Origin of the sequence: Actinomadura sp. 21ATH, from assembly GCF_041951345.1 — a bacterium.
Taxonomy (GTDB): domain Bacteria; phylum Actinomycetota; class Actinomycetes; order Streptosporangiales; family Streptosporangiaceae; genus Spirillospora.
In genome coordinates this window covers 1-113,339 of the sequence record NZ_JBGNUR010000008.1, presented here as the reverse complement: position 1 = coordinate 113,339, position 113,339 = coordinate 1, and the positions used below count along the sequence as shown (strand labels likewise).

Annotated in this window: 104 protein-coding genes, 1 tRNA gene and 2 pseudogenes (1 of these 107 running past the window's edge); 48 read left to right on the top strand and 59 right to left on the bottom strand. The window is 74.6% G+C overall.

The annotated features are described in order from the left end of the window. From ACA361_RS23660 to ACA361_RS23635, 6 genes are all read right to left on the bottom strand, one after another. Nucleotides 1-355, bottom strand: partial view of a proline racemase family protein gene (locus tag ACA361_RS23660; protein WP_375015097.1) — the start only. 647 nt of this gene lie to the left of the window's left edge; the window shows 355 of its 1,002 coding nt (coding positions 1-355); it begins with the start codon at nt 353-355; the stop codon falls past the left edge of the window. Next, a complete protein-coding gene (locus ACA361_RS23655; protein ID WP_375015095.1) occupies nt 355-1,284 on the bottom strand; it encodes a dihydrodipicolinate synthase family protein in 930 nt (309 codons plus the stop codon). Before ACA361_RS23655 ends, ACA361_RS23660 begins: the two co-directional genes overlap by 1 nt. Then, nucleotides 1,281-2,768 carry an NAD(P)/FAD-dependent oxidoreductase gene (locus ACA361_RS23650; protein ID WP_375015093.1) on the bottom strand — a complete coding sequence of 496 codons (1,488 nt, stop codon included), beginning with the start codon at nt 2,766-2,768 and terminating at the stop codon, nt 1,281-1,283. Before ACA361_RS23650 ends, ACA361_RS23655 begins: the two co-directional genes overlap by 4 nt. 58 nt (nt 2,769-2,826) lie before the next feature. After that, the gene (locus tag ACA361_RS23645) at nt 2,827-3,162 is read right to left on the bottom strand and encodes a (2Fe-2S)-binding protein (protein WP_375015091.1); all 336 of its coding nucleotides are present in this window, start codon (nt 3,160-3,162) and stop codon (nt 2,827-2,829) included. After that, nucleotides 3,159-4,334, bottom strand: a complete 1,176-nt coding sequence (locus ACA361_RS23640; protein WP_375015089.1) for an NAD(P)/FAD-dependent oxidoreductase — start codon at nt 4,332-4,334, stop codon at nt 3,159-3,161. Before ACA361_RS23640 ends, ACA361_RS23645 begins: the two co-directional genes overlap by 4 nt. A gap of 80 nt (nt 4,335-4,414) precedes the next feature. Further along, nucleotides 4,415-5,101: a helix-turn-helix domain-containing protein gene (locus ACA361_RS23635; RefSeq protein WP_375015087.1), complete on the bottom strand. Its 687-nt coding sequence runs from the start codon at nt 5,099-5,101 to the stop codon at nt 4,415-4,417. Nucleotides 5,102-5,476: 375 nt separating this feature from the next. Between ACA361_RS23635 and ACA361_RS23630 the strand changes: the two genes are divergently transcribed. From ACA361_RS23630 to ACA361_RS23600, 7 genes are read left to right on the top strand one after another with little or no spacing between them, the layout of a single operon-like run. After that, nucleotides 5,477-6,529: an NrtA/SsuA/CpmA family ABC transporter substrate-binding protein gene (locus ACA361_RS23630; RefSeq protein WP_375015085.1), complete on the top strand. Its 1,053-nt coding sequence runs from the start codon at nt 5,477-5,479 to the stop codon at nt 6,527-6,529. After that, nucleotides 6,526-7,353 carry an ABC transporter permease gene (locus ACA361_RS23625; RefSeq protein ID WP_375015083.1) on the top strand — a complete coding sequence of 276 codons (828 nt, stop codon included), beginning with the start codon at nt 6,526-6,528 and terminating at the stop codon, nt 7,351-7,353. Before ACA361_RS23630 ends, ACA361_RS23625 begins: the two co-directional genes overlap by 4 nt. Beyond that, nucleotides 7,350-8,072 carry an ABC transporter ATP-binding protein gene (locus ACA361_RS23620; protein WP_375015081.1) on the top strand — a complete coding sequence of 241 codons (723 nt, stop codon included), beginning with the start codon at nt 7,350-7,352 and terminating at the stop codon, nt 8,070-8,072. The genes ACA361_RS23625 and ACA361_RS23620 overlap by 4 nt, the downstream gene beginning before the upstream one ends. A gap of 9 nt (nt 8,073-8,081) precedes the next feature. Then, nucleotides 8,082-9,107, top strand: a complete 1,026-nt coding sequence (locus tag ACA361_RS23615) for an ABC transporter substrate-binding protein (RefSeq protein WP_375015079.1) — start codon at nt 8,082-8,084, stop codon at nt 9,105-9,107. 19 nt (nt 9,108-9,126) lie between these two features. Beyond that, nucleotides 9,127-10,083, top strand: a complete 957-nt coding sequence (locus ACA361_RS23610) for an LLM class flavin-dependent oxidoreductase (protein ID WP_375015077.1) — start codon at nt 9,127-9,129, stop codon at nt 10,081-10,083. Continuing rightward, entirely contained in the window at nt 10,073-11,263 is a 1,191-nt protein-coding gene (locus ACA361_RS23605) for an LLM class flavin-dependent oxidoreductase (protein ID WP_375015075.1), read from the top strand. Before ACA361_RS23610 ends, ACA361_RS23605 begins: the two co-directional genes overlap by 11 nt. After that, nucleotides 11,263-12,195, top strand: a complete 933-nt coding sequence (locus ACA361_RS23600; RefSeq protein WP_375015073.1) for an ABC transporter substrate-binding protein — start codon at nt 11,263-11,265, stop codon at nt 12,193-12,195. Before ACA361_RS23605 ends, ACA361_RS23600 begins: the two co-directional genes overlap by 1 nt. Before the next feature lie 154 nt (nt 12,196-12,349). Here ACA361_RS23600 and ACA361_RS23595 read toward each other — a convergent pair whose 3' ends face one another. Then, nucleotides 12,350-13,312, bottom strand: coding sequence for an anti-sigma factor RsbA family regulatory protein (locus ACA361_RS23595; protein ID WP_375015071.1), 963 nt, complete (start codon nt 13,310-13,312; stop codon nt 12,350-12,352). Beyond that, nucleotides 13,309-13,746 carry an STAS domain-containing protein gene (locus ACA361_RS23590; RefSeq protein ID WP_375015068.1) on the bottom strand — a complete coding sequence of 146 codons (438 nt, stop codon included), beginning with the start codon at nt 13,744-13,746 and terminating at the stop codon, nt 13,309-13,311. Before ACA361_RS23590 ends, ACA361_RS23595 begins: the two co-directional genes overlap by 4 nt. Before the next feature lie 259 nt (nt 13,747-14,005). Here ACA361_RS23590 and ACA361_RS23585 point away from each other — a divergent pair, with 259 nt between their 5' ends. After that, a complete protein-coding gene (locus tag ACA361_RS23585; protein WP_375015066.1) occupies nt 14,006-16,741 on the top strand; it encodes a SpoIIE family protein phosphatase in 2,736 nt (911 codons plus the stop codon). Nucleotides 16,742-16,781: 40 nt separating this feature from the next. Here the strand turns inward: ACA361_RS23585 and ACA361_RS23580 are convergent, their stop codons facing one another. Continuing rightward, nucleotides 16,782-20,234 (bottom strand): hypothetical protein, encoded by a 3,453-nt coding sequence (locus ACA361_RS23580; RefSeq protein ID WP_375015064.1) that lies wholly within the window; start codon nt 20,232-20,234, stop codon nt 16,782-16,784. 119 nt (nt 20,235-20,353) lie between these two features. Between ACA361_RS23580 and ACA361_RS23575 the strand changes: the two genes are divergently transcribed. Beyond that, complete coding sequence (locus ACA361_RS23575; RefSeq protein WP_375015062.1) at nt 20,354-20,605, top strand: DUF6343 family protein; 252 nt, start codon at nt 20,354-20,356, stop codon at nt 20,603-20,605. 87 nt (nt 20,606-20,692) lie between these two features. Here the strand turns inward: ACA361_RS23575 and ACA361_RS23570 are convergent, their stop codons facing one another. After that, a complete protein-coding gene (locus ACA361_RS23570) occupies nt 20,693-22,537 on the bottom strand; it encodes a transketolase (protein WP_375015060.1) in 1,845 nt (614 codons plus the stop codon). A gap of 88 nt (nt 22,538-22,625) precedes the next feature. After that, entirely contained in the window at nt 22,626-23,480 is an 855-nt protein-coding gene (locus ACA361_RS23565; RefSeq protein WP_375015058.1) for a trypsin-like serine peptidase, read from the bottom strand. Here ACA361_RS23565 and ACA361_RS23560 point away from each other — a divergent pair. Further along, nucleotides 23,479-24,423 (top strand): annotated as a pseudogene (locus ACA361_RS23560) (Gfo/Idh/MocA family protein); the annotation flags it as partial. The gene ACA361_RS23565 and the pseudogene ACA361_RS23560 sit on opposite strands and share 2 nt — an antisense overlap. Before the next feature lie 161 nt (nt 24,424-24,584). Here the strand turns inward: ACA361_RS23560 and glpK are convergent. From glpK to ACA361_RS23530, 6 genes are all read right to left on the bottom strand, one after another. Continuing rightward, entirely contained in the window at nt 24,585-26,102 is a 1,518-nt protein-coding gene (gene glpK, locus ACA361_RS23555) for a glycerol kinase GlpK (protein WP_375015056.1), read from the bottom strand. 68 nt (nt 26,103-26,170) lie between these two features. Continuing rightward, nucleotides 26,171-27,001, bottom strand: a complete 831-nt coding sequence (locus ACA361_RS23550; protein ID WP_375015054.1) for an MIP/aquaporin family protein — start codon at nt 26,999-27,001, stop codon at nt 26,171-26,173. Between the two features lie 232 nt (nt 27,002-27,233). Continuing rightward, complete coding sequence (locus tag ACA361_RS23545; protein ID WP_375015052.1) at nt 27,234-28,937, bottom strand: thiamine pyrophosphate-binding protein; 1,704 nt, start codon at nt 28,935-28,937, stop codon at nt 27,234-27,236. Beyond that, complete coding sequence (locus ACA361_RS23540) at nt 28,934-29,707, bottom strand: cyclase family protein (RefSeq protein ID WP_375015050.1); 774 nt, start codon at nt 29,705-29,707, stop codon at nt 28,934-28,936. The genes ACA361_RS23545 and ACA361_RS23540 overlap by 4 nt, the downstream gene beginning before the upstream one ends. Before the next feature lie 34 nt (nt 29,708-29,741). Beyond that, a complete protein-coding gene (locus ACA361_RS23535; RefSeq protein ID WP_375015048.1) occupies nt 29,742-29,951 on the bottom strand; it encodes a hypothetical protein in 210 nt (69 codons plus the stop codon). Between the two features lie 35 nt (nt 29,952-29,986). Continuing rightward, nucleotides 29,987-30,304 carry a hypothetical protein gene (locus ACA361_RS23530; RefSeq protein ID WP_375015046.1) on the bottom strand — a complete coding sequence of 106 codons (318 nt, stop codon included), beginning with the start codon at nt 30,302-30,304 and terminating at the stop codon, nt 29,987-29,989. A gap of 51 nt (nt 30,305-30,355) precedes the next feature. Between ACA361_RS23530 and ACA361_RS23525 the strand changes: the two genes are divergently transcribed. Next, entirely contained in the window at nt 30,356-31,537 is a 1,182-nt protein-coding gene (locus ACA361_RS23525; protein ID WP_375015044.1) for a serine hydrolase domain-containing protein, read from the top strand. Nucleotides 31,538-31,579: 42 nt separating this feature from the next. Continuing rightward, nucleotides 31,580-33,067, top strand: a complete 1,488-nt coding sequence (locus ACA361_RS23520; RefSeq protein ID WP_375015042.1) for a carboxylesterase/lipase family protein — start codon at nt 31,580-31,582, stop codon at nt 33,065-33,067. Between the two features lie 132 nt (nt 33,068-33,199). Here ACA361_RS23520 and ACA361_RS23515 read toward each other — a convergent pair whose 3' ends face one another. After that, nucleotides 33,200-34,066 carry a PaaX family transcriptional regulator C-terminal domain-containing protein gene (locus ACA361_RS23515; protein ID WP_375015040.1) on the bottom strand — a complete coding sequence of 289 codons (867 nt, stop codon included), beginning with the start codon at nt 34,064-34,066 and terminating at the stop codon, nt 33,200-33,202. Between the two features lie 135 nt (nt 34,067-34,201). On the opposite strand from ACA361_RS23515, the gene ACA361_RS23510 reads away from it, so the two are divergent. From ACA361_RS23510 to ACA361_RS23475, 8 genes are all read left to right on the top strand, one after another. Continuing rightward, nucleotides 34,202-35,740, top strand: a complete 1,539-nt coding sequence (locus tag ACA361_RS23510; RefSeq protein WP_375015038.1) for a long-chain fatty acid--CoA ligase — start codon at nt 34,202-34,204, stop codon at nt 35,738-35,740. A gap of 144 nt (nt 35,741-35,884) precedes the next feature. Next, the gene (locus tag ACA361_RS23505; protein ID WP_375015036.1) at nt 35,885-37,096 is read left to right on the top strand and encodes an ABC transporter substrate-binding protein; all 1,212 of its coding nucleotides are present in this window, start codon (nt 35,885-35,887) and stop codon (nt 37,094-37,096) included. Nucleotides 37,097-37,100: 4 nt separating this feature from the next. Next, nucleotides 37,101-37,862, top strand: coding sequence for an ABC transporter ATP-binding protein (locus tag ACA361_RS23500; protein WP_375015035.1), 762 nt, complete (start codon nt 37,101-37,103; stop codon nt 37,860-37,862). Then, the gene (locus tag ACA361_RS23495) at nt 37,859-38,563 is read left to right on the top strand and encodes an ABC transporter ATP-binding protein (RefSeq protein WP_375015033.1); all 705 of its coding nucleotides are present in this window, start codon (nt 37,859-37,861) and stop codon (nt 38,561-38,563) included. The genes ACA361_RS23500 and ACA361_RS23495 overlap by 4 nt, the downstream gene beginning before the upstream one ends. Beyond that, entirely contained in the window at nt 38,560-39,420 is an 861-nt protein-coding gene (locus tag ACA361_RS23490; protein ID WP_375015031.1) for a branched-chain amino acid ABC transporter permease, read from the top strand. The genes ACA361_RS23495 and ACA361_RS23490 overlap by 4 nt, the downstream gene beginning before the upstream one ends. Next, the gene (locus ACA361_RS23485) at nt 39,417-40,523 is read left to right on the top strand and encodes a branched-chain amino acid ABC transporter permease (RefSeq protein WP_375015029.1); all 1,107 of its coding nucleotides are present in this window, start codon (nt 39,417-39,419) and stop codon (nt 40,521-40,523) included. Before ACA361_RS23490 ends, ACA361_RS23485 begins: the two co-directional genes overlap by 4 nt. Before the next feature lie 25 nt (nt 40,524-40,548). Further along, nucleotides 40,549-41,673 carry a 5-methyltetrahydropteroyltriglutamate--homocysteine S-methyltransferase gene (locus ACA361_RS23480; protein ID WP_375015027.1) on the top strand — a complete coding sequence of 375 codons (1,125 nt, stop codon included), beginning with the start codon at nt 40,549-40,551 and terminating at the stop codon, nt 41,671-41,673. 93 nt (nt 41,674-41,766) lie between these two features. Then, on the top strand, nt 41,767-42,615 hold the full coding sequence (locus ACA361_RS23475; RefSeq protein ID WP_375015025.1) for a siderophore-interacting protein: 849 nt from the start codon (nt 41,767-41,769) through the stop codon (nt 42,613-42,615). 51 nt (nt 42,616-42,666) lie between these two features. Here ACA361_RS23475 and ACA361_RS23470 read toward each other — a convergent pair whose 3' ends face one another. The 13 genes from ACA361_RS23470 to ACA361_RS23410 form a co-directional block, all read right to left on the bottom strand. Beyond that, entirely contained in the window at nt 42,667-44,025 is a 1,359-nt protein-coding gene (locus tag ACA361_RS23470; protein WP_375015023.1) for an ABC1 kinase family protein, read from the bottom strand. A gap of 1,136 nt (nt 44,026-45,161) precedes the next feature. Beyond that, nucleotides 45,162-45,854, bottom strand: a complete 693-nt coding sequence (locus ACA361_RS23465) for a QsdR family transcriptional regulator (protein ID WP_375015021.1) — start codon at nt 45,852-45,854, stop codon at nt 45,162-45,164. 84 nt (nt 45,855-45,938) lie between these two features. After that, entirely contained in the window at nt 45,939-46,949 is a 1,011-nt protein-coding gene (locus ACA361_RS23460; RefSeq protein WP_375015019.1) for an LCP family protein, read from the bottom strand. A 122-nt stretch (nt 46,950-47,071) separates the two neighbouring features. Further along, nucleotides 47,072-48,232, bottom strand: a complete 1,161-nt coding sequence (locus ACA361_RS23455) for a 4-hydroxybenzoate 3-monooxygenase (RefSeq protein WP_375015017.1) — start codon at nt 48,230-48,232, stop codon at nt 47,072-47,074. Nucleotides 48,233-48,295: 63 nt separating this feature from the next. Then, complete coding sequence (locus tag ACA361_RS23450) at nt 48,296-49,123, bottom strand: IclR family transcriptional regulator (protein WP_375015015.1); 828 nt, start codon at nt 49,121-49,123, stop codon at nt 48,296-48,298. A gap of 10 nt (nt 49,124-49,133) precedes the next feature. Further along, nucleotides 49,134-49,517: a 4-carboxymuconolactone decarboxylase gene (gene pcaC, locus ACA361_RS23445; RefSeq protein ID WP_375015013.1), complete on the bottom strand. Its 384-nt coding sequence runs from the start codon at nt 49,515-49,517 to the stop codon at nt 49,134-49,136. After that, nucleotides 49,514-50,281, bottom strand: a complete 768-nt coding sequence (gene pcaD, locus ACA361_RS23440; RefSeq protein ID WP_375015011.1) for a 3-oxoadipate enol-lactonase — start codon at nt 50,279-50,281, stop codon at nt 49,514-49,516. Before pcaD ends, pcaC begins: the two co-directional genes overlap by 4 nt. After that, entirely contained in the window at nt 50,278-51,462 is a 1,185-nt protein-coding gene (pcaB, locus tag ACA361_RS23435) for a 3-carboxy-cis,cis-muconate cycloisomerase (protein ID WP_375015009.1), read from the bottom strand. The genes pcaD and pcaB overlap by 4 nt, the downstream gene beginning before the upstream one ends. A gap of 1 nt (nt 51,463) precedes the next feature. Continuing rightward, entirely contained in the window at nt 51,464-52,018 is a 555-nt protein-coding gene (gene pcaG / locus ACA361_RS23430) for a protocatechuate 3,4-dioxygenase subunit alpha (RefSeq protein ID WP_375015008.1), read from the bottom strand. After that, on the bottom strand, nt 52,018-52,683 hold the full coding sequence (gene pcaH / locus ACA361_RS23425; RefSeq protein ID WP_375015006.1) for a protocatechuate 3,4-dioxygenase subunit beta: 666 nt from the start codon (nt 52,681-52,683) through the stop codon (nt 52,018-52,020). The genes pcaG and pcaH overlap by 1 nt, the downstream gene beginning before the upstream one ends. After that, complete coding sequence (locus ACA361_RS23420) at nt 52,680-53,369, bottom strand: CoA transferase subunit B (protein ID WP_375015004.1); 690 nt, start codon at nt 53,367-53,369, stop codon at nt 52,680-52,682. Before ACA361_RS23420 ends, pcaH begins: the two co-directional genes overlap by 4 nt. Next, the gene (locus ACA361_RS23415) at nt 53,369-54,151 is read right to left on the bottom strand and encodes a CoA transferase subunit A (protein ID WP_375015002.1); all 783 of its coding nucleotides are present in this window, start codon (nt 54,149-54,151) and stop codon (nt 53,369-53,371) included. The genes ACA361_RS23420 and ACA361_RS23415 overlap by 1 nt, the downstream gene beginning before the upstream one ends. 150 nt (nt 54,152-54,301) lie before the next feature. Next, entirely contained in the window at nt 54,302-55,285 is a 984-nt protein-coding gene (locus tag ACA361_RS23410; RefSeq protein ID WP_375015000.1) for a sigma-70 family RNA polymerase sigma factor, read from the bottom strand. A 224-nt stretch (nt 55,286-55,509) separates the two neighbouring features. Here ACA361_RS23410 and ACA361_RS23405 point away from each other — a divergent pair, with 224 nt between their 5' ends. Further along, nucleotides 55,510-56,067 carry a universal stress protein gene (locus tag ACA361_RS23405; RefSeq protein ID WP_375014998.1) on the top strand — a complete coding sequence of 186 codons (558 nt, stop codon included), beginning with the start codon at nt 55,510-55,512 and terminating at the stop codon, nt 56,065-56,067. Here ACA361_RS23405 and ACA361_RS23400 read toward each other — a convergent pair. Together ACA361_RS23400 and ACA361_RS23395 are read right to left on the bottom strand one after the other, a co-directional pair. Next, on the bottom strand, nt 56,064-56,399 hold the full coding sequence (locus ACA361_RS23400; RefSeq protein ID WP_375014996.1) for an ArsR/SmtB family transcription factor: 336 nt from the start codon (nt 56,397-56,399) through the stop codon (nt 56,064-56,066). The two genes, ACA361_RS23405 and ACA361_RS23400, sit on opposite strands and share 4 nt — an antisense overlap. Continuing rightward, nucleotides 56,396-56,857, bottom strand: coding sequence for an SRPBCC family protein (locus ACA361_RS23395; protein ID WP_375014994.1), 462 nt, complete (start codon nt 56,855-56,857; stop codon nt 56,396-56,398). The genes ACA361_RS23400 and ACA361_RS23395 overlap by 4 nt, the downstream gene beginning before the upstream one ends. Nucleotides 56,858-56,950: 93 nt before the next feature. On the opposite strand from ACA361_RS23395, the gene ACA361_RS23390 reads away from it, so the two are divergent. Both ACA361_RS23390 and ACA361_RS23385 read left to right on the top strand, forming a co-directional pair. Further along, nucleotides 56,951-57,604, top strand: a complete 654-nt coding sequence (locus ACA361_RS23390) for an adenylate kinase family protein (RefSeq protein ID WP_375014992.1) — start codon at nt 56,951-56,953, stop codon at nt 57,602-57,604. A gap of 79 nt (nt 57,605-57,683) precedes the next feature. Then, on the top strand, nt 57,684-58,505 hold the full coding sequence (locus ACA361_RS23385; protein ID WP_375014991.1) for a glutamate ABC transporter substrate-binding protein: 822 nt from the start codon (nt 57,684-57,686) through the stop codon (nt 58,503-58,505). Between the two features lie 7 nt (nt 58,506-58,512). On the opposite strand, the gene ACA361_RS23380 is transcribed toward ACA361_RS23385, so the two are convergent. Next, nucleotides 58,513-59,454, bottom strand: coding sequence for a LysR family transcriptional regulator (locus ACA361_RS23380; RefSeq protein ID WP_375014989.1), 942 nt, complete (start codon nt 59,452-59,454; stop codon nt 58,513-58,515). Between the two features lie 73 nt (nt 59,455-59,527). Between ACA361_RS23380 and ACA361_RS23375 the strand changes: the two genes are divergently transcribed. Next, complete coding sequence (locus ACA361_RS23375; RefSeq protein WP_375014987.1) at nt 59,528-59,686, top strand: hypothetical protein; 159 nt, start codon at nt 59,528-59,530, stop codon at nt 59,684-59,686. A gap of 4 nt (nt 59,687-59,690) precedes the next feature. Here ACA361_RS23375 and ACA361_RS23370 read toward each other — a convergent pair whose 3' ends face one another. The 5 genes from ACA361_RS23370 to ACA361_RS23350 form a co-directional block, all read right to left on the bottom strand. Next, nucleotides 59,691-60,761, bottom strand: coding sequence for an acyl-CoA dehydrogenase family protein (locus ACA361_RS23370; RefSeq protein WP_375014985.1), 1,071 nt, complete (start codon nt 60,759-60,761; stop codon nt 59,691-59,693). Then, nucleotides 60,758-61,951, bottom strand: coding sequence for an acyl-CoA dehydrogenase family protein (locus tag ACA361_RS23365; RefSeq protein WP_375014983.1), 1,194 nt, complete (start codon nt 61,949-61,951; stop codon nt 60,758-60,760). The genes ACA361_RS23370 and ACA361_RS23365 overlap by 4 nt, the downstream gene beginning before the upstream one ends. Nucleotides 61,952-62,068: 117 nt before the next feature. Further along, complete coding sequence (locus tag ACA361_RS23360) at nt 62,069-63,340, bottom strand: M1 family metallopeptidase (protein ID WP_375014981.1); 1,272 nt, start codon at nt 63,338-63,340, stop codon at nt 62,069-62,071. A gap of 20 nt (nt 63,341-63,360) precedes the next feature. After that, nucleotides 63,361-67,263, bottom strand: a complete 3,903-nt coding sequence (locus ACA361_RS23355) for a Pls/PosA family non-ribosomal peptide synthetase (protein ID WP_375014979.1) — start codon at nt 67,261-67,263, stop codon at nt 63,361-63,363. Between the two features lie 115 nt (nt 67,264-67,378). After that, a complete protein-coding gene (locus ACA361_RS23350; RefSeq protein WP_375014978.1) occupies nt 67,379-68,740 on the bottom strand; it encodes a M20/M25/M40 family metallo-hydrolase in 1,362 nt (453 codons plus the stop codon). 202 nt (nt 68,741-68,942) lie between these two features. Here ACA361_RS23350 and ACA361_RS23345 point away from each other — a divergent pair, with 202 nt between their 5' ends. Then, nucleotides 68,943-69,710, top strand: coding sequence for an ABC transporter ATP-binding protein (locus ACA361_RS23345; protein ID WP_375014976.1), 768 nt, complete (start codon nt 68,943-68,945; stop codon nt 69,708-69,710). 4 nt (nt 69,711-69,714) lie between these two features. Here ACA361_RS23345 and ACA361_RS23340 read toward each other — a convergent pair whose 3' ends face one another. From ACA361_RS23340 to ACA361_RS23330, 3 genes are all read right to left on the bottom strand, one after another. Further along, nucleotides 69,715-71,427 (bottom strand): ankyrin repeat domain-containing protein, encoded by a 1,713-nt coding sequence (locus ACA361_RS23340; RefSeq protein WP_375015511.1) that lies wholly within the window; start codon nt 71,425-71,427, stop codon nt 69,715-69,717. A 47-nt stretch (nt 71,428-71,474) separates the two neighbouring features. Continuing rightward, nucleotides 71,475-71,546: transfer RNA gene (locus ACA361_RS23335), tRNA-OTHER, on the bottom strand. 64 nt (nt 71,547-71,610) lie between these two features. Beyond that, entirely contained in the window at nt 71,611-74,811 is a 3,201-nt protein-coding gene (locus ACA361_RS23330) for a carboxyl transferase domain-containing protein (protein ID WP_375014974.1), read from the bottom strand. Nucleotides 74,812-74,962: 151 nt separating this feature from the next. On the opposite strand from ACA361_RS23330, the gene ACA361_RS23325 reads away from it, so the two are divergent. From ACA361_RS23325 to ACA361_RS23310, 4 genes are all read left to right on the top strand, one after another. Continuing rightward, nucleotides 74,963-75,541: a TetR/AcrR family transcriptional regulator gene (locus ACA361_RS23325; protein ID WP_375014972.1), complete on the top strand. Its 579-nt coding sequence runs from the start codon at nt 74,963-74,965 to the stop codon at nt 75,539-75,541. A 101-nt stretch (nt 75,542-75,642) separates the two neighbouring features. Beyond that, nucleotides 75,643-76,977, top strand: coding sequence for an RtcB family protein (locus ACA361_RS23320; RefSeq protein WP_375014970.1), 1,335 nt, complete (start codon nt 75,643-75,645; stop codon nt 76,975-76,977). Nucleotides 76,978-76,988: 11 nt separating this feature from the next. Then, nucleotides 76,989-77,975, top strand: coding sequence for an MFS transporter (locus tag ACA361_RS23315; protein ID WP_375014968.1), 987 nt, complete (start codon nt 76,989-76,991; stop codon nt 77,973-77,975). A gap of 73 nt (nt 77,976-78,048) precedes the next feature. Then, a complete protein-coding gene (locus ACA361_RS23310) occupies nt 78,049-78,789 on the top strand; it encodes a DUF4386 domain-containing protein (protein WP_375014966.1) in 741 nt (246 codons plus the stop codon). Nucleotides 78,790-78,807: 18 nt separating this feature from the next. Here the strand turns inward: ACA361_RS23310 and ACA361_RS23305 are convergent, their stop codons facing one another. Continuing rightward, nucleotides 78,808-79,383 carry a dihydrofolate reductase family protein gene (locus ACA361_RS23305; protein WP_375014964.1) on the bottom strand — a complete coding sequence of 192 codons (576 nt, stop codon included), beginning with the start codon at nt 79,381-79,383 and terminating at the stop codon, nt 78,808-78,810. 214 nt (nt 79,384-79,597) lie between these two features. Between ACA361_RS23305 and ACA361_RS23300 the strand changes: the two genes are divergently transcribed. Next, on the top strand, nt 79,598-81,484 hold the full coding sequence (locus tag ACA361_RS23300) for a bifunctional sugar phosphate isomerase/epimerase/4-hydroxyphenylpyruvate dioxygenase family protein (protein ID WP_375014962.1): 1,887 nt from the start codon (nt 79,598-79,600) through the stop codon (nt 81,482-81,484). A 64-nt stretch (nt 81,485-81,548) separates the two neighbouring features. On the opposite strand, the gene ACA361_RS23295 is transcribed toward ACA361_RS23300, so the two are convergent. Continuing rightward, on the bottom strand, nt 81,549-82,109 hold the full coding sequence (locus tag ACA361_RS23295) for a CGNR zinc finger domain-containing protein (protein WP_375014960.1): 561 nt from the start codon (nt 82,107-82,109) through the stop codon (nt 81,549-81,551). 85 nt (nt 82,110-82,194) lie between these two features. Here ACA361_RS23295 and ACA361_RS23290 point away from each other — a divergent pair, with 85 nt between their 5' ends. Then, complete coding sequence (locus ACA361_RS23290) at nt 82,195-83,070, top strand: alpha/beta fold hydrolase (RefSeq protein WP_375014958.1); 876 nt, start codon at nt 82,195-82,197, stop codon at nt 83,068-83,070. Nucleotides 83,071-83,187: 117 nt separating this feature from the next. Continuing rightward, on the top strand, nt 83,188-84,126 hold the full coding sequence (locus ACA361_RS23285) for an RNA polymerase sigma-70 factor (RefSeq protein WP_375014956.1): 939 nt from the start codon (nt 83,188-83,190) through the stop codon (nt 84,124-84,126). Between the two features lie 12 nt (nt 84,127-84,138). On the opposite strand, the gene ACA361_RS23280 is transcribed toward ACA361_RS23285, so the two are convergent. Further along, nucleotides 84,139-84,366 (bottom strand): hypothetical protein, encoded by a 228-nt coding sequence (locus tag ACA361_RS23280; RefSeq protein WP_375014954.1) that lies wholly within the window; start codon nt 84,364-84,366, stop codon nt 84,139-84,141. 379 nt (nt 84,367-84,745) lie between these two features. On the opposite strand from ACA361_RS23280, the pseudogene ACA361_RS23275 reads away from it, so the two are divergent. The 4 genes and pseudogenes from ACA361_RS23275 to mftR all read left to right on the top strand — a co-directional run. Then, nucleotides 84,746-85,288, top strand: a pseudogene (locus ACA361_RS23275) (acyl-CoA dehydrogenase family protein); the annotation flags it as partial. After that, nucleotides 85,280-85,804 carry an acyl-CoA dehydrogenase family protein gene (locus tag ACA361_RS23270; RefSeq protein ID WP_375015509.1) on the top strand — a complete coding sequence of 175 codons (525 nt, stop codon included), beginning with the start codon at nt 85,280-85,282 and terminating at the stop codon, nt 85,802-85,804. The pseudogene ACA361_RS23275 and the gene ACA361_RS23270, both read left to right, overlap by 9 nt. Nucleotides 85,805-86,087: 283 nt before the next feature. Then, nucleotides 86,088-87,572 carry a DHA2 family efflux MFS transporter permease subunit gene (locus tag ACA361_RS23265; protein ID WP_375014952.1) on the top strand — a complete coding sequence of 495 codons (1,485 nt, stop codon included), beginning with the start codon at nt 86,088-86,090 and terminating at the stop codon, nt 87,570-87,572. A gap of 53 nt (nt 87,573-87,625) precedes the next feature. Continuing rightward, a complete protein-coding gene (gene mftR, locus ACA361_RS23260; protein WP_375014950.1) occupies nt 87,626-88,270 on the top strand; it encodes a mycofactocin system transcriptional regulator in 645 nt (214 codons plus the stop codon). Here the strand turns inward: mftR and mftG are convergent, their stop codons facing one another. Continuing rightward, a complete protein-coding gene (gene mftG / locus ACA361_RS23255) occupies nt 88,271-89,779 on the bottom strand; it encodes a mycofactocin system GMC family oxidoreductase MftG (RefSeq protein ID WP_375014948.1) in 1,509 nt (502 codons plus the stop codon). A gap of 153 nt (nt 89,780-89,932) precedes the next feature. Here mftG and mftA point away from each other — a divergent pair, with 153 nt between their 5' ends. The 6 genes from mftA to mftF are packed head-to-tail and all read left to right on the top strand — an operon-like array spanning nt 89,933 to nt 95,046. Further along, the gene (gene mftA, locus ACA361_RS23250; protein WP_375014946.1) at nt 89,933-90,058 is read left to right on the top strand and encodes a mycofactocin precursor MftA; all 126 of its coding nucleotides are present in this window, start codon (nt 89,933-89,935) and stop codon (nt 90,056-90,058) included. Nucleotides 90,059-90,064: 6 nt separating this feature from the next. Continuing rightward, nucleotides 90,065-90,340: a mycofactocin biosynthesis chaperone MftB gene (gene mftB, locus ACA361_RS23245; protein WP_375014944.1), complete on the top strand. Its 276-nt coding sequence runs from the start codon at nt 90,065-90,067 to the stop codon at nt 90,338-90,340. Further along, nucleotides 90,337-91,578 carry a mycofactocin radical SAM maturase gene (gene mftC, locus ACA361_RS23240; protein WP_375014942.1) on the top strand — a complete coding sequence of 414 codons (1,242 nt, stop codon included), beginning with the start codon at nt 90,337-90,339 and terminating at the stop codon, nt 91,576-91,578. Before mftB ends, mftC begins: the two co-directional genes overlap by 4 nt. A 15-nt stretch (nt 91,579-91,593) precedes the next feature. Beyond that, the gene (gene mftD / locus ACA361_RS23235; protein ID WP_375014940.1) at nt 91,594-92,796 is read left to right on the top strand and encodes a pre-mycofactocin synthase MftD; all 1,203 of its coding nucleotides are present in this window, start codon (nt 91,594-91,596) and stop codon (nt 92,794-92,796) included. A 1-nt stretch (nt 92,797) separates the two neighbouring features. Next, nucleotides 92,798-93,562: a mycofactocin biosynthesis peptidyl-dipeptidase MftE gene (gene mftE, locus ACA361_RS23230; RefSeq protein WP_375014938.1), complete on the top strand. Its 765-nt coding sequence runs from the start codon at nt 92,798-92,800 to the stop codon at nt 93,560-93,562. After that, nucleotides 93,559-95,046 carry a mycofactocin biosynthesis glycosyltransferase MftF gene (gene mftF, locus ACA361_RS23225; protein WP_375014936.1) on the top strand — a complete coding sequence of 496 codons (1,488 nt, stop codon included), beginning with the start codon at nt 93,559-93,561 and terminating at the stop codon, nt 95,044-95,046. Before mftE ends, mftF begins: the two co-directional genes overlap by 4 nt. On the opposite strand, the gene ACA361_RS23220 is transcribed toward mftF, so the two are convergent. Then, on the bottom strand, nt 95,036-95,842 hold the full coding sequence (locus tag ACA361_RS23220; RefSeq protein WP_375014934.1) for a mycofactocin-coupled SDR family oxidoreductase: 807 nt from the start codon (nt 95,840-95,842) through the stop codon (nt 95,036-95,038). The genes mftF and ACA361_RS23220 overlap by 11 nt on opposite strands. A 122-nt stretch (nt 95,843-95,964) precedes the next feature. Continuing rightward, on the bottom strand, nt 95,965-97,464 hold the full coding sequence (locus tag ACA361_RS23215) for a class I adenylate-forming enzyme family protein (RefSeq protein ID WP_375014932.1): 1,500 nt from the start codon (nt 97,462-97,464) through the stop codon (nt 95,965-95,967). Between the two features lie 72 nt (nt 97,465-97,536). On the opposite strand from ACA361_RS23215, the gene ACA361_RS23210 reads away from it, so the two are divergent. Next, the gene (locus ACA361_RS23210; RefSeq protein ID WP_375014930.1) at nt 97,537-97,971 is read left to right on the top strand and encodes an SRPBCC family protein; all 435 of its coding nucleotides are present in this window, start codon (nt 97,537-97,539) and stop codon (nt 97,969-97,971) included. Nucleotides 97,972-98,011: 40 nt separating this feature from the next. Here the strand turns inward: ACA361_RS23210 and ACA361_RS23205 are convergent, their stop codons facing one another. Genes ACA361_RS23205 through ACA361_RS23195 form a run of 3 tightly spaced genes read right to left on the bottom strand, consistent with a single transcriptional unit; the run spans nt 98,012 to nt 100,506 of the window. Next, nucleotides 98,012-98,809, bottom strand: a complete 798-nt coding sequence (locus ACA361_RS23205) for an enoyl-CoA hydratase/isomerase family protein (protein WP_375014929.1) — start codon at nt 98,807-98,809, stop codon at nt 98,012-98,014. Beyond that, a complete protein-coding gene (locus ACA361_RS23200; protein WP_375014928.1) occupies nt 98,806-99,747 on the bottom strand; it encodes an alpha/beta hydrolase in 942 nt (313 codons plus the stop codon). The genes ACA361_RS23205 and ACA361_RS23200 overlap by 4 nt, the downstream gene beginning before the upstream one ends. Nucleotides 99,748-99,753: 6 nt before the next feature. Beyond that, nucleotides 99,754-100,506, bottom strand: coding sequence for a gamma-glutamyl-gamma-aminobutyrate hydrolase family protein (locus tag ACA361_RS23195; protein ID WP_375014926.1), 753 nt, complete (start codon nt 100,504-100,506; stop codon nt 99,754-99,756). Between the two features lie 680 nt (nt 100,507-101,186). Between ACA361_RS23195 and ACA361_RS23190 the strand changes: the two genes are divergently transcribed. Then, the gene (locus tag ACA361_RS23190; protein ID WP_375014924.1) at nt 101,187-102,197 is read left to right on the top strand and encodes a globin domain-containing protein; all 1,011 of its coding nucleotides are present in this window, start codon (nt 101,187-101,189) and stop codon (nt 102,195-102,197) included. Between the two features lie 32 nt (nt 102,198-102,229). Here ACA361_RS23190 and ACA361_RS23185 read toward each other — a convergent pair whose 3' ends face one another. Then, a complete protein-coding gene (locus tag ACA361_RS23185; protein WP_375014922.1) occupies nt 102,230-102,865 on the bottom strand; it encodes a permease prefix domain 1-containing protein in 636 nt (211 codons plus the stop codon). Continuing rightward, nucleotides 102,862-103,197: a PadR family transcriptional regulator gene (locus ACA361_RS23180; protein WP_375014921.1), complete on the bottom strand. Its 336-nt coding sequence runs from the start codon at nt 103,195-103,197 to the stop codon at nt 102,862-102,864. Before ACA361_RS23180 ends, ACA361_RS23185 begins: the two co-directional genes overlap by 4 nt. 79 nt (nt 103,198-103,276) lie before the next feature. Here ACA361_RS23180 and ACA361_RS23175 point away from each other — a divergent pair, with 79 nt between their 5' ends. Beyond that, entirely contained in the window at nt 103,277-103,708 is a 432-nt protein-coding gene (locus ACA361_RS23175) for a hypothetical protein (protein WP_375014919.1), read from the top strand. A gap of 12 nt (nt 103,709-103,720) precedes the next feature. Here the strand turns inward: ACA361_RS23175 and ACA361_RS23170 are convergent, their stop codons facing one another. Beyond that, complete coding sequence (locus ACA361_RS23170; RefSeq protein ID WP_375014917.1) at nt 103,721-104,521, bottom strand: helix-turn-helix domain-containing protein; 801 nt, start codon at nt 104,519-104,521, stop codon at nt 103,721-103,723. A gap of 81 nt (nt 104,522-104,602) precedes the next feature. Between ACA361_RS23170 and ACA361_RS23165 the strand changes: the two genes are divergently transcribed. Together ACA361_RS23165 and ACA361_RS23160 are read left to right on the top strand one after the other, a co-directional pair. Beyond that, nucleotides 104,603-105,052: a pyridoxamine 5'-phosphate oxidase family protein gene (locus ACA361_RS23165; protein ID WP_375014915.1), complete on the top strand. Its 450-nt coding sequence runs from the start codon at nt 104,603-104,605 to the stop codon at nt 105,050-105,052. A 49-nt stretch (nt 105,053-105,101) separates the two neighbouring features. Then, complete coding sequence (locus ACA361_RS23160; protein WP_375014913.1) at nt 105,102-105,491, top strand: PaaI family thioesterase; 390 nt, start codon at nt 105,102-105,104, stop codon at nt 105,489-105,491. A 156-nt stretch (nt 105,492-105,647) separates the two neighbouring features. Here ACA361_RS23160 and ACA361_RS23155 read toward each other — a convergent pair whose 3' ends face one another. The 5 genes from ACA361_RS23155 to thyX all read right to left on the bottom strand — a co-directional run bounded on the left by ACA361_RS23155 (nt 105,648) and on the right by thyX (nt 111,745). After that, nucleotides 105,648-108,494, bottom strand: a complete 2,847-nt coding sequence (locus tag ACA361_RS23155; protein ID WP_375014912.1) for a hypothetical protein — start codon at nt 108,492-108,494, stop codon at nt 105,648-105,650. A gap of 46 nt (nt 108,495-108,540) precedes the next feature. Next, the gene (locus ACA361_RS23150) at nt 108,541-108,945 is read right to left on the bottom strand and encodes a hypothetical protein (RefSeq protein ID WP_375014910.1); all 405 of its coding nucleotides are present in this window, start codon (nt 108,943-108,945) and stop codon (nt 108,541-108,543) included. A 6-nt stretch (nt 108,946-108,951) separates the two neighbouring features. Then, the gene (locus ACA361_RS23145) at nt 108,952-109,446 is read right to left on the bottom strand and encodes a hypothetical protein (protein WP_375014908.1); all 495 of its coding nucleotides are present in this window, start codon (nt 109,444-109,446) and stop codon (nt 108,952-108,954) included. A gap of 21 nt (nt 109,447-109,467) precedes the next feature. Further along, on the bottom strand, nt 109,468-110,520 hold the full coding sequence (locus tag ACA361_RS23140) for a hypothetical protein (protein WP_375014906.1): 1,053 nt from the start codon (nt 110,518-110,520) through the stop codon (nt 109,468-109,470). 505 nt (nt 110,521-111,025) lie between these two features. Further along, nucleotides 111,026-111,745, bottom strand: a complete 720-nt coding sequence (gene thyX / locus ACA361_RS23135; protein ID WP_375014904.1) for an FAD-dependent thymidylate synthase — start codon at nt 111,743-111,745, stop codon at nt 111,026-111,028. A 158-nt stretch (nt 111,746-111,903) separates the two neighbouring features. Here thyX and ACA361_RS23130 point away from each other — a divergent pair, with 158 nt between their 5' ends. Beyond that, nucleotides 111,904-113,268, top strand: a complete 1,365-nt coding sequence (locus ACA361_RS23130; protein ID WP_375014902.1) for a molybdopterin-dependent oxidoreductase — start codon at nt 111,904-111,906, stop codon at nt 113,266-113,268. The last annotated feature ends 71 nt before the right edge of the window (nt 113,269-113,339 follow it).

Here is a 113,339-nt window from a genome sequence, read left to right as displayed (position 1 = left end):
GCCGCACGACGGTCTCCGGCTCGGTGACCTCGACCATCCCGGTCTCGACCAGGACGGTCGCGACGCCGATGGTGCCGTGGCCGCACATCGGCAGGAACCCGCTCACCTCGATGTAGAGCACGCCCCAGTCGGCGTCCGGGCGGGTCGGGGGCTGCAGGATCGCGCCGCTCATCGCGGCGTGCCCGCGCGGCTCGTCCACCAGGAAGCGGCGCAGGCCGTCCAGGTGCCCGATCGCGTACCGGCGGCGCTCGGCCATGGTGGCGCCGGGGATCGGCGCCACGCCGCCGGTGACCACGCGGGTCGGCATCCCCTCGGTGTGGGAGTCGACCGCGCTGATCGTACGGCGCGCGCGCATCAGCCGTTCCGCTGCTTCAGCGCGTCGATGGCGCGGGCCATGTCGGCGGTGACGCCGGCGCGGTGCTCGTCCACGAGCGGGCCGCGCGGCGGGCGGCTGGGGCCGCCGTACCGGCCGACCTGCTCCATGCCGAGCTTGATCGCCTGGACGAACTCGGTGCGCGAGTCCCAGCGGAACGCGGCGACCAGCGGCTCGTACAGGGCCCGGGCCTCCTCCAGCCGGCCGGCGGTGGCGAGCTCGAACAGCTCGGCCGACTCGGCGGGGAACACGTTGGGGAATCCGGCGAACCAGCCGGTGGCGCCCATCAGCAGCGCCTCCAGGGTCACGTCGTCGGCGCCGGCGACGATCTCGATGCCGGGCGCCTTCTCCTTGATCTCCAGGATCCGCCGCACGTCGCCGGAGAACTCCTTGATCGCGACGATGTTCTCGATCTGCGCGATCTCGGCGACCAGGTCGGGGGTCAGGTCGACCTTGGTGTCGATCGGGTTGTTGTAGATCATGACCGGGAGGCCGACGGAGGCGACCGCCTCGTAGTGGGCGATGACCTCGCCGCGGTTGGCGCGGTACATGGTCGGCGGCAGGCACAGCACGCCGTCCGCGCCGTCCTCGGCCGCGATCTCCGTCCAGTGCCGCGCCTGGTGGGAGCCGGGTCCGTGGACGCCGACCACCACGACGCCGTCGGCGCCGACGGTCTCCACCGCGGTACGGGCGACGCGGCGGCGCTCCTCGTCGGTCAGCGACGAGTACTCGCCGAGCGAGCCGTTGGGGCCCACGCCGCGGCAGCCGCTGTCGACCAGCCAGCGGCAGTGCTCGGCGAACCGGTCGTAGTCGACCGCCAGGCCCGCGGGCGCGGAGGCGTCCTCGTAGTACGGCAGGGCCGTCGCCACGATGACGCCGCCGAGGCTCTCGACCTTCTTCTCACTGCTCATCGGGCGTTCTCTTTCTCATCAGGGGGTGAATCGGGTGATACGGGAGGGGTGGCGAGCTCGCCGAGCCGGATCGGCTGGGCGAGCGGTCTGTGGTGGGGCGTGGCCGCGGCGAGCCCCTCGGCGGGGCGCCCCGGCGTGCCGGCGGCGCGGCGGGCCAGCAGCTCGGCGACGGTCGGCCCGCACATCCGGGCCTGGCACGGGCCGAGCCCGGCGCGGGTGCGCAGCTTCACGGCCCGCGCGGCGCCGCCCGCGCGATCCCCGGCCGCCGCGCGGAGGTCGCCGTACGAGGTCTCCTCGCACCGGCACACGATCGTTCCGGAGCGCAGCCAGCCGGGCCAGCCGCCGCCGATCGGATGCGCCGCGGCGAGCCGGGCGGCGAAGCGGGCGCCCTGCTCGACGCGCGCGCGCAGCCGGCCGGCCTCGGGCGCGCCCGCCGCGCCGCCGCCGGCGAGCCAGCCGGCCAGCAGCCCCTCGGCGCGGGCCGCGGGGGCGCCGGCGATCCCGGTGATCTCCCCGGCCGCGTACACGCCGGGGACGGAGGTCCGCAGGCCGCCGTCCACCTCGACGTACGACTCGGCCGCCGAGACGCGCCGCAGCGCGCAGCCCGCGGCGACGGGCAGTTCGAGCTGCGGGGTGAAGCCGTGGGAGACGCACACCGCGTCGACCGGGACGGTTCGCGCGGTGCCGGGGACCACCGACCAGTCGGCGCGCAGCCGGGCGGTGACCACCTCCTCCACGCGGCCGTCGCCGCGGGCCTCCACGACGGCGCGGCCCATCCGGTACGGGACGCGGTGCCGGGCCAGCAGCGCCGCGTACTCGGCCAGCTCGGCGGCCTTGCCGGTCTGGGAGGCCAGCTCCCAGGGGCGGCGTCCCCAGCCGCGCAGCACGGCCGCGGGCGGGTTGGCCTCCAGCACCTCGCGGACGCGCGAGCCCGCCTCCAGCAGCGACGCGGCGACCGGCAGCAGGAACGGGCCGGAGCCGGCGATCACGACGTCGTCGCCGACGGCGAGGCGCTCGCCCTTGGCCAGGGCCTGCGCGGCGCCGGCGGTGAACACCCCGGGCAGCTCCCACCCGGGGAACGGCAGCACCCGGTCGTGCGCGCCGGGCGCCAGGACCAGCGCGTCCGGGTCGAGGACGCGGCGCTCGCGCCCCTCCCCGTCGGCGGGGCCGCGCAGGACGTGCACCCGCGGCGGCCGGTCCGCGCCCGGTTCGGAACGTTCCAGGGACCACACCGCGCTCTCGGCCCACCACGCGCACCGCGGGTGGCCGAGGACGTGGTCGCGCAGCCGCTCGAAGTCGTCCCAGCCGTGGTGCAGCCGCCCGGGCCGCTCGGCGGCGAACGCCGCCGGCGGCATGCGGTGGTACTGGCCGCCGGGCGCCTCGGCCGCGTCGAGCAGGGTCACCCGGGCACCGGCGCGCAGCGCGGCGGCGGCGGCCGCGAGCCCGGCGGGCCCGGCTCCGACGATCACGACGTGCCGCGTCACCGGGCCTCCTCCGTGCGCGCGCGGGTCCGGCCCGCGGCGATCGCCTCGCGGCGGCCCATCAGCGCTCCTCCTTCTCCGCGCGCTCCGCGCGCCCATCCGCGCGGGACTGGGTGATGACGGCGTCGCCGTCGGCGGCGCGGCGGCGGCAGGCGCGGACGTCGCGGGCGCCGTTCACCGTGACCAGGCAGTCGAAGCAGACGCCGATGCCGCAGAAGACGCCGCGCGGCGCGCCGGAGGGGCCCGCGCGCCAGGAGCGGCGGCCCGCGGCCAGCAGCACGCCCGCGATGGTCTGGCCGGCCACGCCGGGCAGCGGCTCGCCGTCCACGGTGATGGTCAGCGGGGTCTCGGTCCGCCCCACGGCGTCGGCCCCGGCCGGTACGAGTCGCGGGCTCATCGGTTCTCCCCCTCGGGTACGGAAGCGGGCCCGCCCAGGACGGCGGGGCGGCCGGCGCGGAACGGCGCGGCGTCGATCTCGGGGTCCCGGCCGTGCAGCAGGTCCGACAGGACGCGCGCGGTGCCGACCGAGAGGCCGATCCCGGCGCCCTCGTGGCCGCTCGCGTGCCAGAGGCCGGCCAGCCGCGGGTCCTCGCCGATGACCGGCAGGTGGTCGGGGACGTACGGGCGGAAGCCGCCGTACGCGCGCATCACCGGGACGCCCGCCAGGCCGGGGAACAGCCGCAGCGCCTTGGCGGCGACCGCCGCGAGCACCTCGGGGCGCAGCCGGTCGTCGAAGCCGACCCGGCGGCGGGACGAGCCCAGCAGGAGCGTGCCGGCGCGGGTGGACTCCACCACGGCGGACGTCTGCAGGTCGCCGGCGCCGCTCCCGACCGCGCCGACGTAGTCGGCGTCGTAGACCTTGTGGAAGACGGTCGGCGGCATCGGCGCGGTGACCAGGACCTCGCCGCGGCGGGGGCGGACGTCGACGGGGGCGCCGAGCCGGGCCGCCAGCGCGCCCGACCAGGGGCCGGCGGCGTTGACGAAGGCGTCGCCCCCGACCCGGCCGAGCGTGGTGCGCACTCCGGTGATGCGGCCGCCGGCGGTGTCCGCGCCGAGGACCTCGCAGCCGGTGCGCAGCTCCGCGCCCGCCCGCAGCGCGGCGGCCAGCAGCACGCCGGCGGCGCCGGCCGGCTGGACCTGGGCGTCCCCGGGGTAGGCGACGGCGGCGGTGGTGTCGCGGGTCAGGTGCGGCTCGGCCGCGGCCAGCTCGGCGGCGTCCATGGGCCGGGCGTCGATGCCCGCCGCGCGCTGGGAGGCGGCGAAGCGCTCCAGCTCGCGGGCGCCGTCGCCGGTGGTGGCGACGACGATGCCGCCCTTGGGGTCCCACTCGGCCGCCGCGGCGCCGGCGGCCCCGTCCAGCACCTCCGGCCACAGGCGGCGGGAGAGCTTCGCCAGCTCCAGCTCGGGGCCGGGGCCCTTGTCGGACACCAGGACGTTGCCCTCGCCGTGCGCGGTGGTCGCCGCCGCGGGGCCGCCCCGTTCCAGGACGGTGACCGCGTGGCCGGCGAGCGCCAGCTCGCGAGCGCAGGCCGCGCCGATGATCCCGGCGCCCAGCACCACAACCCGCACGCAATCCTCCCGACATCGTTCGTTAAACCGAACGACGCCGAGGTTAGAACGGTGACCCGAACGGTGTCAATGGGGTGCCCTCAGGGCGACTCCGCCAAACAGGCCGGATGCCCCACCGAGGAGTGAAGCCGCTGGTCAGTGCGGTACTGCAGGAGCAGGACCGACCGCACGGGGCCGTCCAGGGCGATGTAGCTGTGCGGCAGCCGGGCCTCGAAACCGACGTAGTCGCCCGGCCCGAGCTCGACCTCCCGGTCGTCCACCCGAACGCCCAGCCGGCCCGCCTGCACGATCGTGTGCTCGGTGCCGACATGGCCGAGCGAGTCCTGGCGGGAGTCCGCGCGGACCCGCTGGTCGTACACCTCGAAGATCGCGTCACCGGACTCGATGCCGCGCAGCGGCCGCAGGTCCACCCCCTCGCCGCGCAGCACCTCGACGTTCGCCGCGCGGACCACGGTCAGCCCGGACGGGCGGCGCGGGTCGAGGAGGTCCGAGATCGGCACCTCCAGCACCCGCGACAGGCTGAACACCGTCTCGATGGTCGGATTGCCCGCGCCCGCCTCCAGCTGGGACAGCGTCGCCTTGCCGATCTTCGACCGGCGGGACAGCTCCGACAGCGACAGGCCCAGCTCGGCGCGGGCGCGCCGCAGGTTGGCCGCCAGCATGTCGCGGACCGAGCCCACGGCCGGGGCCTCGCCGATCTCCGTGTCGGCGGATCGCGTCGCCCCCGGATCCGTCGCGCCCGAATCCGTGCCGGCGTGCTCTGCCATGCGTCCTCCGCGGTCCACCCGAGATCATGTTCGCTTTACCGAACGAGGCTACCGGCCCCTCCGCCGCAGGCTAACCCGAGGCGCCGCGCTTGACTTATGCAATCCCTACCTGAATTATAGGAAATATGCCGCACGTCAGCCTGGTCGTACGGCGCGTGGTCGACCACATGCGCCTGGACAGCACCCTCTGTCGGTGACCGCGCCCTCCGGGCCCTCCCCGCACCGTTCCGCGACCTCCGCGACCTCCGTGGCCTCCGTGACCTCCGCGTCCCCCTGACGCCGGCGCGGTTCCCTCACCTCACCTCACCTCGCTCACCTCACAGATCCCGCGCGCCGGGTACCTCCGTGCGCGCCCAGACAAGGGGCCTCATCACCATGCCGACATTCCGTCACCGACCGCGCCCGCGCCGCTCGCGGCTCCTCGCCTGCGCGGCCGCCGCAGCACTCCTCGGCCCGGCGGCCGCCGCCTGCGACGGCTCCGCCTCGGCCGGCGGGCCGGGCACCGGCGCGGTGCTCCGGCTCAAGGACCCCGGCAACGAGGGCGTCCTCGCCTACGCCAAGCGCGAGGGCATCCTGGAGAAGCGGCTGAAGGCCGTGGGCGCCCGGGTCGAGTGGGGCGGCTCGTACGCGTCGTTCACCGCGACCATCGACGCCGTCCGCTCCCGCTCGGTCAACGTCCTGGAGGGCGCCGTCTCCCCCGCGCTCGGCTACCTGTCCACCAGCCGCGACATCAAGATCTTCGCGTTCACCGACCCGGTCACCGACAGGGCCGCGCCACGCGAGGACGGCCTGGTCGTCCCCGCGGGCAGCCCGGCCAGGTCCGTCCACGACCTGGTGGGCAAGCGCATCGCGGTCAACAAGGGCGGGCGCGGCGAGTACCTGCTGCTGCTCGCGCTCAAGGAGGCCGGGATCCCGGCCGCCCGGGTCCAGCGCGTCTACCTCAACCCCGACCAGGCCGCCTCGGCGTTCGCCACCGGCAAGGTGGACGCCTGGTGGGCGATCGTCCGCGCGTACCCGGAGGTCGTCGCCAAGGGCGCCAGGGTCCTCCGGCAGAGCCGCGACCTGCCCGACAAGGACCTCAACATCTGGGCCGCCCGCACCGAACTGCTCGACCGGCACCCCGAGGCCGTCGGCACGTTCCTGGACGTCCTGCGCGAGCTGTCGGAGCAGGAGCGCCGCGAGCCGGAGAAGTTCCAGAACGTCTTCCTGAAGAAGGGCCCGACCGCCGTGACCGGCGCCCGGCTCGCCGAGGACATCGCCAAGGCCCGGCACGGGAACGTGCCACGGCACGCGGCCCGCGAGGACGGCGCGTACGTCAAGGCCGTCAGCGACGTCTTCAGCGCCAACGGCGTGATCAGGACGGCGGTCCGGCCCGAGGACGCCATCTTCGACCTGCGCGCGGCCCTCACGTCCGGGACACGGCCGTGACCCTCCAGGAGGCGGGCGCACCTCCGGCCGCCGCCGCACCGGCCGGGCTGGAGCCGCCGCCCTCGTACGGGCCGCGCCGCCGCCCGCCGGGGCTGTCCCTGGCGCTGCGCGCGAGCGTCCCGCTGCTGCTGCTCGCCGCCTGGTGGTACGGGACGTCCTCGGGCCGGATCCCGGCGGACGTGCTGGCCGGCCCCGGCGCGGTCGCCGCGGCGTTCGGCGAGCTGGTCTCCACCGGGCAGCTCGCCGACTTCCTGGCGGCCTCCGCGCGGCGGGCGGCGCTGGGCGTGCTGGCCGGCGCCGGGCTCGGGCTGCTGCTCGGCATCGCCGCCGGGCTGTCCGCCCTGGGCGAGGAGCTGATCGACCCGACGCTCCAGATGAAGCGCGCCGTCCCGTTCCTGGCGCTGGTCCCGCTGTTCATCTCCTGGTTCGGGGTCGGCGAGACGTTCAAGATCGTGCTGATCGCGGTGGCCACGCTCGCCCCCGTGTACGCCTACACCTACCTCGGCGTGCGGGGCGTGGACCGCAAGGTCGTGGAGGCCGCGCGCGGGTTCGGCCTGCGCGGGCCGCGGCTGGCCGCCGCCGTCGTGGTGCCGAGCGCGCTGCCCAGCATCCTGATGGCGCTGCGGATCGGGCTGTCGGTCTCGCTCACCGGCCTCATCGCGGCCGAGCAGATCGGCGCCACCGAGGGCATCGGCTACCTGGTGACGCTGGCCCAGCAGTACTACCGCAACGACTACATGGTCCTCTGCGTCCTCATCTACGCGCTGCTCGGCCTGGTCATCGACCTGGCGGTCCGCGCCCTGGAACGGCTGGTGGCCCGGTGACCGGCGAGGGCCGCGGCGACCTGGCCGTGCGGATCCGCGGGCTGCGCAAGTCGTACGGCGCGAAGACCGTGCTCGGCGGCATCGACCTCGACGTCCACCGGGGCGAGTTCGTCGCGCTGCTCGGCCCGAGCGGCACCGGCAAGACGACGCTGCTGCGCGTCCTGGCCGGGCTGGAACGCCCCGACGCGGGCACCGTCCTGACGGCCCCGCGCCGGACGGCCGTCTACCAGGAGCCGCGGCTGGTCCACGCGCGGCGCGTCCTGGCGAACGTGACGCTCGGCCTGCCCCGCTCGGCCCGCCCGGCGGCGCGGGAGGCGCTGCGCGAGGTCGGCCTGGACGGGTACGAGCGCGCCCGGCCCGCGACGCTGTCGGGCGGCGAGGCGCAGCGGGTGGCGCTCGCGCGGGCGCTGGTCCGCGACCCGCAGGTGCTGCTGCTCGACGAGCCGTTCGCCGCGCTCGACGCCCTGACCCGGCTGCGGATGCAGGACCTGGTCGCCGAGCTGTGCGCGCGGCACCGCCCGGCGGTGCTGCTGGTCACCCACGACGTGGACGAGGCGCTGCGGCTCGCCGACCGGGTCGCGGTGCTCAGCGGCGGCGCGTTCGCCGCCGACCGCGCCATCGGCCGGCCACGCCCCCGCGACCGCGACGACCCCGCCGCGGCCGCCGACCGCCGCTCGTTCCTCGCCCACCTGGGCGTCATCTCCGACCCCGCGACCTGAGGAGGCCACGTGCCCGACACCGACGCGATCGACAAGATCTGGTTCACCCGCTGCCCGGTGCCCACCGCGAGCGGGCTCGCGCACGCGCGCGGCACGCTCGCCGGCGCGTTCGGCGGGCTGCCGGTCGGCGTCCTCCAGGACGCCGGTCCCGAGCTGGCCCGGCACCACTTCGACCACGGCCTGCCCGGGCTGTTCCGGGAGGGCGGCAGCGTGCCCGCGCTCGCGGCCCGCTCGGCGGGCGCCCCGACCCGGCTGATCGGGCTGACCTGGATCGAGGAGTGGCAGTCCATCCTCGTCCGCCCCGGCTCGGGCATCACCGCACCGGCGGACCTGCGCGGTGCCCGGGTCGCGCTGCCCGGCTGGGCCGCCACCCGCGCCACCAGCTTTCCCCGCGCCATGGCCCTGCACGGGATCAAGGGCGCGCTCGCGCAGGGCGGCCTCTCCCTCGACGACGTCACGTTCACCGAGGTGGGCGCCGGCCTGGCGCCGTCGGTGGGACGGGACGCGCGCGACCGCGCCCTGTCGTGGCCGGGCCTGGCGGAACTGGCCCGCGGCGACGTGGACGCGGTGTACGCCAAGGGCGCGCGCGCCGCCGACCAGGCCCGCGAGCTGGGCCTGGAGGTCGGTGTCGACCTGGACGCCCACCCCGATCCGCGGACCCGCGTCAACAACGGCACGCCCCGCCCGATCACCGTCCACGAGCGGCTGCTGGACGAGCGCCCCGACCTGGTCGCGGCGTTCCTGGAGCAGGCGCTGCGGGCCGCGGACTGGGCCGCGGGCGACCTGCCCGGCGTCCGGGCGATCCTGGCCCGCGAGACGCGGTCGGCGGCCGAGGGCGTCGCGACCGCGTACCGCGACGGCTTCCACCGCTCGCTGCACCCCGGCCTGTCACCTGAGCGGCTGGAGCTGCTGCGCGTCCAGAAGGACTTCCTGCTCGTGCACGGATTCCTGGACGCCGACGTCGACCTGGACGCCTGGGTCGCCCCCGAACCCCTCCGCCACGCCCGCGAAGCACGCGAAGGAGTCCCGGCATGAGGCGAACGGGAGACACAGCATGAGCGAGTCGCTTCGGTTCCACATCGTCCTGCCCTCGCGCGGCGAGGAGCGGGGGCCGGGCGCGCTGCCGCCGTTCGTGACCGATCTCCGGGGCGGCGCGTACGGGCCGTACGACCAGCTGGCGCAGATCGCCCGCGCCGCCGAGATCGCGACCTTCCACGGCGTGCTGGCGCCCTTCGACGCCGGCGGCGAGGAGTCGTTCGTGGTGGCCTCGGGCGTGCTGCGGCACAACCGCTGGCTGCGCGCGGCCGCCGGTTTCCACCCCGGGATCGCGACACCGGTGTACGCGGCGAAGGTGTCGGCGTCGCTGCAGCGGTTCTCGTCGAACCGGCTCGACTGGCGGGTGGAGGTGGACCTCGACGAGGCCACCGCCCGCGCGCAGGGCGACTTCCTCACGGGCGCCGACAGGTACGCGCGCGCCGCCGAGTTCCTGACCGTCGCCAAGGGCGTCTGGCACGAGGAGGGCTACACCTACGAGGGCCGCTACTTCCAGGTCCTCGCGGGCGGGTTCGCCGGGCCGCTCGCGGGCGGCGCCTTCCCCCGCGTCCACCTGTCGGGCACCTCGCCCGAGGCGCTGGACCTGTCGGCCCGGCACGCCGACGTGCACGTCTTCGGGCCCGCCGACGACCTCGGCGCGCTGGTCCCCGAGCTGCGCGACCGCGCCGCCGCGCTCGGCCGGGCGCCCGCGTTCGGGGTGGCGCTGCCGGTCCTGGCGCGCGAGGACGAGGAGGAGGCGCTGGCCGAGGCGCGCCGCCGCACCGCCGCCGGGGACCCGCCGGCCGGCGTCGTCGGGTCGTACGCGGCGGCGGCCGAGGCGATCCGGGAGTACGCGGCGCGCGGCGTCACCGCGTTCTTCCTGGACGCCCGGCCCCGCATCGAGGAGATCTACCGGCTCGGCGAGCAGCTGCTCCCCCTGCTCGCCGGGCCCCGGAAGGAGACCGAGCATGCCGATTGACATCTACTGGCGCGTCGGCACCCACGGCGACCAGCCGTCGCTGCGCCGCCGCCTCGCCAGCCGCGGGGACTGGGCGCCGGACGCCCCCGGCCGGATCGCGCCCGGCCTCCGGGACGGCCGCCCCGACGGCCACACCCACCTCGACCACATGGCGGACGTCGCGCGGGCGACGGAGGCGGCCGGGTTCGTCGGCGGGCTGCTGCCGTCGTTCCCGTTCACCGACGACCCGTGGGCGGCCGCCGCGAGCCTGGCCCGCGAGACCACGACGTACCGGTTCATGGTCGCCTACCAGCCCGGCTTCCTGCACCCGGTGCAGGCGGCGCGGATGTCGGCGAGCCTCCAGCGCGCCACCGGCGGGCGGCTGGTCTACAACGTCATCTCCGGCGGCGGCGGGCCCGCCCAGCTGTGGTGGGGCGACCGGGTCGACCACGACGACCGCTACGCCCGCACCTCGGAGTTCCTGGACGTCCTCAAGGGCGTGTGGGACGGCGGCCCGTTCGACCACGACGGCCGCTTCTACCGGGTCGAGGGCGCGGGCCTGCCCGCGGAGCTGGCCGGGCAGCCGTTCCCCGAGATCTACTTCTCCGGCTCCTCGCCCGCCGCGATCCGCGCCGCCGGCCGGCACGCCGACCACTACCTGTCGTGGCTGGAGCCGTTCCCCGCGCTGGCCGAGAAGTTCGACCGGGTCCGCGAGGCGAGCGCGGGCATCGGGCGCGCCCCCAGGTTCGCGGTGCGGATCGACGTGCTCGCCCGCGAGACCGAGGACGAGGCGTGGGACGAGATCCGGCGCGGCTGGCGGCACGTCGACCCGGCGCTGCTGGACGGCCCCGACGCCGCGGGCGACTCGGTCGGCTGGCTGCGCGGGCAGTCGTTCGTCGACTGGCCGGTGCGCGGCTTCCGCGAGCTGGAGGCGTCCCCGAACGTGTGGGGCGGCTTCCACCTGCTGCGCGGCGGGCCGGCGTTCGGGCTGGTCGGCTCGTACGAGCAGGTCGCCGCCCGGCTCGACGAGCTGATCGGGCTCGGCGTCGGCGCGTTCGTCCTCGCCGGCGTCCCCCATCTGGAGGAGGCGTACCGGGTCGGCGAGCGCGTGCTGCCCCTGCTGCGCGGCCGCCCCGGCACCTCCTCCTCCTCTGGCCCCTCCTCACATTCCGCACCGCTCACCGCATCGAAGGGAACCTGATGAGCGTCAAGGTCGGCTACTTCCCCAGCAACAACTCGCTCTGGGTGCTGCGGCACCGCGGCATCCTGGAGCGCACCCTGCCCGGCGTGGAATGGGTGGACCTGCGGTCGCTGCCCGCCGGCGCGCGCCCGTCGCCCGCCGAGGGGCTGCCGTCCCCGCACGGCGACCACCTCTTCGACGGCGGGTACGACTTCATCGGCACCGGCTCCACGCCGCCGGTCACCGCCCAGGCCAAGGGCCACGACATCGTGTACGTCGCCGTCTCGGACCCCCGGCACGAGAACGGCCGGCTCGTCGCCCGCGCCGGCTCCGGCATCGCCTCCCCCGCCGATCTCAAGGGCAGGAGGGTCGCGCTCGGGCACGGCTCCTGGCAGACCACGCTGCTGCTGTTCGCGCTCGACGGCGCCGGCCTCACCTGGGACGACATCGAGCCCGTCGACGCCTACGCCGGCGCCGCCGACCTCTTCCTCGGCGGCGAGGTGGACGCCTGGGTCGGCTCGTACCCGGCGCTGACCCGGGTCGAGGCGGAGGCGGAGCTCGTCACGCTGGTGGAGACCGAGGGGCTGTTCAGCCACCGCTCGCTGTGGTTCACCCGCCGCGACTTCGCCGAGCGGCACCGCGACGAGCTCGCCGCGATCGTGGCCGCGCTCCAGGAGTCCGACGCCTGGATCCGCGAGGACCCCGCCGGGGCGGCCGCGCTGTTCGCCGCCGACGATGGCGGCGACGTCGCGGCCTGGGAGAACGCCCTGCGCCGCCGCCCGTTCGGGCTCCGGCCGGTCGGCGCGGAGTTCGTCGCCGAGCAGCAGCGCGCGGCCGATCTCTTCCACGCCGCCGGCCTCATCGACCGCGAGATCGACGTGGCCGCCGCCGTGCTGCCGGAGCTGGCCGGGCTGGTCGAGCGGACCGGCCCGGCGGCCGTCCCGGCGGGCTGAGCCGGGGGTCCGGGCGCCCCGGTCAGGCGGGGCGCCCGGACATCGGGGTCGCCGCGCGGTCGCGGCCGGGCGCGGGGCTCCCGGCGCGGCCCCCTCGCGTCGCGGAGGTGGCGGGTGCCTGGCCGCCGGTCCGTCCGGCGGCCCGGTATGCGGCTCAGTCGTACGGGGCGAGGTGCACGGCCGAGCGGGGCGGGCGCCAGAACAGCCGGACGGTGCAGCCCGTTCCGGTGGAGCGGATCTCCAGCCGCTCGGTCAGCTGCCGCGCCAGCCAGATCTCGTCGCCCGCCCGGGCGGTCAGGCCCGGCGGGCGGAACCCGATGAACGGGTCGGCGACGCGGCCGCCCTCCTGGTGGAAGTCGCACACCAGGGCGCCGGGTTCGAGCCAGACGCGGACCCGCGCCGGGCCGCCCACCTGGGAGAGGTAGGTGGCGACCTCGCCGGCGGCGGTGGCGGCGTCGGCGGGCTCGGCCATCCCGAGCGCGCGGGCCCGGGCGGCGACGAAACCGCGCAGCGGCCGCAGGTCGTCGGCGAACACGAACTCCTGCGCCCCGTCGGGCGCCGGAGGCAGCGGCGCTGCGGCGTCCCGCTCGCGCGCGTACGCCACCGGGTCGGCGTAGCCGCGGCTGTCGACGCTCTTGCTCCCCTCGACCATCGACGGATGGGTGCGCCGGGCCTCGGCGAGGATGCGGCCGGGCACGACGCGGGCGTCGTACGGGCAGATCATCCACATGTCGGTGCCGGCGAGCGCCACGTTGAGCCCGGACTCCATCCGCTGCCAGGCCGCCACGTCGCGCTCCGCGCGGCCCGTCCAGACCGGCTCCGCGAGGATGCGGACCCGCCCGCCCCGCCGCCGGGCGCGGCGCCAGTAGCGGGCGAACGCCGCCACCCGCTGCGGGGGCCGGCGGCCGAAATAGGCGGATTCGGCGAATTCGGCCCCGGCCGCGCGGTCGCCGAGCGTCGCGTCGATCAATGCGATATTGGCGGCCGTGCTGGCCACCAGGACCGGGTCGCCGGCGTCGATGCCGCCCTCGACGAACGGCAGTGCCATCTCAAGGAATTCGGCGTCGGATCCGTAGATCGATCCCTGATGCAGAAGGCTTCCCGCCGGCGCGCTCATCGCGTCCCCCCATCGACCCGCGTGTCGCCGGACGGCTCGCCGGGCTCCTCCCCGCCGGGATCCTCCCCGCCGGGCTCCTCCCCGCCGGGCCCGCCGGGCCCGCCGGGCCCCGTGTCCGGCTCCGCCTCCCGGCCGCGGCCGGACGGCTCGGGGCCCATCCGGAGCTTCTCGACGTCGTCCCACCCGGCCAGCTCGATCAGCCGGCGCAGCCGGGACGGCAGCGGGGCCAGCACCAGTGTCAGCTCTCCGTCCAGCGCGTTCGCCGCGGCGGCCAGCACGCGCAGGCCGCCGAGGTCGATGTGTTGCAGCCTGCTCAGATCGACGTGCAGGTCCTGCCGTGCTCGCCCGACCGCGGTCCGCAGCACCTGGGAGAACGCCGCGCGGGTGCCGGCGTCGACCTCTCCCTCGACCCGCAGGCCGGGAGGCGCCGTCACCCGGGTGATCCGTAGCCTTCCGTCATCGAACTCAGCGCTCACTGCCCTACCTCCGCGGTTAGCATGCCATTTCCACACCCGACCCGCATGCCTTTCGGAAAAGCGCTCAAGCGCCGGTGCGATCTTTATTAGATGTCCAGAAATATCCCGATATTGCAATGGCCGCGGTTCATCGCCGAACCGGAACATGGTCCCGCGGGACGCCTTTCCGAATGCTAATCTCGCTGCTTCACCGCATGCGAAACCGCAGGTGCCACACATGCGCATGATCGACACAGGCGCCGGGCACGAACCCGGCGCGCCATCCGGACCGTCCCCCGAGCGGCCCCCCGGCCGCCCCGCCGAGCGCACCGCAGAACGCGCCGCCGGGTGCGCCGCGCAGGAGCCCGCGGCCGAGAACCCGCAGTCCCTGCCACTCGAGGTCGGGGCCGGCGGGCGGCGCATGCTGCTCCGGCCGGAGGGCAGCCCGGTCGTCTTCTGGAGCTGCCGCCCGACCCGTCCCGCGGGCGAGGGCGCGGAGCCGGGGCACCACGTCACCGTGCTGGGGCCGGTCGAGCAGTGGGACCTGACCGGCGGCTGGTCGGCGGCGGTCCACGACGAGGACCGCGAGCGCTGCCGGGCCTCCTACCGCGACGCCGAGACCGAGCGGCGCCCGTTCGAGCTGCAGTACCGGCTGCGGCTGGCCGGCGGCGGCTACGGCTGGGTGCTCCTGCACGGGTTCCCGTGCTACGACCCGGCCGGGACGTTCGCCGGCTTCTTCGGCACCTGCGTCGACATCACCGGGTTCCGCCGCGACCAGGAGCGCCACCGGCTGCTCTCCGACGTCGCGACCGCGCTCGACACCGCGCCGTCGCTGACCGCGCGGCTGCGGCTGGCGGGCCAGCTCCTGGTGCCCGCGTTCGCCGACCTCTGCGCGATCGAGCCGCCCGGCCCGGGCAGCGCCGGGGGCCGGTCCGGGGGCCGCGCCTCCGCGGCCCGCCCGCTGGTGCTGGCCGACTCCTCCCGGCCCGCCGGCGCGGGCGCGCTCGACGAGTCCACCGTGCACTCCTGGCTCGAGGAGGCATGGAGCCGCGCCGACCCGGCCGGGCCGGCCGCGCCGGACGAGCCCGGCCCGGTGGGCCCGCGCCCCGGCCGCAACCGGGTCTCCTCGGCGCCGCTGGTGGCCGGGGGCCGGCGCATCGGCACGCTGCGGATGCGCCGCGCCGCCGGCCGGCCGCCGTTCAGCCCCGAGGACGACTACCTCGTCGAGGAGCTGGCGCGCCGGCTCGCGCTGCACCTCGACTACGCCCGGCTGCTGGGCACCGAGCGCGCCGCCCGCGCCAAGGTGGAGCGGGCGGCGGGCCGGGCGGCCCGGCTGCAGCGGCTGGCGGCGGAGCTGTCCAGCGCGCTGACCGCCGACCAGGTCGCCGCGGTCATCGCCGCCCACGCGCAGGCCGCCACCGAGATCGACGCGCGGGTCACCGTGGTCGGACTCGGCGGCGCCCCCGGCGCCGGGCTCCGCGTCATGGCCTGCACCGGCGCCGCCCACGAGCCCCCGCCTCCACCGGGCGGCGACGGCGCGTACGGGCCCCGGGCCGGCGGGCCGCCCGCCGCCGCGCCCGCCGCGCCCGCCGGCATGCCGGCCGCCGACCCGCCGCCGCCCGCGCTCGCCGCCATGATGGACAGCCCCCGCCCGTTCTGGACGGGCCGCGCGGAGCAGGGCGGCGGGGCCTGCCCGGCCTGCCCGCCGCCGGACGCGCGCGGCCTGGCCGTGCTGCTGCCGATCAGCCTGCTGGGCGAGCCGGTCGGCGCGCTGTCGATCGTGCTGCCGTCGTGGCGGGCACCGCTGGAGAGCGAGCGCGACGACCTGATCGCGATCGCCGACCTCGGCGCCCAGGCGCTGGGCCGGGCCCGCAAGTTCGATCTGGAGTCGCGGGTGGCGAGCACGCTCCAGCGCAGCGTGCTGCCCGACCGGCTGCCCGACGTCCCCGGCGTCGCCTCCACCGCCCGCTACCGGCCGGCCGCCGAGGACCGGCTCGGCGGCGACTGGTACGACCAGGTCCCGGTGCACGACGGCCGGGTCGCCGTGGCGGTGGGCGACGTGTGCGGGCACGGCATCGGCGCCGCGGCGGTGATGAGCCAGGTGCGCGCGGTGCTGTCGGCCTACCTCGCCGAGGGCCATCCGCCGGGCCGCGCGCTGCGGCTCACCTCGCTGCTGGCCGAGTCGCTGCCGGCGGAGGTGATGGTGACGGTCTGCTGCGCGGTCGTCGATCCGGCCGCCGGCACGGTCGAGTACGCCAACGCGGGCCACCCGCCGCCGCTGGTCCTGACCCCCGACGGCGAGGTGTCGTTCCTGAACGCGGCGCTGGGCCCGCCGCTGGGCGTCGGCGAGCCCGACGACCCGGTGATGACCCGGCTGGCGTTCCCGCCCGGCTCCACGCTGCTGCTCTACACCGACGGGCTGGTCGAGCGGCGCGGCGAGAGCCTCGACTCGGGGCTGGCGCGGCTGGCCGAGCGGCTGGCGGGGCCGGCCGAGCCGCTGGACCGCACCGCCGACGCCCTCCTGGCGCTGACCGCCGCGGCGTCCGAGGACGACGTCACGATCCTGCTGCTGCGCACCGATCCGGCGCCGCCCGGCCTGGAGCTGGCGCTCACCGGCGACCGCGCGGGGCTGGCGGAGCTGCGCGAGCGGCTGGGGAGCTGGCTCGCGGCGCGCGGGCTCGAGCCCGACGACGCCTTCGAGATCGTGCTGGCGTGCAGCGAGGCCGCCGCGAACTCGATCGAGCACGGCTACCGCTTCGAGCCCGGCCCGGTCCGCGTCGCGGGCGAGTGCGCGGGCGGCGCGGTCCGGCTGGTGCTGAGCGACGAGGGACGCTGGCGCGAGCCGCGCCCCTCGGACCGCGGCCGCGGGCTGCGGGTGATGCGCGAGCTGATGGACTCGGTCGAGGTCGCCCCGGGCCCCGCCGGGACCACGGTGACGATGGTGCGCAACCGCCGCGCCCCCGCGGCCGAATGAGGCGTCCGGCCGCGGGGGGCGAGGGGCGGGCCGGCCCGCCTCAGCCCGCTTCGATGTCCCAGGCGCGCCGCTGGACCGCGACGTACCGCGAGTCCCGCAGGCCGTCCAGGAGCCCGCGCCACGCCGGGGCCCAGCCGGCGGCGGGCCCGGCGACGGCGGCGAGCGCGAGCGCCAGCAGCTGGGACGACAGGTCGTCCCGCTCGCGGAGGCGCAGCACGGCCGGGAGCAGCTCGCGCGGCGGGACCGTGCAGCCGCCGCCGTACCGGCGGAAGCGCCTCGCCAGGTCCTCGCACACCTCCACGGCGAGCACCGAGTCGCCGCGGAGATGCCCGGCGATCGACAGCAGCCCGGTGGTGAGGCCCGCCGTGCGGCCGCCCGGGGTCCGCTCGGCGTCCTCGGCGCCCGGGAGGCGCGCGATCGCCAGCCGCATCGCCTCGCCGAGGTAGAGCGGGTGCGCCGCGAGCCGGTCGACGGCCCGCGCCGCCTGAGCGCGCAGGGGATCGCCGGCGCGGCCGGCGCCGCTCCCGCCGGACAGCTCGGCGGCGATCGCCTTCACCCGGCGGCGGGCCTCGGCGCTCGTCCCGGCGTTGAGGAGCCGGTCCAGGACGTCCTGGACCTCGTCGCCGACGGCGCCGGTGCGCAGCAGCGCCCGCAGCACCGGCAGGTCACGGGCGCCGGCCGGGTCGAGCGGGTCGCCGACGGCGGCGAGGACCTCCCGGAAGCCGCCCTCGTACCAGAGCACCCAGGTCGAGAACGCCCTGGCGGCGCGGGACCGCACGCCGGGCGTGCCGGCCGCGGCCAGCAGGTCCCGGACGAGCGCCGCGTAGCGGGGGCGGTGCGCCGGGGCGTAGTCCCAGGGCCGGGCCTGGAAGAGCGTGCGCAGCATGGTCTCGCCCGCGTACGGGCCGGCCGCGGCCCCGAGCGCCTCCAGCGTCCCGGGCGCCTCCGGCATGCGCCGCAGCGCGTCGGCCACCGCGACCCGGACGTCCCGGTGCAGGCCGGGGTCCGCCCAGGCCCGCAGCAGCATGCCGGCGGCGGCCGGGACGCGCTGCCGCTCGATCTGGCGGGCGGCCTGCTTGCGCACCGTCACCTTGGCGTCCGGTCCCGTCAGGGCGTCCTCCAGGACGGGGCCGAGGCGGGACGGGGGGATCCCGGCGCAGCAGCGGGCCATGGCGACGACGGCGGCGCGCGAGGCCGCGCCCCGCCCGCGGTCCAGCAGGGTCCGCAGCGCCCGGTCCGGGTCGTCGCCGTGGGAGAGGGCGTCCAGCGCCGCCTCCGCCAGGACGTTCTCCCCGCCGCCCGCCCAGGTCTCCAGGGTCCCGGACGTGCCGGGCAGCCGGCCGAGCGAGCGGACGGCCGCCAGCCGGGACGCGACGGGCAGCCGCTCGTCGGCGGCCGTGGCGCCGAGGAAGGCACGCACCCGGGCGCGCTGGGCCGGGGTCCAGCGGCCCGCTCCCCCGGCGGCGACCGCGGGCGCCCAGTCCGCCGGCGGCCCGCCGTCCAGGGCGCGGCCGAGCAGGTCCGTACGGCGCCCCGCGACCGCGTCCCACACGCGGGGGTGGGCGATCGCGGCGGGGTCGGCCTCCAGCAGCCCGACGGCGCGGGCCTCGCGGGTGCCGCGCTCGTCCGTCCACAGGTGCGCCGCCTCGCGGGCGAGGGCCTCGGGCGCCCGGACGGCCGCCGCGCGCAGGTCGTCCTGCAGCTCGCCGATCGCGTGCGCCCGGCGGCCGAGGGAGCGGGCCAGCGCCACGGCGAGGCCGAAGTCGCCCCGGTCGCGGGCGGCCCGCAGGTGCGGGCGCAGGAGCTCCAGGAGCTCCTCCTCCCGGCCGCGGCGCAGGGTCCGGTCGAACCGGTGGTCGTCGGGCCGGGGCCGCGGGCCCCGGGCCCACATGCGGCGGCGGGCGTACGGGTCGCCCGGGGGCCCGGCGGCGGCCAGCGCCTGCGCGCCGTCGCGCGCCACGAGCCGCTCGTACGTCTCCAGCGCCCACCGGTGGATGGCCGGTCCCCCGGCGTGCCGGAGGAGGCGCGCCGCCAGCGCGCGCAGCGCCCGGCGCGTGCCGGGCGAGGAGTCGCGGGCCTCCACGGAGGCGGCGGCGAGCCGGCCGAGGGGCCCGGCCGCGGCGTCGTCCAGGAGCGCGGGCGGGAGCGACGCGAGCGCGGCCAGCAGGGCCGCCCGGACGGGGTCCTGCTCGTTGACGCTCCGTGCCACGAGCGCGTCCGCGGCCTCCGCGACCACGGCGCGGTCGCGGGTGCGGGCCGCGCACTCCAGCAGGAGCGTCCGGGCCAGCACGCGGCGCCGCGGGTCCCCGGCGAACGCGGCCTCGCGGAGCGGCCCGGCGGCCTCCTCATACGGCAGGAAGGCCCGCAGCTTCAGCGGCAGCTCCGGATCGCTGTGCGGGGACCGCGAGGAGTGCCAGTTGGCGGCGTGCCAGCCGAGCATCCGGCGGGCCTCGGCCGCGGCCCGTTCCGGGGGCAGCAGCGGGAGCAGGTCGAACGCGAGCAGTTCGGTGCGGACCTCGGTGCCGCGTTCGATCACCGCGTCCAGGACGGCCTCCCTGCGCCCGGGCGGCAGCGTCTCCAGGAACGAGGCCAGCGCGCGGACGCCGGCCGGCGCCATGGCGACGGTCTCGTCCAGGGAGCAGGAGCGCAGGTAGGCCCGCCCGATCGGGCGCAGCCCCGCGTGCCGCCGCCAGGAGACGCGGCCGAGCAGCCGTCCCATCGCGGCCCGGTCCGCCGCGAGCATCGCCGCGGCGGTCGCGGGCGCGAGCCGGACCCGGTGCAGCGGCAGCGCGTGCGCGTCGAGCAGCGCCGCCACGCGCCCGGGCAGGCGTACGGCCGCGGCCTCGGCCCCCGCGCCGTGGCGGAGCCACCAGCCCAGGGGGTGCGCGACCCGCGCCAGGTCCCGTTCGGCGTGCTCCAGGACCGGTTCGGGATGGCGCCGCCCGAGGGTGCGCCAGGCGGTGACGGCGTGCGCCAGCCCGGGCAGCTCCGCGCGCACGGCCGCCGCGCCGCAGGCGGGCAGCAGCCGGGCGGCCTCGCGGTCGCCCCACCGCTCCCTGACCAGCGGCAGCAGCCGGTCGGCCAGCTCCCGCCTGCCGGAGTGCAGGAGGGTCCGGTAGAACGCGCGCCGCAGGCCGGACGGGGCGTCCTCCAGGGCGGCCGCGGCGGCGCCGTCCGGCACGGGCAGCGTCCGCACGGCCCGCAGCGCGGCGCGCCGCAGGTCCATGTCGGGCCCGGCGAGGACGGCGGTGATGTGGCGGAGTTCGCGCGCGGCCATGGCCATGTGCAGCGCGGTGCGGCGTTCGTAGGGTTCTCGCGCGACCAGCTCGCCGAGCAGCGCGGTCAGCTCCGGCGTCCCGGCCATGGCGCGGGCGCGCAGGGCCAGCTCGCGCATGCGGCGCGGGTACGGGAGGGGTTCGACGGCCGCCAGCAGCGCGTCGGCGGTGGCGGCGGGGTTCCCGGCCGGTTCCCGGACCGGCTCGATGGGGCTCAACGGCCCGGGCGGAGACCGCCCTTCCTCGTGATCATGCCGACGATGATGGCGGACGCGGGCCGATCCGGCAACCCCGGGCCGGGGTGAATCGGCGGCGGCCCAGCGGGCACAACGGCACCATGAGGCAGAAACAGCACGCGCCGCGCCGCCACCGGCAGCCGTCCGGCTCCGAGCCGCTGGCCGCCCGCAGCGCGCTGGGCCTGCGGGCGGCGCTGTCCGGGACCGCGCTGGTGCTGGCCCTGGTGGCCATGGTGTTCTTCGCCGTGGTCACCGACGGCCCCGGCACCGCGGTCGCGGCGGTGATCTGCGCCGTGGTCGCGCTGGTGGCGCTGGTGGACCTGGGCGTCATCGCCCGCCGCTCCCGCATGTGACCCGGGCCGGGCCCGGTCACCCGCGGGAGCGCCGCGGGCCCGGCGGCCGCCCTGGTCGCTCCGATCGATCTAGTCGCTCCGATCGATCTAGTCGATGGCGGCCAGGTCGACCATGTCCAGGGCCGCCGCGACGATGGCGTCGGCGTCGATCCCGGCGGCCGCCAGCTGCTCGGCGGGCGTGGCGGAGGCGGGCATCTTCCGTACGGCCAGGTGCCGGATCCTGGGAAGCGGGCGGCCGTCGTCGAAGGCGCCGCGCACGGCGTCGGCCAGGCCGCCCTCGGGCCAGTGGTCCTCGGCGACCACCAGCCGCCCGGTGGCGTCGGCGGCGTCGCGCAGCGTCCCGGCGTCCACGGGCTTGACCGAGTACAGGTCGATCACCCGGGCCGGGATGCCGGCCGCGCCGAGCCGCTCGGCGGCCGCCAGCGCCTCGTGCACGGTGACGCCGGCCGCGACCAGGGTGATCTCGTCGTGCGGCGAGGAGCGCAGCACCTTGCTGCCGCCGATCGGGAAGTCCTCGTCCGGGCCGTAGATCACCGGGGTCGCGCCGCGCCCGGTCCGCAGGTAGCGGATTCCCTCGGCGTCGGCCATGGCGGCGACGAGGCGGGCCGTCTGGTTGGCGTCGCACGGGTACAGCACCGTGCTGCCGTGCACCGCCCGCATCGCCGCCAGGTCCTCCAGGCCCATCTGGGACGGCCCGTCCTGCCCGATCGCCACGCCGGCGTGGGAGCCGACCAGGTTCAGGTCGGCGCGGCTCACGGCCGCCATCCGGACGAAGTCGTACGCGCGGGTCAGGAACGCGGCGAACGTGGAGGCGAACGGCACCCAGCCGCGGACCTGCATCCCCACGGCCGCGGCGACCAGCTGCTGCTCGGCGATGTAGAACTCGAAGAAGCGGTCCGGGTGCTCCTTGGCGAACAGGCCGGACCGGGTGGAGTCGCCGACCTCGCCGTCCAGCGCGACCACGTCGCCGCGGGCGTGGCCGACCGCGGTGAGGGCCTCGCCGTAGGCGTCGCGGGTGGCGGCCTCCTCGCCGACCCGGTAGCGCGGCGGCCGCACCGTGCCGCGCTCCAGCGGCCGGGCGCACGGCTCGGCGTCCGGGTGGCGCGGCTCCACGGTCAGCGTGCGGCGCCCGCCCAGCTCGGCGACCGCCTCGCCGGTGTCGGGGAGCGGCTTGCCGTGCTTGCCCTCCTGGTCGGCGACGGCGGCGACGCCGTGGCCCTTCTCGGTCCGGGCGATGATCGCGGTGGGCCGGCCGGCGGTGGCCGCGGCCTCGCGGTACGCGGCGTCGGCGGCCGCGACGTCGTGCCCGTCGATCTCGATGGTGTGCCAGCCGAACGCGGCCAGCCGGCGGGCGTACGCGCCGGTGTCCCAGCCGTGCCGGGTGGGGCCGCGCTGGCCGAGCCGGTTCACGTCGACGATCGCCGTCAGGTTGTCCAGGCCCTCGTACCCGGCGAGCTCGGCGGCCTCCCACATCGAGCCCTCGGCCATCTCGCTGTCGCCGCACAGCACGTACACCCGGTACGGGCCGCGGTCCAGGCGCTTGCCGGTCAGGGCGACGCCCGCCCCGATCGGCAGGCCCTGCCCCAGCGAGCCGGTGGCCACGTCGACCCATGGCAGGCGGGGGGTGGGATGGCCTTCCAGGCGGCTGCCGGCGGCGCGGAACGTCAGCAGTTCCTCGTCGGTGATCGCCCCGGCGGCGGCGTACAGGGCGTACAGCAGCGGGGAGGCGTGCCCCTTGGAGAAGATCAGGTGGTCGTTGCACGGGTTGGAGGGGGCCTCGGGGTCCCAGCGCAGGTGCTCGGCGAGCAGGACCGCCATCAGATCGGCCGCCGACATCGACGAGGTCGGATGGCCCGATCCCGCGGCGCCGGCCGCGCGGACGGCGTCCACGCGCAGCCGCTGCCCGAGTTCGCGCAGCTCGTTGTGGTCCATGCCGGGCCCCCTACCCGGCCTGGCCGCAGGAATTCCGTGCGGCCGGGCCGGGACGCGGCGGGCGTGGCGGGCGTGACGGGCCGGGGCGTCAGGGGCGCGGCAGGGCGCACTTACCGCCCAGGACCACGTCGCTCCCGCGGCCCAGGCAGCGGGCCAGCGTGTACGTCTGCTGCCCGTAGTTGACGCCCTTGCGGACGGTCACCCGGCCGTTCTCGTCGATCTCGCACGGGTTGTTGAGGGTGCAGCGGCCGCCCGCCTCGTTGCCGGTGTTGTTGACGCCGACGACGTGCCGGCTGCGGTCGTCCAGGATCGGGGAGCCGGAGGTGCCGCCGATGGTGTCGCAGCCGGGGCCGTACCGGATCGAGTCCTTCCAGGTCCAGTCGGCCTCGCGCATCCGGTGCACGAACCCGTCGATCTTGCAGGAGTAGATCTTCTTCCAGTAGCCGGAGACCACCGAGATCGGCGTTCCCGCGCGGGGGTGCGCGGGCGAGAGCTTGAGCGCGTCGGTCCGGTACCGCGACCGGATCTTGGCGTAGGTGTCGGTGAGCCGGTAGACGGCCACGTCGGTGTCCGTCATGGTCGCGTACTCGATCCGGGTGGCCTTGAGCGTCCCGAGGTTCTTGCGGCCGGTGCGGTCGAGCAGCGTGAACGTCCGGGTGGACGGCCGGTCGACGATCACCTCGCCGGCCTTGGGCATGCCGGTCTCCAGGCAGTGCCCGTTGGTGAGGACCAGCGCCGGGTCGGCGCCGGCGGAGCGCGGCCCGCGCACCAGCGAGCCGGAGCAGTTGTCCAGGGCGACGATGCCGGCGAAGTCCACCTTCGCGGCGGCGGCGGGCGGCGCGGCCGCGGGTGCGGCGGGCGCCGCCTGCGCGGTGCCGGCGGCGGTCAGCAGGGTCGCGCCGGCGGCGGTGGCGGCCGCGGCTCCGGCCAGGCGTCTGATCATGGGACTCCTCTCGGCGGTGCGGCGCTGCGCCGCGCTCGCTCTGATCATGTACACGGCCGGTCACGCGGAGCAAGCGAACCGGCCGGGCGGCCGCGGATCGGTACCCGGAAAGATCACCGGCCGCCATACGATGTCCGGTATGGCCGACAATTCGCTCCGCTGGGGGATCCTGGGCACCGGCGGCATCGCCACCGTCTTCACCGAGGACCTGCTCCGCATGGACGGGCACGAGGTGGTCGCCGCCGGCTCGCGCTCGGCCGCCACCGCCGCCGCGTTCGCCGAACGGCACGGGATCGCCCGGGCGCACGGCTCGTACGCCGAGCTCGCTGCGGACGACGGGGTCGACGTGGTCTACATCGCCACGCCGCACCCGCTGCACGCCGCGCCCGCCCGCCTGTGCCTGGAGGCCGGCCGCGCCGTCCTGGTCGAGAAGCCGCTGACCACCACCGCCGCGGACGCGGAGGCGCTGGCGGCGCTGGCGCGCGAGCGCGGGCTGTTCGCCATGGAGGGGATGTGGACCCGGTTCAGCCCCCTGGTGCGGCGGCTGCACTCGCTCGTCGGCGAGGGCGCGATCGGGGACCTGTCGGCCGTGTACGCCGACTTCTCGATCGCCCCGCCGTACGACCCGGTGCACCGGCTGTGGTCGGCCGAGCTGGCCGGCGGCGCGCTGCTGGACCTCGGCTGCTACGTGCTGTCGATCGCCTGGCCGCTGCTGGGCCCGCCGAGCACCGTGCAGGCGACGGCGGCCCCCGCGCCCACGGGCGTGGACGCCAACACCGGGATCCTGCTCGGGTACGACTCGGGCGCGCTGGCCCTGCTGCACTGCGGCCTCATGGGCGAGTCGCCGCACACGGCCACGTTCGTCGGCACCAAGGGCCGCATCGAGCTGGGGGCGCCGTTCTACCGGCCGGCGTCGCTGACGCTGACGCGTCCCGGGAGCGAGCCGGAGACGTTCACCGCGGACCTGGCGGGCCACGGCTACACCTACCAGGCCGAGGAGGTCGCCCGCTGCCTGCGGCTCGGCCTGACCGAGAGCCCGCTGCTGCCGCTGGACGAGTCGGTCGCCGTGCTCCGCGTCGTGGACGAGATCGGCGCCCCGCTCGCTCAGTCGACGTCGACCCAGCCGAAGGTGCGCTCGACCGCCTTCCTCCAGCCGGCGTACCCCTCGGCGCGCTTCTCCTCGTCCCACTGGGGGTGCCAGCGCTTGTCCTCGTTCCAGTTCTGGCGCAGCTCGTCCGTGGTGTTCCAGAACCCCACGGCCAGGCCGGCCGCGTACGCGGCGCCGAGCGCGGTGGTCTCGGCGACGACCGGCCGCGACACCGGGACGCCCAGGATGTCGGCCTGCATCTGCATGCAGAGCTCGTTGGCGGTGATCCCGCCGTCGACCTTGAGCGAGTCGAGCGCGACGCCGGAGTCCTCGCGCATCGCCTCCACGACGTCGCGGGACTGGTAGCAGATCGCCTCCAGGGTGGCCCGCGCGAGATGGGCGTTGGTGTTGTACCGCGACAGCCCGACGATCGCGCCGCGGGCGTCGGACTTCCAGTACGGCGCGAACAGCCCCGAGAACGCCGGGACGAAGTACACGCCGCCGTTGTCCTCGACCTGCCGGGCCAGCGACTCGCTCTGCGACGCGCCGGAGATGATCCCGAGCTGGTCGCGCAGCCACTGCACGGCCGACCCGGTCACCGCGATCGAGCCTTCGAGCGCGTACACCGGCGCCTGGTCGCCGAAGCGGTAGCAGACCGTGGTGAGCATCCCGGCCTTGGACCTGACCAGCTCCTCGCCGGTGTTGAGCAGCAGGAAGTTGCCGGTGCCGTAGGTGTTCTTGGCCTCGCCCGGCGCGAAGCACACCTGGCCGACCGTGGCGGCCTGCTGGTCGCCGAGGTCGCCGGTCAGCGGCACCTCCCCGTGCAGCGGTCCCGAGCCCCTGGTGAGGCCGTACGGGTCGGGCGCCGACGAGGGCCGGATCTCGGGCAGCATCGAGCGGGGGATCCCGAAGAACGACAGCAGCTGGTCGTCCCAGTCGAGGGTCTCCAGGTCCATCAGCATCGTCCGGCTGGCGTTGGTGACGTCGGTGACGTGCACGCCGCCGTCGGTTCCGCCGGTGAGGTTCCACAGGACCCAGGTGTCGATGTTGCCGAACACCGCCTCGCCCTCGTCGGCGGCCTTGCGCACGCCGTCGACGTTCTCCAGGATCCACTGGATCTTGCCGCCGGAGAAGTACGTGGCCGGCGGCAGCCCGGCGCGGTGCCGGATCGTCTCGCCGCGCCCGTCCCGCTCCAGCGCCGAGGCGATCCGGTCGGTGCGGGTGTCCTGCCACACGATCGCGTTGTAGTAGGGACGGCCGGTGCGCCGGTTCCACACGACCGTGGTCTCGCGCTGGTTGGTGATGCCCAGCGCGGCCAGGTCGGACGGGCCGAGCCCGGCCTTGTTCATGGTGGTCTCGATGACGGCGCGGGTGCGCTCCCAGATCTCGGTGGGGTTGTGCTCGACCCATCCGGCCCGGGGCAGGATCTGCTCGTGCTCCAGCTGGTGGCGGGCGATCTCGTTGCCGCCGTGGTCGAAGATCATGAAGCGGGTACTGGTCGTCCCCTGGTCGAGTGCTCCGACGAAGTCGGCCATCCGGCTACCGCCTCTCTCTGGGACGGGAAGGGTTTCTTGTCGGGTACGGGCCTGGTCGGGCGCCGGCGTCAGGAGGCCGGGTCGTACTCGGGCTTGCGCTCGGCGTCCGCGGTGGCGGCCTCCTCCGCCTCGGGCAGGTTGCGCCCGATCAGGAACAGGTACAGCGCGGCGCCGAGGACGCCGCCGATGAGCGGCCCGACGATCGGCACCCAGAAGTAGAGATCACCGTACTGATCGCGCCAGGCGCCGCCGTACCCGGTCAGGAACTGCGCCAGCCGCGGCCCGAAGTCGCGGGCCGGGTTGATCGCGTAGCCGGCGTTGGTGCCCCACGCCATCCCGATCGCCACCACCAGCAGGCCGATGACCACCGGCGTGAGGTTGGCCAGCGGGGGGTTGTTGCGCAGGTCGGTGAGCGCCATGACGATGAACAGCAGGATCGCGGTGCCGATCACCTGGTCGCGGAACCCGCCCCAGGTGCCCACCGGCAGCGTCCCATTGCCCGGCAGCGTGGAGAAGACGCCCTGCGTCTTGATCGTGTGGCCGGGATCGGCCGCGGCCAGCACCTCGGTGTAGTTCCACCGCACGATCAGCGCGGCCACGAACGCCCCGGCCGTCTGCGCCAGGACGTACGGGCCGACCTTGCCCCAGGGCAGCCGGTTGAAGACGGCCAGCGCGACCGTCACCGCCGGGTTGATGTGGCCGCCGCTGATGCGGGCCGCCACGTAGACGCCCAGGGTGACGCCGATCCCCCAGGCCCAGGCGATGCTGTCGTGGTCGCCGATCTCGGCGGCGGCCACCTGGGCCACCACGCCGACCCCGAAGAGGATCAGGATCAGCGTCCCGGCGAACTCCGCGGCCATCTCGCGGGCCAGCGGAGGAAATCTCAGTCGTTCCGCCATATCTCCTCCTCGCGGGCGGTGTGACGTGAGACACATCTGCCGCGACGGTAAGTAGACCGGCGAAAATCGGTCAACCAGCAATCGCTGCCAAACTCGCGCCGCCGCCCCTGTCACCGTGCGGGCGGGTCGGGGCCGCGGTCCCCGGGTAGGGAGCACGGCGCCCGGCCTCGTGCCCGGCAGTGTGCCCGGCGAGTGATCTTCTATAGCGGACGGCCGCGATCTTTCACCGCGCTCAGTGCCCGCGGAACGCCTCCTCCAGCCACCAGGCCGGGCCGTTCCCGGTGACCTTGGCGTCGACCACGAGCGGCCGGTCCCGCGGCCCCGCCAGCCAGTCCGCGACCGCGCCCAGGTCCTCGCGCTTGCGCACGGTGACCGCCCGGCAGCCGAAGCCCTGGCCGATCGCCGCGAGGTCGGCGGGCGGGAACGTCACCGTGTCCAGCGGGTGCCCGCCCGGCCCGAAGTGGTGCACCTCGGCGCCGTACGCCTCGTCGTCGTACACCACCACCAGCAGGCCCAGCCCCAGCCGCACCGCGGTCTCCAGCTCCGCGACGCCCATCAGCGCGCCGCCGTCGCCGAGCGCCGCCACGGTGAGCCGGTCCGGCCGGGCCACGGCCGCGCCGATCGCGGTGGCCAGCCCGAGCCCGACCGACTGGAACGCCTGGGTGAACACCAGCCCGTCGGCGTCGGGGACGCCCAGGTACATCGCCGGGTAGCCCATGAAGTTGCCGGAGTCGACGGCGACCGTGCGCTCGGCGGGCAGCAGGTCGTCCAGCGCGATCGACAGCGTCCGCGGGTCGATCCGGGAGCCGTCGGACTCGTCGTCGTACGGGACGTCCCGCCAGCGTCGCTCGCGGGCCAGCCGCCCGGCCACGGCGGGCGTGCGGTAGCCGCGGGCGCGGTGGCCGCGGGCGGCCAGCTCCGCCTCGGCGGCGCGGGCGGTCTCGGCCGCGTCGCCGATCAGGGCCAGGTCGGCGCGCCGGTGCGCGCCGAGGGCCGCGGAGTCCAGGTCGACCTGGACGACCGTGGCGCCCTCGCCGACCAGCCGGCCGTGCCGCAGCGTCCACATGTTCAGCGAGCTGCCCCAGCCGGCCAGGAGGTCGGCGCCGGCGATCAGCTCGGCGGCGGCCGGGGTGGCGAAGCCGCCGCTGACGTCCAGGTCGTACGGGTCGCCGAGGAACATCCCGCGGGCCACGGCGGAGGTGGCCAGCAGCGCGCCGCAGCGCTCGGCGAGCGCGCGCAGCGGCTCGGCGGCGCCGCTCAGGCGGGCGCCGCGCCCGGCGATGAACACCGGGCGCTCGGCGGCGGCGAGCGCGTCGGCCAGCCGCGCGACGGCGGCGGCCGGCGGCACCGGCAGGAGCGGAACGTTCCCGGGCCCGCCCGGCCCGAACACCGGCCGGCCCGGCCGGGGCGCCCCGTGCGCCGCGCGGACCGGCTCGCCGGGGCCCGTGTACTCGGCCTCCTGGACGTCCAGCGGGAGCCCGAGCACGACCGTGCGGCGCTCGGCGACGGCGGTGCGGCAGGCGCGGGCGAGGTCGGCGAGCGCGGTGGCGGGCGAGTGGATCCGCTCGGGGACGGCGCCGACCGCGCGGGCCAGCGCCGCCTGGTCGACGCGGAAGTTGGAGCGGACCGCGCCCGCCGCCACCTCGCCGGTCAGGACCAGCAGCGGCGTCCGGCTCTTGGCGGCCTCGGTGATGCCGGTGAGGGCGTTGGTCATGCCGGGCCCCTGGTGCACCGACAGGACGCCGAGCCCGCCGCCCGCGCGGGCGTAGGCGTCGGCCATCGTGGCGGCACCGCCCTCGTGCCGGGCGGCCACGAACCGCGCGCCGGCGGCGGTGAGGGCGTTGGTGACGTGGAAGTTGCCGCTGCCGACGACGCCGAAGACGGTGCCCGCGCCGAGCCGGGCCAGCGCCGTGCCGACCGCCTCGGCGACGTTCACCGTTCTACCAGGGCGAGCACCCGGGCCGGGCTGCCGGAGCCGCCGACGATCGGCAGCGGGGTCGCGACCAGCACGGCGCCGCGCGGCGGCAGCGAGGCGAGGTTCTGCAGCTGGGTCAGGCCGTACTTGCCCGCGCCGAGGAAGTACGCGTGGCACGGGAACGGCGGATCGAAGCCGTGCGCGGCGCCGGCGTCGGTGCCGACGGTCTCCACGCCCAGCCCGATGAGCGGCGTCTCCTCGGCCAGCCAGCGGGCGCACTCGGCGGAGATCCCGGGCGTGTGCGGGCCGGTCTCGTCGGCGTTGAGGAAGGTCTCCTGGTCGGCCGACCGGGCGTCCCAGCCGGTGCGGTAGAGCAGCCAGCCGCCCTCGGGCAGCGGCCCGTGCGCCTTCTCCCAGTCGCGCACGTGGTCGATCTCCAGCAGGAAGTCGGGGTCGGCCGCCGCCCGCGCGGAGGCGTCCAGGACCACGGCGGGCGCGACCAGCCGGCGCGGCGCGACCTGGGAGACGTCCTCGCCGTCGCGCCCGGTGGCCCAGTGGACGGGCGCGTCGAAGTGGGTCCCGACGTGCTCGCCGGTCTGGATGTCGTTCCAGTACCAGGCCGGGCCGCGGTCGTCGTACCGGCTGATCTCGCTCAGCCTGAACGGCACGGTGTTGGCGAACGGCTCCGGCAGCCGGAGGATCGGCGTCGACTCCGACAGCGGCGCGGTCAGGTCGACCACCTCCACCGATCCGTCGGCGACGGCGGCGAGCAGGTCAGTGAGCACGGACATCGTGGGTTCCTCTCAAGGGCGCGGCGCCCCGGTCTCAAGCGGTGACCCGAACGTATCCGCGAACGCCGCCGGCCGGAAGGTCAGCCCCCAGGCCGCCGAGCCGCCCCTCCAGCACCACGAGCAGCTCGCCGAGGATCCCGGCCAGTTCCCGCTGCCGGGCGGCGCCGAGCCCCGCCAGAAGCGACGCCTCGTACCCGACCTGCTCGGGCAGCAGCCTCAGCACTTCGGCGACGATGTCCTCCACGGCCGGCCTCCCTCGTCGGTGATGATCGCGACAGCCTATGCCCGCCCGGCCGCCGGCGCGGGGGATGCGGCGGACCCCGTGAAGGCGGCCGGGCCGAGCGCGGCCAGCAGCCGGTGCGCCTCACGCTCGGCGGCCGCGACGCGCTCTGCGTGCGGTGCTCCCTGCCACCACTCCCCCGCGGCGACGTCGGCCGCCTCGCGCAGCTCGACCAGCGCCCCGGCGAGCCGGCCGCGGGCGGCCGCCAGGTCGGCCGGCGCCGCTCCCGCGCCCAGCGCGCGCCCGCCGGCCGCCGCGGCGGCGAGCCGCTCCAGGGCGGCCTCGACCCGCCCGGACGGACGTGTGCCTGACCACACGCCCCGGCCCCGGGAACGTTGCACACCCACATTTACATCGCGTCGCGCTCCATGGACGATCTGTGCACCAGCATGATCATCCTCACCCCGGGAGGTCCCTCCATGCGCCGCCGCACCCTCGCCGCAGGAGCCGTCGCCGCCACGGCGGTGCTGCTGTCCGCCCCCGCCGCCACCGCCGCGCACGCGGAGCCCACGCCGCCGCCCCCGCCGTCCGCGTCGGTCACCCGGCAGGCGCCGGCCGGGTTCGACCTGGTCCGGCCGTCCGCCGACCCCGTCCCGCTGCGGTACGCGCCGCGCGACCTCGACGTCACCTACACCCACGACGGCCGCGAGCGCACCCTGGACGAGTACCTCGCGATCACCGGGACGCAGGGCTTCGTCGTGCTGGACGCCCGCTCCGGCCAGGACATCGTCTTCGAGCGCTACGCGTTCGCCGCCCGCGACACCCGCTTCCAGTCCTGGTCGATGGCCAAGTCGTTCACCTCGGCCGCGGTCGGCATCGCCCTGGACGAGGGCCGCATCCGCTCCATCGACGAGCCGGTGACCGCGTACCTGCCCGAGCTGGACGGCTCCGGCTACGCGGGCGTGTCCATCCGCGACCTGCTGCGCATGTCGTCCGGGATCGCCTGGGACGAGGCGGTCAACGTGCCGCCCGTGCACGTGGCCGCCAGCATCGGCGCGCCGCTGCCGGAGATGGCGGCGCGGCAGAGGCGCGGGTGGGAGCCCGGCAGCCGGTTCGAGTACACCTCGATGAACACCTTCGTGCTCGGCTGGCTGGTCGCCCGCGCCACCGGCACCCCGTACCACCGGTACGTGGAGGAGCGGATCTGGCGGCCCGGCGGCATGGAGTCGACCGTCTACCTGGGCAACGACTCCAACGGCAACAACATGGCGTACTGCTGCTACTACGCCACCGACCGCGACTTCGCCCGGTTCGGGCTGCTGTACCTGCGCGGCGGCAGGGCGAACGGGCGCCAGGTCGTCCCGGAGGCGTGGGTGAAGGAGTCGACCCGGCCGTCCGCCCCGTTCAACGAGGGGTACGGCTACCAGTGGTGGCTCGGCGACGACGGCGAGTTCGAGGCCAGCGGGCTCGGCGGGCAGAAGATCTGGGTCTCGCCCGAGCACGACGTGGTGATCGTGAAGTCGACGCTCGCGACGATCGTGGGCGAGGATGAGACCGACACCGCGTTCCGTGCCGTGGCCGCCGCGGTCGCCCGGACCCGCACGCCCTGACCACGGCGCCCGACCCTGAGCCCGAGCGAGCTGGAGGCCCCCATGACCGAGCCCACGGCGGAGACCACGGCGGGACGGGTGCGCGGGCGGGCGCACGGCGCGCTCGCGGTGTTCAAGGGCGTCCCGTACGCGCGCGAGCCGTTCGGCCCGTACCGGTTCCAGGAGCCGAGCCCGGCCGAGCGCTGGGACGGGACGCGGGAGGCGGACGCCTTCGGGCCGCGCCCGCCGCAGTCCGGCGGGACGTTCGGCGACATGGCGTGGACGCCCGCCGAGGGCCTCGACTGCCTGACGGTCAACGTCTGGACGCCCGACACGGGCGGCTCCGGCCTGCCGGTCATGGTCTGGCTGTACGGCGGCGCCTACATGCTGGGGTCGTCGAGCCAGCCCGACTACGACGGCGGGAGGCTCGCGTCGGCGGGCACGGTCGTGGTGACGTTCAACTACCGCGTCGGGATGGAGGGCTTCGGCGAGCTGGAGGGGGCGCCGTCCAACCGCGCCCACCTCGACCAGGTCGCCGCCCTGCGCTGGGTCCAGGACAACATCGCGGCGTTCGGCGGCGACCCGGGCCGGGTGACGGTGTTCGGCGAGTCGGCGGGCGCGGGGTCGATCGCCGCGCTGCTGGCGATGCCCGCCGCGCGGGGGCTGTTCGGCCGCGCCATCCTGCAGAGCGTCCCGGGCACGTACTTCTCCCCCGGGTACGCGCGCCGGGTCGCCGCCGCCATCGCCGCCGAGGCCGGCCGTACCGCCTCGGCCGCGGACCTGGCCGCGGTACCGCCCGAGGAGCTGCTCCCGGCGGCCGACGCGTTCGTCGGGCGGATGCGCGACGACTTCGCCGGGTGGGGGCCCGTCGCGGTCACCGCGGTCCCGTACTCGCCCGTGGTCGACGGCGAGATCCTGCCCGCGACGCCGTGGCGGGCGGTCGCGGACGGCGCGGCCCGCGGCGTCGAGCTGGTCGTCGGCTTCACCCGCGACGAGTACCGGCTGTTCATGGCGCTGGGCTCGCGGTTCGGGAACCTCTCCGAGGACGACCTTGCCGCCGCCATGGACGCGCTCGCGCCGCCCGGCGGCGAGAAGGCGTACCGCGCCGCGCGGCCCGGCGCCGGGGTCGACGACCTGTACGCCCTGCTCTGCTCGGACTGGCTGTTCCGGATGCCCAGCGCGCACCTGGCCACCGCGCAGGCCGCGGCCGGCGGCACGGCCTACGCCTACGAGCTGGCCTGGGACGCGCCCGCCATGCCCGATCTCCTCGGCGCCTGCCACGGGCTGGACGTCCCGCTCACGTTCGGCAACCTCGACGTGGGCATGGCGCGGCTGATGTGCGGCAACCCGGCGCCGCCGGAGGCGGCGGAGCTGTCGGAGCGGATCCGGGCCGCCTGGACCGCGTTCGCGGCCACCGGCGACCCGGGCTGGCCCGCGTACCGGGAGGAGACGGCGATCACGCGCGTGTTCGGCGCCGAGCCGGCCGACGTCGCCGATCCCGAGGCCGCCTCCCGGCGGATCTGGGCCGCGCACCGCTTCGACCCGCTGTAGCCCGCGGGCCCGCCGGAGGTGGCCGGTTGCGGCACGGCGCGGGCGGCCTTCCGTTCAGCGGAAGGGTCGCCGTCCGGGCGCCGGTCCGTTCGCCAGGGTCGGGGCATGGCCGTCAGCCGTGTCCCCGGGCCCTCACGCCCCGTCCGGTTCCGGCACCGCGGCGGCCGGGCAGGCGACCGGAACGTACTCGATCAGCCGGTCGGCGATGGCGCGGGCACCGGCCTCGTAGCGGCCGCGCAGCTCGTGCAGCACCTCCTGGGCGCGCAGCGCGGGCCAGTCCGGCGGCAGGTGCTCGACCGGCAGCCTGGGGTCCACCCGGACCAGCCCCAGCCACTCGGTCATCATCCACAGGAAGCGGGCCAGGTCGTCGGGCGCGTCCGGCATCGGGTCGGGCCGGTCCCAGCGGCCCAGGAACGCGCGGTAGCCGGAGCTGAGCCCGTCCAGGTCGAACGCGTCCCCGATCATCGCGGCCACGTCGGTGGGCGCCTCGGCCGTGCCGTGGAAGACCTTCACCCGCCCGCGGAGGCCGCGGTCCTCGCCGCCGGGCGCGATCACCTCGCCGACGTCGACCCGCGCGGGGGCGATCCAGGTGCCGTTGCCGAGCGGGCCGAACCCGGCCCACAGCAGCCGGGAGCGCAGGTCGTGCCGCTGGCGCTGCCACGACTCGGGCATCGAGAACGACAGCACCGTCCACCGCCCGTCCCAGTCGGCGTTGACCGCGCCGCGCCGCCACACCCGCGCCTCGCCGTCCAGCAGGATGCGCTCGGACCGCGCGGTCAGGCCGAAGTGCATCCGGCGGCCCTCCCGGTACCGGGCCAGCAGCCCGCGCCGGACCATCCGGGTCAGGGTGGAGCGGATCGCGTGCTCGCCCACGCCGAGGTTCCCGAACACCTCGATGAAGCTGCCCGAGAAGACGGCGATGTCGCGCCGCAGCACGTAGTTGCCCAGGAACGTCAGCATCAGCGACTGGGGGCGGGCGGCGGGGATGGGACGTTCCAACGAATCGGCTCCTGGCGGGCGCGGGCGGGATCGGGCTGCCGACCAGGATATGGCGCGGAGCGGATGTTGGGCAGATTGTTGACTGCCGCAAGTGATACGCCTATGTTCATGAATCCCCTGATCTAGGGAGCATCGATGCACAACGAGGGACTCGGCTCCTGGCCGGCCCGCCGGGCCCGCAAGACCCCGCACCGCCCCGCCCTGGTCCACGAGGGCCGCACTCTCACCTACGCCGAGCTGGACGAGCGCGTCACCCGCCTCGCGCACGGCCTGCGCTCGCTCGGCGTGCGGCGCGGCGACCGGGTCGCCTACCTGGGCCCCAACCACCCGTCCTTCCTGGAGACGCTGTTCGCGGCCGGGGCGCTCGGGGCGGTGTTCGTCCCGCTCAACACCCGGCTGGCCGCGCCGGAGATCGCGTACCAGCTCGCCGACTCGGGCACCTCGGTGCTCGTCCACGGGCCCGCGCACGCCGCCCTGGTGGACGAGGTCCGCGACAAGGCGCACGTGCGCGAGTTCGTCTCGCTCGCGGGCAGCGGCCCGGGCGCGCGCGGCTACGACGACCTGATCGACGGCGCGGGCGGCCCCGGCGGCGCGGGCGGCGGTCCGATCGACGAGCCGGTGGCGCCGGACGACCTGTGCATGATCATGTACACCTCGGGGACCACCGGCCGTCCCAAGGGCGCCATGCTCACCCACGGCAACCTCACCTGGAACGCGATCAACGTCCTGATCGACCACGACCTGCTGGCCGACGAGGTGGCGCTGGTGTCGGCGCCGCTGTTCCACACCGCCGGGCTCAACATGCTCACGCTGCCGGTGCTGCTCAAGGGCGGCCGGTGCGTGCTCGTCTCCGGGTTCGACCCCGACGCCACGTTCGACCTGATCGCCGAGCACGGCGTGACGTTCATGTTCGGCGTGCCGGCGATGTTCCAGGCGGTGGCCCGCTCGCCGCGCTGGGCCGGCGCCGACCTGTCCTCGCTGCGCATCCTCACCTGCGGCGGCGCGCCCGTCCCGCCGACCCTGATCGCGGCCTACGGCGAGCGCGGGCTGACGTTCCTCCAGGGGTACGGCATGACCGAGGCGGCGCCCGGCGTGCTGTTCCTGGACGCCGAGCACGCCGAGAGCAAGGCCGGATCGGCGGGCGTGCAGCACTTCTTCAGCGACGTGCGCGTGGTCCGCCCGGACATGACCGACGCCGGTCCCGGCGAGACCGGCGAGGTGGTGGTCAGCGGGCCGCACGTGTTCCGCGGCTACTGGGGCCTGCCCGAGCAGAGCGCGGCGGCGTTCTCCGGCGGCTGGTTCCGCAGCGGCGACGCGGCCCGGCTCGACGAGGACGGCTACGCGTTCATCGTCGACCGGATCAAGGACATGATCATCTCCGGTGGCGAGAACATCTACCCCGCCGAGGTCGAGCACGTGATCCTCGCCCATCCCGACGTGCTCGAATGCGCGGTCATCGGCGTCCCCGACGACAGGTGGGGCGAGGTCGGCCGCGCCGTCGTCGTCCGCCGGCCCGGGTCCGGGCTCACCGCCGAGGGCGTGCTGGCCGGGCTCGCCGGGCGGCTCGCCGGATACAAGATCCCCAAGTCGGTCGTGTTCGTCGAGGCGCTGCCCCGCAACGCGACCGGCAAGCTCCTCAAGCAGCCCCTGCGCGAGGAGTACGGCACCGCGTGAACATCCACGAACCCCAGAGAACGCCCCATCCGGATCTACCGAGAGAAGGTGCAGAGCACCGTGGGCAAATTCTTGACCAGGGTTGGGAGCCTGCCTAGATTCAAAAGGCGCCCGGTTGGCCGTCCCGCCCCCCAGGAGGTGGCCGTGCGTCTCCGCTTTCCCCGCGCCGTCCCCCGCACCGCGGCACTCGCCGCCCTCCCCCTCGCCGTCTCGCTCGCCGCCGCCTGCGGGGACTCCTCCGGAGGCGGCTCCGACGACCCGATCAAGGTGGGTCTGATCGTCTCGCTCACCGGCAACTACGCCCCGCTGGGCAGCGAGGACAAGAAGGCGGTCGAGCTGGCCGTCGAGCAGCTCAACGCCAAGGGCGGCGTGCTCGGCCGCAAGGTCGAGATCGTCTTCCGCGACGACAAGACCCAGCCCGACCAGGCGGTGCTCGCGCTCAACGCGATCAAGCGGGACGTGGACGCCGTGATCGGCCCGGTGTTCTCCAACTCCGCGCTCGCCGCCGAGCCGATCGCGCAGCGCGAGAGGATCCCGTACCTGTCGCTGGCGCCGGCCACCGAGCAGGTCGAGCCGATCAAGTCGTACGTCTTCGTGACCCCCGCCCTGTCGGCCGACTACGCCGAGCGCTACCTCCAGTACTTCCAGCACCGCAAGATCACCAAGATCGCGGTCGCGCACGACAGCAAGAGCGGCTACGCGGTGGCCGGGCACAAGTCCACGCTCGCGATGGCCGCCAAGTACGGCGTCCAGATCGTCAAGGACGAGGCGTACGAGACCACCACCAGCGACTTCAGCCCGATCTTCACCCGGATCAAGGACTCCGGCGCGCAGGCGTTCCTGTTCTGGGGCACCGGGGCGCCCGGCGTCACGGTGACCAAGCAGTACGTCGCGTCCGGGCTCAAGGTCCCGCTGATGCTCACCGCCTCGCAGGCCAGCACGCTGTGGCTGAAGCCGGTCGGCGCCGCGGCCGAGGGCATCACCGTGCAGAGCGCGATCGGCGTGGTCGGCGACCACCTGCCGGCCGGCCCGCAGAAGCAGGTCATCGACCAGCTGGCCGGGCCGTACAAGCAGAAGCACGGGTATGCGCCGCCGCAGTTCGCGCAGGACGGCTACAGCGCCGCGCTGCTGCTGTTCGAGGCGCTCAAGAAGGCGAACAGCACCGACGGCGAGAAGGTGCAGAAGGCGCTGGAGAGCATGGACCTGGTCACCCCGAACGGCCGGTTCCGGTACTCAGCGACCGACCACTCCGGCCTGGGCCCCGAGTACATCTCGGTCAACACCGTCAAGAACGGCCAGTTCATCCCGACCGACTGGGCGAAGGACCAGCTCGCCAAGACCGTCTCCGGCGGGTGAGCGGGTGCTCGAGATCACCGGGCTGTCCCGCCACTTCGGCGGCGTCTACGCCGTCCGCGACGTCGACCTGAGCGTCGGCGAGCGCGAGCTGCGCGGGATCATCGGCCCCAACGGCGCGGGCAAGTCCACGCTGTTCAACCTGATCGCCGGGCATCTGCGGCCGGACCAGGGCACGATCGCGTTCCGCGGGCGGCCGCTCGGCCGGCTGCCCGCGCACGGCCGGGCGGCGCTCGGCATCGCGATCGTGTTCCAGGCGGCCCGGGTGTTCCGCGGCATGTCCGTCCGCGAGAACGTCATGGTCGGCGCGCACGCCGGAACCCGCGCCGGCTTCTGGACGGCCGCGCTGCGGCTGCCCCGGCACGCCCGCGAGGAGCGGCTGATCCGCGCCCGCGCCGACGCGGCGCTCGAGCGGGTCGGCCTGTCCGGCTGGGCCGGCCGGCCGGCCGAGTCGCTGCCGCTCGGCCAGCAGCGCTCGCTGCAGCTGGCCCGCGCGCTGTGCGCCGGCCCGGAGCTGCTGCTCCTGGACGAGCCCGCCTCCGGGCTGCGCGCGGCCGAGCGGGAGGCCCTCGCGGACCTCATCGCCGAGCTGCGCCGGGACGGGCTGACGATCATGCTGGTGGAGCACGACGTGGCGATGGTGACCCGGCTGGCCGACCGGATCACCGTGCTGGACCTGGGCGAGGTGATCGCCGACGGCACCCCCGACCGGATCCGCTCCGACCCCCGGGTGATCGCGGCCTATCTCGGGGAAGAGGTCGCCACGTGACCGGGCCCGCGACCGAGCCCGTGATAGAGCCCGTGATAGAGATCGCGGAGCTGACCGTCCGCTACGGGTCGGCCACCGCGCTGGACCGGGTGTCGCTCACCGTCGGCGCCGGCGAGATGGTCGCCCTCGTCGGCCCGAACGGCGCGGGCAAGTCCACCCTCGTCGACACGCTGTCGGGGATCGTCCTCCCCGCCTCGGGAACGGTCCGCGTCACCGGCCGGCTCGCGCACGTCCCCGAGGGCCGCCAGCTGTTCCCGGACATGACGGTCGAGGACAACCTGCGGCTGGGCGCCTGGGGCCGCAAGGACCGCGACACCTCGCCGGTGTACGAGCTGCTGCCCGGCCTCGGGCGGCTGCGCGGCCGGCGGGCCGGCACGCTGTCGGGCGGCGAGCAGCAGATGGTCGCGGTCGGCCGCGCGCTGATGGCCCGTCCCGAGGTGATCGCGGTGGACGAGCTGTCCCTCGGCCTGGCCCCGCTGGTGATCGCCGACCTGGCCGCCCACCTGCGGGAGCTGAACGCCGAGCGCGGCACCGCCGTGCTGCTGATCGAGCAGAACGCCCGGCTGGCCTTCGAGCTGTGCGCGCGGGCGTACGTCCTGGAGGCCGGCCGCGTGGTCGCCGCCGGCCCCTCGGCCGAGCTGGCCCGCAGCCCCGAGGTCGAGGGCGCCTACCTCGGCGGCCCCATCCAGGAGGCCCCGTGAGCAACTTCCTCAGCTACCTGATCAACGGGCTGGCGGTCGGGTGCGGGTTCGCGCTGATCGGCAGCGGTCTGGTGGCGATCCACCGGGTGACCCGGATCGTCAACTTCGCGCAGGCGATGTTCGCGGTCGTCGCCGGGCTCAGCGCGGCCTCGTTCCTGTCGGCCGGGCTGCCGCACGTGGTCGCCGAGGCCGCCGCGGTGCTGGTCGCGGTCGCGGCCGGGGTGCTGGTCGGCCTGCTGGCGATGGGGCGGCGCGGCACCAGCCCGCTGTCCTCGCTCATCATCACGCTCGGCGTGGGGATCTTCGCGTACGCGGTCGAGGTCATGGTGTGGGGCGACCAGCCCCGCTCGTTCCCCGGGCTGCGCGGCTCGTTCACGATCGCGGGCGCGACGATCCAGAAGCAGTACCTGCTGGTCATCGCGGTCACGGCGGTGACGTTCACGGCGCTGGCGCTGTTCTTCAACCGGACGTACGCGGGCAAGGGCCTCACCGCGTGCGCGTCCAACCCGTACGCGGCGCGCGTCATCGGCATCGACCCGCGGCGGATGGGCCTGCTGGCGTTCGGCCTCGGCGGCGCGCTCGGCGGCATCGCCGGGGTGCTGGTGACGCCGCTGCAGCCGATCTCGTTCGACTCCGACGTGGTCCTGATCGTCAACGGCTTCGCCGCCGCGATCTTCGGCGGGCTGGTCCGGCCCGGTGCCGCGCTGGCCGGCGGGCTGGTGCTGGGCGTGGCGGAGGCCATGGTCGCGGGGTACGGCAAGGCGTCGTACCAGATCGAGGTGGCGCTGGGCCTGATGCTCGCCCTGATGATCTGGCAGGCGATCCGCACCCCCGCCCTGCAGGAGGAGGCCCTATGAGGGAGCCGGACGGGCGCGGCGGCGGCCGGACTGAGGAGGGAAGCCGCCGCCATGAAGGCGTCCCGGAGGCGACCGGAAAGCACGGCGTGAACATGCCGGGCGTTCTGGCGCGGTTGCGCGGGAACGGCGAGCCGGCGGGAATACGGCTGCCTCATCTGGCGGGCCTGTTCGCGGTGGCGATGCTGCTGGCGGCGACGCTCGGCGAGGCGCAGCTGTCGGTGTTCATCCTGCTGGGGCTGGCGGCGATGGTCACCGTCGGGGTGTCGCTGCTCATGGGGTACGCCGGGCAGGTGTCGCTGGGGCAGGCGGCGTTCTACGCGGTCGGCGGGTACACCGCCGGGCTGATGAGCGTGCACGGGCTGCCGCCGCTGTGGGGCCTGCTGGCGGCGCCGCTGGTCGCCGCGCTGTTCGCGGCGGTGATCGGCATTCCGCTGCTGCGGCTGCGCGGGCACCATCTGGCGTTCGCGACGCTGGCGACGCAGCTGATCCTGCTGTCGCTGGCGGGCGAGCTGGAATTCCTCGGCGGCAGCATCGGGCTGCAGGGCATCCCGCGGTTCGGCCTGGGCGGCGTGGAGCTGGAGAACGACCGCGGCTACGCGTTCCTCACCTGGGGCGCGCTGGCGGTGGTGGTGCTGGCCGCCCGGAACGTGATCGAGTCCAGGCAGGGCCGCGGGCTGCGGGCGCTGGCGACCAGCGAGGTCGCGGCCGAGTCGGCGGGCGTGGCGGTCGGCCGGGCGAAGCTGGCGGTGTTCGCGCTGTCGGCGGCGTTCGCCGGGCTCGCGGGCGGCATCTACGCCTACTACGTCGGGTACATCGCCCCCGGTTCGTTCCCGATCCTGCTGTCCATCGAGTACGTGGTGATGGCGGTGGTCGGCGGCCTGGGGACGATCTGGGGCGCGCTGGCCGGCGCCACCGCGATCGTCCTGCTGATCCAGCTGCTCAACAACATCGGCACGATGGAGGGCATGCCCAGCTACGCGCCGAGCGTGCTGTCCTACGCGGTCTACTCGCTGCTGCTGATCGCGGCGGTGCTGTTCATGCCCGGCGGCCTCGTGCCGGCCGTGCGGGCCAGGCTGTCCTCCCGGGCGCCGGGAGCGATGTGAGAAGAAGCGACACGAAGGAGTGTTCATGGTCCTGCGAGACACGCCGCCGTTCCGGGCCGACCACGTCGGCAGCCTGCTGCGGCCCCCGGAGCTGCTGCGGGCGCGCGCGGACCACGCCGCCGGGCTGATCAAGGACGCGGAGCTGCGCGCCGCCGAGGACGAGGCGATCCGGTCGGTGGTGGAGCTGCAGCGCCGGGCGGGGCTGCGGTCGGCGACCGACGGCGAGTTCCGCCGCACGTCGTGGCACATGGACTTCATCTACCGGCTGGGCGGCATCAGCCCCGCCGACGAGAAGATCAAGGTGCGGTTCCACCGGAAGAACGGCGACATCGAGTTCACCAGCGCCGCGCTGCGCGTCCACGACCGGATCCGGCTGGACGAGACGATCTTCGAGGACGACTTCGCGTTCCTGCGGGACGCGACCGCGGGGACGGGCGTGACGCCCAAGCTGACCGTCCCGTCGCCGAACATGGTGCACTACCGCGGCGGTCCCGCCTCGATCGATCCGGCCGTCTACCCGGACGTGGCGGAGTTCTGGTCGGACCTGGCGGCCGCGTACGCCGAGCAGGTGCGCCGGATCGGCGAGGCGGGCTGCCGCTACCTGCAGTTCGACGACACCAGCCTGGCCTACCTGAACGACCCGGAGCAGCGCGCGATGATCGCCGAGCGCGGCGACGACGCCGACCATCTGCACCTGCGCTACATCGAGCAGATCAACGCCGCGATCGCCGGCCGGCCCGAGGGGATGCGGATCACCACGCACATGTGCCGGGGCAACTTCCGGTCGGCGTGGACGGCCGAGGGCGGGTACGACTTCGTGGCCGAGGCGCTGTTCGGCGAGCTGGACGTGGACGGCTTCTTCCTGGAGTACGACGACGAGCGCTCCGGCGGCTTCGAGCCGCTGCGCTTCGTACCCAAGGGCAAGATGGTCGTGCTCGGCCTGGTCACCACCAAGAGCGGCGTGCTGGAGAGCAAGGACGGCCTCAAGCGCCGGATCGAGGAGGCGAGCCGGTACGTGCCGGTCGACCAGCTGTGCCTGTCGCCGCAGTGCGGGTTCTCCTCGACCGTCGAGGGGAACGAGCTGACCCGCGACGAGCAGCTCGCCAAGCTGGCGCTGATCGTGGAGACCGCCGAGGAGGTCTGGGGCTAGGCTCTTTTCCGGGCCCGGTCCGGACCATTTCCCCGAGGTACAGGTTAGGCTTACCTAAGTAGGTAGGACTGATCAGTGTGATCGGAGGAACGGATGGCGGACGAGCCGAAACGCAAGGGCCGGCGGGTGAACACCGGCACGGTGCTGCGCACCGAGCAGATCACCCCGCACATGATCCGGGTGGTGCTCGGCGGCGAGGACCTGGCCGGCTTCCCCGCGGGCGAGTACACCGATCACTACGTCAAGCTGCTGTTCCCGCCGGCCGGCGTGACCTACCCGGAGCCGTTCGACATGGAGCGGATCCGGGAGGAGTTCCCGCGCGGCCAGTGGCCGGCGACCCGCACCTACACGGTGCGGGCCTGGGACCCCGAGGCGGTGGAGCTGACCATCGACTTCGTGTACCACGGCGACGAGGGGCTGGCCGGGCCCTGGGCGGCGGCGGCCAGGCCGGGCGACCTGCTGCGCTTCCTCGGCCCGGGCGGCGCGTACGCGCCGAACCCGGAGGCGGGCTGGCACCTGCTGGTGGGCGACGAGAGCGCGCTGCCGGCGATCGGCGCGTCGCTGGAGCGGGTCCCGGAGGGCGTGCCGGCCAAGGTGTTCGTCGAGGTGGCCGGGCCCGAGGAGGAGCAGAAGCTGGCGGCGCCGGCCGGCGCCGAGATCCACTGGCTGCACCGCAACGGGTCCCCGGTCGGGGACTCGCTGGTGCGGGCCGTGCGGGAGCTGGAGTTCCCGGAGGGCGAGGTGCACGCGTTCGTCCACGGCGAGGCGAACTTCGTCAAGGAGCTGCGCCGGCACCTGCGGGTGGACCGGCAGCTGCCGATGTCACAGCTGTCGATCTCCGGCTACTGGCGGCGCGGCCGCGACGAGGACGGCTGGCAGTCGTCCAAGCAGGAGTGGAACCGCAAGGTCGAGGAGGAAGAGGCCGCGGCGCTGGCCCGCTGAGCCCGCCGCGGGGCCTTCCTCCGGGCCCTCCGCCGGGCCGGGCCGGCCTCGTCAGGCGGTGGCCTCGCCCTCGGTGAGGTCGCCGCCGCCGTCGCCGTCGGCGAAGCCGGGCAGCCACCGCTCGGCCTCGGCGCGGAAGTCCGCCTCCGCCTCCAGCTGGCAGAGCACGCCGCCGCAGCTGGCCAGCGCCCGCGCCACCGCCATGAACTGCGGCGGCATCCGCAGGTGCCGGCCCAGCCCGCCGGGCCGCATGTCGGTGGCGATGCCGATGCCGCGGCTGGTCTCCTGCCGCATGAACTCCCGCGAGTACTTGAACCGCCCCGTGGTGAACGGGAAGGCGTGCGCCGACACCAGCGCCGCCACCTCCTCGGGGTCCACGTCGCCGTCGGGCGCCAGGAAGCCCTCCGCGCGCAGCGCCTCGACGATCTCCTCGCCGTCGCCGAGGGTGCCGATCCGCAGCAGCCGCCCGATCGCCCACTGGAGCTCGGCCGGGACGCGGGCGGCGCCGCCGAAGTCCATGACGCCGAGCCGGCCGTCGTCGAGCATCCGGAAGTTGCCGGGATGCGGATCGATGTGGATCATCTCGCAGCGGGCCGGGCCGGACAGCAGGAAGCGGTACAGCAGCAGCCCGGCCCGGTCGCGCACCTCCTGCGGGCCGTCCGCGATCACCTTGGCCAGCGGCGTGCCGTCCAGCCACTCGGTGACCAGCACGTTGCCGGAGCGCTCCACCACGGCGGGCACCACGAAGTCGGGGTCGCCGGCGTAGGCGTCGTGGAACGCCGCCTGGGCGCGGGCCTCGTCGGCGTAGTCCAGCTCCTTCTCCAGCCGCCGCCTGAGGTCGGCGACCATCGGCTTGACCTCGACGCCGGGGAACAGCGGCGTGATCAGCCGGCTGAGCCGGGAGATCTGGTTGAAGTCGCTCATCAGGGCGCGGCCGGCGCCCGGGTACTGGACCTTCACCGCGACCGTGCGGCCGTCGTGCCAGACCGCCCGGTGCACCTGCCCGATGGACGCCGCCGCGGCGGGCTCGTCGTCGAACTCGGCGAACCGGTCGCGCCAGTCCTCCCCCAGCCCCTCGGCCATGACCGCGTGCATGGTGGCGGCGGGCATCGGCGGGGCGGCCTCCTGGAGCCGGGTGAGGCTGGCCCGGAACGGCCCCGCAACCTCCTCCGGCAGCCCGGCCTCGAAGATCGACAGCAGCTGGCCGACCTTCATCGCGCCGCCCTTGAGCTCGCCGAGCACCCGGAAGAGCTGGTCAGCGGTGCGCCGCTGGACCTCCAGCGCCACCGTCTCGGCGGGCCGGCCGAGCGTGCGCTTGCCGAGACCGAGCGCCGTCCGCCCGGCGAATCCGAGGGGCAGGCTCGCCAGCTTGGCGCTCCGCGTCACCGCGCGGCGGGGGATGTCACTCACGGGCCGACCGTCCCAACTGTTCGTCGACGGGCATCGTGATCGCAGCCTCTCATGTACAGCGACCGGCGCCGAGGGTTGATTCCCGTTCGGGCACGGGGAGCGCCGGGCCGCGGTGGCCACGTTCCGGATTCCCCTTGACGCGCTGCGTCCGCGGGACCACGATGAGACTCCCAGTGAGACAGATCACACTATTGTCTCGCATGTCTGACACGCTTGACCATCGCCGTAACCCCGCCGCAGCACACGCCGCGACACCCCGCGCCGCAGTCTGGAGGCCACCGCCGAGTGAACGCCACGACGACCGCCATGGTGGCGGTCGGCCTCTACTACGTCGGCGCCGCCCTGTTCAAGGCGGCGGGAGCCCGGATGGAACCGCTGCGCGGCGACCGTCCCCTGCGCATGCTCGGGCTGCTGGCCCGCAGCCACGTGTGGCTGATCGGCATGCTGGTCTTCCTGGTCGGGCTGGAGCTCCAGCTCGTCGCCTTCGCCGAGCTGCCGCTCGGGACGGCGATGCCGCTGTTCGCCTCGTCCCTGGTCCTGCTGCTGTGGCTGGCGGTCACGTTCTTCGGGGAGCGGCTGGCCGCCCGCGAGTGGCTGGCCCTCGGCCTGTTCGCGCTGGCCACGCTGACCATCGCCGCCTCGGTGCGGCCGGGCGAGGACGGCATCGGCACGCTGCCGCCCGCCCCGCTGCTGCTCGCCGTCATGGTCCCGTCGATCGCGGTGCCGCTGCTGGTGTTCTCGGCCGGCGACCGCCGCCCCGAGGGCCGGCACGCCCGCCCGCTGTCGGGCGTGGCGTACGGGCTGAGCTTCGGGGTCCTGCTCGGCGCCGCCGAGGTCGCGGCCAAGGGCCTGGCCATCCTCAACACCGAGCGGGAGTTCGGCCCGGGCCTGCTGGCCGAGCCGTACCCGTACCTGCTCGCGATCGCCCTGTCCCTGGGGCTGGGCCAGGCCATGATCGCGATGCAGCGCTGCCGGATGGCGATCTGCGTCTCGGTCTGCACGATCGTCGCCAAGACCTACCTGGTGCTGGCCGGAAGCCTGCTGTACGGCGGCGACTGGCCGGCCGACCCGCTGTGGGGCGTGCTGCGGCTCGGCGGGGCGGCGCTGGCGATCGGGGCGCTGTTCCTGTTCCCGCGCTACGACCCCGAGGGGCCCGGCTCCGGCCCCTCCCGGTCCTCTCGGCCCTCCGGGCCGTCCCGGTCCTCCGGGCCGTCCGGCGGGTACGGGACGGCGGGGCGCAGGAGCAGCTCGATGACCTCCAATGCCGTCTCGATCTCCGGCCGGCTGCCGCCCAGGTAGTGGGCGTACATGAACGAGTCGGCGATCCGCACGATCGCCTGCGCGAGGGTGCGGGTGGGCAGCGGGACGTGCAGCGCGCCGCGGTCGATCTCGCGCTGCAGCTCGCGGCACAGCAGCGCGGTGGCGCGCTCCTCAACCGGGCCAGGGGTGGTGGCCAGCCGGACGAACAGCCGGGGCTCCCGCTCGGTGAACGCCTTGAGCGGCGCGGCGTCCACCACCTCGCGCATGAACCGGTCGAGCACGGTCAGCAGCCGCTGGGGCCCGGTGCCGCGGACGCCGCGCAGCGCGCCATGGTAGGTCCGCTCGGTCATCTCGGCCAGCACGCCGCCGAGCAGCTGCTCGCGGCTGCCGACCCAGCGGTAGAGGGTGGCGCGGCCGACGCCGAGCTCGGCGGCCAGCGCGGACATGTCGATCGGGTCGCCGTTCAGGTAGTGCGCGGTGGCCGCGGCGATCGCCTGCGCCGGCCCCGCGGCCCGCCCGTCGCCCAAATCGCGGGCGTGCTCGGCCTGGGTGCGTCCAACCCGATTCACCCGCACAGCATGGCATATCCGGCACCCGCCGGCGGCCGGGAACGGCCGCCCGGCGGGCGCCCGGCGGCCCTTCCAGGCCCCCGGTCAGTTCACCCGGTCGGTCTCGGTCTCCAGGTCGTGCCGGTCGAGGTAGCCCTCCAGCCTGCCCTCCCGCAGCGCGTCGAAAAGGCCGTCGCGGGCCTCCCGGTCGGGGAGCAGCACGTTCTGGTCGCCGATCCACGCGCTGCCGCCGGTCGGCAGGGTCGCGAACGACACCCGCTCGGGCCCGATCCGGGCCAGCCGCGCCGCCAGCGCCCGCAGCGTGCCGAACCCGGTCCCCGAGTCCACCGCCAGGCTCCCGCTGGCCGCCCGCAGGAACGCGTCGAGCTTCCACGGGCTGGTGAGCGTTCCGGAGTCGACGGCCTTCTCCGCCAGGGCGGTCAGGAACGCCTGCTGCCGCTCGATCCGGTCCAGGTCGCTGCCCGACAGGCCCTTGCGCTCGCGGACGAAGCGCAGCGCCTCCTCGCCGTCCAGCAGGTTGCGCCCCGCGGGCCAGGACCAGCCGTTGCTGGGATCGTGGATCGGCCGGTCCAGATGGATCTCGACGCCGCCGAGCGCGTCGGTCATCGCCTTGAAGCCGGTGAAGTCGACGGCGGCGACATGGTCGATCCGCACGCCGCTGAACGCCTCGACCGTCCGCGTGAGGAGGCGCGAGCCCCCGCCCGCGAACGCGGCATTGATCTTCGCCTCGTCCCGGCCCGGGATGTCCACCCACAGGTCCCGCGGGATCGAGATCACGTACGCCCGGCCGCCGCGCTCCGGCATGTGCAGCAGCATGATCGTGTCCGCCCGGGCGCGGCCGCCGGGGCGCCACTTGTCGGCGGCCGGCACGCCGCGCAGGTCCGAGCCGATCAGCAGCCAGTTCTGCCCCGGGTCCTCGACCGGCCGCACGTCCGAGCCGTGCGGCAGCGCGTCCGGCAGCCGCTGGATCCTGCGGTCGTAGGTGCCGCTGCGCCACTCCGCCAGCGCGGTGACGCCGACCGCCGCCAGCAGGCCGGCGGCAAGCATGACGCCCAGGACCCGCAGGCTCCTGGCATGGCGCCCGCCGCCGCCCATGCCGCACCACCTCCGGGGAGTCAAACCGGTATGTCCGGTTTGTTGCCCTTTTCCCCGCTAACGGCGATCGATTCGCCAGGGTTCCAGCCGGGCGCGGACGGCGCGGACGGGCCCGGCCGCCCTCAGCGCCCGAGCGGCAGGCCCACGTAGTTCTCCGCCAGGCTCGCGGCGGCGGCCGGGGAGGAGACCACGTAGTCCAGGTGCGAGCGCTGGAGCCGCCGGGCGAACTCGTCGGCCTGCGGGTCGGCGTGCAGCAGCGTCGTCATCCAGTACGAGAAGTGCTCGGCCCGCCACACCCGGCGCAGGCAGGAGGCCGAGTAGCCGTCCAGCAGCGTCTCGGAGCCGGAGGCGTACCGCTCGGTGAGCGCCTCGGCCAGCAGCGTCACGTCCGACACCGCGAGGTTGAGGCCCTTGGCGCCGGTCGGCGGGACGATGTGCGCGGCGTCCCCGGCCAGGAAGAGCCGGTCGTGCCGCATCGGCTCGGCCACGAAGCTGCGCATCGGCGTGATCGACCGGTCGGTGATCGGCCCCTCCCGCAGCTCCCAGCCGTCGTCGGTGGCGAACCGGGCCGCCAGCTCCGACCAGATCCGCTCGTCCGGCCAGGCGGCCAGGTCCTCGTCCGGCGCGACCTGGAGGTAGAGCCGGCTGACCTTCGGCGAGCGCAGGCTGTGCAGCGCGAAGCCGCGCTCGTGGTGGGCGTAGATCAGCTCGTCGGTGGAGGGCGGCACGTCGGCCAGCACGCCGAGCCAGGCGAACGGGTACTCGCGCGAGAACGTCCGCATGTCCGGCACCGCCGGGCGGCTGACGCCGTGGAAGCCGTCGCAGCCGGCGATGTAGTCGCACTCCAGCGTGTACGTCTTCCCGCCCTGCTCGTAGGTGACGCTGGGCGCCGCCGCGTCGATCGCCACCACCTTCGCCTCGAACCGGACGTCGCCGCCGTCCTCGAGCCGGCGCGCCACCAGGTCCTTGACGATCTCGGTCTGCGCGTAGACCGTCACCGTGCGGCCGGTCAGCTCGGTCAGCGCGACGCGGTGCCCGGCGCCGCCGAACCGCAGCTCCAGCCCGTGGTGGACCAGGCCCTCGCGGTCCAGCCGCTCGCCCACGCCGCCGTCCCGCAGGACGTCGGTGGTGCCCTGCTCCAGCATCCCCGCGCGCTGCCGCTGCTCGACGTACGCGCGGTCACGGCTCTCCAGCACGACCGACTCTATCCCCTGGCGGTGCAGCAGATGAGACAGCAGGAGCCCGGCGGGGCCCCCGCCGATGATCGCGACCTGGGTCCGCATGATGTCTCCTCCTGCCGTTCCACCGCTGCTGCCAGGACGATACTGGCGCGCAACACCCCAGCTTCAGCCGCTGAGTTTCCGTTCACCGGAAGGGGAGCCGGAAGCCGGCGGGAGCGGCGCGGACGACGCGGGACCGCGCCAGTGCAGGGCCAGGTCGCGCGACAGCGCCCGCGCCGCCGTGGTCAGCGGCGGCAGCAGCCGCCGCATGTCGGCGCTGCGGGTGCGGGCGACCAGCGACAGCGCGGCCACGACCGCGCCGCCGCCGTCGCGGACCGGGGCGGCCACGGAGGCCGCGCCCAGCGTCATCTCGTCGCGGGTGAGGGCGAAGCCGTTGTGCCGCACGCGCTCCAGCGAGCCGCGCAGCTCCTCCGGATCGGTGATCGTCCGGGCCGCGTGCCGGGTCAGCCCGGCGGCCAGGACCTCCTCCAGGACCTCGTCCGGCGCGTACGCCAGCAGGACCTTGCCCACGCCGGTCGCGTGCAGCGGCAGGGTGGCCCCGACCTGCGTGACGACCGGCACCGAGCGGGTGCCGCGCAGCCGCTCCACGAACAGGGCGCGGCCGTCGCGGAGCACGGCGAGCTGCACGTTGTCGTGCGTCGCCTCGTACAGGTCCTCCATGTGCGGCAGGGCCAGCTCCCGCAGGCTCGTCACCGCGGGCGCCTGGCTGCCGATCCGCCACAGCCGGGTGCCGATCCGGTACGTCCCGTCCGGGACCCGCTCCAGGAAGCCGCCGCCGACCAGCTCGCCGACCAGCCGGTGCCCGGTGGCCAGCGGGAGGCCGGCGCGGCGGCAGATCTCGCTCAGGTTGAGCCGGACGCCGCCCAGCGCGAACGCGTCCAGGATCGCCATCACCTTGCCCGCCACGCTCGGCGGGCGTGCAGGATCCGCCATGCCCTCCGGCCTACTCCTCACTCTCTTCGGCCAGTACCCGCTGCGCGACGGCGAACGCCGAGTTCGCGGCGGGAACTCCACAATAGATGGCGCTCTGCAGGAGCACCTCTTTGATCTCGTCGCGGGTGAGGCCGTTGCGGCGCGCGGCCCGCACGTGCATGGCCAGCTCGTCGAGGTGGCCGTGCGCGACCAGCGCGGTCAGCGTGATGCAGCTGCGGGTCTTGCGGTCCAGCCCCGGCCGGGTCCAGATGCCGCCCCACGCGTACCGGGTGATCATCTCCTGGAAGTCGGCGGTGAACGCGTCGGCGCGGGCGGTGGCCCGGTCGACGTGCGCGTCGCCGAGCACCTCCCGCCGCACCTTCATGCCGTCGGCGTACCGCTGCTCCTCGTTCATCCGGCGGGGTCCTTCCAGGTCCGGTCCAGGTGGGTGGTGATCGCCTCGGTGACCGCGGCGGGGCGCTCGGCGCCGGCCAGGTGGGAGGCGCCGTCGAGCACGGTGAGCCGGGCGCCGGGGATGCCGGCGGCCAGCCGGTCGGCGTGGCCCTCGACGGGCGTCGCCGGATCGTCCGCGCCGGCGATCACCAGGGTGGGCGCGGCGATCTCGGGCAGCCGGGCGGTCGCGTCGAACAGCGCGAGCGCGTCGCAGCACGCGGCGTACCCGTCGGGGTCGGTGGCGCGCAGCATGTCGGTGTACGGCCCGGAGCCGCCGAAGCCCGGCGTGAACCAGCGCCCCGGCGCGGTCGCGGCCAGCGGCGCGGTGCCCTCGCGCCGCACCAGCGCGGCGCGCTCCCGCCAGCCCTCGGGGCCGCCGAACCGCGGCGAGGTGCAGACCAGCACCAGGCTCGCGAGGCGCTCGGGGGCGCGCAGCGCGAACGCCTGGCCGATCGCGCCGCCCAGCGACACGCCCGCGTAGGCGGCGCGGCCGACGCCGCGGGCGTCGAGCACGTCCACGAGCGCGCCGGCGAGGTCCTCGACGGTGAACCCGCGCTCGGGCGGCGGCGCCTCGCCGTGGCCGGGCAGGTCGTACCGCAGCACGCGGTAGCGCCCGGCGAGCACGGCCATCTGCGGCGCCCACAGCTCCGTGCTCGTGCCGAGCGAGGGGCCGAGGACGAGCACGGGGGCGTCCTCGGGGCCGTCCAGGCGGTGGTGCAGGATCATCGGTCTCCGTTCCGGGAGCGGCTCTCGCGGTACGCGGCCACGGCGCGGTCCGCCAGCTCGGGGGCCAGGCCGGGGCCGGGGTCGCCGCCGTGCCCGGCCAGGACCTCCAGCAGGCCGCCGAGGTTGGCGCGCATCCGGTCCGGCGCCGGCTCCAGCCCCTCGGCCAGCTCGGCGGCGGTCTCGGCGGCGCCGCCGGCCAGCCGCAGGCACTCGCGGAACGGCTGCCACTCGGCGTGCCACTCCCCCGCCGGCCGCTCGTGCGGGGCGGCCAGGGAGGCGGCCAGGACCTGGGCGTACGCGGGCACCTGGAGCGCGGCCGAGCGGATCACCGTGGCCATCGCCGGGTTGCGCTTGTGCGGCATCGCCGACGAGCCGCCGCGGCCGGGCGCCGCGGGCTCGGCCACCTCGTCGACCTCGCTCTGCGCGAGCAGCACCACGTCGGTGGCGAACTTGCCCAGCGCCCCGGCGGCCAGCGCCAGCGCGGCGCCGAGGTCGGCGACCGGCGTGCGGCGGGTGTGCCAGGGCGCGGCGGGCTCGGCCAGGCCGGTCTCGGCGGCGTACGCGGCCACCAGGTCCAGGCCGCGGCCGCCGTACGAGGCGAGGGTGCCGGCGGCGCCGCCCAGCTGGACGGGCAGCGGCACGGCCGCCAGCCGGTCGCGCGCCTCCAGCACGCCCAGCAGCCAGCCCCCCGCCTTCGCCCCGAAGGTCGTGGGGAGCGCCTGCCTGCCGAGGGTGCGGCCCGCGATCGGCGTGTCGCGGTGCCGGGCGGCGGTCTCCGCCAGCGCGGCCAGCACCCGGTCCAGATGGCCGAGGGCCGCGCGCCGGGCGCGGGACGCGACGATCATGGCGGCGGTGTCCATGATGTCCTGGCTGGTCGCGCCCTTGTGGACATGCTCGCCGAACGGGGCCGCGAGCCCGCGCAGGTCGGCGACCAGCGGGACCACCGGGTTGCCCGAGCCGCGGGCGCGGCGGGCCAGGCCCGGCAGGTCCACGCGGGCTGGATCGGCCGCGGCGGCGATCGCCGCCGCGGCCTCGTCCGGAATGATGCCGAGCCGCGCCTGGGCACGGGCCAGGGCGGCCTCGGCGGCCAGCAGGGCCGCCAGCCACGCCCGGTCACCGGTCGCCGCCTCGGCCTCCGTGCCGGCCCGGACGGGGGACAGCAGGCCCGCGTCCGGCGACACCTCAGAATGCAAAGAAGACCGTCTCCCGCTCGCCCTGGAGGTGGACGTCGAAGCGGTACGCTCCGTCCTCCTCGCGCTCGGCGATCAGCGTACCCCGCCGGTCCGCCGGAACCTCGGCCAGCACCGGGTCCGTCTCGTGCGCGGCGGCGTCCTCGGGGAAGTACAGCCGCGTGCGCACCGGCTTGAGCAGGCCGCGGGCGAAGACGAGGACGGCGATGTACGGCGCGCCGGCGCCGATCCCGGCGGGCTTGACCGTGCTGAACCAGTAGTCGCCGGCCGCGTCGGTCTCGCAGCGGCCGAAGCCGGAGAAGCCGTGGCCCGCCCGCTTGTAGCCGCCCGGCCGGGCCGGGACCGCGCCCGCGCCGTCCGCCTGCCAGATCTCCACCAGGGCGTCGCCGACCGGGGCGCCGGCGCCGTCCAGCACCCGGCCGCGGACCGCGATCGCCTCGGGCCGCCAGGCCGGGACGACCTCGGGGCCGCCCGCGTAGGGCAGCGCGTAGTGGAAGAACGGCCCGACGGTCTGCGAGGGGGTGGGCAGGAGCCCGTTGTCCGGCATCAGTCCTCCATCGGGGTGTCGCCGAGCACGATGTCCCACTGGTAGCCCAGCGCCCACTCCGGCTCGGTGGTGTCCATGTCGAGCCGGGCGACCAGCAGGTCCCGGTGCTCCTGCTCCGGGATCGACAGCATCATCGGGTCGTAGGCGAACAGCGGGTCGCCCGGGAAGTACATCTGGGTGACCAGGCGCTGGGTGAACGCCGTGCCGAACACCGAGAAGTGGATGTGGGCGGGACGCCAGGCGTTCGGGTGGTTGCGCCACGGGTAGGCGCCCGGCTTGATCGTGACGAACCGGTAGCGGCCCTCGTCGTCGGTCAGGCAGCGGCCGGCGCCGGTGAAGTTGGGGTCCAGCGGGGCGGGGTGCTGGTCGCCAAGGTGCACGTACCGGCCGCAGGCGTTGGCCTGCCAGATCTCCACCAGCGTGCCGCGCACCGGGCGGCCGGAGCCGTCCAGCACCCGGCCGGTGACGATGATCCGCTCGCCCATCGGCTCGCCCGCGTGCTGCCTGGTGAGGTCGGCGTCCAGCCGGCCCAGCTCCTGGTGGCCGAACACCGGCGAGGTCAGCTCGACGCTGTCGGGACCGAGCTTGGGCATGACCAGGTCCCGGGCGGGGGCCCGGAGCACCGTGCTCTTGTAGCCGGGGTACAGGTACGGCGGGTGCGTCATGGCCGGGCTCCTGCCTGCGGGTCGCTGCTGGGTTCGGTGGTGGCGGCGGTGCCGGTGCGGTCGGTCAGCGCGGGCCCGGTGCGCTCGCGGACCTCGGCGACGGTGACCCCGGGCGCGGTCTCCACCAGCACCAGGCCGTCCGCCGTGACGTCCAGGACGCCCAGCTCGGTGATGATCCGGTCGACGCAGCCGACGCCGGTCAGCGGCAGCCCGCACTCCTTGACGATCTTGGGCGAGCCGTCCTTGCTGGTGTGGCTCATCACCACGATCACCTTGCGGGCGCCGTGGACCAGGTCCATCGCGCCGCCCATGCCCTTGATCATCTTGCCGGGCACCGACCAGTTGGCGAGGTCGCCGCGCTCGGAGACCTCCATCGCGCCCAGCACCGCAATGTCGATGTGGCCGCCGCGGATCATGCCGAACGACAGCGCCGAGTCGAAGCAGGACGCGCCGGGCAGCGCGGTGACCGTCTCCTTGCCCGCGTTGATCAGGGCGGGGTCGACCTCGTCCTCGGCCGGGTACGGGCCGACGCCGAGGACGCCGTTCTCGGCGTGCAGCACGACCTCGCGGCCCTCGGGGACGTACCCGGGGATCAGCGTGGGAAGCCCGATGCCGAGGTTGACGTACGCGCCGTCGGGCAGCTCGGCCGCCGCGCGGGCGGCGATCTCGTTCCTGGACCAGGGCATTACGCGCGCACCGTCCCTCGGGTGGAAGACGCGGAGACCGTCAGCTTCTCGATGGGTCGGTCGGCGGCCTCCTCGGGGGTCAGCTCGACCACCCGCTGCACGAACACGCCCGGCAGGTGCACGGCGTCGGGGTCGATCTCGCCGGGCTCCACCAGCTCCTCGACCTCGGCCAGGGTGACCCGGCCGGCCATCGCGCACAGCGGGTTGAAGTTGCGGGCGGCCTTGTCGAAGACCAGGTTGCCGTGCCGGTCGCCCTTCGCGGCGCGGACCAGCGCGAAGTCGGTCGTGATGCCCTCTTCGAGGACGTACTCGGTGCCGCCGAACTCGCGGACCTCCTTGGCGGGCGAGGCCACCGCGACACCGCCGTCGGGCGCGTACCGCCAGGGCATGCCGCCCTCGGCGACCATCGTGCCGACGCCCGCGGGGGTGTAGAAGGCGGGGATGCCGGCGCCGCCGGCGCGCATCCGCTCGGCCAGCGTGCCCTGCGGCATCAGCTCGACCTCGAGCTCGCCGGCGAGGTACTGCCGGGCGAACTCCTTGTTGTCGCCGACGTAGGAGCCCATCACCCGCGCGATCCGTCCCGCGGCGAGCAGCCGGCCCAGGCCGCGGCCGTCGAGCCCGCAGTTGTTGGACACCACCCGCAGGTCTCCCGAGCCGCGCTCGTACAGGGCGCCGATCAGGACCGCGGGCACCCCGCAGAGCCCGAACCCGCCGACGGCCAGCGAGGCCCCGCCGCCGATGTCGGCGACGGCCTCCGCCGCCGAGGCCACGACCTTGTCCATGTGCCTCCCATCCCGCTCCGCGGCACGCCGCCGAGTCCACCGATGCCCTCACCTTGGCACCGGTTCGCCCCGTTGAAGACCGCGAGTTTCCACCCAGTGGAAGATCCGCGGAGCGGGCCCGGGTGCGCGCCGTGGCGCGGGACGGGAAGATCAGCCGGCCGGGAGGCTCTCCGGCAGGCCGAAGAACGGGAAGAGGCTCACGTCGAAGAACACCGAGGCGCGGGACACGCCCTCGCCGGTGATCGTGAGCACCTGGATCTGGTACGGGTGGTAGCCGCCCTCCTCGCCGCGCTTGTAGAGCCCGAACCCGGGCTGGCCGTTGGCCGCGGTCGGCAGCAGCCGGAAGTCGCCGGGCTCGGGCCCGCACTGGGCGATGATGAGCCGGGCGATGGTCTCGCGGCCGACGAACCATTCGGGGAACGGAGGCATCTCCCAGAGCGCGTCCTCCTTGAACAGCTCGACCAGCCCGTTGATGTCGGCGTTCTCGAAGAGCGTGGCGTAGCGGTCGAGCAGCTCGCGCTGGCCGGGGTCGGTGGGCTCGACCATGGCGTCCTCGGTGGGGGCCGCCTGCTGGAGCTGCGCGCGGGCGCGCTGCAGGGCGCTGTTGGCCGAGGCGGTGCTGATCTCCAGCAGCTCGGCCACCTCGGCGGCCTTCCACTTCAGCACGTCCCGCAGGATCAGCACCACGCGCTGGTTGGGCGGCAGGTGCTGGAGGGCGGCGACGAACGCCAGCCGGGTCGTCTCCCGGGAGGCGACGATCGTGGCCGGGTCGGCGGGGTCGTCGGCCAGCAGCGCGTCGGGCGCCGGCTCCAGCCAGGGCACCTCGGGCGAGGGGACGACCGGCCGCTCGGGCTCGTCGCTGGGCGCGCCCAGGCCGGACGGCAGCGGCCGGTGGCCGCGCTGGTCGATCGCGGTCAGGCAGCAGTTGGTCGCGATCCGGTAGAGCCACGTGCGCAGGGACGAGCGGCCCTCGAAGCCGCCGTAGGACTTCCACGCCCGGAGGTAGGTCTCCTGCACGAGGTCCTCGGCGTCGTGGATGGAGCCGAGCATCCGGTAGCAGTGGGCGAGCAGCTCTCTCCGGTACGGATCGGCCTGCTGCTGGAATTCCCGTTCCTGGTCGATCGTGTGAGCCATGAGGTCGTCACCTTCGTTGGGGCGGCGTACTGGGCCGTGCTCCCGACCGTAGGCGACGCCACCGACAGAACGTGCGCGGAACCTCAGGCTACGGCTCCGGCCTCCTTGATCACCGGTGAACGGGCGGCGGGTCCCGACACAACGGCCGGGAAACACTTCCCCTGGAGCGGGTATACCTGCACCCTGGAGTGCACACATCCGCAGCGCCCGGCTCGGGAGGGACAGTGAACGCGAGACCGGAGGGCGGTCCCCGCGTGGTCGTGGGGGTCGACGACTCCGCAGGGGCGCGGTGCGCCCTCTCGTGGGCCATCGGCGAGTCCCGGCTGCGGGGTCTCCCGCTGCTGGTGGTGCACGCCGCGCCGCTGCCGCCGCACGTGTCGGCGGCGGGCCAGCTGGGCTGCGGGGTGACCGAGGCGCTGCGCGGCGCCGGTGCCGAGCTGATCGCCCGGCTGCTGGACGAGGTCGCGGGCGGCGTCCCCTACGGCGTGGAGATGACCGCGCTGGCCCTGGTCGGCGAGCCGGGGGCGACGCTGGTGCGGCTCACCCATGAGGACGACATCCTGGTGGTCGGCCGCGGGCGGCGCGGGCCGCTGTCCCGGCTGCTGCGGCCCTCGGTGCGGCTGCACTGCGCCCGCCGCGCCCGGGCCACGCTGGTGTGCGTGCGCCCGCCCGCGCTGGAGGCGTTCCTGGAGTCGCTGGCGGCCGGCGACCGGCCGCCGCCGGCCCAGGCGTCCGACCGGTCCCGGTTCTTCCGCCTGGGCCGCCGTCCCCGCCGCGTCTAGGGCGGCGGGGGCGACTCGGCGATCCGCTTGATGGTCTCCAGCCGTGCCTCCCATTCGGTGGCGACCGCCGCCATCCAGCGCGCCATCGCGGTCAGCCGCTCGGGCCGTACTGCGTAGCGGACCTCCCGGCCCCGGCGGCGGGCCTCGACCAGGCCCGCCGCGTCGAGCACGGCCAGGTGCTTGACCACCGCCTGCCGGGAGACCGGCAGCCCGGCCGCGACCGTGGTGGCGCTGGCCTCGCCGCGCGCGGCCAGCGCCTCGAGGATCTCCCGGCGGGTCGGGTCGGCCAGCGCGGCCAGCAGCTCCCCGGCCGCGTCGCGGTCGACGGTCATCCGGGCAGCTTCCCCCCGTTCTCGGTGTAGTCGCGGACCCGCTGGGCCATGTGCGTCCAGCCGCCGCTGTTGTCCTCGTACTTGCGCGCGGCGACCTCGGCCGGCAGCGCGGCGAAGCCGGTCTCCACGATCCGCAGCAGCGTCCCCACCCCCTCGTCCAGCAGAGTGAACTCCACCAGGGTCGAATTGTCCTCGGTCACCTCGGCGCCCGGGAAGCCGGGCGCCCAGCGGTAGGAGAACGCGCGCGGCGGCTCCACGGCGACGATCCTCATCGGGAAGACGCCGTCCTCGCCGTGGTCGACCACCATCCGGCCGCCGGGCCGCAGCTCGTCCAGCTCCGCGGGCTTGCCGGCCGCGCCGAACCAGGCGCCGACATGGCCGGGCTCGGTGATCACCTCCCAGACCCGCCCGACCGGCGCGGCGATGGAGATCTCCCGTTCGATCCTGTCCTGAGCCATGGTCTACTCCCTTCGAGTGCAACTCCAGAGTTGCACATGAGCCCGGTTACTGCAACCCGTGAGTTGCACGTCCCGCCGGGGTACGGTGCGGGCATGCGCAAGTACGTGATCGTCGGCGTGCAGGGCAGCGGCAAGGGAACGCAGGCGCTCCTGCTCGCCCGCGACCTCGACCTGGTCCACATCTCCGTCGGCGACATCTTCCGCTGGCACGTCCAGCACCACACCAAGCTCGGCGCCCAGGTCCGCCGGATCATGGCGGCGGGCGAGCTGGTCGGGGACGACCTGGTCGAGGGCGTGGTCCGCGACCGCCTCGACCAGCACGACTGGAACTACGGCTTCGTCGTCGAGGGCTTCCCGCGCAACCGCCGCCAGGCCGAGTTCTTCCTGGAGAGCTACGACATCGACGGCGTGATCCACCTGGAGCTGCCCGACGCGGAGGTCCGCCGCCGCGTCCAGGCGCGCCGGCTGTGCGCGCGCTGCGGAATGGACTACAACCTGATCGCCCACCGCCCCGAGGTCGAGGGCCGCTGCGACGTGTGCGGCGGCGAGCTGCGCGCCCGCGAGGACGACAACGACGCGGCCCTGGCCGAGCGGCTGCGCACCTACCACGAGAAGACGAACCCGGTGCTGGACCTCTTCCGGCAGAAGGAGTACGTGGCGACGGTCGACGCCCGCGCCGGCATCGGCACCGTCCAGCGCGAGCTGCGCGAGAAGCTGGGCCTGCCGCCGCCGCGCGAATCCGGCTGACCGGGCCGACCGGCCGAGCACGCCCGGCGGACCGGCGGCGTTCACCTGCCGGCCGTGTCGGCGCGCTACCTCTGGCGGTGTGAGACTCGCCCGCCCTCTCGCCGCCGCTCTCGCCGCCCTCCTGCCCGCCGCCCTCGCGGCCTGCGGGACGGCGGCGGGCGCCGACACGATCGCCGGCGCGGACGCCCTGACGGTCGGGGTCAAGGCCGACCAGCCCGGGCTCGGCCTCGCCGAGCCCGGCGGCACGTTCCGCGGCTTCGAGGTCGAGGCCGGCCGCTACATCGCCCGCCACCTGGGCGCCTCGCGCATCGACTTCAAGGCCGTCACCTCCGAGAACCGCGAGCGGCTGCTCGACGACGGCACGGTCGACCTCGTGCTGGCCTCGTACTCGATCACCGCCGACCGCTCCACCAAGGTCACCTTCGGCGGCCCCTACTACGTGGCGCACCAGGACATCATGGTCCGCCGCGACGAGACCGGGATCGCGTCGGTCCGCGACCTGGCCGGGCGGCAGATGTGCCAGGCCGGCGGCTCGGTCTCCACCGAGCGCGTCGTCGGCGGCCTGGGCGTGCGCGCCCGGCTCGTCCCCGCGCCGTCCTACTCCGCCTGCGTGGACATGCTGCTCGCCGGGCGGGTGGACGCCGTCTCCACCGGCGACCTGGTGCTGGCCGGCTTCGCGGCCCGGCGGCGCGCGTCGGTGCGGATCCTCAACGCCCCGTTCACCGAGGAGCGGTACGGCGTCGGCCTGCGCAAGGGCGACATCGACGGCTGCGAGGCCGTCAACAAGGCCATCACCCGGATGTACCAGGACGGCACCGCGTCCCGCATGCTGGCGATCTGGTTCGGCTCGTCGGGCGTCGACCTCGTCTACTCGGTCCCGGAGTTCGAGGGCTGCTCCTGAGAAGGGCTCAGGGGCCGCCGGGTTCGGGGGTGCCGAGGGCGGGCGCCGCGGCCACGACCTCGCGCAGGGCGCGCAGGCCACGCTGGACGAGCGGGTGCGCGCCGCTCCCCCGCCGCACGCACGCCAGCACCCGCCGCACCGGCATCGGCTCGCCGGCCAGCGGGACGCGCACCACCGCGCGCCCGGCGGCGAGCTCGGCCATCCGCGGGATCATCGAGATGCCGAGCCCGTGCCCGACCAGCGCGGAGATCGTCGGCCACTCGGTGGCGTAGTGGGCGACGCGCGGGTTGAACCCGGCGGCGGCGCAGTAGGTCAGCAGCCGCTCGTGGTGGTCGCAGGTCCCCCGCTCGGGGATCACCCAGTCCTCGCCGGCCGCCTCGGCCAGCCGTACGGCGGGGCGGGCGGCGAGCGGGTGACCGGCCGGGACGAGCAGGTCGTGCCGCTCCTCCACCAGCAGGTGCTGCTCGAACCGGTCGTCGCCGGGCGGCGGGGCGTCCCCGTTCGGGTCGACGATGGCGATGTCGGCGTCGGTGGACATCAGCAGGTCGAAGCCGATCGCGGTGCCGCACTCGCTGACCCGCACGGTCAGCCCGGGGTGCTCGTCGCGCAGCCGGGCGGCGGCCGGGGCGAGCAGGCCGACGACGGCGGACGCGAAGCCGCACATGCGCAGCAGCCCTGCCTCGCCCTCCCGGTAGGACTCCAGCGCCGAGCGGGTCTCCTCCCAGCGGGCGAAGAGGGCGTCGGCGTGCTCGACCAGCAGGTACGCGGCGGCGGTCAGCCGGATGCCGCGGCCCTGCGGCTCGGCCAGCGGGACCCGCACCTCGCGGGCCAGCTCGCGCAGGTGGTGGGAGACGGCGGAGGGGGTCAGGTGCAGCGCCTCGGCGGCGGCGGTGACGGTGCCGTGCCGGTGGACGGCGCGCAGGACCTGGAGCCGGCGCAGGTCGATCATGTAACGATTCTGCACGTACAGATGCGGGAATGTGCAATGGACCGCAACGCTCCCGGGGTCGCAGACTGGCGGCATGACGGCGACAGAGAAGATCGTTTCCCGGCACGCCACCAGTTCCGGCATCGTCGTGTGGAGCCGGTGCGCGTGCGGCCGGCTGCGCATGACGCTGGTCCCCTACGACGGCGGCGGCCGCCGGCTGGTCGCCGGCGGCCGCTGCCCGGGGTGCGGATGAGGGGTCAGGCCGGCGGCAGGTCGACCAGCCCGGCCAGGGCCGCGCGGTGCCGGTCGGGCGTGCCGAGCGACAGGGCGCTGCCCTTGGCCCGCTTCAGGAACAGATGCGCCGGGTGCTCCCAGGTGAAGCCGATCCCGCCGTGCATCTGGACGCAGTCCTCGGCGGCCTTGACCACGACGCCCGAGCAGTGCGACTTGGCGACCGCCACCGCCACCGGCGCGTCCGCGTCGCCGGCCGCGGTGCAGGCGGCGGCGTAGCGGGCCACCGCGCGGGCCTGCGCGATCGCGGTCCACAGGTCGGCGGCGCGGTGCTTGAGCGCCTGGTACGACCCCACCGGCCGGCCGAACTGGTACCGGTTCTTCACGTACTCCAGCGCGGTGTCCAGGCAGCGCTCGGCCAGCCCGAGCTGCTCGGAGGCCAGCAGCGCGGCGCCGGTGGCCAGCGCCTCCCGGACGGCGGCGTCCCCGTCGGCGATCCTGCGGGCGGGGGCGCCGGACAGCGCGACGTCGCACAGGCGCCGGGTCATGTCCAGGGAGGTCAGCGCGGTACGGCCGGCGTCGGCGGCGGTCACCGCGTAGAGCCCGTCCGCGGCGGGCACCAGCAGCACGTCGGCGGCCAGGCCGTCGGCGACGCCCGCGATCCCGCCGGTGAGCGCGCCGCCCTCGGCCCGCACGGCGGGGAGCGGGGCGTCCGGCGCGGTGCCCAGCGGCACCGCCAGCACCACGACCTTGTCGCCCGCGGCCGCCTCGGGCAGCAGCTCCCGGTCGCCGGCCGCCAGCAGCGCCGCGGTGCCGAGCACGGCCGCGCCGAGGAACGGCACCGGCGCCACGGCGCGGCCCAGCTCCTCCATGACCACGGCCGTCTCCCGCCACGAGGCGCCCCCGCCGCCCAGGTCCTCGGGGACGGGCAGCGCGGTCACGCCCATCTGGACGAGCGCGCGCCAGAGCGCCGCGTCGTACGGGTCGTCCTTCTCGGTGCCGGCGAGCACGTCGGTCCACGGGCACTTGTCGTCCAGGAGCCCCCGGACGCCGGCGCGCAGGTCGTTCTCGATCTCGCTGTACAGGAGGTCGTTCACTTGGGCAGGTCCTTCCACGCCACGTCCTTGTCGACCCGGATCTCGCCGGGCAGGCCCAGCACCCGCTCGGCGATGATGTTGCGCAGGATCTCGGAGGTGCCGCCCTCGATCGAGTTGCCCTTGGCGCGCAGGTAGCGGTAGCCGGGCGAGCGGCGGGTGAAGTCGACCTCGCTCGGCCGGCGCATCGTCCAGTCGTCGTAGTACAGGCCGTCCGCGCCGAGCATCTCCAGCTCCAGGCCGGAGATCTTCTGGTTCAGCTCGGCGAAGGTCAGCTTGGCGGCCGAGCCCTCCGGGCCGGGCGCGCCGGCGGCGAGGGACTGGCGCAGCCGGGCGCCGGTGAGCCGCGCGGCCTCGGCCTCCACCCACCGGTGCAGGAGCGCGTCGTGCAGCCCGGCGGTGCGGATCTCGGGACGGTCCCGCCACAGCTTCGCGACCACGCCGATCATGCCGCCCTCGCGCGGGGCGGCGGCGCCGCCGATGGCGACCCGCTCGTTCATCAGCGTGGTGGTGGAGACCCGCCAGCCGTCGCCGACCGCGCCGAGCCGGTGCTCGTCGGGGATCCGCACGTCGGTGAGGAAGACCTCGTTGAACTCGGCCTCACCGGTGATCTGCCGCAGCGGCCGCACCTCGACGCCGGGGGCGTGCATGTCGCAGACGAAGTACGTCATGCCCTTGTGCTTGGGCACGTCCGGATCGGTCCGGGTGACCAGCAGCGCCCAGCGCGCCTCGTGCGCCATGGACGTCCAGACCTTCTGGCCGTTGACGGTCCAGCCGTCGCCGTCGCGCACCGCGCGGGTGGCGAGGGCGGCCAGGTCGGATCCGGCGCCCGGCTCGCTGAACAGCTGGCACCAGATCTCCTCGCCCGTCCACAGCGGGCGCAGGAACCGCTTCTTCTGCTCCTCGGTGCCCACGGCCAGGACGGTCGGCGCGGCCATGCCGAGCCCGATGCCGTTGCGCTCGGGATGGTTGGACGGCGCGCCCGCCTTCGCGAACTGCCGGTCCACCGCGGGCTGGAGCTCGCGGGCCGCCCCGAGGCCGCCGAGGCCCTCGGGGTAGTGCACCCAGGCGAGTCCGGCGTCGAACCTGGCCCGCAGGAACTCCAGCGGCTCCAGGGCGGCCGGATCGTGGTCGGCGAGGAACTCCTCGACCCGCCTGCGCAGTGCTTCGGCGTCGGGCGGTGCTGTGCTCACAGGGCGAACCTCCGCTGCGGTGATGGCGACGTACCGACGACATACCAACTGGTCGGTATGTGCCTAGCCTAGGAACGCCGCGCGCGGCGCGTCAACGGTGCGGGCCGCCCGGGCGGGCTAGGGCAGGCGCGGGAGGGCGCCGCGGTGCAGCCAGGCGGTGAACAGGCCGTCCAGGGGGACCGGCGAGTGCTCCTGCGCGTGGCGGGCGAACGCGGCGGTCGTGACCGAGCCGTGGCGGTGCTCGCGGGTCCATTCGCGCAGCATCGGGAAGAACCGCTGGTCGCCCGTCGCGCGGCGCAGCGCGTGCAGGGCCAGCGCGCCGCGCTTGTAGACCCGGTCGTCGAAGACGCGGCGGACGCCGGGGTCGGCCAGCACCAGGTCCTGCGGCTGCCGGGCCAGCCGCGCGTGCCAGCGCAGCGCGTGCTCGTCGGCGGGATCGCCGCCGGAGAACTCCGACCACAGCCACTCGGCGTAGGTGGCGAAGCCCTCGTGCAGCCAGATGTCGCGCCAGTCGGCCAGCGTGAGGCTGTTGCCGAACCACTGGTGCGCCAGCTCGTGCGCGACGAGGCGCTCCTCGCCGCGGCCGCCGTCGGCGTGGTTGGTGCCGAAGATCGACATGCCCTGCGCCTCGACCGGGATCTCCAGCTCGTCGTCGGCGACGACGACCGTGTACGCCCCGAACGGGTACGGCCCGAACAGCCGGGCGAAGACGCCGATCATCTCGCCCTGCCGGCCGAAGTCGTGCCGGACCCGCTCCTCGGCGGCCGGCGGGAACACCAGCCGCTGCGGCACCGGGCCGGCGATCTCGATCCCGCGGTAGCGGCCGATCTGGACGCTGGCCAGGTACGGCGCCATCGGCTCGTCCTGCTCGTACACCCAGGTCGTGGTGGCGCCCGCGGAGCTCTTCCCGGCGAGCCGCCCGTTGGCCACGACGTGGTACCCCGAGGCGGTGGTGACGGAGATGCGGTACGGGGCCTTGTCCTGGACGCGGTCGTTGCACGGGAACCACGAGGCGGCGCCGGTCGGCTGCGCGGCGACCAGGGACCCGTCGGTGAGCTGCTCCCAGCCGAGCCCGCCCCACGGGCTGCGCAGCGGCCGCGGGTTGCCGGCGTAGCGGACCTCCAGCGTGCACGGGCCCGCGAGGGCCCGGCCGGGGGTGACGTGCAGCTTGTCGCGGCGCTGCCGGAACCGCGCCGGGCGGCCGTCCACCAGGACCCGGCCGATCCGGAACGGTCCCAGATCCAGCTCGACGCGGTCGAGCGGCCCGTTCGGGACGATGGACAGCACGGCCGTGCCCGCGAGGCGGTTGGGCCCGACCCGGTACTCCAGCGACAGGTCGTAGAAGGAGACCCGGTACGCGTCGCTGCCGCGCTCGGGGAAGTAGTTCACGCCCGGTCCGGTCCTCGCCCTCAGTCCGCGTCGCTCTCGTGGTCCGCGCCGCCGTCGCCGCCGCCGCCGTGCCGGTGGTGCCCGTCCCGCCGGGGCGTCCAGGCCGCGATCGGGTTGCCCAGCCAGCGGGTGCCGGCGGGCAGCTGCTCGCCGCGCGTCACCAGGGAGGCGGGTCCGACCGTGGCGCCGGCCCCCACCGTCGCGGCGGGGAGGACGACACCGTTCGAGCCTAGCGTCGCGCCGCGCTCCAGCACGACCGAATCGATGCTCATGATCCGGTCGTGGAACAGGTGGGTCTGCAGCACGCTGCCCTGGTTGACGGTGGCGCCGTCGCCGAGCCGTACCAGGTCGGTCTCGGGCAGCCAGTACGTCGCGCACCACACGCCGCGGCCGATGCGGGCGCCGAGCGTGCGCAGCCACGCGTTGAACGGCGCGGTGCCCAGCCACGGCTCGGCGAACCAGGGCGCGGCCAGCACCTCGACGAAGTTGTCGGCCAGCTCGTTGCGCCACACGAACGAGCTCCACAGGGGCCGCTCGCCGGCGGTGATGCGGCCGAGCAGCGCCCACTTGGCGGCGGTGGTGACGGCGGCGGCGAGCGCGCCCGCCCCCGCGAGCACGGCGCCGCCCAGCAGCACGGCGGTCCCGACGCCGTGCGCGGCGATCAGCCACTCCAGCGCCGCGGCGGCCAGGACGCCGACCGCGACCGTGCCCATCGCGGGCACGATCCGGGCGGCCTCCACGGCCGCGCGGGCGGCCTTGAGCCGGGGCGGCGGCCGGAAGGTGCGGGACTGGTCGCCCTCCTCGGCGGCGCGGTGCAGCCGCACGGGCGGCAGGCCCAGGTACGAGGCGCCCGCCTTGGCCTTCTTCGGGGCGGCCGACAGCACGCCGATCAGGCCGCCCTTGGGGACCTTGCGGCCGGGCCCGGCCATGCCGGAGTTGCCGAGGAACGCGCGCTTGCCGATGCGGGCGCGGGCGACCCGCATCCGGCCGCCGCCCAGCTCGTACGGCGCCACCATCGTGTCGTCGGCCAGGAACGCCCCGTCGGCGACCGAGGTCATCGTGGGGAGCGCGAGCACGGTCGACAGCTCCACGTCCCGGCCGACCCTCATGCCGAGGGCGCGCAGCCACGCGGGCGTCAGGATGCTGGCGTACAGCGGGAACAGCCAGACGCGCGCCATCCCCATCAGCCGGCTGGTGGCCCACGCCCGCCACGCCTGCCGGCCGTGGACGGGGTGGTCGCCCTCGCGCAGTCCGAGGCCGAGCAGCCGCACGCAGGCGAGCGTGACGGCCGCGAACGACAGCATGGCGGCGAGGGTGGCGGGCGGCACCGCCAGGAGCGCGGCGCGCAGGGCCTCGCCCAGCGTGGCGGTGCCGTCCAGGAAGGCGGCCAGCACGGCCAGCCCGGGCAGGGCGGTGAGCAGCGGCAGCGCGCTCAGCAGGAGCGCCGACGCGCCGTAGACGAACGACCAGCGGCGCCGGTGCGGCGGCCGCTCCCCCGGATACTGGCGGGCCTTGCCGCGCCGGACGGCCGGGGCGCCGGCCCAGCGCTGCCCGGCCGGGACCCGGCCGGTGACCGCGGCGCCCGGCGCGACCTGCGCGTTCTTCCCGATGCGCGCGCCGGGGAACAGGACCGCGCGGGCACCGACGGAGGCGCCGGCGCCGATCCGGACGCCGCCGACGTGCAGCAGGTCCCCGTCGAGCCAGTGCCCGCACAGGTCCACCTCGGGTTCGACGGCGGCGTTCCGCCCGATCCGCAGCATCCCGGTGACGGGCGGCGGCGAGTGCAAATCGACGCCCCGCTCGATCCGCGCGCCCAGCGCCCGGCCGTAGAGGGTGAACCAGGGCGCCCCGGACAGCTCGGCGGCGCCGAGCCGTACCGCGATCCGCTCGGCCGTCCACAGCCGCAGGTGGACGGCGCCGCCGCGCGGGTACGTGCCGGGCCGCAGCCCGCGCAGCAGCAGCCGCGCGGCGGCCGCCGACAGCGTCATGCGCCCGGCGGGCGTCACGAACAGCAGCCCGCCGGTCAGCACCCACCACCACGAGACCGCGGGCGCCCACGGGAGCCCGATCACGTTGTTGAACGCGGCGACGCCGACGGCCCAGCGCATCGCGCCGAGCGTGAGCAGCGGCGCCATCAGCAGGGTCTGCGCGAGCGCGGCCCGCCGGGGCAGCGGCCGGACCTCGCGTACGGGGGCCGCCTCGCCCGCCGCCTGCGGGTCGCCGAGGTGACCGGCGAGCGCGCGCAGCGTCGGGTACTCGTACACGTCGCCGACCGCAGCGGACGGGAAGCGCGGGCGCAGCGCGGACACCAGCCGGGCGGCGCCGAGGCTGCTGCCGCCGAGGGCGAAGAAATCGGCGCCGGGCCCGTCCGGCTCCGCGCCGAGGATCTCGGCCCAGCGCGCGGCCAGCCACTCCTCGGCCGCGGTCATCGGCTCTCCGCCGCCGTCCGCGCCGGCGTCCGGCAGCGGCCACGGGAGCGCGTCGCGGTCGACCTTCCCGGACGTGCGGGTCGGCAGCGTCCCGACGACCGCGAGCCGCGGGACGAGCGCGGCGGGCAGCGTCTCGCCGAGCCGCTCGCGGGCGGCGGCGCCGTCGTACCCGTCGCCCGCGACGACGTAGCCGATCAGCAGCCGGTGCCCGGCCGCGCTGGTCTTGACGGCCGCGGCGGCGCCGGTCACGCCGGGCAGCGCCTGGAGCGCGGCGTCCACCTCGCCCAGCTCGATCCGCCGCCCGCCGAGCTTGATCTGCTCGTCGGCGCGGCCGACGAACAGCAGCCCCTCCGGGTCGGCCACGACGAGGTCGCCGCTGCGGTACGCGCGGTCCCAGCCGAGCGCGGGCAGCGGCGCGTACTTCTCGGCGTCCTTCACCGGGTCGAGGTAGCGGGCCAGGCCGGCGCCGCCGATGACCAGCTCGCCGGTCGCGCCGTACCCGACGGGCTCGCCGGCGGCGTCGACGACGGCCAGGTCCCAGCCGTCCAGGGGCAGCCCGATGCGAACGGGACCGGCGCCGCCGAGCGGGGCGGCGCAGGCGACGACGGTCGCCTCGGTGGGGCCGTAGGTGTTCCACACCTGCCGGCCGGGGACGGCGAGGCGGGCGGCCAGCTCGGGCGGGCACGCCTCGCCGCCGAAGATCAGCAGCCGGATCCCGGCGAGCGTCTCCACCGGCCACAGCGCGGCCAGCGTCGGGACGGTCGACACGACCGTGATGCCCCGTTCCGCGAGCCAGGGGCCGAGGTCCATCCCGGTGCGCACGAGCGCGCGCGGCGCGGGCACCAGGCAGGCGCCGTTGCGCCAGGCCAGCCACATCTCCTCGCAGGAGGCGTCGAACGCCACCGACAGGCCCGCGAGCACGCGGTCCTCCGGGGTCGCGGGGAACAGCCGGGCCTCGGCGTCCACGAACGCGGCGGCGGCGCGGTGGGTGACGGCCACGCCCTTGGGGCGGCCGGTCGAGCCGGAGGTGAAGATGATCCAGGCGTCGTCGTCCAGGCCGGGGCGTCCCGGGAGCCCGCGCGGCGGCCGGTGGTGGACGATCTCGCGGCCCGCGCCGATGACGGCGCAGACCTCCGCCTCGCCGAAGACCAGCGCGGCCCGCTCCTCGGGGTCGTCGGCGTCCACCGGCACGTACGCGGCGCCGGCGGTCAGCACCCCGAGGATCGCCACGTACAGGTCGAGGGTGCCGGACGGCACGCGGACGCCGACGCGGTCGCCGCGCCCGATCCCGGCCTGCTCCAGCTCCTTGGCCAGGCGCCCGGCCTCGGCGCGCAGCCCGTCGTAGTCGAGCCGGGCCGCGCCGTCGTCGAGGGCGGGCGCGTACGGATGTCGGAACGCGGTCGCGTCGAGGACGTCGAGCAGGGTGCGCGGCGGCGGCGCGCCCCCGGGCGTACGGAAGACCGCGCGCTCGGCGGCGGCCGTGAGTGGCTGCAAACTCTCCCCCGGAGTCCAGAGGGCGCTTTCGGCGCGCCGCGAACGCGACACTTTACTCGGTGCGCCGGAATGCGCCGGATCTCCGGGGGAGAGTCCCAGGTCAGGGAGTCGCCGCCTACTTGCGGCGGGCCACGTCGTACGCGGCGCAGCCGATCAGCTCCAGCGACACCTGGAGGCGCTGGAGGCTGATGTTCTTCCTGATGGTGTCCTCGGGCGTGTGGTAGATCGGCTCCAGCTGGCTGGGCGCCTCGCCGCCGCGCCAGCTGAAGTTGCCCGCCGCGATGCCGCGCTCGAAGAACGCCTCGTGGTCGCTGGAGCCGCGGGCCGTGGGCCCCTCGGTCTGGTCGACGTAGCCGAGCCGCTCGGCGGCGGCGTTGACGGCGGCCGTGGTGGTGTTGTCGGCGCCGTCCACCGACAGCAGCCAGTACGTGCCCGCCGGCGGGTGGCTGGTGGCGACCATGTCGTTCTGGAAGCAGCCGGTGATCTGCGCGACGCCGGCCTCGCTGAGGCCCTTCACGTAGTGGCGGGCGCCGATCAGGCCGTACTCCTCCGAGCCCCACAGGCAGATCCGCAGGTCCTGCTGGGTGGGCAGGCGCCGCAGCGCGCGCGCCAGCTCCAGGCAGAGCACGGTGCCGCTGCCGTCGTCGTTGGCGCCGGGCGAGCCGGGGACGCTGTCGTAGTGGGCGCTGATGATGACGGCCTTGCGCTGCGGGTTCGGCAGCGTGGCCCGCCGCTCGGCGAGCACGTTGTACGAGGTCAGCCCGGAGTGGTGGGTGACCTTGAACGACAGCCGCCGGACGCCGCCGCGGATCTCCGCGCCGTGGTACTCGGCGAGGCCGAGCACCGGGATCGCCGCGGGCTCCTTCAGCGCCGGGGCGAACGAGGCGGCCTTGCGCTCCGGGTAGGTGGTGGACCGCACGTTGGCGATCAGCACCGCCTTGGCGCCCTTGGCCGCCGCGGCCTTGACCTGCTCGGTCTCCTTGCCGGCGACGCGGTCGAACAGGACGAGCCTGCCCTCGACGGCGGCGGTGATCTCGGTGACCGCGCCCACGTCCACCGCCTCGCCCTCGACGGCGGCGACGGCGGCCTGCGGGGAGGCGCTGCACTGCCAGTGCACGCCGCCCCTGGCGCGGATCTCGGCCAGGTACTTGTCGGCCACCGGGAACGGCTGCAGTTCCACCTTGTAGCCGAGGTCGCGCAGCTCCCGGGCGATGTAGCGGGCGGCGCGGTGCTCGGACTCGGTCCCGGCGATGCGCCAGCCGATCTCGTCGCTGAGCACCTTCAGGTGCTTCAGCGCGCGGCGGGCGTCGACGCGGGCGACGACGGCCTTGTCGCCGGTGCCCAGCGCGGGCGGCCGCGCGGCGCCGGGCCGCTGCCGGGTCGCGGCGGCGGCGGTGCCGGGCAGCAGGCCGACGGCCGCGAACCCGGCCAGGGCGGCGGCCCCGGCGAGCACGTCGCGGCGTTCAACCTTGGACATGGGAGCTCCTCAGGGATGTGGGATGGGCCCCGTTATCGCCGCGAATGTATGAATTCCCCAGATGTCCGACAAGATGCAGGAACCGCACGCAACCGAACCGTGATCAACTTGCTCCGCAGTCGATGGGGAAGCGTTGATCGCGCGGGGCCGCGCCAGTACAGTGAGGCGCTCAGGTGATCTGGATCACACCCGAGGAGCCGCGATGCCCGACGCCCAGGAGGCCGCCGGCGAAGGGCTCCTGGCGTCCGGCGTCACCTGCGCTCCGCTGGACGGGGTCACCCTCGCCGCGCCGCCCGGCACGGTCACCGGCCTCATCGGGCCCGCCGGCTCCGGCAAGACCGCGCTGCTGGACGTGATCTCCGGGCTGCGCCGGTCCGCGGCCGGCACGCTGCTGCTGGACGGCGCCGACCTCGCCGGCCGGCCCGCGCACGCCCGCGCCCGCCTCGGCGTCGCCCGCACGTTCCAGCGGCCCCAGGCGTTCCGGACGCTGACCGTGCGCGAGAACGTCCGGCTCGCCGCCGAGGCGCACGCCCTGACGCGCCCGGTCGCGGGCCGCGGCGCGCGCGACCGGCTGCGGCGCCGCCGGGAGGCGCTGCGCGCCTGCGGCGACACCGCCGACGCCCTGCTCGCCCGCACCGGCATCGCCCGCCACGCGGGCGACCTGCCCGCCCACCTGCCGCCCGGGGCCGTCCGGCTCATGGAGCTGGCGCGCGCCCTCGCCACCCGCCCCCGGCTGCTGCTGCTCGACGAGCCGTCGGCGGACCTGGCCGTACGGGAGTCGCGCGCGCTGGAGGTCCTGATCCGCGACCTGGCCGCCGAGGGGCTGGCCGTCGTGCTCGCCGCACGCGACCTGGAGCAGGTCATGGGCGTCTGCGACGAGCTGTACGTGCTGCGCGCCGGGCGCATGGTCGCCTCCGGCCCGCCGTTCCAGGTCCGCGCCGACACCAGGCTCGCTCGGGAGGCTCCGTGAAGGCTCAGTAGTCCTCGAGATCGGGATGCTCGGCGAACACCCGCTCCTTGAGCCAGCCGAGGTCCCGGCGGCCGGCGCGGTCGATGAGCCGGGGCAGCGTCGTCTCCTCGTCGTCGAGCAGGTCGATGCGGGCGCCGGCGTCGACCAGCGCGCGGACCAGCTCCTCCGGGCCGTCCATCTCCACGGCCCGGTGCAGCGGCGTGCGCGGCAGCTCCCTGCTCCATTCGCTCGTGGCCACGGCCTCGATGTCGAGCCCCGCCGCCAGCAGCCGCGATAGCAGCGGCTCCGGCTCGGGCAGCAGCGCCAGCACGTGCAGCAGCGTGCGCCCGTGCTCGTCGCGAACGCGCGGATCGAGCCCGAGGTCGAGCATCCGCATCACGCCGCCGGCGTCGCCGTGGTGAAAGCGGTCGAACAGGTCCCGGCGCAGGTCGCGCCACTTCTTCGGCAGCCGGCCCCGGCCGGTCGTCCACGCCCGCTCGGCGGCGAAGCAACCGCCCGGCTCGCCGCCGAGGGCGATGAGTGCCGCCTCGCGGTCGCGCTCGCGCGCGGTGTGCGGGATCTCCAGGACGCCGTCCCGGAAGGCCGCCTCGTGCCACTCCCCGCCGCACCGCACGCGCACGGACGTGGGCACCACCGGGTCCGGCGGCCCGGACGGCGTGCCGCTCGGCACCGGGAACGCCGGGAACAGCGCGTCGCGGACGAGCGGGTGCAGGGCCTCGGGCGGCATGGCGCCGGCACGGAGCAGGTCCAGGTCGGGCGGCCGCCGCCAGGCCGCGTCGGGGAGCACCGGGACGTCCGCGCCCTGTCCCTGCATCCACTCCCAGTAGTGGTCAGGCTCGGCGAGCTCGACCCGCAGCCGCTCGCCGTCGTGGTCCAGCACGAGGATGGACTGCACCGTCCACGGGACCTGGAACCGGCCGCCGCCCAGCCGCCGGATCTCCGGCTCCAGCCGGGTCAGCGCCAGTGGCATCCGGGCGAGCTGGTCGTACGGCCCGAACGGCCGGTGCGCGCCGTCCCCGCCGCCCGGCGGGGCCAGGTCGACGCCGGCGGCGGCGAAGGCCTCGTCGATCGCGCCGCGCTCGTGCAGCAGGGTGGCCCACTCGGTGCGGGCGACCGGGTCGTCCGGCCCCGGGTCGGCTGCGGGCAGCTCTCCCGCGGCCAGCGGGGTGCCGTCCGGGTGGAAGAACGGCGCGCGGCCGGCGTCGCCGCCGCAGCGCTCGCGCAGCTCGCCGGTGCGGCGGTCGTCCCAGAGGTGCCGGGCCCGCGTCCACGGCTGGACGACATGGCGCCAGAAGCCGATGTGCGGGAAGTCGGTGCAGATGAACGGCTGCTCGCGCGGCCGGGGGTCGCCGAAGCGCAGCGTCATCCGCTGCGGGCCGTTGATCAGCCAGGGCGGGGTGGCCGCGTACAGCGTGTCCATGCCGTACTCGGCCAGCACCAGCCGGTGGTCGGGCGCCAGCGTGGTCCGGCCCCGCACCCGCGGCGCGTGCCAGCGGAGCAGGTCCGGGACGAGGTGGCGCAGGTCGTCCTCGACCCGGTCGGCGATCTCGGTGTCGCGGCGCCGCGCGATCTCGGCCAGGTCCAGCCGGACGTCGATCGCGGCGGCGGCGCAGGCGCCGCGCCAGTCGCCGGCCGCGCGGCGCTCGGCCGACCGCTCGATCATCGCGCGCGGGACGGCGTACCGCCGGATCCGCCGCAGCCGCGCGACCTCGCTCACCTGCGGCAACGACGCTCCCCCGGTCCGGCGGCATGGAAGATGAGGGGTAGGACCGGTCGGATTCGAACCGACGTCCTCCAGCCCGCTGCAAGGCGCGACGACCTCTGCGCTACGGCCCTACCGCCGGGAATCCTAGCGATCTTCCACACTCGGTCCGTCGATATCCGTCGAATTCGCAATATCTCACCAGGTGTCGATCCAGCGGCGCGGCGCCCGCTCCCCCTCCCCCGGGTCCGGCGCGCCGGCGAGGACCGTCGTGATCCAGCGGCGGGTGTCGGCCGGGTCGATGACGTCGTCCAGCTCGAACACCGAGGCGGCGTTGAGCGCCTTGCCGTGCTCGTACGCGGCCGCCACCATCTCCTCGAACATCGCCCGCGGGTCCTCGGCCGCCGCCAGCTCCTTGCGGTAGCCGAGCCGCACCGCGCCCTCCAGGCCCATGCCGCCGATCTCCCCGGTCGGCCAGGCCAGCGTGGCCAGCGGCGTCCGGAAGCTGCCGCCCGCCATCGCCTGGGCGCCCAGGCCGTACCCCTTGCGCAGCACGACCGTGACGAGCGGCACCCGCAGGTTCGCGCCGGTGACGAACATCCGGCTGAAGTGCCGGACGGTCGCGGTCCGCTCGGCGTCCGGGCCGACCATGAAGCCTGGGGTGTCGCACAGCGAAACGACCGGGAGGCCGTGGGCGTCGCACAGCTGGAGGAACCGGGCGGCCTTGTCGGCCGCGTCGCGGTCGATGGCGCCGCCCAGATGGCCCGGATCGTTCGCGATCAGGCCCATCGGGCGGCCCTCGATCCGGACCAGCGCGGTGACGATCCCGACCCCGAACCCGCGCCGCAGCTCCAGCACCGAGCCGGTGTCGGCCAGCCCCTCGACGGCGCGGCGGACGTCGTACGCGCGCAGCCGGTTCTCGGGGACGACATGGCGCAGCAGCCGCTGGTCGGCGCACTCCCAGTCGGGCGCGGGCCCCTGGAAGTACGACAGGTAGCGCTTGGCGACGGCGACCGCCGCGGCCTCGTCCTCCACCACCACGTCGATGACGCCGTTGGGCTCCTGGTCGCGGACCGGCCCGATCTCCTCGGGCCGGAACACGCCCAGCCCGCCGCCCTCGATCATCGCCGGCCCGCCCATCCCGATGTTGGCGTCGCGGGTGGCGATGATGACGTCGCAGCAGCCGAGCAGCGCCGCGTTCCCGGCGAAGCACCGCCCGGCGGCGATCCCGACCGACGGGACGAGCCCGCTGAGCCGCCCCATGGCGTGGAACGAGGTGACGTCCAGCCCGGAGACGGTGGTGGTGTCGGTGTCGCCGGGCCGCCCGCCGCCGCCCTCCGCGAACAGCACCACCGGCAGCCGGCGGCGCTCGGCCAGCTCCAGCATCCGGTCGGTCTTGCGGTGGTTGAGATGGCCCTGCGTGCCGGCGAGGACGGTGTAGTCGTACGACATCACCACCGCCCGGCCGCCGTTGACCTCCCCGATCCCGCAGACCAGGCCGTCCGCCGGGGTGCGGGCGACCAGGTCCTCCACGGTGCGGCGGCGGCGCTGGGCGGCGATGACGAGGGCGCCGTACTCGTGGAAGGTGCCCGGGTCGCACAGGTCGCCGATGTTCTCGCGGGCGGTGCGGTGGCCCCGGGCGTGCCGCTTGGCCACGGCCTCGGGACGGGCCGCGTCCAGCCCGGTCGCGTGCCGCGCGCGCACCTCGGCCAGGTCGGCGCGGATCTCGTCCAGGTCGGCCCGCGCCTCCTCGCCGGCGTCGGCGCCGCCGACGTCGGCGGGTTCGAGGAACAGCACGGGCGCGCCGTCGGCCACGGTGTCCCCGGGCGCGGCGGCGACCCGCCGGACGATCCCGGCCGCTCCGGCGCGGACGACGTGCTCCATCTTCATCGCCTCGAGGATCAGGACCGGCACGCCGGCGCCCACCGCGTCCCCTTCGGCGACGTCCACGCTGACGACCGTGCCCTGCATGGGCGCGGCCACCGGGACCGTGCCGGCGGGCGCGGCGGCGTCCGTCCCGGCGGCCCCGGGTTCGGGCTCGGGCAGGGCCGCAACGATCCCGGGCAGGTGCTCGGCCAGGAAACCGGTGTCGAACGCGGCGCCGGTGAAGGCGGGATGCCGCAGGACGCCCAGGAGGAGCGGGACGTTCGTCTCGACCCCGGCGATCTCGAACTCCTCCAGCGCGCCGGCCGCCCGCGCCACCGCCGCCGCGAAGTCCCCGGCGCGGCCGACGACCTTGGCCAGCAGCGGGTCGTAGCGCGCGCCGACCTCGTACCCGGCGTGCCCGTGGGTGTCGACCCGCACGCCCGGCCCGGCGGGCGGCGTGAACGCGGTCAGCGTCCCCGACCGGGGCCGCGGCGTCCCGGCGGCGTCCACGCGCTCGGTGTTGACCCGCGCCTGCACCGCGCACGCCCGCGGGAACGGCGGCGGCCCTTCCAGCCCCACGTCGGCCAGCCGGGCGCCGTACGCCAGCCGGATCTGCGCGGCGACCAGGTCGGTCCCGGTGACCTCCTCGGTGACCGTGTGCTCGACCTGGAGCCGGGGGTTCACCTCCAGGAACCAGAACTCCTCCCCCGCCACCAGGAACTCGACCGTGCCGAGGCCCTCGTAGCGGACCCGGGAGCCGATCCGTACCGCCGCGTCGATCAGGGCCGCGCGCGTCTCCGCGGCGAGCGCGGGCGCCGGGGCGATCTCGACCAGCTTCTGGTTGCGGCGCTGGACGCTGCAGTCGCGGTCCCACAGGTGCGTGACGGCGCCCGTCCCGTCCCCGGCGACCTGCACCTCGACGTGCCGGGCCCGCGGGACGAGCCGCTCCACGTAGAGGCCGCCGTCGCCGAACGCGGCGAGCGCCTCCGAGCGGCACCGCTCGTACGCCTCGTCCAGCTCGGCGGGGGTCGCGACGGCGCGCATGCCGCGGCCGCCGCCGCCCGCGATGGCCTTCAGCATCACCGGGCCGTGCTCGGCGAGGAACGCGCGCGCCTCGGCGAGCGCCGTCGGGCCGGTGGTCCCGGGCGGCACCGGCACGCCCGCCTCGCGCGCCAGCTCCCGCGCCCGGGACTTGTCGCCGAACAGCTCCAGCAGTTCCGGGCGCGGGCCGACGAAGGTGATCCCGGCGCCGGCGCAGCGGGCGGCGAAGGCGGCGTTCTCGCTGAGGAAGCCGTACCCGGGATGGATCGCGGTGGCGCCGGCGTCCTTGGCCGCGGCGAGGATCGCGTCGCCGTCCAGGTAGCCCGCCACGCCCTCGCCGGGCAGCTCCCGCACCTGGGCGGCGCGCCGCAGTCCCGGGAACGGCGGGTCGTCGCGGGTCCGGACCGCGATCACCGGCAGGTCCAGCTCGCGCGCCGCCCGCAGGATCCGCAGCGCGATCTCGCCGCGGTTGGCCACCAGGATTCCGGACACCGGCCCTCCTCGCCTCGCCTCTCGCCCCATTCCCTACCATCCCGCCGCCTTCCCGGCGCGGACCGGGGCGGGAGGATAATGGCGGGGGCGGCTTGACAGCCGTCCCTGACGCGTGAGGACATGCCTTCAGCCGATCACCGGAGGAGCACCGATGAGCACCCCGCGCCCCTCGACCCGCGACGCGCTGCTGGACGCCGCGGCCGAGCAGCTGGTCAGGCGCGGCTACCGGGGCGTGCGCATGCAGGACGTCGCCGCGGCCGCGGGCGTGAGCCGGCAGACGGTGTACAACGAGTTCGGCGACAAGTGGGGGCTCGCGCAGGCCGTGGTCCTGCGCGACAACGAGCGCTACCTGGACGACATCGACCGGATCCTGTCCGAGCACGACGACCTGTTCGCCGCCGTCGAGGCGGCGGTGCTGTTCACGCTGGAGACCTCGGCCGACGACCCGATCAAGAAGGTGGTGCTCACCGGCGCCGGCGGCGACGAGCTGCTCCCGCTCCTGACCACGCGGGCCGACCCGGTCCTGTTCACCGCCAGCGCCCGCCTCACCGAGCACGCGCTGGAGCAGTGGCCCTGGATGGAGCGCGCGGAGGTCAGCGAGATCGCCGACGCGGCGATCCGGCTGACGATGAGCCACATCATGCTGCCGTCCGAGCCGCCCGAGCGCGTCGCACGGTTCGTCGCGCACATGGTCACCCGTTATCTGGGCGGCGCGCCGGGCGAGATCTGATAGTTTCGCCCTCACCTCGCGGCTGCTGAACCGGAGGCCCGCGGCGGGTTCCGCCCCGCCCTCTACTCGCCATGCCCCTCAGCAGCCACGAAGGACCCTTCTTGAACCACGCACGCCAGGACCACCGGCTCGAACGGCTCGACGACCGCTGGCTCCGCCTTCCCAACCCCCACGGCGTCCCCGTCGAGATCTGCGCCGGCCCGGACGTCCCGCTCGAACCGGCCGCCGTGGACGAGGTGCTCGCCGTCCTGGAGACCGCCCGCACGCTGGAGCGGCTCGCCGAGGCCCGGAACCACGACGGCCCCGCGCCCCGCATCACCCGGGTCGCCCTGACCCCCGACTTCCACAAGGGCGCCGGCATCCCGATCGGCACCGTCATCGAGACCGAGGGCGCCCTGCTCCCCCAGGCCGTCGGCAACGACGTCAACTGCGGCATGCGGCTGGAGGTCACCTCGCTGGACGCCGCCGCCGTCCGGCCCCGCCTGGACGCCCTCGAACGCCGGCTCCGGCACCTGTTCTTCGAGGGCGGCCGCCGGATCGCGCTCACGCCCGCGCAGCGCGAGGCGCTGCTGCGCGACGGGCTGCCGGGCCTGCTGCTCACCGGCGACTCCTCCGGCTGGCCCGGGGTCTCCGCCGCCGACGCCGACGACAGCGTCGACCGCATGCACGTCCCGGGCCTGCCGGTACCGACCGCCGAGGCGTTCGCCGACTGGGTCGGCAGCGCGGGCGGCGCGTCCGGGCGGGCCACCGCCGACGGCGTCATCGGCGGGATCGGCGGCGGCAACCACTTCGTCGAGCTCCAGTACGTCGAGCGCGTCCACGACGCCGCGGCCGCCCACGCCTGGGGGCTGTTCCCCGGCACCGTGGTGACGATGGCGCACAGCGGCTCGCTGGCGCTCGGCCACCAGGCCAACGGCACCGCGCTGGACCGGCTGCGGGCGGGCTGGCCCGCCGGCCTCCCCCGGCCGCGGAACGGGATCCTGCCGTTCCTCCTGGACGGGCGCTCCGAGGCCGGCCGCCGCCGCTACCTGGAGGCGTTCGGCAACGCCGCCAACTTCGCCACCGGGAACCGCTTCTTCCTGTCGCTGACGATGCGCGCCGGGCTCGCCGCCGAGTGCGGGACCCTGGACGCGCGGCTCCTGTACGACGCCCCGCACAACCTGTTCTGGCAGGACGGGGACCGGGTCGTCCACCGCAAGGGCGCCGCCCCGGCCCGCGGGCACTCCGAGGGCGGCCCGTACGCGATGTGGGGCGAGCCGGTGATCGTCCCGGGTTCGATGGGCGCGTCCAGCTTCGTCCTGAGCGGCCACGGCAACCCGCGCACCCTGTCCAGCGCCTGCCACGGCGCGGGCCGCCGCGTCCCCCGCGGCGCCGCGGCGCGGGCCGGCGACGCCGACCTCGACGCCTGGCCATCCTGCTGCTGCAGCGCACGCTGAAGCTGCCCACCGTGCGCCGCGAAGTGAAGATCGACTTCCTGGGCGCGTTCCTGATCGTCGCGGGCGTCTGCACGCTGCTCATCTGGGTCTCGCTGGCCGGCGTCGAGTTCGACTGGGCCTCCTGGCAGACCGCCGCCCTGACCGCCGGCGGCGTGGTCCTGCTGGCCGCCGCCGTCCTCGTCGAGTCGCGGGTGCCCGAGCCGGTCATCCCGCTGGACATCTTCCGCAACCGCACCGTGGCGCTGACGACCATCGCCAGCCTGCTGGTCGGCCTCGCGATGTTCGGCGGCACCGTCTTCCTCTCGCAGTACTTCCAGGTCTCCCTGGGCAAGTCGGCGACGGCCGCCGGGCTGATGAGCCTGCCCATGATCGCGGGCCTGCTGGTCTCGTCCACGGTCGCCGGGCAGCTCATCAGCGCGACCGGCAGGTGGAAGGTCTACCTCGTCGCGGGCGCCGTCTTCATGACCGCGGGCCTCGGGATGCTGTCCACGATCGGCTCCGACACGCACTTCGGCCTGCTCAGCGTCTACATGGCGGTGCTGGGCGTCGGCGTCGGCCTGCTGATGCAGAACCTGGTGCTGGCCGCGCAGAACGACGTCCCGGCCGCCGAGCTGGGCGCCGCGACCTCGGTGCTGTCCTTCTTCCGCAGCATGGGCGGCACCATCGGCACCAGCGTGCTCGGCGCGATCCTGGCCAACCGCGTCACCGCCGAGATCACCAAGAGCCTGCGGGACGCCGGCGCGCCCGCCGGCGGCCAGGCCGCCGGCCACGGCGTCCCCGACATGACGGCCCTTCCCGCCCCGATGCGGGCCATCGTGGAGCACGCCTACGGGGTCGCCACCGCCGACCTCTTCCTCGTCGCCACGCCGTTCGCGCTGCTCGTCCTGGTCATCGTCCCGTTCATCAAGGAGAAGCCGCTGAAGACCACCAGCGGCATGGAGCGGCTCGCCGACGAGTCCGGCCGCGCGGAGGTCCGGACCGCGGACCGGTCCGACTGACAGCGCCCGTTCCGCGTGGTTCCCTACGACTGTCCCGGCGACCGGGCGCGGGCGGAACCGATGGGAGAACCACGTGGACGCGATCAGATCCCAGGCGCCGGAGACGCCGGCGGCCGCTCAGCGGACCGCCAGGGCGGCCGGCGCCTGGTTCGTCCTCACCTTCGCCTTCTCGATCCCGGCGGTGCTGCTGTACGACCCGGTCCTCAACGACGCGGACTACATCGCGGGAGCGGGCGCCGACACGCGGGTGCGGCTCGGCGCCCTCCTGGAGATCCTGACCGCCGTCGCGAACATCGCCACCGCCGTCGTGCTGTTCCCGATCCTGAAGCGGCAGAGCGAGAGCGTCGCCCTCGGCTACGTCGCCCTGCGGATCGTCGAGTCGACCGTCATCGTGCTGGGGATCGCCGCCGTGCTCGCCGTCGTGGCGCTGCGGCAGGACCTGGCGGCCGGCGCCGACGCCGACGCCGCCCTGATCGGGCAGGCGCTGGTGGCGCTCAAGGACCAGACGTTCCTGCTCGGCCCCGCCTTCTGCGCCGGCTTCGGCAACGGGCTGCTGCTGGGCTACCTGATGTACCGGTCGGGCCTCGTCCCGCGCCCCATGGCGCTGATCGGGCTCGTCGGCGGCCCCGCCGCCTGCGCCACCGCGGCCGCCGTCCTGTTCGGCGCCTACGGGCAGCAGTCCGCGGTGAACCTCCTGTTCACGGCCCCGGAGATCGTCTGGGAGGCGTCCCTGGGCATCTGGCTGCTCACCAAGGGCTTCCGCCCCGTTCCCCTCATCACGGGAGCGCCCCCCGGAGCCGCGCAGGATCGCTGAGGTACGGCGCGGGCCCGCCTATCGCACCACGTCGTAGACGAGCTTCGCGACGCCGTTGGAGTAGGTGGCGGACTCCCTGAGCCGCAGTTTCGTCTCGTCCCGGTCCTCGCGGCCGAAGATGCTCTTCCCGGCTCCCAGCAGCACGGGGAACACGAGCAGGTTGTACCGGTCGATCAGGTCCGCGCCGGCCAGGCGCCGGGCCAGTTCGGCGCTGCCGTGGATGAAGATCGGTCCGCCCTCCTCCCGCTTGAGCGCCGCGACGTCCTCGACCGAGCGCAGGATCGTGATCGGGCCCCAGCCGCCGGCCAGGTCGTCGTCCTTGAGCGTGGTGGACACGACGTACTTGGGGAGGTCCTTGTAGGCCGCGTGGTCCTCGGATCCGGGCCAGATCGGCGCGAACGCCTCGTAGCTGCGGCGCCCGAACATCAGGGCCGTGGTCTCGGCCAGTTCCTCGCCCTTGAGCGAGTACGCCTCCGGCACGAACTCGGTGCGCATCACCCAGCCGCCGCTGCGGTGGCCCTCGACCTCCCCTCCGGGGGAGTCCACCACGCCGTCGAGCGACATGAATCCGGTGTAGACCAGCTCTCGCGTCATCGTTCTTCCTTCCGGGGTGATCTGTCCCGCGGCCGGGCGGAGGGGCCGGCTTCCGCCGATCCGTCCTCCCGCCGTGGCGGGCCGTGCTGGAACCACTGTGGCGGCAGGCCCTTACGGTTTCCTTAAGTCTCCCGAGCACGGCACCGTAACCGCCCCCGGCGGGCGGCTAAGCTAACGTACTAGTTCGTCCATTGCTGGGGAGGGATCCGGTCCCATGCGCAGGTCCATCGCCACCGTCTCGCTCAGCGGCTCGCTGGCCGACAAGCTCACCGCGATCGCCGCGGCCGGGTTCGACGGCCTCGAGCTGTTCGAGAACGACCTGATCACCAGCCCGCTCAGCCCGGAGCAGGTGCGGGAACGGGCCGCCGACCTGGGGCTGGGCATCGATCTGTACCAGCCGCTGCGCGACTTCGAGGCGGTGCCGCCCGGCCCGCTGGCCCGCAACCTGCGGCGCGCCGAGCACAAGTTCGCGGTCATGGAACGCCTGGGCGCCACCTGCCTGCTGGTGTGCTCCAGCGTGTCACCCGACGCGGTCGACGACGACGACCTGGCCGCCGAGCAGCTGCACGCCCTGGCCGAACGCGCCGCCGGCCACGGGATCCGGATCGCCTACGAGGCCCTGGCCTGGGGCCGGCACGTCAACGACTACCGGCACGCCTGGCGGATCGTCCGCGCCGCCGGCCACCCCAACCTGGGAGTCTGCCTGGACAGCTTCCACATCCTGGCGCGCGGCAGCGACCCGTACCCCATCGAGACCATCCCGGCCGAGAAGATCTTCTTCCTCCAGCTCGCCGACGCGCCGCGGCTGCCGATGGACGTCCTGTACTGGAGCCGCCACTACCGCTGCTTCCCCGGCCAGGGCGACTTCGACCTGGCCGGCTTCACCGCCCGCGCGCTCCGCACCGGCTACGCCGGGCCGCTGTCGCTGGAGGTGTTCAACGACGTCTTCCGCCAGGCCGCCGCGATGCGCACCGCCCAGGACGCCATGCGCTCCCTCATCGCCCTGCAGGAGGCCGTCGGCGAACGACTCGGCCCCACCATTCCCCCAGCAACCACTCCCCCAGCAACCACTCCCCCGGTGACCGTTCCCAAGGTGCCCGCTCCGGTCGTCCCCACCGGGTTCGCCTTCGCCGAACTCGCCACCCCGCACACCGCGGACCTGGGCCGCCTGCTGACCGCGCTCGGCTTCGCCCGCACCGGCGTCCACGCGCACAAGCCCGTCGAGCTGTGGGAGCAGAACCAGGCCCGCGTCCTGCTCAACACCGGCACCGCCGAAAGCCCCGACGGCCCCGTCCTGGCCGCCATCGGCCTGGAGTCCCCCGACCCGGCCGCCGCCGCCCAGCGCGCCGAAGCGCTGCTGGCCCCCGTCCTGCCGCGGCTGCGCGACCCCGACGACGCGCCGCTGGACGCCGTCGCCGCCCCCGACGGCACCGAGCTGTTCTTCTGCCGCACCGCCCAGCACCCCGGCTGGACCGACGACTTCACCCTGGACCGGCGCGCCGCCCCCGGCGGCGAGATCACCCACCTCGACCATGTGGCGCTGGCCCAGCCCTGGCACCACTTCGACGAAGCCTCGCTGTTCTACCGCAGCGTGCTGGGCCTGCGCCCGCACCAGAGCCTGGAGCTGCCCGACCCCTACGGCCTGATGCGCAGCCGGGCCGTCTCCACCGGGGACGGCCGGGTCCGCATCGCCCTGAACGTCGCCTACGTCGGAGCGCACGACAGCGCCGCGCCCGAGGCCGCCTCCCAGCACATCGCGCTGGCCAGCACCGACATCGTCGCCACCGCCCGCCGCCTGCGCGAGGCCGGAGCCGCGCGGCTGGCCATCCCCGGCAACTACTACGACGACCTGGAGGCGCGGTACGACCTGGGCGCCGACCGCCACCGCCTGCTGCGCGAACTCGGCCTGCTCTACGACCGCGACGAGCACGGCGAGTTCCTGCACTTCTACACCGCCACCACCGGCCGCGTCTTCCTCGAGATCGTCCAGCGCATCGGCGGCTACCGCGGCTACGGCGCCCCCAACGCCCCCGTCCGCCTCGCCGCCCAGCACACCCACCGGGACGGCCGTGCGGAGAGCGGCAGGGCACGGTCCTCCTAGAAGGACTGGAAGGAGTGGCCGTCCCGCCGCCGGCCTGATCTCCCGATCATCAGCGCACGGCGCGTCAGCCGGTCTTGCGGCGCCGGTAGTGGCGGGCGACGCGGGCGCGGTTGCCGCAGCGGGCGGCCGAGCACCAGCGGCGGCGCGGGTGCGCGGGCAGGAACAGCAGGGTGCAGTCGCCGGCCTCGCACTGGCGGATCCGGGTGACCGCGGGGTCGGCGAGGAGGCCGGCGGCGGCCTCGGCGAGCCGGGCGGCGAGCCGTGCCGCGGCCGTGCCGGTACGGCGGCGCTCGGCGGTGACCGCCGAGCCGTTCCAGACCAGTTCGCTGATGGCGGGCGCCGCGCGCTGGGCGTCGTTGAGCGCCTCCAGGTCGGCTTGAGCCGGGGGTTCGCCGCGGCGGGCGCGTTCCAGGGCCCCGGCCGTGTGCTCGCGCACGGCGCGTACCGCGGTGAGGGCGTCGGTACCGGGGTCGGCGGCCTCCCGCGCGCCCTCCAGCCGTCCGGCCTGCAGTTCCAGCCAGGCGGCCAGGTCGCCGGGGGCGGTCAGCAGGTCACCGGCGGCCGTGCGGGTGTTGACCAGGTCCAGGGCCAGGTGCTCGCCGGTCAGCGGGACGAGATCACTCATGCGACTAATGCTATCTCCCCCGCTTGACACGTTAGGTCGATGATCTCTATAACTAATGCATCTTCTTCCCAGAGAGGCATTAGTCATGGCGTTCCCCCTGCTGGCCCGAACCGTCCACCGGCACGTGGAGGTCGACGGCGTCCGCGTCTTCTACCGCGAGTCGCTCCCCGAGCGCGACGACGCGCCCGTGCTGCTGCTCCTGCACGGATTCCCGTCCGCCTCGCACCAGTTCCGCCGCCTCATCGACGCGCTGGGCGGCCGCTACCGGCTCATCGCCCCCGACTACCCGGGCTTCGGGCACACCGAGGCCCCCGCCGACTTCACCTACTCCTTCGACCGGCTCGCCGACATCACCGAAGGCTTCATCGGCGCGCTCGGACTGACCCGCATGGTGATGTACGTGTTCGACTTCGGCGCGCCGGTCGGCCTCCGGATCGCCGAACGCCACCCCGAGTGGATCGCCGGCCTGATCGTCCAGAACGGCAACGCCTACACCGAGGGCCTGTCCGACGCCGCCCGCGACTTCATCGCCCTGCGCCCCGGCCGGCCCGGGGCGGAGCAGGCCGTACGCGACCTGCTCACGCTCCCCGGAACGCGCGGCCAGTACCAGACCGGCGTCGCCGACACCGAACTGCTCGCGCCCGACGCCTGGACGCTCGACCAGCACTTCCTCGACCTGCCCGGACGCAAGGAGGCCCAGGTCGCGCTCGCGTTCGACTACCACTCCAACCTCGAACGCTACGCGGCCTGGCAGGCATGGCTGCGCCGGCACACCCCGCCCACCCTCATCACCTGGGGCGGCAACGACCCGTTCTTCCCCGCGTCCGGCGCGCACGCCTACCTGCGCGACCTCCCCGACGCCGAACTCCACGTCTTCGACACCGGCCACTTCGCCCTCGAAGACCACCTGCCGGAGATCGCCCCGCTCATCGCCGGCTTCCTCGACCGCGTCTGGAAGTAGCGGCGGCCGCCGGCGGCCATGTGGCCTACGCCACTGCGCGCGGGCGTCACACGGCGGCGCGGACCGGCATCTTGTGCACGTGGGACGATCGGGAGCGAGCGGGCGGAGGAACCGGCGATGAGGAGCGAGCACAGCGAGCCGACCGCGGGAACGGCAGGGGCACCGGCCGCCCGCGCCGGAGGGGACCCCGCCACCGAGGCGTTCATGACCCACCGCAACCTGCTGTTCACGGTCGCCTACGAGATGCTCGGCTCGGCCGCCGACGCCGAGGACGTCCTCCAGGAGACCTGGCTGCGGTGGACGGGCGTCGACCTGGCCTCGGTACGGGAGCCGCGCGCCTACCTGATCCGGATCACCACCCGGCAGGCGCTGGGCCGGCTGCGCGCGCTCGGCCGCCGCAGGGAGTCCTACGTCGGGCCGTGGCTGCCCGAGCCGCTGCTGACCGCGCCGGACGTGGCCGAGGACGTCGTGCTGGCCGACAGCGTCTCGATGGCGATGCTGCTGGTGCTGGAGACGCTGGGCCCGACCGAGCGGGCGGTGTTCGTGCTGCGCGAGGTGTTCGACCTGCCGTACGAGGAGATCGCCGAAGCCGTCGGCAGGACCGCCGCGACGGTCCGGCAGATCGCCCACCGTGCCCGGGCGCACGTCGCCGCGCGCCGGCCGCGCGGGACCGTCTCCGAGGCCGAGAACCGCGGCGCGCTCGCGGCGTTCCAGCACGCCGTCACGACGGGCGATCTGCAGGGCCTGCTGGACGTCCTCGCGCCGGACGTCGTCTTCCTGGGCGACGGCGGCGGGATCAGGGCGGCCGCGCCGGGGCCCGTCACGGGCGCCGGCCGGGTGGCCCGGCTGGTCGCCGGCGTGCGCAGGTTCGGCACCGCGGCGTCGCTGCGGCCGGCGCAGGTCAACGGCCACCCCGCGCTGGTCTTCCGGCTCGGCGGGGCGGTCGACACCGTCTTCGCCGCGCGCGTCGAGGACGGCCTCATCACCGGCCTCTACGCCGTGCGCAACCCCGAGAAGCTCACCCGTGTCGAGCGGGAGACCGCCCTGAGCCGCTGAGCCGCCGGGCCGTCAGCGGCGGCCGTGCTGGGAGGTGCCGCCGCTCCGGGTCCCCTTCCGGCGGTTCAGGTAGAAGAGGACGCCGCCCGCCGCGAACGCCGCGAACGCGTACGCGAGGTTGGTGCCCGCCCCGGCGGGGTCGGTCATCGCGAGGACGAGGAACGCGACGCCCACCACGGCGGCGAGTCCCACGTACACCAGGTTGTAGGCGCTCCACGCCTTGTCCGTCTTGTTGCCCATGGCCGATCCTTTCGGTGGATTTCCAAAAAGACACTAGCGTTTGTAAGAGGTACGGACGGTGAACACGGGCGGTATCGGGGATGAAGGGGCCGGCCGGGCGGGTCAGGAGGGTTCGCCCTGGGGCGTGATGACGAGAGGCGCGGCATCAGCGTGCCCAGCGCGAAGGTGGCCGACACTGCCGCGCGGACCCGCGTCAGTACGCACTTACTCGCTTGGGCTACGGTGGGTCCGCAACAACCGTTCGGAGGAGGCGCGAGTGGACTTCGACCTGCCGGAGAGCGCGATCGCGGTGCGCGAGGGCGTGGGGGCGATCGCCGGGAAGTACGACCAGGACTACTGGGACCGGTGCGACGCCGAGAAGCGCTGACCCGAGGAGGTCTGGCGGGAACTGGTCGACGGCGGCTGGCACAGCCTGGCGATCCCGGAGGAGTACGGCGGCGCCGGGCAGGGCCTGCTGGAGCTGGCCGTGGCGCTGGAGAGCCTGGCGGGCGGCGGCGCGGGCGGCGCGGCCTCGTTCATGTACCTGCTCACCCCGGCGTTCGGCGGGCTCACCATCGCCCGGCACGGCACCGAGGAGCAGAAGAGCGCGTTCCTGCCGAAGATCGCCGCCGGTGAGCTGGAGACCTGCTTCGCCATCACCGAGCCGGACGCCGGCAGCAACGCCGTCAACATCACCACCCACGCCCGGCGGGACGGCGACCACTACCTGATCAGCGGCCAGAAGATCTGGATCTCCGGGGTCGAGCGGGCCGACCACATGGTGCTGGTCACCCGGACGATCCCGGCGGCCGAGGCGAAGCCGCGCACGGCGGGCTTCACCGTCTTCCTCGTCGATGTGAAGAAGGCCGAGGCCGAGGGGACGCTGACGTACCGGCCGATCCCCAAGCTCGGCACCAACACCGTCGCCTCCAGCATGGTGTTCCTGGACGACGTCCGCGTCCCGGCGGGCAGCGTCCTCGGCGCGCCCGACCAGGGCTTCGCGGTGCTGTGGGACATCCTCAACCCCGAGCGGATCCTGGCCGCGGCCGGCGGCGTCGGCTCCGGCGAGCTCGTCCTGGAGATCGCCTGCGCGTACGCCCGCGACCGCGCGCCGTTCGGCAGGCCGATCGGCGCCAACCAGGGCATCGCGTTCCCGCTGGCCAAGATCAAGGCGCAGCTGGAACTAGCCCGGCTGATGACCTACAAGGCGGCCTGGCTGTGGGACGCGGGCAGGCCGTGCGGGTCGGAGGCGAACATCGCCAAGCTCACCGCCGCCGACGCGGCCTGGCAGGCGGCCGACCGCGCCTTCCAGACCCACGGCGGCATGGCGTACTCCCTGGAGTACCCGGTGGCCCGCATGTTCCGCGACGCCCGCATCGCCAAGAACATCCCGGTCGCCGAGGAGATGGTGCTGGCCCACATCGCCCAGCACGAGCTGAACCTCCCCAAGTCCTACTGAAGGGCGCCGCCCGCCGCTGACCCGCCCGGTGCCGCGCGGGACTCCCCTCCCCCGCGCGGCGCCGGGCGGGCCCGGCCGCCGGCCCGACCAGGTACCGGTGCCCCGGCCGCCCACGCCGGACCGGCGACCGGCGGGCGGCCCGGCGCCGCCCTCTACAATGATCACGATGCCCGCGCCGCCGGCGACGGCGCCGGCGGGCCCGGAAGCCGGCACCGGTCGGCACCTCCCGAGCGGCGCTCTCGTCCGCCCGACCTGCCCCCGCTCTTACCTAAGGTGCGCCTCCATGACCGGACCCGCGACCCCGCCGGCCGCGGCCGATGCCGCCGCGCCGCCGCGGACCGCGCTGCTGATCGGCGTGCTGGTCGCCTCGGCCTTCGTGATGATCCTGAACGAGACGATCCTGAGCGTCGCGCTGCGGGACCTGACCGTCGACCTGGGCGTGTCGACCACGACGGTGCAGTGGCTGACCAGCGGGTTCCTGCTGACCATGGCGGTGGTCATCCCGACCACCGGGTTCCTGCTGGAGCGGTTCACGCCGCGGCAGATCTTCGTGGCCTCGCTGACCCTGTTCAGCGCCGGGACGCTCGTCAGCGCGCTGGCCCCGGGCTTCTGGGTGCTGCTGGCCGGACGCGTCGTGCAGGCGTGCGGCACCGCGGTGATGCTGCCGATGCTGATGACGACGGTCATGCGGCTGGTGCCGCCGCAGCGGCGCGGCGCGACGATGGGCACGATCACCATCGTGATCGCCGTCGCCCCGGCGCTCGGGCCGACCATCGGCGGGGCGCTGCTGTCCTCGCTGGGGTGGCGCTGGATGTTCTGGACGGTGCTGCCCCTGTCGCTGGCGGCGCTGGCCATCGGCGCGGTCTGGCTGCGCCTCGACGGGCGGACGCGGCCGGTGCCGCTGGACCTGCCGTCGGTGCTGCTGTCGGCCGCCGGGTTCGGGGGCGTGCTGTACGGGCTGTCGTCCATCGGGGAGTCCGGCGGCGGGGAGCACCCGGTACCGCCGTGGGCGCCGATCGCGGCCGGTGCCGCGGCGCTGGCGGCCTTCGTGCTGCGGCAGCTCCGCCTCCAGCGCCGCGACCGGGCCCTGCTCGACCTGCGCCCGTTCGCGCACCGGAGCTTCGTGGTCGCGCTCATCCTGACCGCGCTGCTGTTCATGTGCCTGCTGGGCGCCGCGGCGATCCTGCTGCCGCTCTACCTGCAGACCGTCCTGAAGACCAGCACGTTCGTGAGCGGGCTGGCCGTGCTGCCGGGCGGGCTGGTCCTCGGGCTGCTCGGCCGTCCGGTCGGGGCGCTGTTCGACCGGTACGGCGCCCGGCCGCTGGTCGTCCCGGGCGCGCTGGCCATGGCGGTGTCGCTGTGGCTGTTCACCGCGCTCGGCGCGGGCTCGCCGCTGGCCGCGGTGATCACCGTCCATGTGCTGCTCATGGCGGGGCTCGGGCTGATGATGACGCCGCTGATGACCGAGTCGCTCGGGGTGCTGCCCGACCACCTCCACTCGCACGGCAGCGCCATCCTGTCCACGCTCCAGCAGGTCGCCGGCGCGTTCGGCACCGCCGTGTTCGTCTCCGTCGCCGCCCAGGGCAGCGCCGCCGCGGCCGGCACCCCGGACGCCGCCGGGCTGCGCACCGCGTTCGCCGTCGCCGGGTGCGTCGGCGTCCTCGCGGTGATCGCCGCGCTGTTCGTCCGCCGGAGCCCCGCCGCCGCGGGCGACGCGGCGGCGGCCGAGAACGCCGGTGGCCCGCGCGACAAGGCGCTGCACCACTGACGGCACCGCCGGACGCGCGGACCGCCGCCGGCCCGGCATGGCAGGCTGGTGCCGTGACGACCGACAGCGGGAGGCGGGGCGGCGCCGCGGCGATGGGGCGGCCGCGGGTGACGTCGCGGGCCGCCCTGGAACGGCTCGCGTTCGCGCTGTTCGCCCGGCAGGGGTTCGACGCGACCACGGTGGACGACATCGCGGCCGCGGCGGGGATCGGGCGGCGGACGTTCTTCCGCTACTTCGCCTCCAAGAACGACCTGGTCTGGGGCGACTTCGAGGACCACCTGCAGATGCTGCGCCGGCTGCTGGACGAGACCGGCCGGGACGTGCCGCCGATGGAGGCCATCCGCCGGGCGGTCGTGGAGTTCAACCGGTTCGACCCCGACGACGTGCCCTGGCACCGGCAGCGCATGCGGCTCATCCTGGAGGTGCCGACGCTGCACGCGGACGCGACCCTGCGCTACGCGTCCTGGCGGGAGATCATCACCGGGTTCGTGGCGGCGCGCACCGGGCTGCCGGCCGCGTCGACGGTCCCCCGGCTCGCGGGCAACGTCGTCCTCGCCGCCGCGGTCAGCGCGTACGAGCAGTGGCTGTCGGCCGAGGACGGCGCGGCGCTGTCGGACCTGCTGGACGAGACGCTCCGCCAGGTGACGGCCGGGCTGGGCGCGGTCCTGGATCCGGCCGGGGCCGCCTCCGGGCCCTGATCAGCCGGGCCCGCGCATGGCGCGGGCGATGACCTCGCCGACGAGGACGGCCGTGGCGGCGGGCCCGCGCAGCGGCGCGGCGGGCAGGACGGAGGTGTCGGCCACGCGGAGCCCGGCGACGCCGTGCACCCTGCCCTGGCCGTCGACGGCGGGGCCCATCGGCACGGTGCCGCAGGTGTGCTGGGACGTGCCGAGCCGGGCGCGGATCCACTCGTCGAGCAGGCGGTCGTCGTCCAGGGTCGCGGCGTCCGGCCCGGTCAGGCCGCGCGACACCGCGGCGAACGCCGCGGTGCCCGCCACGGCCGCGGCCGCCCGCACGGCCTCCCGCATCCGGCGGCGGTCCGTGCCGGTCCGCAGGTAGCCGTAGTCGATGTACGGGCCCGTGCCGGGATCGGCCGACACGGTCCGCAGCCCGCCGGACCGCACCGGGGCCTGCACCGACACCAGGAACGCCAGGGGCGCGCCGGGGACGTCCGCGGCGCCGGTGACCAGGCCGGCGAGCGGGACGAGCGACTGGAGGATCTCCAGGTCGCCGGGCTCGCCGCCGCCCGACGTCAGGTGCAGCGCCCCGCCGAGCCAGGAGCCGGCGGGCTCCGCCATCGGCCGCCGCGGCGTCCACTCCAGCACCACCTGCGGGTGGTCGCTCAGCGCGGCGCCGACCGCGGGGAGGTCGTGGACGGCGGGGACGCCCAGGCCCTCCAGCGCGGCCGCCGGCCCGATGCCGGACAGGTGCAGCAGGTGCGGCGTGGCCAGCGCGCCCGCGCACAGCACGACCTCCCCCGCCTCCAGCGTGGACGGCCGCCCGCCGCGTTCGGCCACCACCCCGGTCGCCCGGCCGCGGCGGACGGCCACCGACCGCACCTGGCAGCCGCCGAGCACGGTGAGGTTGGGGCGGCCGAGCGCGCCCAGCAGGTAGGCGATCCCGGTGTTGATCCGGCGCCCGTCCACCGCGTTCACCGGGACGGGGCCGAAGCCGGGCGGGTCCTGGGCGTTCTTGTCGGGCTCGTCCGGGTGCCCGAGCTCGCGGGCGGCCTCGCGGAACGCGGCGGCGGCCGGGTGCTCCAGGCGGGTGCGGCGGACCGGGACCGGACCGGCGCCGCCGTGCAGGGCGGTGGCGCCGTGGTCGAGGTCGTTCTCCAGGGCGCGCAGGAGGGGCAGCACCCGCTCGTAGGACCAGCGCGGGTCGCCCGCCGCGGCCGCCCACCGGTCGAAGTCCGCCCGCCGGGCCCGGACGAAGTAGCCGCCGTTGACGGTGGTGGAGCCGCCGAGGATCCGGCCCCGGGCCGCCATGTACGGCATGCCGGGCATGAGGCGCGCCGGGAACGTCCGGACGGCGGCGTGGCCGGTCCGCGCCCCCGGGACGAGCCGCGCGTCGAGCAGGTCGCCGGTGAACCCGTCCAGGCCGCGCGGCACCGGCCCGGCCTCCAGGAGCAGGACCTCGCGCCCGGGGTCCTCGCTGAGCCGCGCCGCGAGGACGGCGCCGGCGCCGCCCGCGCCCACGACGAGCACGTCGGGACGCCTCTTCCGGCGGGCGCTCGCCCCGGACGCCGACAAATCACCCTCCCGGCCTTCCTTATGACACTCGATGCACTTAGTATCACCGCAAGGCCGCGCCGGGCCACCCCCGGCCCCTGACGGCCACGGCCCACCGGAGGAGGACCCATGGACACCACCGCCCCCGAGAACCAGTCCCACGACCCGGCCGACGACCGGACCGCCGCCGAGCTCGCCGACGCCGAGTCCCTCATCGAAGAGGTCTCGATCGACGGCATGTGCGGCGTCTACTAGGCCGCCATGCCCGGTATCGACATGGACCGCGCCTGGGACCTGCACCCGCAGGTCTCGGTGCGGCCCGAGCCGTTCGGCGCGCTGCTCTACCACTTCGGGACGCGCAAGCTGTCATTCCTCAAGGACCGCCGGCTGCTGGCGGTCGTGCAGACCCTCAAGGACGCGCCCACCGCCCGGGACGCGTGCGCGACGGCCGGGGTCCCCGCGCCCGACCTGGACCGGTACGGCGCGGCGCTGGCCGCGCTGCACCGGTCGTCCATGCTCGTCGAAAGGACCTCATGACCGCCACCACGGCCGCGGCCCCGCGGCTGGTCGACCTGTTCGAGCGCGGGCTCGACGCGCCGATCTGCCTGACCTGGGAGCTCACCTACGCCTGCAACCTGGCCTGCGAGCACTGCCTGTCGTCCTCGGGGCGGCGCGACCCGCGCGAGCTGAGCACCGCCGAGGCCAAGGCCGTCATCGACGAGCTGGAGGCCATGCAGGTCTTCTACGTCAACATCGGCGGCGGCGAGCCCACCGTCCGCTCCGACTTCTGGGAGCTGCTGGACTACGCCACCGCGCACCACGTGGGCGTGAAGTTCTCCACCAACGGCGTGCGGATCACGCCGGAGGCGGCGCGGCGGCTGGCCGCCAACGACTACGTCGACGTGCAGATCTCGCTGGACGGCGCGACCGCCGAGGTCAACGACGCGGTGCGCGGGCCCGGCTCGTACGACACCGCCGTGCGGGCGATGAAGAACCTGGCCGACGCCGGAATGAAGAACTTCAAGCTGTCGGTGGTGTGCACCCGGCACAACATCCCGCAGATGGACGAGTTCAAGGCGCTCGCCGACCGGTACGGCGCCCAGCTGCGGCTGACCCGGCTGCGCCCGTCCGGCCGCGGCGCCGACGTGTGGGACGAGCTGCACCCCGAGCCCGCCCAGCAGCGCGAGCTGTACGACTGGCTGGTCGCGCACGGCGAGGACGTGCTGACCGGCGACTCGTTCTTCCACCTGTCGGCCTACGGGCAGGCGCTGCCGGGCCTGAACCTTTGCGGCGCCGGTCGGGTGGTGTGCCTGATCGACCCGGTCGGCGACGTGTACGCCTGCCCGTTCGCCATCCACGACGAGTTCCTGGCGGGCAACGTCCGCGAGGAGGGCGGGTTCGCCGGCGTGTGGCGCGGCTCGGAGCTGTTCCGCGAGCTGCGCGAGCCGCAGAACGGCGGGGCCTGCACGTCCTGCGCGTTCTACGACAGCTGCAAGGGCGGCTGCATGGCGGCCAAGTTCTTCACCGGGCTGCCGCTGGACGGGCCCGACCCCGAGTGCGTCCAGGGCCACGGCGAGGCGCTGCTGGCCGCCCGCCCCGAGGACCGCGCGGGCATCCCCAGGCCGTCGGCCGACCACTCCCGCCGCACCGCCCCGGCCCGGCGGAAGAGCTCCGGGCCCGTGCCGGTCACGCTGGCGCGCCGCCGCGAGGACCTGGACCGGCCGCCGGTGAGCGCGTGCGCCGAGGACCCGCTCGCGGGCCTGCGGGCGCCCTGAGAGGAGACATCCCTGATGCCGAGAAACCCCTGGTTCGAGACCGTCGCCGAGGCGCAGCGCCGCGCCAGGAAGCGGCTGCCGTACATGGTGTACGGGGCGCTGGTGGCCGGTTCCGAGCGCGGCCGCACGATCCGGAACAACACCGACGCGTTCGGCGACCTCGGCTTCGCCCCCCGCGTCGCGGGCCACCACGCCCAGCGGGACCTGTCGACGACCGTGATGGGCGTCGAGACGTCGATGCCGGTGCTGATCTCCCCCACCGGCGTGCAGGCCGTGGACCCCGACGGCGAGGTCGCGGTGGCGCGGGCCGCCGCCAGCCGCGGCGTCATCATGGGGCTGAGCTCGTTCGCCAGCAAGCCGGTGGAGGAGGTCGCGGAGGCCAACCCGAACGTCTTCTTCCAGATGTACTGGAGCGGCGACCGCGACGCGATGGTCCAGCGCATGGACCGCGCGCGCAAGGCCGGCGCGAAGGCGCTCATCGCCACCCTGGACTGGTCGTTCTCCAACGGCCGGGACTGGGGCAGCCCGATGATCCCGGACCGGATCGACCTCAAGACGGCGGTGAAGCTGGCGCCCGGCGTCCTCCCCCACCCCGGGTGGCTGTGGCGCTTCGCCAAGACGGGCCGCATCCCCGACCTGACCACGCCCAACCTCGCGCCCCCCGGCGGGACGGCGCCCACGTTCTTCGGCGCCTACGGCGAGTGGATGCAGACGCCGCCTCCCACCTGGGAGGACGTGGCGTGGCTGCGCAAGGAGTGGGACGGCCCGTTCATGCTCAAGGGCGTCACCCGCGTGGACGACGCCAGGAAGGCCGTCGACGCGGGCGTGACCGCCCTGTCGGTCTCCAACCACGGCGGCAACAACCTCGACACCACGCCCGCCACCATCCGGGTGCTGCCGGCCATCGCCGAGGCGGTGGGCGACCAGGTCGAGGTGCTGCTGGACGGCGGGATCCGGCGCGGCGGGGACGTCGCCAAGGCGCTCGCGCTGGGCGCCCGCGCCGTCCTCATCGGCCGCGCGTACCTGTGGGGCCTGGCCGCCAACGGGCAAGCCGGCGTGGAGAACGTCCTGGACATCATGCGCGGCGGACTCGACTCCGCCGTGCTGGGGCTCGGCCACGCCGGCGTCCGCGACCTGTCCCCGGCGGACCTGGTGATCCCGCCGGACTTCCGGCTCACGCTGGGCGGCGGCGCGGTCCCGGACGCACCGGCGGGCTGACGTGCGGCACGAGGGGCGGCAGGAGGGCCGGCCCGGGGAGGGCGGCCTCGCGGGCGCGGCCTGGCCGGAGGTCCCGCCGGACCCGGCGGTCCTGGTGCCGGTCGGCTCGACCGAGCAGCACGGGCCGCACCTGCCCCTCTCCACCGACACGGTGATCGCGCGGGCGGTCGCCGAGCGGGCGGCGGCCCTGCTGCCCGGGCCGCCGCTGGTCGCGCCGGCGATCGCGGTCGGCGCCAGCGGCGAGCACGCCGGCTTCCCGGGGACGGTCTCCATCGGCCACGAGGCCCTGAGCGCCGTGCTCGTGGAGACCGTGCGCTCGCTCGCGCTGTGGGCCGGCCGGATCGTCTTCGTCAACGGGCACGGCGGCAACGTCCCCACCCTGGACGCCGCCGTCGGGCGGATGCGGGTGGAGGGGCACGACGCGGCCTGGGTCGGGTGCACCGTCCCGGGCGGTGACGCGCACGCCGGCTTCACCGAGACCTCGGTCATGCTGCACCTGGCCCCGGACCTGGTCCGGCCGTTCGGCGGGGTCGCCGGCGACGCGCGCCCGCTGCCCGAGCTGATGCCCGAGCTGGTCGCGCGCGGCGTCCGCGCGGTCTCGCCGTCCGGGGTGCTCGGCGACCCGGCCGGAGCGTCCGCCGCGGCCGGCCGCGAGATCCTGGAGGCCATGGTCGCCGCGGCCGCCCGCCGGATCGGCGGCGGCCGGGCGGACGGGCGCGGCCGGCTCCTCGCCCCCGGCGCCCCGGCCCCGGAGGCGCGGCCGTGACCGGATCCGCGGACGGCCGGCGCTCCTTCCCTCTCCCGGCGGGCTTCCCGATCGCGCTGGAGCGCGGGACGTCCCTGTGGACGGGCGGCCGGGTCGCCACCGGCGGCGCGCCGTGGAAGGTCGTGCGCCTGGGCGCGGCGGCCCGCCCCCACCTGGCCGCGCTGCGCCGGGCGGGGGCGCGCGGCCTGGCCGACGACTCCCCCGTCGGGCGGGCGCTGGCCCGGCGGCTGCTCGACCACGGCCTGGCCGACCCGGTCCCCGCCCCGCGCCCCGGCCCGCACGACGTGACGGTCGTGATCCCGGCGTACGGCCGTCCCGGCGAGCTCGAAGGGACCCTGGCGGCGGTCGGGGGCGTGCCGGTGATCGTCGTGGACGACGGCTCGCCGGACCCCGGGCCGCTGCGCCGCGCGGCCGCCGCCCACGGCGCCCGGCTCGTCCGGCACGACCGCAACCGGGGGCCCGCCGCCGCGCGCAACACCGGGCTGCGGGCGGCCGGGACGCCGTTCGTGGCGTTCGTGGACTCCGACTGCCGCCCCGAGGCCGGCTGGCTGGACGTCCTGATGCCGCACTTCGACGACCCGCGCGTCGCGGCCGTGGCGCCCCGGGTGGTGCCGCGCGCCGACGGCGCGCGGCTGCTGGCCCGGTACGAGGCCGCCCGGTCCGCGCTCGACATGGGCGTGCGGCCGGCGCTGGTGCGTCCCGGAGGCAGGCTCGGGTTCGTCCCCACGGCGACGCTGCTGGTGCGCGCCGCGGCGGCGCGGGAGGCCGGCGCCGCGTTCGACGAGGACATGCGGCTGGGCGAGGACGTCGACTTCGTCTGGCGGCTGGGCGACCGCGGCTGGAACGTCCGCTACGAGCCCGCCGCCCGCGTCTCCCACGCGCCGCGGCTGCGCCCGGCCGAGTGGGCCCGGCGGCGCCACCAGTACGGGACGTCCGCCGCCGACCTGGCCCGCCGCCACCCCGGCCGGCTGGCGCCCGCCCGCCCGTCGCTGTGGAACCTCGCCGTCCTGGCGCTGCTGGCCCGGGGGCGCCCGGTCCCCGCGGCCGCGTGCGCGGCGATCGCCGCGGCGCTGCTGGCCAGGCGGCTGTCGCGGCTGCCGGCCGACTGGAGCCTGGCCGTCGCCATCGTCGGCAAGGGCGTGACCGCCGACGCCGCCGCGCTCGGGCACGCGCTGCGCCGCGAGTGGTGGCCCGCCGGGCTGCTCGCGCTGGCGGCCGCGCCGCGCAGCCGCACGGCCCGCGCCGCGGCGCTGGCCATGCTGGCGCCGGTCGCGCTGGAGTGGCTGCGGGAGCGGCCCGCCGTCGGCCCGGCGTCCTACACCGTCCTGCGGCTGGCCGAGGACGCGGCGTACGGGTCCGGCGTCACGGCGGCCGCGGTCCGCGCGCGGACCGCCGCGCCGCTGCTGCCGGACGTCCGCCTCCCCGAGGCGCTCCCGCCCGCGCTGCGGCGGGCGGGAGCCGCGCTGCGCCGGATCAGCGGTTGATCGCCCCGAGGTCGACGCGCACCTGGTCGCCGGTGATGTACCTGCCCTCGTCGGAGGCCAGGAACGCGACGACGCCGGCGATGTCCTCCGGCTCGACCATCTGGTACGGCAGCGCCGGCATGTAGATCGGGCCGAGCATCGGGGACTCCTCGATGTAGGTGTGCAGCGAGGTGTCGGTCATGCCGGTCCGCACGCCGTGCGGGTGGATCGTGTTGACCCGGATGTCGTACTCGCCCAGCTCGTTCGCCAGGGTCTTGGCCAGCCCCACCACGCCGTGCTTGGAGCTGGCGTAGTGCGCGAGGAAGGGCAGGCCCTTCTCGCCCGCCACCGAGCTGATGATGATGACCGAGCCGCCCTGGCCCTGCTCGATGAGCGTCGGGACGGCGGCCTTGACCGTCTTCCACACGCCGGTGAGGTTGACGTCGATCAGGTCCTGCCACTGCTCCTCGGTCAGCTCCCAGGTGCGGCCGTAGTTCATGATCCCCGCGTTGGCCACGACGATGTCGAGCCGGCCCAGCTCGGCGACGCCGTCGCGGACGACGGCCTCCAGCCCGGCCAGGTCGCGGACGTCGACGTTCCGGGCCACGGCGCGGCGGCCCTGCTCCTCGACGAGCTTGGCGGTCTCGGCGAGCTCGGCCTCGGTGGCGGGCTCGTACTTGACGTACGTGCTCGCCGGTCCGGCGATGTCGACCGCGATGATGTCCGCGCCCTCGGCGGCCAGCCGCACGGCCTCCGCCCGGCCCTGGCCCCGCGCCGCACCGGTGATGAACGCCACCTTGCCCGCCAGACGCGCCATTACGTACCTCCACGGTGATCGACTCGACGGTCCGGACATGATGGCACTCGATGCCAAAAAAGGGCAAGGACTGGCCGAGTGGTACGACCGGCTCGTCTACGCCGGCTTCTTCACGCGGCCCGTCAGCGGTCGCGTTCGGGCAGCCGGACGGCCGTGCCCGGGTCGTGGGCGGCGCGCAGCCCGCGCTTGAGGATCTTGCCGGAGTGGTTGCGCGGGATCGCCTCGACGATCTCGTACCAGCGCGGGCGCTTGAACGCGCCGAGCAGCCCCTGGCAGTGGGCGTCGAGCGCGGCGGGGGCGCCGCCGGGCTCGTGGCCGCCGCGGAGCACGACCAGGGCCTTGACGGCCTCGCCCCAGCGCCGGTCCGGGACGCCGACGACCGCGACGTCGGCGACCGCCGGATGGGCGGCCAGCACGCGCTCGACCTCCGCGGAGTAGACGTTCTCGCCACCGGTCTTGATCATGTCCTTGGCGCGGTCGACGAAGTGGAAGAACCCGTCGTCGTCCTGGCGCAGCAGGTCGCCGGTGTGCAGCCAACCGCCGCGCAGGGCCGCCGCGGTGGCGTCGGGCAGGCCCGCGTACCCGGCCATCAGGGACGCGCCGCGCACCAGCAGCTCGCCGGTCCCGGCCGCGTCGGGGTCGGCGATGGCCAGGTCGAACGGCGGCAGCGGGCAGCCGACCGTGCCGGGGCGGGCCAGCTCGTCGTCCAGGGTCGTCACGGTGACGAAGTTCCCGGCCTCGGTCGACCCGTAGACGCCGCGGTAGCCGATCCCGAGGTCGCGCAGCGCCTCCAGGGCGCGGGGGCGCTCGGTGGCGGCCATCCCGAACACCAGCCGCAGCGTCTCCGGGGTGGCCGCGGGGTGGCGCAGGGCGGCGCCGGTGCCGCCCGGGAAGATCGCGACGGTGACGCCGTGCCGGGCGATCACCGGCCAGAGCCGGTCGGGCGCCGGGCCGGGCGGCAGCACGACCGTCCCGCCGGCCGCGAGGTGGCCGAGCGCCGCCCCGTACCCGGCGACGTGGTACAGCGGCAGCGCGCCCAGCAGGCGGTCGTCGCCGGTGAGCCCGAACGCCTGCACGGCGTTGGCCGCCGCCACGACCCAGCCGCGGCTGGTCAGCAGGCAGCCCTTCGGGCGGCCGGTCGTGCCCGAGGTGTAGAGCTGCATGACCGGCGCGTCGTCGGCCGGGCGGGGCACCTCGGCGGCCGGGCCCGGGACGGCGGCGAGGGCCTCGTCCAGGTCCGGGCCGATGGTCCAGTGGGTGCCGTCCAGCAGGCCGCTCTCGCGGGCCGGGCCCTCCAGCGCCGGATGGACGACCGCGTGCCGCGCCCGCGCGTCCTCGGCCTGGAAGCGGATCTCGGCCGGGCCGAGCCGGACGTTCAGCGGGACGACCACCGCGCCCAGCCAGGACGCCGCGAACGCGGCCTCGACCGCCTCCGGCGCGTTCACGGTGAGCAGCGCGATCCGGTCGCCGGGGCCGACCCCGCCCGCGGCGAGCAGCCCGTGCCAGCGCCGGACCCGGTCGTGCAGCTCCCCGTACGAGCGGGTGCGGCCGTCCTCCCAGGCGAACGCGGTCCGGTCCGGCCACAGCGTGGCGCCGCGATGGGCGAGATCACCGAGCAGCACGCCGACATGTTGCCCGGATCACACTTGGCGGCGCAAGATGATCTCCCACCCTCGATGCCGAGGAGGCATCCGATGCCCCGCTCCTATGCCAGCGCCGTGCTCAACGCCCCGGCCGACGACGTGTGGTCGTACCTGCGCGACTTCGGCAACCTCGCCGACTGGATGCCGGGCGTGGAGACCGGCGTGATCGAGGACGGCGGCCCGGCCGACCGGGTCGGCTGCGTCCGGCGGCTGATCGGGCCCGGCCCGCGGCCGTTCCGCGAGCGGCTCACCAGCCTGGACGACGCCGACCGCTCCTACGCGTACGAGATCCTGGAGTGCCCGCTGCCGCTGCGGTCCGCCCGCGCCCGGATCCGGGTCGCGCCGGTGACCGGCACCGGCCAGGCGTTCGTGGAGTGGTGGGGCGAGTTCTCCGCCGACGCCGACGACGAGGAGGCGATGGAGAAGACCCTCACCCAGGCGATCTACACCACCGGGCTGGACGCGCTGCGCAAGCGCTTCGGCTGACCGGCCGGGCCGGGCCTCACCGGCCGTGCGGCCGGGCGCGTCAGGTGAACCTGGGCGTGCGCTTCTCGCGGAGGGCCGCCACGCCCTCGCGCGCGTCCGGGCCGGTGAAGCCGAGGAACTCCAGCGCCAGCGACGCGTCGAACGCCGGCTGCGCCACCCGCAGCCAGTGGTTCAGGGCGTGCTTGGTGTTGCGGATCGCCTCCGCCGACCCGCTCGCCAGCCGCGCCGCCACCTCCAGCGCGCGCTCGTGCACCTCGTCGTCGTCCACGCACACGCTCACCAGGCCGATCCGCTCGGCCTCCTCGCCGGTCACCGCCTCGCACAGCAGCAGGTGGTACTTGGACTTGGCCATGCCGCACAGCAGCGGCCACACGATCGCGGCATGGTCGCCCGCGGCCACGCCGAGGCGGGTGTGGCCGTCGATGATCTTCGCGGAGCGGCCGGCGACCGAGATGTCGGCCAGCAGCGCCACCGCCAGGCCCGCCCCGACGGCCGGGCCCTGGATCGCGCTGACGACCGGCTTGGAGCAGTCGATCACGTTCATCACGATGTCCCGGGCCTCGCGCATGATCCGGGAGCGGGCGGCCGGATCGTCCAGCATCCCCTCGATCATGGACAGGTCGCCGCCGGCCGAGAACGCGGTGCCCTCGCCGCGCACCAGGACCGCGCGCACCGCGTCGTCGGCGTCCACGTCCCGCCAGATCTCCGCCAGCTCGCGGTGCCCGGTCTCGTCCACCGCGTTGAGCCGCCCGGGCGCGCTCAGCGTGATCCGCAGGATCCCGGGCCCCGCCTCGTCGATCTTCAGCCGCTGGTACGCGCCGTACCGGGTCTCGCTCATGGGCCGTCCTTCCGGGTCGGGGCCGCGAATGCCGCGCGCAATCGTCGCACAGCGAAATCCATCGCCTCGGCACCGGTGTCGAACAGCTCCGGCAGCAGGAAGAACGAGTGCACCATCCCCGCGTACCGGCGCAGCTCCACCGGCACCCCGGCCTCCTCCAGCCGCCGCGCGTACGCCTCGCCCTCGTCGCGCAGGACGTCGTACTCGGCGGTGATGACCGTCGCGGGGGCCGCGCCGGCCAGGTCGGGGGCGCGCAGCGGCGCCAGCCGCGGGTCGGCGGGATCGGCGCCGCCGCGGTACAGGTCCATGAACAGGGCCATCGAGGCGGCGTCCAGCCCGTACCCGGTGCCGTACGCGGCGTAGCTGGGGGTGTCCATGGCCGTGTCGGTGACGGGGTAGACCAGCAGCTGGTGGGCGAGCCGCACGCCGCGCTCGCGGGCCGCCAGCGCCGTGACGGCGGCGAGGTTGCCGCCCGCGCTGTCGCCCGCGACGGCCACGTTCGCGGGGTCCACGCCGAAGCGGCCGGGGTCGCGGACGGCCGCGGCCGTCACCGCCCAGGCGTCGTCCGCGGCGGCCGGGAACGGGTGCTCGGGGGCCAGCCGGTAGTCCGCGCTCAGCACGGCGCAGCCGGCGCGCGCGGCGAACTCGCGGCAGGCGGCGTCGACGTTGCCGGGCCCGCCGACGACCCATCCCCCGCCGTGGAAGTACACGAGGGCGGGCAGCGGCCCGCGCTCCTCGGGACGGTAGAGCCGGACCGGCACGGGACCGCCCTCCCCCGGAACGGTCAGGTCCGCCACGTGCGCGAGCTCGCGGCGCGGCGCCGGGAGCGCCGAGCCGACCACGCGGCGCATGTCCTGGATCGACGGGTCGGGGCCCAGCAGGTCGCTCCAGGCGCCGAGGAACTCCAGGAAGCGCCTGGTCTGCGGGTGGACGGGCATGCGGCGTCAGCGGCCGGCGGACTCGGCGACCAGCGCCTCGAACAGCCGGCGGTCGTCGCCCTCCTCCGGGTGCCACTGGACGCCGATGCCGAACCGGTGCCCCTGGAGCTCCACCGCCTCCACCACCTGGTCGGCGGCGTAGGCGACCGCGCTCAGCCCCTTGCCGAGCCGCTTGACGGCCTGGTGGTGGTAGGTCGGCACGTCCGCGCCGTCCCCCATGATCTTGCCGATCGCGCTGGTGGGGTTGATGTGCACGCGGTGCCGGCCGACCATCCCGACCGCCGGGGCGTGGTCCTCGTTCCCGACCTCCTGGGGCAGGTACTGGACGAGCGTGCCGCCGCGCGCCACGTTCAGCACCTGCATGCCGCGGCAGATGGCGAGGAACGGCAGGTCGGCCTCCACGGCGGCGCGCACCAGCGCCAGCTCGAACCGGTCGCGCTGCGGCTGCGGCGGCCCGGTCTCGGGGTGCCGGTCGGCCCCGTACAGGTCGGGGTCGACGTCGCCGCCGCCGGCGATCACGAGCCCGTCCAGCCGCCGCACCAGCGCGTCCACGCCGCGCAGCCCGCCGGTCGGGGGCAGCATCACCGGCACGCCGCCGGCGCGCTCCACCGCCCGCGCGTACGGCGCCGGCAGCAGCGCGGCCTCGCGGACCCACACGCCCCAGCGGGCCGGCTCCAGGTAGGTGGTGATGCCGATGACCGGCGGGGAGCGGTCGGCGTCGCCGGGACCGCCCGGCGCCTGCCGGGTCGCCTCGCTCATGCTGGTGTCCCTCCCGTTGTGCGTACCACGGGCCGGTGTCCGTCGCCCGGCGTGGCGCGCCGTCTGCGTCGGGTCATCATGGCGCATGACCCGGGTTACGGACCGGCCCTCCCCTGTCCCCCGTCCTGTCCCTGTCCAGGCCAGCTTGCCTTACGTTCCCCGTCCGCGACAGGTGTCCCGGCGCCGCGCCGGGCCGGCCGCGCGGGGGCGCGCGGACACCGTGCGGAATCCGGCGGTAGAGAATCCTCCACCACCAGCGGAGATCATCGGACATAACCGGCTAATCGCGAACCGTGCCCTGTTACAGGGCGGACCCGGGGCGTTATCGAACGCCATTTCGAGGAACCGCGACGCAGATACCGACGAGTATTCTTCCGCCGGAATACAGCGGTCGGTGACAGGAAATCAGCACTCGATCACTCTCCGTATCGGTACGTGCACGATAGCGCCGAACGGTTGAGACCAGGCACTTTGAGTGCGAGAATCTCAGCGAGCCGGACGTCCCCGCGCCGACGCACCCTCGTCGGAGTCCGGCGACCATCGTCGAATGGACCGGGGGGCGAACTCGCCTGATGTCCTTGGAACCCCGAATCATCAAAGAAAGCTTTACCCACCTGGAGCCGGTCGCCGATAAGGCGATCGCCTATTTCTACGGGCGATTGTTCGCCGAGCATCCCCGGTTGCGGGCATTGTTCCCGCCCGCCATGGACGCGCAGCGCGACCGGCTCTTCCGCGCGCTGACCAAGATCGTGTGGAGCATGGACAGCCCCGACGCGCTGGAGGGCTACCTCGGCCGGCTGGGCCGCGACCACCGCAAGCTCGGCGTGCTGCCCGAGCACTACCCGGCCGTCGGCGACGCCCTCGTCGCCACGCTGCGCGCGTACGGCGGGGACGGCTGGACGCCCGAGGCCGAGGCCGCCTGGACCGAGGGCTACCGGACCGCGTCCGAACTGATGATCGCCGGAGCCGAGCGGGACGCCGAGCAGGCCCCGCCCTGGTGGATCGCCGAGGTCGTCGCGCACGAGCGCCGCTCGTACGACCTGGCCGTGCTCACCCTGCGGCCGGGCCGGCCGCTGCCGTTCCACGCCGGCCAGTACGTCTCGGTCCAGGTGTCGCGCTGGCCGCGGGTCTGGCGGCCGTACTCCATCGCCAACGCGCCGCGCCCCGACGGCACGCTCCGGCTGCACGTGCGCGCCGTGCCGGCCGGCTGGGTGAGCGGCACCCTGGTGCGGCACACCCGCACCGGCGACACGCTGCTGCTCGGGCCCGCGCTGGGCACCATGACCCTCGCCCCCGAGGCCGCCGGCCGCGACCTGCTGCTGATCGCCGGCGGCACCGGCCTGGCCCCGCTGCGCGCCCTGGCCGAGGACGCCCTGGCCGCCGACCCCGCGCGCCGCGTCCACCTGATGGTGGGCGCGCGGACCGAGCAGGACCTGTACGACATGGCCGACCTGGCGCGGCTGGCGGCCGCCCACCCCGGGCTGCGGATGAGCACGCTGGTCTCCGCGCCGGGCGACGCCCGCGCCACCCCGGCGGACGCGCTCGGCGACCTCCCCGGCCTGGCCGAGCAGGAGGTCTACGTGGCCGGGCCGGCCGAGATGATCAGGTGCACGGTCGACGCGCTCCAGCGGCTCGACGTCCCCCCGCACCGCATCCACCACGACCCGCTCGACGGCGAGTACGGCGCCTGACCCGCGCCCGGCCCACGCTCGGCCCGCGCCGCTCAGCGGGCCGCCAGGCGGGCGCAGCGCCGGCAGGCGCGGGCCGAGCCCGCGACGAGGGCGTGCGACACGGCGGTGAGCGCGCCGGCCAGCACCGTCAGCGGCCAGTTCCCGTGCAGCGCCGCGGTCCCGGCGAGCCCGAGCGTCGCGACCGCCATCGCGACCGCCGTGACCGTCCCGCCCCACGCGACCGCGATCGGCAGCCGGTCCGGCACCGGGAGCCGGCGGGCCAGCGCGCCGGTCACCGCCAGCGTCCCCGCCCCGGGCAGCGCCGCGGCCGCCGCCGCCCACAGCTGCCACTGCTGCTGGTGACCGGCGGTGCGGACCAGCGCCCAGCACGCGATCAGCAGCGGGATCGTCAGCACGACCGCCCGCGCGGTGTGCCGGACCTGGGCGATGGTCAGCTCCCGCTGGCAGCCCGGCGCCAGCTCCGCGACGCTCCCGAACTCCCGCACCGCCAGCTCGGCGGCGCGCTCGTACGGGACGCCCCGGTCGCCGTACGCGGCGACGGTGTCCTCCAGGCCGCCGCGCAGCTCCTCGACGAGCCGCTCCTTGGCCCGGGCCGGGCCGTGCAGCGCCGCCGCCAGCGCCGCGACGTGCTCCTCGACCGGGTCGGCGGCGGTGGCCGTGCCCGTCACGCCGGGTGCCCGGGCGCCGGGTCGAGGACCGCCCCGATGACCGATGTGAACTCGCGCCACGCGTCCCGCTCGCCGGCCAGGGCGCGCCGCCCGTCCTCGGTGAGCTCGTAGCAGCGCCGGCGCCGCTCCCCCTCGGCGAGCCAGGTGCTGCGCAGCAGCCCGACCCGTTCCAGCCGGTTCAGCGCCGGATAGATCGTGCCCGTCTTCAGCTCCAGCGTCCCGCCGCTGCGCCGCTGCACGGCCGCGATGATCGCGTAGCCGTGCAGCGGGCCCGGTTCGAGCACGGCCAGCAGCAGGCCGTCCAGATGTCCGCGTACCGCGTCCGCCCTCATGAGTAGACAGCCTACACACCGGTGCTGTAGACAGACGACGTATAGGCAACCAACATATTCGGAGACCTGGAGCCCCCACGTGACCAAGCTGCTGCTGTCCCTGCACGTCCTGGCCGCGATCGTGTTCATCGGGCCGATCACCGTGGCCGCGTCGCTGTTTCCCCGCTACGCCAAGGAGTCCGCCGAGGGCGTGGCGGCGTTCCTGCACCGGATCTGCTCCGGCTACGCCTTCGCCGGCCTCGCCGTGCCGATCCTCGGCTTCGCCACCGGCGCGGCGCTCGGCGTCCTCACCGACCCCTGGCTGATCGCCTCGGTGATCCTGACCGCCGCCGCCGCGGGCGTCCTCGGCTTCGCCATCCTGCCCGGCCAGCAGCGGATGCTCGCCGCGGACCGGCCGGCCGCCGCCGCCACGGCCGGCCGCCTCGCCATGCTCACCGGCGTCTTCAACCTCCTGTGGGCGGTCGTCGTCGTGCTGATGATCGTCCGGCCCGGCTCGACGACCGGCGCCTGAACGGCCGCGCGGCTACCCGGCGGCGGCGCGCTCGCGGAGGAAGTCCGCCGTCGCGGGGTCGGCCGGGTAGAACGACTCGATGGCCAGCTCCGCCACCGTGATGTCCACCGGCGTGCCGAACGTGGCGATCGTGCTGAAGAACGACAGCGTCCGGTCACCGTGCCGGATCCGCAGCGGGATCACCACCTCCTGGCCGGTCGGCGCCGCCGTCGCCGCCGGCCCCGGGTAGTCGCGCAGCTCCCGGTACAGCTGCACCAGCGCGGCGTCCGCGGTCAGCGCCACATGCCGGCGCACCCGGTCGATCATGTGCGCCCGCCACTCCCCCAGGTTGACGATGTTCCGCGCCATCCCGTCCGGGTGCATGCTGAGCTTGAGCACGTTCAGCGGCGGCTCCAGCAGCTCCGGCGGCGCCCCCTCCATGAAGAACCCCGCGGCCCCGTTGGCGTCGATCAGGTTCCAGAACCGGTCGACGACCACCGCCGGGTACGGCTCGTGGCCCCGCAGGACCTGCCTCAGCGCGGCCCGTACCGAGTCCATCCGCGGCTCCTCCATCGGCGTCTCGGCGTACACGGGCGCGTAGCCCGCCGACACCAGCAGCAGGTTCCGGTCCCGCAGCGGCACCTCCAGGTGCTCGGCCAGCCGCAGCACCATCTCCCGGCTCGGCGCCGACCGGCCCGTCTCCACGAAGCTCAGATGGCGCGTGGACACCTCGGCCCCGGAGGCCAACTCCAGCTGGCTGAGCCTGCGCCGCTGCCGCCATGCCCGCAGCTGGTCCCCCACGGGCCGTACATCGCCGAGCGAAGTGATCGTCATGGCCCGGAACGCTACCCGCGCCCATGTCATGCCCGCGATTACCCCGCTGGTAATGACCGGCCCCTGTGAGAGGTTGTCGGCATGGCTACATGGCAGGAGTTCGAGAAGGCGGCACCCGACCTGGCCGCGTCCGTGCGCGCCCGCTTCGAGGCGGCGGAGACCCACGTCCTCGCGACGCTGCGCGCCGACGGCTCGCCCCGCGTCAGCGGCTCCGAGGTCGACTTCCTGGGCCCCGACCTGTCCTTCGGCTCGATGCTGAACGCGGTCAAGGCCCGCGACCTCCGGCGCGACGGGCGCTGCGCGATCCACGCCCACCCCGCCGACGGCGACGCCAAGGTCGCCGGGATCGCCGTCGAGATCACCGACCCGGCGGAGAAGGAGCGCTACACGACCGGCACCGAGCCGCCAGGGGACTTCCACGCCTTCCGGCTCGACCTGCGGGAGGCCGTCCTCACCACCGTGGAGGGCGAGGAGATGGTCATCAGGTCGTGGCGTCCCGGCGCCCCGCCCCGCACGTTCCGGCGGACATGACGCCCGGGGTAATGGCCCGGCACCCGGCGCGTACGCCACGCTGGTCGCCATGACCGACGCGCTCATCGACGCCATGCCCTTCGCCCGCGCCCTGGGCATCGAGATCGACGCCGCCGCGCCCGGCGAGGTGACCGGCCGGCTGGCCTGGGCCCCGGACCGCTGCACGGCCGGCGGCGTCATGCACGGCGGCGCCCTGATGGCCCTCGCCGACACCCTGGGCGCCGCGTGCGCCTATCTCAACCTCCCGGACGGCGCGTCCACCACCACGCTGGAGTCCAAGACCAACTTCATGCGCGGCGTCCGCGAGGGCGAGGTGCGCGGCGTCGCCCGGCCGCTGCACTCCGGCCGGCGCTTCATCGTCGTCCAGACCGACCTCTACGACGCCGGCGACCGGCGCGTCGCCCAGGTCACCCAGACCCAGGCCGTCCTCAACGGCTGACGCCTTTACGTTGTAGATCACTCACGGGCACGGCCAGGTAGGCGAGCAGTTCAGGCGCGATCACGACATCCGGCATGCGCCCAACTGCCGCATCTGTCCCGGTACACCCAGACCCGACCCCCCCCCGCCCCCATGACGCGCGTCGCAACCCAGGCGCTAGTAATAGGCGAAGATCCATTTCCCCAGGCTTCGGCGGTCGAGCGACGCGGCAAGCCCCAGGAGACCGAGGTTGCGCGCGAGACCGGCAGCGACCTCCCATTCTTTCCCGGCGCCAGCGGCGGCGAGCGCGATGCGCCCCCAAAGTTGTTGAAACTCCGACGGGGTGCCCCGGTCCAGGCGCGCGCGGATATCTCCAGCCAGAGATACGGCCCGGATCCTATGGGGATGTTCAAGGAACGGGAAGAGCTTGAGGGCGCACACCGCCGACTTGTACTCCCACACGCCGTTGCCCAGGTCATGGAAACGCTCAAGGAGATCAAGATGACATTCGAATGACCGCTGATAGTCGTCCATTATACCCCAGACCTCAGCTATCTTGAATCTACACAAAAGCGTACCCAGCAGCAATTCTTGGGCATCATACTCGGCCAGTGAGCGTTCATACCAATAGACCGCGGCATGCACCTGCCCATGGTCTACCAAACCCTCCGCCATATCGCGCGGCAAGGCGCGACGGCGCGCCAGGTCCCCCATGAACTGCAGCACCTTGGCAAACCCGACACGGCCGAGCCGATCGAGCGCGGCGTCCGAGACCACGCCCAGCATCCGGTCCGCCAGCCGGACGCATTCGCCACGTTCGTCTCGATGAATGGCAACATCCCCCCTCCCTTTAAGGACGTCAACCATCAGACGGGCACTCTCGATTCCACTGTGACCCGCAAGCATTCTTTCCGCATTGGAATAGAGCGAGTCGGCGATGTCCCAGCGGGACCGCGCGAAATCAACATTCGCTCTCTGGAAGAGCAGGTGCGCTATTGCCCAGGCAGCAGTTTCCCCGCCTTTCTCATCCACCTCTTGTACCCGCTCGGCCATCGCACTCAGCTCTTCGAGACGAGCTTGCGAAAATCCATCTGAATTCTTGGTGGCGGCGACGATCCCGGAACGCACGATGAGTTCCTCGATACTGTTCGTGGTACGGGCGGCCGCCGCCATGAAGATCGCGCCCGCACTATCATAATGGTCCGCCAGACGATACGCATGGCCGCATATCGACAGGAAACGAGCAGAGGCCCTGTCCCCTATCCAGTCGATCGCGTCGTCGATGATGGGAAGCCACGAGTGCAGCCGCGACGCGGCGAACAACTCAAGACCACAGAGGGCCAGCAGGCCGTCGACCACTGGCGCGTAGTCGTGCCGGCCCACATGCTGCTCGCAGAACAGCGCAGCCGCACGGAGCAGTTGCAGGCGGCCGACCGCTGCGTCAGGGGACTCAGCGGTAACCGACAGTGACCAGCGCAGGAAGGGAAGGAAATCCTTCTCCGGCTCGGGGCGCAGCGCAGCGAAGACGCCGCTATAACGAGTCGGTACGCAGATCCAGCCATCCTCCGTGACCAGGGCACCGCTGCCCCTGAGAAACAGGCTCAGAAGAGCCTCCGACCGGAGCCTTGCCCCGCCGGCACCTAGTTGCCGGGAAACCCAGCCCAGGACGATGGGGAGCGGCAGATAGACTCCTGGTGCGCATGCGCAAAGCGCCAGGGCGGCCGATATCCGACCGTCGAAAGAGTCGACCAACTCCACAACGTCCGCAACTGTCATATCGACGGCGGAATCATCCATGGAAGGGCCATCGAATCGCCTGATCAGGGCGATGGTTTGAGTGATCCGGGCCATCTCCTGGTGAGACCCGGCACTGGCCTGCAGGATGTCATCGACGAAACGGCCTGTGACCTCCTCGGCGGCAATCCCAAGGCTCGTGAAGGTCCGAAGGACGTCGTCCCCGTTCGGCCCGGCAACCCTGTGCACGTCCGCAGCCCCGATGATGTCAGCCGGGATCGAATCGCCGTCCACTCCGGTAATCATTAGATGTCGGTCATCGATCAGCGCACGTACCTCGTCCCAGACCTTCCTGGCGTCTATGCCCTCCAGGAGAGCGGGCTGGGCCGCGGCGTCCAAGTAGCCCGCAGCGGCTTTGCTGAGGTCAAGCATGATTCGCGAGCGGCCGTCGAGTCTCGCTACCTCCTCCTCGACGGCCGACGCCTTGAGGGCGATGGTGTCGGCTTGCGCTCCGGCCTCGCCGAGCACCACTGTTAGCCGCGGTCGCGGCGGCGTCCTGCTGGGCCGGCTTCCACCGATGACCGACCTCGGAGCGAGTCTCTTCTGGAACAGCACTTGAGATCCCGACCCGGACGCACGCAAGTAGGGGTCTCCGAACCCACTGACCGCGGCCTCTGCGGAGAGATACGCAGCCAGGTCGGAAATCGTCAGGTCGACCGTATCCGGTCGATAGGCGATCCCTTTGATCCCGCGGATCAGTGCCCTCGTGTAAGGACTAAGTAATGCGCCCGTTGCAGGCGCTCGCGTGCGACTGGCGACGGAACTACTGGCGAAGACCCGGTGATCCAGCATCTGCTGTACGGTCTCGGGGAGCCGAGAAAAGCTCAGACCTTGAGCATAACAGCAATCCAGGAACCAAGTATGCATAGATTTCGGACACCGCACCAGGTATTCACCAAGGAGACCGGCGGTGATAAAGCTGCGGGCATCGGAAGTGTCGGAATCCGACAATGCAAGTGCGATGGATTGGGACGGCAGCATGACCGCATGGCCCGAATAGTAGAGGATACGATGCCGCACAGCCGCGCTCGGGTCGTAGAGCCACCTCAGCGCCGTGTTGAATTCCGCAGACGTTCCTGAGCCGATGGTCCGGCAGTCGACTCCGCCTCCCGGCAGGTGCGCGGGCAACACGCGGGCCACGGTTCGGGCGTCGGCCTCACTGCTAGGCAGCGGCGCCAGCCCGAGTGCGGGGTTCGCCTGCGCTCCCACCGAAAGCAGGCGCGTGGACACGGCCGACGCCCAGCGTTTTTCAGATCTTTCCCCTAAAAGAACCATATCAGTCACCGCATGTGTCGTCCCTCTGTTCGGCCATGCCGGAGAAGAAGGCCGAGATCGCCTTGAGCGTCTCGGCGAATTCGGCGTCGCTCTGGCTTGCGGATTCCGCCACCAGCCTCCGCTCGCTGCCGTCCTTGTCGACCACTTTCACGGTCAGTGCCTGCTTCCTCGGCCTGTGGAACCAAGCCTCGACAAGAGGTACGACCACAGGACGCAAGGCAGTTATGGTCGCCATCGAGATGCCGATCGCGGTCACCACCTCCGCAGCCGCCTTCGAATCTGACGCTCTCATGCTGCGGAACTCGAAGTCGCATCCCGCGGCGCCGAGTTCGGATTTGAGACCGTCCAGGACGGACCCGAGTGCATTTTCGTCCGCGGCGGCTTCTATCCATAGAATCTCGCGCATGACCCACTACTCCGCATAGTATTGATTGAACTGGAAACCTTTGCTCTGCCCACTCAGCCTAAAGAAGGAGATTTGAGCGAACGGCGAGTCAGCCTCAACGAGAAGGCCCGCCGGATTGGCCACGGACAGACCGAGCCGACCTCTCCCCCGAAACCCGGGATCCCACAAACCAGAGGACAGCCACCCTCCGCACCGCATGAGCGTCGACCGCGCGAGGGCGATTCCTGCGATATCTTTCGGAAGTGAAAGATACTCATTGAGATAGAAAATATAATAGCCCGGACATAGTCGATAGAAACCTTCCTCGAGCAGAATCTCCGACTCTGTCGCGACTCGACTCCGGTGCGGGCCGCCGAGGCGCGCTTCGCCTCGGGGTGCAGTTATCTTCCGGACGGTGACATCGAATCCCGCCGGCTGCAGTTGTTCGGCCAGGCTACGAAAATCCCGGATCAGCGGCGGGTCTGCATTGATGAGTTCGATTATTTCCTTGTCTGCAAGCATGACTCCCCTGAGTTGGACCTTCTAGGTTGGTTCGTTGAGTACGAGGGCATACAAATCTCTGACGATCTTCCGCTGCGCTCGGCCGACCGAGCCGTAATTGTCCAGACCCGCGGTTGCGTTCACTTCGATAATGGAGTACCTACCGCCCGGTTCAGCGAGGTCATGACAAGCGAGATCTATGCCGCAGAAGGCCAGGCCGAAGCTTTTCGCAACGTCGGCGGCCAGTGCCGACCAGAACGGATGCACCTTGGCCGTGACGTCGTGCGCGGTTCCGCCGGCAGACAGGTTGGAGATGTCGAGGAGAACGACTGGTTCGCCAGCTCGCGGCACCGATTCCAGGGTACGCCCTTCCCTTCGCAACCGTGCCGCGATCCGAGCGTCATCTACATCGATCAGAGTATCGCGGTCAGCTTCCGTATATCTCTGTTGCAGGCGCCTGAGAAGTTCCGCCGTCGTGGATACTCCGTCACCCGTAACCGTCAACGGAAGACGAGAATAAGCGGAAATAATCCCGCCGCGCATGACGACGAGACGATGGTCGGGCATGTCCACATATTCTTCGATGAGCGCTACGCGAATCCACTGTTCAGCGTAATCTGCAATGACCCGCTCCATCTCTGCGAGATCATCGCACCGCCACACCCCCTGCCCTCTCGCCCCGTCAACCGGTTTGACGTAGACTGGGAACCCGAGAGAGGCAGCATAGTCCGCAGCTTGATCTACCATAAGTGGCGCATCAAAGCCTCGCAGGCCAAGCCCGGGGATAATCTTTTCCGCCCACCATGGAAGCAGGAACGCTCTACCTTCGGGACAGGCGAACCCCGCTTTCCTCAGAAAGAACTTGGTGTACGCCTTGTCCTTGGCGATCTCACACGCGGCGCCCGGGTTGAGGCCCACGTCGCTGCCGCGCGTGACGCGGACACTTCCGTTGTTGTAATAGATTCGCGTCACATAACCGTATTCCGGCTCGACCTCAACCCGCTCTACGTTCCGCAGCCTTCCTTCCTCCAGCAAGCTGAGAAGGATACGCGTTACATACGGGTAGTGACGCTTGGCAACGGCGGCCTGGCTCACGGCACGACGATATATCGGTCGGTGAGCGCTCGCGGCCTGGAAACAGCAACAAAATCAATTGATCTTGAAATGGCAACCGCCGGCCTAAGGCACGCGGGTTGCTGCAGTGGCGACCGCGGTTCGACGGACTCAGGTGATGGACGTGGTCACCCAGGGCCGAGGCCTCGACGGCTCCCGCCCGGATCAGATACCTGTTCCCGCAGCTGCCGCACGCTGGGGTGCCGAGCTGATGCCCGCTCATCAGCACCTGCGGAGGAACACGGTGACGGCCTTCAGTTCGGCCCCAGAAGAACGCCAGCCGATCGAGGCGATCATCTGGCCCGTGGAGAACCGGCTCGGCCTCGAACGCCACAACGACCGGACCGCCAGGGCCTCTGGCCTGCACTGCCCAGGGCATCCTCGCCCTCAACGCCGCCATCTGGCACAACCGGCTCACCGGCGCACCCGTGAACCGATCACTCACCCCCTACGGGCACCGACCAGCACCTGTCTGCTCATCAACGCTCTAGGGGCAGACGCGTCCATTGGCCTCAAAAGCCGCATGAGTGAGCGGCATCAGCGCGGCCCACTGCTCTTCCATCTGCTCGGCGACCATCTCGATCTCCCTTTGCGGGAACGACGGGAACGTGGAGTCTTCCCGCTTCGTCCGCAACGAAAGGAAATTCATGAGGGCGCGGGCGTTGCAGGTGGCGTACATGGACGAGTAGAGGCCGACAGGGAGAACGCCACGTGCGACTTCGCGGGCGATCCCTGCCTCCAGCATCTCGGTGTAGGCGCGGTACGCCCGTCGGAAGCTGTCCTTGGTGGCCTCCGCGACCAGCTTATGCTGCTCAGGTGTACCGTCGGCGAAGACGTACTTGCCGGGACGCCCCTCCTGGACGAGCTTGCGATCGGGACCTGGTACGTAGAAGACCGGCTCCAACCGTCGGTAGCGCCCGCTCTCCTCGTTGTACGAGAAAGTACGATGCCGCATGAACTCCCGGAAGACGAAGATCGGCGCCTTCACATAGAAGGTCATCGACGAGTGCTCGAAGGGGGTGCCATGCCGATCCCGCATCAGGAAGTTGATCAGTCCCTTGGACCGCTCTGGATCGGCCTCGATCTCCGCCAGGGAGCTTTCTCCCTTGGTCGAGACGCGCGCCGCCCACAGCACGTCCGCGTCGGACGCGGCTGACTTGATCAGCTCCACCGTCACGTCACTGCGGAACTCGATGTCCCCGTCCACCTCGTGCCCCTCTCTTCACTGTCCGAACCCCCGCAACTCTAGTGCCGACGGTGGCCTGGTGGCCGCCGAGGGCCGCCGTCGGGTTTCAGCGGTGTACGAGATGCTCCAAACTGGCTCTGCACGGTAAACAGGGAGGTCGCCGGGGTGGGGAACGGGTCGTGACGGAGCTCAAGGTGCTGGGGGCCTGCCCGCTGGACTGCCCGGACGGGTGCTCGTGGGTCGTGACCGTACGGGACGGGGAGGCCGTCGGGCTCCGCGGCAATCCGGACCACCCGTACACGCGCGGCGCCCTGTGCACCAAGGTCAACCGGTGGATCGAGCACTCGAAGCAGGACGACCGGATCCTCTACCCGCTGCGCAGGGCCGGGGCCAAGGGCGAGGGCCGGTTCGAGCGGATCTCCTGGGACGAGGCCCTGGCGGAGATCTCCGGGCGGCTGCGGTCGGTGATCGACGAGCACGGCGGCGAGGCGATCTGGCCGTACTGGGGGACCGGGACGCTCGGCTACATCCAGGGCCTGGAGGGCGGCGCCGGGCGCCGGTTCTTCAACGTGCTGGGCGCGTCGCGGCACCTCGCCAACATCTGCTCGGCGGCGGGGACGGCCGGGGCCTGGGCCACGCTGGGCTCGCCCGGCGGCATGGACCCCGAGGACCTGCGGCACGCCCGGCTGATCATCCTGTGGGGCACCAACCCCCTGACCAGCGGCCACCACGTGTGGAAGTTCGTGCAGGAGGCGCGGGCGAAGGGCGCGTACGTGGTCGCGATCGACCCCGTGCTGACCCGGACGGCGCGGCAGGCCGACGAGCATCTCGCGCCGCTGCCGGGCACGGACGCGGCGCTGGCCCTGGGGCTGCTCAACGTGGTCGTGCGGCTCGGGGCGCAGGACGAGGAGTTCCTGCGGCGGCACACGCTGGGCTGGGAGGAGTTCCGGGCGCGGGTCGAGACGTTCACGCCGGCGCGGGTCGCGGAGATCACCGGGGTGCCGGAGGAGCGGATCGTCGCGCTGGGCGAGCGGGTCGCGCGGACGCGGCCGACGGCGATCCGGGCCACGCAGGGCCTCCAGCGGCACTCGGGCGGCGCGATGGCACTGCGGACGCTGGCCGCGTTCCCGGCGGTGACCGGTGACTGGGGCCTGCTGGGCGGCGGGCTGGCGACGTCGACGTCGGGGCACGTCCCGCTGGACCGGGCGGCGCTGTTCCGCGACGACCTGCGGCCGGGGCCGCTGCGGTCGCTGTCGATGAGCCGGATCGGGGAGGGGCTGCTGGAGGCCGATCCGCCGGTGCGCGCGCTGTTCGTGATCGCGGCCAACCCGGTGGGCAGCGCCCCGCACCAGAACAGGGTCCGTGCGGGGCTGGCGCGCGAGGACCTGTTCACGGTGGTGCTGGAGCAGTTCCCCACGGACACGACGGACTACGCCGACATCGTGCTGCCGGCGACGATGCAGCACGAGCACGCGGACCTGCACGACGGCTACGGCCACCTGTATCCGTCATCCGCGACAGGGTCGCCAACGTCGGTTCTTTGACGTTACGCTGCGGTTACTCCATTCGGCAACCGGCGCGCGAGCAAGCTTGCGGCTAGGACGCCGGATACGGT

Coding starts and splice junctions, on each gene's coding strand:
- ACA361_RS23655 (WP_375015095.1), bottom strand. CDS start 1,284: ATGAGCAGTGAGAAGAAGGTCGAGAGCCTCGGCGGCGTCATCGTGGCG.
- ACA361_RS23645 (WP_375015091.1), bottom strand. CDS start 3,162: ATGAGCCCGCGACTCGTACCGGCCGGGGCCGACGCCGTGGGGCGGACC.
- ACA361_RS23635 (WP_375015087.1), bottom strand. CDS start 5,101: ATGGCAGAGCACGCCGGCACGGATTCGGGCGCGACGGATCCGGGGGCG.
- ACA361_RS23630 (WP_375015085.1), top strand. CDS start 5,477: ATGCCGACATTCCGTCACCGACCGCGCCCGCGCCGCTCGCGGCTCCTC.
- ACA361_RS23610 (WP_375015077.1), top strand. CDS start 9,127: ATGAGCGAGTCGCTTCGGTTCCACATCGTCCTGCCCTCGCGCGGCGAG.
- ACA361_RS23605 (WP_375015075.1), top strand. CDS start 10,073: ATGCCGATTGACATCTACTGGCGCGTCGGCACCCACGGCGACCAGCCG.
- ACA361_RS23600 (WP_375015073.1), top strand. CDS start 11,263: ATGAGCGTCAAGGTCGGCTACTTCCCCAGCAACAACTCGCTCTGGGTG.
- ACA361_RS23595 (WP_375015071.1), bottom strand. CDS start 13,312: ATGAGCGCGCCGGCGGGAAGCCTTCTGCATCAGGGATCGATCTACGGA.
- ACA361_RS23585 (WP_375015066.1), top strand. CDS start 14,006: ATGCGCATGATCGACACAGGCGCCGGGCACGAACCCGGCGCGCCATCC.
- ACA361_RS23575 (WP_375015062.1), top strand. CDS start 20,354: ATGAGGCAGAAACAGCACGCGCCGCGCCGCCACCGGCAGCCGTCCGGC.
- ACA361_RS23570 (WP_375015060.1), bottom strand. CDS start 22,537: ATGGACCACAACGAGCTGCGCGAACTCGGGCAGCGGCTGCGCGTGGAC.
- ACA361_RS23565 (WP_375015058.1), bottom strand. CDS start 23,480: ATGATCAGACGCCTGGCCGGAGCCGCGGCCGCCACCGCCGCCGGCGCG.
- glpK (WP_375015056.1), bottom strand. CDS start 26,102: ATGGCCGACTTCGTCGGAGCACTCGACCAGGGGACGACCAGTACCCGC.
- ACA361_RS23550 (WP_375015054.1), bottom strand. CDS start 27,001: ATGGCGGAACGACTGAGATTTCCTCCGCTGGCCCGCGAGATGGCCGCG.
- ACA361_RS23540 (WP_375015050.1), bottom strand. CDS start 29,707: ATGTCCGTGCTCACTGACCTGCTCGCCGCCGTCGCCGACGGATCGGTG.
- ACA361_RS23525 (WP_375015044.1), top strand. CDS start 30,356: ATGGACGATCTGTGCACCAGCATGATCATCCTCACCCCGGGAGGTCCC.
- ACA361_RS23520 (WP_375015042.1), top strand. CDS start 31,580: ATGACCGAGCCCACGGCGGAGACCACGGCGGGACGGGTGCGCGGGCGG.
- ACA361_RS23510 (WP_375015038.1), top strand. CDS start 34,202: ATGCACAACGAGGGACTCGGCTCCTGGCCGGCCCGCCGGGCCCGCAAG.
- ACA361_RS23485 (WP_375015029.1), top strand. CDS start 39,417: ATGAGGGAGCCGGACGGGCGCGGCGGCGGCCGGACTGAGGAGGGAAGC.
- ACA361_RS23480 (WP_375015027.1), top strand. CDS start 40,549: ATGGTCCTGCGAGACACGCCGCCGTTCCGGGCCGACCACGTCGGCAGC.
- ACA361_RS23475 (WP_375015025.1), top strand. CDS start 41,767: ATGGCGGACGAGCCGAAACGCAAGGGCCGGCGGGTGAACACCGGCACG.
- ACA361_RS23460 (WP_375015019.1), bottom strand. CDS start 46,949: ATGGGCGGCGGCGGGCGCCATGCCAGGAGCCTGCGGGTCCTGGGCGTC.
- ACA361_RS23455 (WP_375015017.1), bottom strand. CDS start 48,232: ATGCGGACCCAGGTCGCGATCATCGGCGGGGGCCCCGCCGGGCTCCTG.
- ACA361_RS23450 (WP_375015015.1), bottom strand. CDS start 49,123: ATGGCGGATCCTGCACGCCCGCCGAGCGTGGCGGGCAAGGTGATGGCG.
- pcaC (WP_375015013.1), bottom strand. CDS start 49,517: ATGAACGAGGAGCAGCGGTACGCCGACGGCATGAAGGTGCGGCGGGAG.
- pcaD (WP_375015011.1), bottom strand. CDS start 50,281: ATGATCCTGCACCACCGCCTGGACGGCCCCGAGGACGCCCCCGTGCTC.
- pcaG (WP_375015008.1), bottom strand. CDS start 52,018: ATGCCGGACAACGGGCTCCTGCCCACCCCCTCGCAGACCGTCGGGCCG.
- pcaH (WP_375015006.1), bottom strand. CDS start 52,683: ATGACGCACCCGCCGTACCTGTACCCCGGCTACAAGAGCACGGTGCTC.
- ACA361_RS23420 (WP_375015004.1), bottom strand. CDS start 53,369: ATGCCCTGGTCCAGGAACGAGATCGCCGCCCGCGCGGCGGCCGAGCTG.
- ACA361_RS23415 (WP_375015002.1), bottom strand. CDS start 54,151: ATGGACAAGGTCGTGGCCTCGGCGGCGGAGGCCGTCGCCGACATCGGC.
- ACA361_RS23410 (WP_375015000.1), bottom strand. CDS start 55,285: ATGGCTCACACGATCGACCAGGAACGGGAATTCCAGCAGCAGGCCGAT.
- ACA361_RS23400 (WP_375014996.1), bottom strand. CDS start 56,399: ATGACCGTCGACCGCGACGCGGCCGGGGAGCTGCTGGCCGCGCTGGCC.
- ACA361_RS23395 (WP_375014994.1), bottom strand. CDS start 56,857: ATGGCTCAGGACAGGATCGAACGGGAGATCTCCATCGCCGCGCCGGTC.
- ACA361_RS23390 (WP_375014992.1), top strand. CDS start 56,951: ATGCGCAAGTACGTGATCGTCGGCGTGCAGGGCAGCGGCAAGGGAACG.
- ACA361_RS23380 (WP_375014989.1), bottom strand. CDS start 59,454: ATGATCGACCTGCGCCGGCTCCAGGTCCTGCGCGCCGTCCACCGGCAC.
- ACA361_RS23375 (WP_375014987.1), top strand. CDS start 59,528: ATGACGGCGACAGAGAAGATCGTTTCCCGGCACGCCACCAGTTCCGGC.
- ACA361_RS23350 (WP_375014978.1), bottom strand. CDS start 68,740: ATGTCCAAGGTTGAACGCCGCGACGTGCTCGCCGGGGCCGCCGCCCTG.
- ACA361_RS23345 (WP_375014976.1), top strand. CDS start 68,943: ATGCCCGACGCCCAGGAGGCCGCCGGCGAAGGGCTCCTGGCGTCCGGC.
- ACA361_RS23325 (WP_375014972.1), top strand. CDS start 74,963: ATGAGCACCCCGCGCCCCTCGACCCGCGACGCGCTGCTGGACGCCGCG.
- ACA361_RS23305 (WP_375014964.1), bottom strand. CDS start 79,383: ATGACGCGAGAGCTGGTCTACACCGGATTCATGTCGCTCGACGGCGTG.
- ACA361_RS23300 (WP_375014962.1), top strand. CDS start 79,598: ATGCGCAGGTCCATCGCCACCGTCTCGCTCAGCGGCTCGCTGGCCGAC.
- ACA361_RS23295 (WP_375014960.1), bottom strand. CDS start 82,109: ATGAGTGATCTCGTCCCGCTGACCGGCGAGCACCTGGCCCTGGACCTG.
- ACA361_RS23290 (WP_375014958.1), top strand. CDS start 82,195: ATGGCGTTCCCCCTGCTGGCCCGAACCGTCCACCGGCACGTGGAGGTC.
- ACA361_RS23285 (WP_375014956.1), top strand. CDS start 83,188: ATGAGGAGCGAGCACAGCGAGCCGACCGCGGGAACGGCAGGGGCACCG.
- ACA361_RS23280 (WP_375014954.1), bottom strand. CDS start 84,366: ATGGGCAACAAGACGGACAAGGCGTGGAGCGCCTACAACCTGGTGTAC.
- ACA361_RS23270 (WP_375015509.1), top strand. CDS start 85,280: ATGGTGTTCCTGGACGACGTCCGCGTCCCGGCGGGCAGCGTCCTCGGC.
- ACA361_RS23265 (WP_375014952.1), top strand. CDS start 86,088: ATGACCGGACCCGCGACCCCGCCGGCCGCGGCCGATGCCGCCGCGCCG.
- mftA (WP_375014946.1), top strand. CDS start 89,933: ATGGACACCACCGCCCCCGAGAACCAGTCCCACGACCCGGCCGACGAC.
- mftB (WP_375014944.1), top strand. CDS start 90,065: ATGCCCGGTATCGACATGGACCGCGCCTGGGACCTGCACCCGCAGGTC.
- mftC (WP_375014942.1), top strand. CDS start 90,337: ATGACCGCCACCACGGCCGCGGCCCCGCGGCTGGTCGACCTGTTCGAG.
- mftD (WP_375014940.1), top strand. CDS start 91,594: ATGCCGAGAAACCCCTGGTTCGAGACCGTCGCCGAGGCGCAGCGCCGC.
- ACA361_RS23220 (WP_375014934.1), bottom strand. CDS start 95,842: ATGGCGCGTCTGGCGGGCAAGGTGGCGTTCATCACCGGTGCGGCGCGG.
- ACA361_RS23210 (WP_375014930.1), top strand. CDS start 97,537: ATGCCCCGCTCCTATGCCAGCGCCGTGCTCAACGCCCCGGCCGACGAC.
- ACA361_RS23205 (WP_375014929.1), bottom strand. CDS start 98,809: ATGAGCGAGACCCGGTACGGCGCGTACCAGCGGCTGAAGATCGACGAG.
- ACA361_RS23200 (WP_375014928.1), bottom strand. CDS start 99,747: ATGCCCGTCCACCCGCAGACCAGGCGCTTCCTGGAGTTCCTCGGCGCC.
- ACA361_RS23195 (WP_375014926.1), bottom strand. CDS start 100,506: ATGAGCGAGGCGACCCGGCAGGCGCCGGGCGGTCCCGGCGACGCCGAC.
- ACA361_RS23180 (WP_375014921.1), bottom strand. CDS start 103,197: ATGAGGGCGGACGCGGTACGCGGACATCTGGACGGCCTGCTGCTGGCC.
- ACA361_RS23170 (WP_375014917.1), bottom strand. CDS start 104,521: ATGACGATCACTTCGCTCGGCGATGTACGGCCCGTGGGGGACCAGCTG.
- ACA361_RS23165 (WP_375014915.1), top strand. CDS start 104,603: ATGGCTACATGGCAGGAGTTCGAGAAGGCGGCACCCGACCTGGCCGCG.
- ACA361_RS23160 (WP_375014913.1), top strand. CDS start 105,102: ATGACCGACGCGCTCATCGACGCCATGCCCTTCGCCCGCGCCCTGGGC.
- ACA361_RS23150 (WP_375014910.1), bottom strand. CDS start 108,945: ATGCGCGAGATTCTATGGATAGAAGCCGCCGCGGACGAAAATGCACTC.
- ACA361_RS23145 (WP_375014908.1), bottom strand. CDS start 109,446: ATGCTTGCAGACAAGGAAATAATCGAACTCATCAATGCAGACCCGCCG.